Source organism: Saprospiraceae bacterium (assembly GCA_016713025.1).
Taxonomy (GTDB): Bacteria; Bacteroidota; Bacteroidia; order Chitinophagales; family Saprospiraceae; genus OLB9.
Window position 1 is genome coordinate 2,710,557 of sequence record JADJPZ010000004.1, and the last position, 115,343, is coordinate 2,825,899.

104 protein-coding genes and 5 pseudogenes are annotated in these 115,343 nt (G+C 35.0%); 35 read left to right on the top strand and 74 right to left on the bottom strand.

The features are described from left to right. Positions 1 to 264 precede the first annotated feature (264 nt). From IPK35_17770 to IPK35_17785, 4 genes are all read left to right on the top strand, one after another. On the top strand, positions 265 to 1,155 hold the full coding sequence (locus IPK35_17770) for a hypothetical protein (GenBank protein MBK8055063.1): 891 nt from the start codon (positions 265 to 267) through the stop codon (positions 1,153 to 1,155). Positions 1,156 to 1,267: 112 nt separating this feature from the next. After that, on the top strand, positions 1,268 to 2,350 hold the full coding sequence (trpS, locus tag IPK35_17775) for a tryptophan--tRNA ligase (GenBank protein MBK8055064.1): 1,083 nt from the start codon (positions 1,268 to 1,270) through the stop codon (positions 2,348 to 2,350). 175 nt (positions 2,351 to 2,525) lie between these two features. Continuing rightward, positions 2,526 to 3,083 carry an RNA polymerase sigma factor gene (locus IPK35_17780; protein MBK8055065.1) on the top strand — a complete coding sequence of 186 codons (558 nt, stop codon included), beginning with the start codon at positions 2,526 to 2,528 and terminating at the stop codon, positions 3,081 to 3,083. Beyond that, positions 3,083 to 4,642 carry a hypothetical protein gene (locus IPK35_17785; protein ID MBK8055066.1) on the top strand — a complete coding sequence of 520 codons (1,560 nt, stop codon included), beginning with the start codon at positions 3,083 to 3,085 and terminating at the stop codon, positions 4,640 to 4,642. Before IPK35_17780 ends, IPK35_17785 begins: the two co-directional genes overlap by 1 nt. Positions 4,643 to 4,884: 242 nt before the next feature. On the opposite strand, the gene rnpA is transcribed toward IPK35_17785, so the two are convergent. The 3 genes from rnpA to rho form a co-directional block, all read right to left on the bottom strand. Continuing rightward, positions 4,885 to 5,256 (bottom strand): ribonuclease P protein component, encoded by a 372-nt coding sequence (rnpA, locus tag IPK35_17790; GenBank protein MBK8055067.1) that lies wholly within the window; start codon positions 5,254 to 5,256, stop codon positions 4,885 to 4,887. A 191-nt stretch (positions 5,257 to 5,447) separates the two neighbouring features. Next, positions 5,448 to 5,603, bottom strand: coding sequence for a 50S ribosomal protein L34 (rpmH, locus tag IPK35_17795; protein ID MBK8055068.1), 156 nt, complete (start codon positions 5,601 to 5,603; stop codon positions 5,448 to 5,450). Between the two features lie 169 nt (positions 5,604 to 5,772). Then, positions 5,773 to 7,614 (bottom strand): transcription termination factor Rho, encoded by a 1,842-nt coding sequence (rho, locus tag IPK35_17800; protein ID MBK8055069.1) that lies wholly within the window; start codon positions 7,612 to 7,614, stop codon positions 5,773 to 5,775. Between the two features lie 600 nt (positions 7,615 to 8,214). Here rho and serS point away from each other — a divergent pair. The 5 genes from serS to IPK35_17825 all read left to right on the top strand — a co-directional run bounded on the left by serS (position 8,215) and on the right by IPK35_17825 (position 13,105). Then, positions 8,215 to 9,495, top strand: coding sequence for a serine--tRNA ligase (gene serS / locus IPK35_17805; GenBank protein MBK8055070.1), 1,281 nt, complete (start codon positions 8,215 to 8,217; stop codon positions 9,493 to 9,495). 155 nt (positions 9,496 to 9,650) lie between these two features. Then, a complete protein-coding gene (locus tag IPK35_17810; protein MBK8055071.1) occupies positions 9,651 to 10,340 on the top strand; it encodes a zinc metallopeptidase in 690 nt (229 codons plus the stop codon). Positions 10,341 to 10,389: 49 nt separating this feature from the next. Beyond that, entirely contained in the window at positions 10,390 to 10,953 is a 564-nt protein-coding gene (gene frr / locus IPK35_17815; GenBank protein ID MBK8055072.1) for a ribosome recycling factor, read from the top strand. 622 nt (positions 10,954 to 11,575) lie between these two features. Continuing rightward, positions 11,576 to 11,719: a hypothetical protein gene (locus tag IPK35_17820; GenBank protein MBK8055073.1), complete on the top strand. Its 144-nt coding sequence runs from the start codon at positions 11,576 to 11,578 to the stop codon at positions 11,717 to 11,719. Between the two features lie 240 nt (positions 11,720 to 11,959). Beyond that, entirely contained in the window at positions 11,960 to 13,105 is a 1,146-nt protein-coding gene (locus tag IPK35_17825; GenBank protein ID MBK8055074.1) for a DUF4407 domain-containing protein, read from the top strand. Between the two features lie 172 nt (positions 13,106 to 13,277). Here IPK35_17825 and IPK35_17830 read toward each other — a convergent pair whose 3' ends face one another. The 5 genes from IPK35_17830 to IPK35_17850 form a co-directional block, all read right to left on the bottom strand. Next, on the bottom strand, positions 13,278 to 13,883 hold the full coding sequence (locus tag IPK35_17830) for a MarC family protein (GenBank protein MBK8055075.1): 606 nt from the start codon (positions 13,881 to 13,883) through the stop codon (positions 13,278 to 13,280). Positions 13,884 to 14,082: 199 nt separating this feature from the next. Then, the gene (locus IPK35_17835) at positions 14,083 to 14,637 is read right to left on the bottom strand and encodes a DUF4199 domain-containing protein (protein MBK8055076.1); all 555 of its coding nucleotides are present in this window, start codon (positions 14,635 to 14,637) and stop codon (positions 14,083 to 14,085) included. A gap of 13 nt (positions 14,638 to 14,650) precedes the next feature. Beyond that, on the bottom strand, positions 14,651 to 16,195 hold the full coding sequence (locus IPK35_17840) for a hypothetical protein (GenBank protein ID MBK8055077.1): 1,545 nt from the start codon (positions 16,193 to 16,195) through the stop codon (positions 14,651 to 14,653). A gap of 12 nt (positions 16,196 to 16,207) precedes the next feature. Then, entirely contained in the window at positions 16,208 to 17,752 is a 1,545-nt protein-coding gene (gene nadB, locus IPK35_17845; protein ID MBK8055078.1) for an L-aspartate oxidase, read from the bottom strand. A 168-nt stretch (positions 17,753 to 17,920) separates the two neighbouring features. Further along, complete coding sequence (locus tag IPK35_17850) at positions 17,921 to 21,049, bottom strand: tetratricopeptide repeat protein (protein ID MBK8055079.1); 3,129 nt, start codon at positions 21,047 to 21,049, stop codon at positions 17,921 to 17,923. A gap of 317 nt (positions 21,050 to 21,366) precedes the next feature. Here IPK35_17850 and IPK35_17855 point away from each other — a divergent pair, with 317 nt between their 5' ends. The 6 genes from IPK35_17855 (at position 21,367) to IPK35_17880 (ending at position 30,403) form a co-directional block, all read left to right on the top strand. Then, entirely contained in the window at positions 21,367 to 22,191 is an 825-nt protein-coding gene (locus IPK35_17855; protein ID MBK8055080.1) for a peptidoglycan DD-metalloendopeptidase family protein, read from the top strand. Positions 22,192 to 22,217: 26 nt separating this feature from the next. Further along, positions 22,218 to 22,640, top strand: a complete 423-nt coding sequence (locus IPK35_17860) for a phosphoheptose isomerase (protein MBK8055081.1) — start codon at positions 22,218 to 22,220, stop codon at positions 22,638 to 22,640. A gap of 208 nt (positions 22,641 to 22,848) precedes the next feature. Continuing rightward, positions 22,849 to 23,886 (top strand): NAD-dependent epimerase/dehydratase family protein, encoded by a 1,038-nt coding sequence (locus IPK35_17865; GenBank protein ID MBK8055082.1) that lies wholly within the window; start codon positions 22,849 to 22,851, stop codon positions 23,884 to 23,886. A gap of 123 nt (positions 23,887 to 24,009) precedes the next feature. Beyond that, a complete protein-coding gene (locus tag IPK35_17870; GenBank protein MBK8055083.1) occupies positions 24,010 to 27,330 on the top strand; it encodes a hypothetical protein in 3,321 nt (1,106 codons plus the stop codon). A gap of 554 nt (positions 27,331 to 27,884) precedes the next feature. After that, the gene (locus IPK35_17875) at positions 27,885 to 28,988 is read left to right on the top strand and encodes a T9SS type A sorting domain-containing protein (protein MBK8055084.1); all 1,104 of its coding nucleotides are present in this window, start codon (positions 27,885 to 27,887) and stop codon (positions 28,986 to 28,988) included. Positions 28,989 to 29,830: 842 nt separating this feature from the next. Continuing rightward, complete coding sequence (locus tag IPK35_17880) at positions 29,831 to 30,403, top strand: transposase (protein MBK8055085.1); 573 nt, start codon at positions 29,831 to 29,833, stop codon at positions 30,401 to 30,403. Between the two features lie 39 nt (positions 30,404 to 30,442). Here the strand turns inward: IPK35_17880 and IPK35_17885 are convergent, their stop codons facing one another. Together IPK35_17885 and IPK35_17890 are read right to left on the bottom strand one after the other, a co-directional pair. Then, entirely contained in the window at positions 30,443 to 30,775 is a 333-nt protein-coding gene (locus IPK35_17885; GenBank protein MBK8055086.1) for a hypothetical protein, read from the bottom strand. Next, positions 30,762 to 31,013: a hypothetical protein gene (locus IPK35_17890; GenBank protein MBK8055087.1), complete on the bottom strand. Its 252-nt coding sequence runs from the start codon at positions 31,011 to 31,013 to the stop codon at positions 30,762 to 30,764. The genes IPK35_17885 and IPK35_17890 overlap by 14 nt, the downstream gene beginning before the upstream one ends. Positions 31,014 to 31,057: 44 nt before the next feature. On the opposite strand from IPK35_17890, the gene IPK35_17895 reads away from it, so the two are divergent. Together IPK35_17895 and IPK35_17900 are read left to right on the top strand one after the other, a co-directional pair. Beyond that, positions 31,058 to 31,915: an ABC transporter permease gene (locus tag IPK35_17895; protein ID MBK8055088.1), complete on the top strand. Its 858-nt coding sequence runs from the start codon at positions 31,058 to 31,060 to the stop codon at positions 31,913 to 31,915. Between the two features lie 227 nt (positions 31,916 to 32,142). Further along, entirely contained in the window at positions 32,143 to 33,282 is a 1,140-nt protein-coding gene (locus IPK35_17900; protein MBK8055089.1) for an ABC transporter ATP-binding protein, read from the top strand. Here the strand turns inward: IPK35_17900 and IPK35_17905 are convergent. Beyond that, a complete protein-coding gene (locus IPK35_17905) occupies positions 33,255 to 34,403 on the bottom strand; it encodes a polysaccharide pyruvyl transferase family protein (GenBank protein ID MBK8055090.1) in 1,149 nt (382 codons plus the stop codon). The two genes, IPK35_17900 and IPK35_17905, sit on opposite strands and share 28 nt — an antisense overlap. 180 nt (positions 34,404 to 34,583) lie before the next feature. On the opposite strand from IPK35_17905, the gene IPK35_17910 reads away from it, so the two are divergent. After that, positions 34,584 to 35,387: a glycosyltransferase family 2 protein gene (locus IPK35_17910; protein ID MBK8055091.1), complete on the top strand. Its 804-nt coding sequence runs from the start codon at positions 34,584 to 34,586 to the stop codon at positions 35,385 to 35,387. A 9-nt stretch (positions 35,388 to 35,396) separates the two neighbouring features. Further along, positions 35,397 to 36,314 carry a glycosyltransferase family 2 protein gene (locus IPK35_17915; GenBank protein ID MBK8055092.1) on the top strand — a complete coding sequence of 306 codons (918 nt, stop codon included), beginning with the start codon at positions 35,397 to 35,399 and terminating at the stop codon, positions 36,312 to 36,314. Here IPK35_17915 and IPK35_17920 read toward each other — a convergent pair. Genes IPK35_17920 through IPK35_17945 form a run of 6 tightly spaced genes read right to left on the bottom strand, consistent with a single transcriptional unit; the run spans position 36,265 to position 39,667 of the window. Further along, a complete protein-coding gene (locus IPK35_17920; GenBank protein ID MBK8055093.1) occupies positions 36,265 to 37,161 on the bottom strand; it encodes a glycosyltransferase family 2 protein in 897 nt (298 codons plus the stop codon). The genes IPK35_17915 and IPK35_17920 overlap by 50 nt on opposite strands. 5 nt (positions 37,162 to 37,166) lie before the next feature. Further along, the gene (locus tag IPK35_17925) at positions 37,167 to 37,838 is read right to left on the bottom strand and encodes an ATP-binding protein (protein ID MBK8055094.1); all 672 of its coding nucleotides are present in this window, start codon (positions 37,836 to 37,838) and stop codon (positions 37,167 to 37,169) included. 39 nt (positions 37,839 to 37,877) lie between these two features. Further along, positions 37,878 to 38,360, bottom strand: coding sequence for an AAA family ATPase (locus IPK35_17930; GenBank protein ID MBK8055095.1), 483 nt, complete (start codon positions 38,358 to 38,360; stop codon positions 37,878 to 37,880). Between the two features lie 24 nt (positions 38,361 to 38,384). Further along, on the bottom strand, positions 38,385 to 38,600 hold the full coding sequence (locus tag IPK35_17935; GenBank protein ID MBK8055096.1) for a hypothetical protein: 216 nt from the start codon (positions 38,598 to 38,600) through the stop codon (positions 38,385 to 38,387). 1 nt (position 38,601) lies between these two features. Continuing rightward, positions 38,602 to 39,096, bottom strand: a complete 495-nt coding sequence (locus IPK35_17940) for a glycosyltransferase family 4 protein (GenBank protein MBK8055097.1) — start codon at positions 39,094 to 39,096, stop codon at positions 38,602 to 38,604. Further along, the gene (locus IPK35_17945) at positions 39,077 to 39,667 is read right to left on the bottom strand and encodes a hypothetical protein (protein MBK8055098.1); all 591 of its coding nucleotides are present in this window, start codon (positions 39,665 to 39,667) and stop codon (positions 39,077 to 39,079) included. The genes IPK35_17940 and IPK35_17945 overlap by 20 nt, the downstream gene beginning before the upstream one ends. A gap of 82 nt (positions 39,668 to 39,749) precedes the next feature. Between IPK35_17945 and IPK35_17950 the strand changes: the two genes are divergently transcribed. Together IPK35_17950 and IPK35_17955 are read left to right on the top strand one after the other, a co-directional pair. Then, on the top strand, positions 39,750 to 40,706 hold the full coding sequence (locus IPK35_17950; GenBank protein ID MBK8055099.1) for a hypothetical protein: 957 nt from the start codon (positions 39,750 to 39,752) through the stop codon (positions 40,704 to 40,706). Continuing rightward, on the top strand, positions 40,687 to 42,042 hold the full coding sequence (locus IPK35_17955) for a hypothetical protein (protein ID MBK8055100.1): 1,356 nt from the start codon (positions 40,687 to 40,689) through the stop codon (positions 42,040 to 42,042). Before IPK35_17950 ends, IPK35_17955 begins: the two co-directional genes overlap by 20 nt. Here IPK35_17955 and IPK35_17960 read toward each other — a convergent pair. Further along, positions 42,003 to 43,277 (bottom strand): hypothetical protein, encoded by a 1,275-nt coding sequence (locus IPK35_17960; GenBank protein ID MBK8055101.1) that lies wholly within the window; start codon positions 43,275 to 43,277, stop codon positions 42,003 to 42,005. The genes IPK35_17955 and IPK35_17960 overlap by 40 nt on opposite strands. 552 nt (positions 43,278 to 43,829) lie before the next feature. After that, a complete protein-coding gene (locus IPK35_17965; GenBank protein ID MBK8055102.1) occupies positions 43,830 to 44,408 on the bottom strand; it encodes a transposase in 579 nt (192 codons plus the stop codon). A 14-nt stretch (positions 44,409 to 44,422) separates the two neighbouring features. Here IPK35_17965 and IPK35_17970 point away from each other — a divergent pair, with 14 nt between their 5' ends. From IPK35_17970 to IPK35_17985, 4 genes are all read left to right on the top strand, one after another. Next, positions 44,423 to 44,632 carry a hypothetical protein gene (locus tag IPK35_17970; GenBank protein MBK8055103.1) on the top strand — a complete coding sequence of 70 codons (210 nt, stop codon included), beginning with the start codon at positions 44,423 to 44,425 and terminating at the stop codon, positions 44,630 to 44,632. A gap of 252 nt (positions 44,633 to 44,884) precedes the next feature. Then, the gene (locus tag IPK35_17975; protein MBK8055104.1) at positions 44,885 to 45,148 is read left to right on the top strand and encodes a helix-turn-helix domain-containing protein; all 264 of its coding nucleotides are present in this window, start codon (positions 44,885 to 44,887) and stop codon (positions 45,146 to 45,148) included. After that, on the top strand, positions 45,120 to 45,812 hold the full coding sequence (locus IPK35_17980) for a DDE-type integrase/transposase/recombinase (GenBank protein MBK8055105.1): 693 nt from the start codon (positions 45,120 to 45,122) through the stop codon (positions 45,810 to 45,812). Before IPK35_17975 ends, IPK35_17980 begins: the two co-directional genes overlap by 29 nt. Further along, a complete protein-coding gene (locus IPK35_17985) occupies positions 45,805 to 46,068 on the top strand; it encodes a transposase (protein ID MBK8055106.1) in 264 nt (87 codons plus the stop codon). The genes IPK35_17980 and IPK35_17985 overlap by 8 nt, the downstream gene beginning before the upstream one ends. Positions 46,069 to 46,211: 143 nt before the next feature. Here the strand turns inward: IPK35_17985 and IPK35_17990 are convergent, their stop codons facing one another. The 9 genes from IPK35_17990 to IPK35_18030 all read right to left on the bottom strand — a co-directional run bounded on the left by IPK35_17990 (position 46,212) and on the right by IPK35_18030 (position 61,087). Beyond that, positions 46,212 to 47,543, bottom strand: coding sequence for a hypothetical protein (locus IPK35_17990; GenBank protein ID MBK8055107.1), 1,332 nt, complete (start codon positions 47,541 to 47,543; stop codon positions 46,212 to 46,214). A 43-nt stretch (positions 47,544 to 47,586) separates the two neighbouring features. Beyond that, positions 47,587 to 48,282, bottom strand: coding sequence for a glycosyltransferase family 2 protein (locus tag IPK35_17995; protein MBK8055108.1), 696 nt, complete (start codon positions 48,280 to 48,282; stop codon positions 47,587 to 47,589). A gap of 406 nt (positions 48,283 to 48,688) precedes the next feature. Beyond that, positions 48,689 to 49,822, bottom strand: coding sequence for a glycosyltransferase family 4 protein (locus IPK35_18000; GenBank protein ID MBK8055109.1), 1,134 nt, complete (start codon positions 49,820 to 49,822; stop codon positions 48,689 to 48,691). Positions 49,823 to 49,833: 11 nt separating this feature from the next. Further along, positions 49,834 to 51,006, bottom strand: coding sequence for an ATP-binding protein (locus tag IPK35_18005; GenBank protein MBK8055110.1), 1,173 nt, complete (start codon positions 51,004 to 51,006; stop codon positions 49,834 to 49,836). Between the two features lie 1,162 nt (positions 51,007 to 52,168). Continuing rightward, positions 52,169 to 54,976 (bottom strand): DEAD/DEAH box helicase family protein, encoded by a 2,808-nt coding sequence (locus tag IPK35_18010; protein ID MBK8055111.1) that lies wholly within the window; start codon positions 54,974 to 54,976, stop codon positions 52,169 to 52,171. Then, the gene (locus IPK35_18015; protein ID MBK8055112.1) at positions 54,903 to 56,174 is read right to left on the bottom strand and encodes a hypothetical protein; all 1,272 of its coding nucleotides are present in this window, start codon (positions 56,172 to 56,174) and stop codon (positions 54,903 to 54,905) included. Before IPK35_18015 ends, IPK35_18010 begins: the two co-directional genes overlap by 74 nt. Before the next feature lie 56 nt (positions 56,175 to 56,230). Beyond that, positions 56,231 to 57,280, bottom strand: coding sequence for a mannose-1-phosphate guanylyltransferase (locus tag IPK35_18020; protein ID MBK8055113.1), 1,050 nt, complete (start codon positions 57,278 to 57,280; stop codon positions 56,231 to 56,233). Between the two features lie 86 nt (positions 57,281 to 57,366). Beyond that, positions 57,367 to 57,852: a phosphoheptose isomerase gene (locus IPK35_18025; protein MBK8055114.1), complete on the bottom strand. Its 486-nt coding sequence runs from the start codon at positions 57,850 to 57,852 to the stop codon at positions 57,367 to 57,369. Positions 57,853 to 57,898: 46 nt separating this feature from the next. Further along, positions 57,899 to 61,087, bottom strand: coding sequence for a glycosyl hydrolase (locus IPK35_18030; GenBank protein MBK8055115.1), 3,189 nt, complete (start codon positions 61,085 to 61,087; stop codon positions 57,899 to 57,901). A gap of 794 nt (positions 61,088 to 61,881) precedes the next feature. Between IPK35_18030 and IPK35_18035 the strand changes: the two genes are divergently transcribed. The 4 genes from IPK35_18035 (at position 61,882) to IPK35_18050 (ending at position 63,264) form a co-directional block, all read left to right on the top strand. Beyond that, entirely contained in the window at positions 61,882 to 62,220 is a 339-nt protein-coding gene (locus tag IPK35_18035; GenBank protein MBK8055116.1) for a hypothetical protein, read from the top strand. A 317-nt stretch (positions 62,221 to 62,537) separates the two neighbouring features. Further along, on the top strand, positions 62,538 to 62,888 hold the full coding sequence (locus IPK35_18040) for an IS110 family transposase (protein ID MBK8055117.1): 351 nt from the start codon (positions 62,538 to 62,540) through the stop codon (positions 62,886 to 62,888). Positions 62,889 to 62,902: 14 nt separating this feature from the next. After that, complete coding sequence (locus IPK35_18045; GenBank protein MBK8055118.1) at positions 62,903 to 63,076, top strand: hypothetical protein; 174 nt, start codon at positions 62,903 to 62,905, stop codon at positions 63,074 to 63,076. A gap of 23 nt (positions 63,077 to 63,099) precedes the next feature. Continuing rightward, the gene (locus IPK35_18050; GenBank protein ID MBK8055119.1) at positions 63,100 to 63,264 is read left to right on the top strand and encodes a hypothetical protein; all 165 of its coding nucleotides are present in this window, start codon (positions 63,100 to 63,102) and stop codon (positions 63,262 to 63,264) included. Between the two features lie 342 nt (positions 63,265 to 63,606). On the opposite strand, the pseudogene IPK35_18055 reads toward IPK35_18050, so the two are convergent. The 12 genes and pseudogenes from IPK35_18055 to IPK35_18110 all read right to left on the bottom strand — a co-directional run bounded on the left by IPK35_18055 (position 63,607) and on the right by IPK35_18110 (position 74,327). Beyond that, positions 63,607 to 64,021, bottom strand: a pseudogene (locus IPK35_18055) (putative toxin-antitoxin system toxin component, PIN family). 4 nt (positions 64,022 to 64,025) lie between these two features. Continuing rightward, positions 64,026 to 64,244 carry a hypothetical protein gene (locus tag IPK35_18060; protein MBK8055120.1) on the bottom strand — a complete coding sequence of 73 codons (219 nt, stop codon included), beginning with the start codon at positions 64,242 to 64,244 and terminating at the stop codon, positions 64,026 to 64,028. Positions 64,245 to 64,775: 531 nt separating this feature from the next. Beyond that, positions 64,776 to 65,141, bottom strand: a complete 366-nt coding sequence (locus tag IPK35_18065; protein MBK8055121.1) for a DUF5615 family PIN-like protein — start codon at positions 65,139 to 65,141, stop codon at positions 64,776 to 64,778. Positions 65,142 to 65,148: 7 nt separating this feature from the next. Then, on the bottom strand, positions 65,149 to 65,388 hold the full coding sequence (locus IPK35_18070; GenBank protein ID MBK8055122.1) for a DUF433 domain-containing protein: 240 nt from the start codon (positions 65,386 to 65,388) through the stop codon (positions 65,149 to 65,151). A 256-nt stretch (positions 65,389 to 65,644) separates the two neighbouring features. Then, positions 65,645 to 65,950, bottom strand: a complete 306-nt coding sequence (locus tag IPK35_18075) for a PIN domain-containing protein (protein ID MBK8055123.1) — start codon at positions 65,948 to 65,950, stop codon at positions 65,645 to 65,647. 157 nt (positions 65,951 to 66,107) lie between these two features. Beyond that, positions 66,108 to 66,329, bottom strand: coding sequence for a hypothetical protein (locus tag IPK35_18080; GenBank protein ID MBK8055124.1), 222 nt, complete (start codon positions 66,327 to 66,329; stop codon positions 66,108 to 66,110). A 361-nt stretch (positions 66,330 to 66,690) separates the two neighbouring features. Beyond that, a complete protein-coding gene (gene ltrA / locus IPK35_18085; protein ID MBK8055125.1) occupies positions 66,691 to 67,926 on the bottom strand; it encodes a group II intron reverse transcriptase/maturase in 1,236 nt (411 codons plus the stop codon). A gap of 949 nt (positions 67,927 to 68,875) precedes the next feature. Further along, positions 68,876 to 69,103: a hypothetical protein gene (locus IPK35_18090; GenBank protein MBK8055126.1), complete on the bottom strand. Its 228-nt coding sequence runs from the start codon at positions 69,101 to 69,103 to the stop codon at positions 68,876 to 68,878. A 1,705-nt stretch (positions 69,104 to 70,808) separates the two neighbouring features. After that, on the bottom strand, positions 70,809 to 71,456 hold the full coding sequence (locus IPK35_18095; GenBank protein MBK8055127.1) for a Uma2 family endonuclease: 648 nt from the start codon (positions 71,454 to 71,456) through the stop codon (positions 70,809 to 70,811). A gap of 963 nt (positions 71,457 to 72,419) precedes the next feature. After that, positions 72,420 to 73,070, bottom strand: coding sequence for a nucleotidyl transferase AbiEii/AbiGii toxin family protein (locus tag IPK35_18100; protein MBK8055128.1), 651 nt, complete (start codon positions 73,068 to 73,070; stop codon positions 72,420 to 72,422). A gap of 674 nt (positions 73,071 to 73,744) precedes the next feature. After that, positions 73,745 to 74,115 (bottom strand): annotated as a pseudogene (locus tag IPK35_18105) (PIN domain-containing protein). Beyond that, on the bottom strand, positions 74,106 to 74,327 hold the full coding sequence (locus IPK35_18110) for a hypothetical protein (GenBank protein MBK8055129.1): 222 nt from the start codon (positions 74,325 to 74,327) through the stop codon (positions 74,106 to 74,108). Before IPK35_18110 ends, IPK35_18105 begins: the two are co-directional and overlap by 10 nt. Positions 74,328 to 74,712: 385 nt before the next feature. On the opposite strand from IPK35_18110, the gene IPK35_18115 reads away from it, so the two are divergent. Next, positions 74,713 to 74,859, top strand: coding sequence for a hypothetical protein (locus IPK35_18115; GenBank protein ID MBK8055130.1), 147 nt, complete (start codon positions 74,713 to 74,715; stop codon positions 74,857 to 74,859). A 99-nt stretch (positions 74,860 to 74,958) separates the two neighbouring features. Here the strand turns inward: IPK35_18115 and IPK35_18120 are convergent, their stop codons facing one another. Together IPK35_18120 and ltrA (IPK35_18125) are read right to left on the bottom strand one after the other, a co-directional pair. Continuing rightward, the gene (locus IPK35_18120) at positions 74,959 to 76,164 is read right to left on the bottom strand and encodes an ATP-binding protein (GenBank protein ID MBK8055131.1); all 1,206 of its coding nucleotides are present in this window, start codon (positions 76,162 to 76,164) and stop codon (positions 74,959 to 74,961) included. 704 nt (positions 76,165 to 76,868) lie between these two features. Beyond that, positions 76,869 to 78,103, bottom strand: a pseudogene (gene ltrA / locus IPK35_18125) (group II intron reverse transcriptase/maturase). Between the two features lie 1,872 nt (positions 78,104 to 79,975). Between ltrA (IPK35_18125) and IPK35_18130 the strand changes: the two are divergent. The 5 genes from IPK35_18130 to IPK35_18150 all read left to right on the top strand — a co-directional run bounded on the left by IPK35_18130 (position 79,976) and on the right by IPK35_18150 (position 83,037). Continuing rightward, complete coding sequence (locus tag IPK35_18130) at positions 79,976 to 80,314, top strand: hypothetical protein (GenBank protein MBK8055132.1); 339 nt, start codon at positions 79,976 to 79,978, stop codon at positions 80,312 to 80,314. Further along, positions 80,272 to 80,634 carry a hypothetical protein gene (locus IPK35_18135; GenBank protein ID MBK8055133.1) on the top strand — a complete coding sequence of 121 codons (363 nt, stop codon included), beginning with the start codon at positions 80,272 to 80,274 and terminating at the stop codon, positions 80,632 to 80,634. The genes IPK35_18130 and IPK35_18135 overlap by 43 nt, the downstream gene beginning before the upstream one ends. Further along, positions 80,631 to 80,981 carry an IS110 family transposase gene (locus IPK35_18140; GenBank protein MBK8055134.1) on the top strand — a complete coding sequence of 117 codons (351 nt, stop codon included), beginning with the start codon at positions 80,631 to 80,633 and terminating at the stop codon, positions 80,979 to 80,981. Before IPK35_18135 ends, IPK35_18140 begins: the two co-directional genes overlap by 4 nt. Before the next feature lie 120 nt (positions 80,982 to 81,101). Continuing rightward, positions 81,102 to 81,356 carry a hypothetical protein gene (locus IPK35_18145; protein ID MBK8055135.1) on the top strand — a complete coding sequence of 85 codons (255 nt, stop codon included), beginning with the start codon at positions 81,102 to 81,104 and terminating at the stop codon, positions 81,354 to 81,356. A gap of 424 nt (positions 81,357 to 81,780) precedes the next feature. Continuing rightward, positions 81,781 to 83,037: an IS110 family transposase gene (locus IPK35_18150; GenBank protein MBK8055136.1), complete on the top strand. Its 1,257-nt coding sequence runs from the start codon at positions 81,781 to 81,783 to the stop codon at positions 83,035 to 83,037. Between the two features lie 268 nt (positions 83,038 to 83,305). Here IPK35_18150 and IPK35_18155 read toward each other — a convergent pair whose 3' ends face one another. The 32 genes and pseudogenes from IPK35_18155 to IPK35_18310 all read right to left on the bottom strand — a co-directional run bounded on the left by IPK35_18155 (position 83,306) and on the right by IPK35_18310 (position 114,872). Beyond that, on the bottom strand, positions 83,306 to 83,977 hold the full coding sequence (locus tag IPK35_18155; protein ID MBK8055137.1) for a sugar transferase: 672 nt from the start codon (positions 83,975 to 83,977) through the stop codon (positions 83,306 to 83,308). Between the two features lie 170 nt (positions 83,978 to 84,147). Next, a complete protein-coding gene (locus IPK35_18160) occupies positions 84,148 to 84,510 on the bottom strand; it encodes a four helix bundle protein (GenBank protein ID MBK8055138.1) in 363 nt (120 codons plus the stop codon). 172 nt (positions 84,511 to 84,682) lie between these two features. Then, positions 84,683 to 85,888 (bottom strand): polysaccharide biosynthesis protein, encoded by a 1,206-nt coding sequence (locus IPK35_18165; GenBank protein MBK8055139.1) that lies wholly within the window; start codon positions 85,886 to 85,888, stop codon positions 84,683 to 84,685. Positions 85,889 to 86,099: 211 nt separating this feature from the next. After that, positions 86,100 to 86,786 carry a hypothetical protein gene (locus IPK35_18170; GenBank protein ID MBK8055140.1) on the bottom strand — a complete coding sequence of 229 codons (687 nt, stop codon included), beginning with the start codon at positions 86,784 to 86,786 and terminating at the stop codon, positions 86,100 to 86,102. A gap of 231 nt (positions 86,787 to 87,017) precedes the next feature. After that, complete coding sequence (locus IPK35_18175) at positions 87,018 to 88,142, bottom strand: LegC family aminotransferase (protein ID MBK8055141.1); 1,125 nt, start codon at positions 88,140 to 88,142, stop codon at positions 87,018 to 87,020. A gap of 195 nt (positions 88,143 to 88,337) precedes the next feature. Further along, positions 88,338 to 88,676, bottom strand: a complete 339-nt coding sequence (locus IPK35_18180; protein MBK8055142.1) for a PIN domain-containing protein — start codon at positions 88,674 to 88,676, stop codon at positions 88,338 to 88,340. 1,470 nt (positions 88,677 to 90,146) lie between these two features. Beyond that, positions 90,147 to 90,818, bottom strand: coding sequence for a sugar transferase (locus tag IPK35_18185; GenBank protein MBK8055143.1), 672 nt, complete (start codon positions 90,816 to 90,818; stop codon positions 90,147 to 90,149). Positions 90,819 to 90,892: 74 nt separating this feature from the next. Continuing rightward, positions 90,893 to 92,098, bottom strand: a complete 1,206-nt coding sequence (locus tag IPK35_18190) for a polysaccharide biosynthesis protein (protein ID MBK8055144.1) — start codon at positions 92,096 to 92,098, stop codon at positions 90,893 to 90,895. Positions 92,099 to 92,262: 164 nt separating this feature from the next. Further along, complete coding sequence (locus tag IPK35_18195) at positions 92,263 to 92,922, bottom strand: hypothetical protein (GenBank protein MBK8055145.1); 660 nt, start codon at positions 92,920 to 92,922, stop codon at positions 92,263 to 92,265. 280 nt (positions 92,923 to 93,202) lie between these two features. Continuing rightward, complete coding sequence (locus tag IPK35_18200; protein ID MBK8055146.1) at positions 93,203 to 94,327, bottom strand: LegC family aminotransferase; 1,125 nt, start codon at positions 94,325 to 94,327, stop codon at positions 93,203 to 93,205. A gap of 309 nt (positions 94,328 to 94,636) precedes the next feature. Next, entirely contained in the window at positions 94,637 to 95,236 is a 600-nt protein-coding gene (locus IPK35_18205; GenBank protein ID MBK8055147.1) for a hypothetical protein, read from the bottom strand. A gap of 33 nt (positions 95,237 to 95,269) precedes the next feature. Beyond that, positions 95,270 to 95,878: an acetyltransferase gene (locus IPK35_18210; protein ID MBK8055148.1), complete on the bottom strand. Its 609-nt coding sequence runs from the start codon at positions 95,876 to 95,878 to the stop codon at positions 95,270 to 95,272. A gap of 224 nt (positions 95,879 to 96,102) precedes the next feature. After that, positions 96,103 to 97,335, bottom strand: a complete 1,233-nt coding sequence (locus IPK35_18215; protein ID MBK8055149.1) for a glycosyltransferase family 4 protein — start codon at positions 97,333 to 97,335, stop codon at positions 96,103 to 96,105. 2 nt (positions 97,336 to 97,337) lie between these two features. After that, the gene (gene lpxD / locus IPK35_18220) at positions 97,338 to 98,258 is read right to left on the bottom strand and encodes a UDP-3-O-(3-hydroxymyristoyl)glucosamine N-acyltransferase (GenBank protein ID MBK8055150.1); all 921 of its coding nucleotides are present in this window, start codon (positions 98,256 to 98,258) and stop codon (positions 97,338 to 97,340) included. Between the two features lie 217 nt (positions 98,259 to 98,475). Next, positions 98,476 to 100,431, bottom strand: a complete 1,956-nt coding sequence (locus IPK35_18225; GenBank protein MBK8055151.1) for a hypothetical protein — start codon at positions 100,429 to 100,431, stop codon at positions 98,476 to 98,478. Between the two features lie 324 nt (positions 100,432 to 100,755). Then, positions 100,756 to 101,397 carry a PIG-L family deacetylase gene (locus IPK35_18230; protein ID MBK8055152.1) on the bottom strand — a complete coding sequence of 214 codons (642 nt, stop codon included), beginning with the start codon at positions 101,395 to 101,397 and terminating at the stop codon, positions 100,756 to 100,758. Between the two features lie 4 nt (positions 101,398 to 101,401). After that, the gene (locus IPK35_18235; GenBank protein ID MBK8055153.1) at positions 101,402 to 102,574 is read right to left on the bottom strand and encodes a glycosyltransferase; all 1,173 of its coding nucleotides are present in this window, start codon (positions 102,572 to 102,574) and stop codon (positions 101,402 to 101,404) included. After that, on the bottom strand, positions 102,571 to 103,704 hold the full coding sequence (locus tag IPK35_18240; GenBank protein ID MBK8055154.1) for a right-handed parallel beta-helix repeat-containing protein: 1,134 nt from the start codon (positions 103,702 to 103,704) through the stop codon (positions 102,571 to 102,573). Before IPK35_18240 ends, IPK35_18235 begins: the two co-directional genes overlap by 4 nt. Next, positions 103,692 to 104,924 carry a hypothetical protein gene (locus IPK35_18245; protein ID MBK8055155.1) on the bottom strand — a complete coding sequence of 411 codons (1,233 nt, stop codon included), beginning with the start codon at positions 104,922 to 104,924 and terminating at the stop codon, positions 103,692 to 103,694. Before IPK35_18245 ends, IPK35_18240 begins: the two co-directional genes overlap by 13 nt. A gap of 8 nt (positions 104,925 to 104,932) precedes the next feature. After that, complete coding sequence (gene asnB, locus IPK35_18250; protein ID MBK8055156.1) at positions 104,933 to 106,732, bottom strand: asparagine synthase (glutamine-hydrolyzing); 1,800 nt, start codon at positions 106,730 to 106,732, stop codon at positions 104,933 to 104,935. A 411-nt stretch (positions 106,733 to 107,143) separates the two neighbouring features. Beyond that, a pseudogene (locus IPK35_18255) lies at positions 107,144 to 108,250 on the bottom strand (N-acetyl sugar amidotransferase). Positions 108,251 to 108,261: 11 nt separating this feature from the next. After that, positions 108,262 to 109,035, bottom strand: coding sequence for an imidazole glycerol phosphate synthase subunit HisF (hisF, locus tag IPK35_18260; protein MBK8055157.1), 774 nt, complete (start codon positions 109,033 to 109,035; stop codon positions 108,262 to 108,264). Then, positions 109,032 to 109,652 (bottom strand): imidazole glycerol phosphate synthase subunit HisH, encoded by a 621-nt coding sequence (gene hisH / locus IPK35_18265; protein MBK8055158.1) that lies wholly within the window; start codon positions 109,650 to 109,652, stop codon positions 109,032 to 109,034. The genes hisF and hisH overlap by 4 nt, the downstream gene beginning before the upstream one ends. 7 nt (positions 109,653 to 109,659) lie before the next feature. Next, positions 109,660 to 110,937: an oligosaccharide flippase family protein gene (locus tag IPK35_18270; GenBank protein MBK8055159.1), complete on the bottom strand. Its 1,278-nt coding sequence runs from the start codon at positions 110,935 to 110,937 to the stop codon at positions 109,660 to 109,662. 55 nt (positions 110,938 to 110,992) lie between these two features. Beyond that, a complete protein-coding gene (locus IPK35_18275) occupies positions 110,993 to 111,961 on the bottom strand; it encodes a Gfo/Idh/MocA family oxidoreductase (protein ID MBK8055160.1) in 969 nt (322 codons plus the stop codon). Between the two features lie 118 nt (positions 111,962 to 112,079). After that, positions 112,080 to 112,445 (bottom strand): annotated as a pseudogene (locus IPK35_18280) (nucleotide sugar dehydrogenase). 44 nt (positions 112,446 to 112,489) lie between these two features. Continuing rightward, positions 112,490 to 112,876 (bottom strand): PIN domain-containing protein, encoded by a 387-nt coding sequence (locus IPK35_18285; GenBank protein ID MBK8055161.1) that lies wholly within the window; start codon positions 112,874 to 112,876, stop codon positions 112,490 to 112,492. Then, the gene (locus IPK35_18290) at positions 112,860 to 113,066 is read right to left on the bottom strand and encodes a type II toxin-antitoxin system VapB family antitoxin (protein ID MBK8055162.1); all 207 of its coding nucleotides are present in this window, start codon (positions 113,064 to 113,066) and stop codon (positions 112,860 to 112,862) included. Before IPK35_18290 ends, IPK35_18285 begins: the two co-directional genes overlap by 17 nt. Positions 113,067 to 113,464: 398 nt before the next feature. Then, entirely contained in the window at positions 113,465 to 113,773 is a 309-nt protein-coding gene (locus IPK35_18295) for a hypothetical protein (GenBank protein MBK8055163.1), read from the bottom strand. A 40-nt stretch (positions 113,774 to 113,813) separates the two neighbouring features. Next, positions 113,814 to 114,167, bottom strand: a complete 354-nt coding sequence (locus IPK35_18300; protein ID MBK8055164.1) for a DUF5615 family PIN-like protein — start codon at positions 114,165 to 114,167, stop codon at positions 113,814 to 113,816. Beyond that, positions 114,167 to 114,400 carry a DUF433 domain-containing protein gene (locus tag IPK35_18305; GenBank protein MBK8055165.1) on the bottom strand — a complete coding sequence of 78 codons (234 nt, stop codon included), beginning with the start codon at positions 114,398 to 114,400 and terminating at the stop codon, positions 114,167 to 114,169. The genes IPK35_18300 and IPK35_18305 overlap by 1 nt, the downstream gene beginning before the upstream one ends. A gap of 172 nt (positions 114,401 to 114,572) precedes the next feature. Then, entirely contained in the window at positions 114,573 to 114,872 is a 300-nt protein-coding gene (locus IPK35_18310) for a HipA N-terminal domain-containing protein (GenBank protein ID MBK8055166.1), read from the bottom strand. Positions 114,873 to 115,343 lie beyond the last annotated feature (471 nt).

The following is a 115,343-nucleotide window of genomic DNA, read 5'->3' on the forward strand; positions in this document are numbered from 1 at the left end:
TTAGCAATAAAATGTTTTATTTTGGCTGCAAATTCGTTAAATTTTTCGTCGAATTGCCCACATTCGACTGCAAAATTTGCCTCTTTTCGCTCAAAATAACTCCATTTTATTATCCAAAAACAAAATTTAAACATACTCTTAAAGTCGCTGAAATAAAGTTCTAAAATAAATCCGCATCTACGAGTACAAAAATGTAAATAAACCTTTATTAATTTGTATTGTCAAATCAGAACTTTTATTTAACCTTTAAAAATCAAAATCATCATGAAAAATTATTTTCTGCTTCTAATTGCCTTTATTTTAAATTTTAATATCATTGCACAAAGTGAAGAAAGTGAAACAGGATTACCAGGTGACAATTTCAGTCTGGAAGGCGCTCTTGAGCTTTTCAAAAATGCTTCTTCACCTGAAGACTTTGAAAAACAACTGAATTCTGAAAAGAATCACGTCAATAACCTTGACCTCAATGGAGATGGCGACATTGATTATATCAGAGTCATCTCCAAGGTGGACAAAGAGGCGCATCTTCTCATTTTACAAGTTCCAGTCTCCGAAACTGAAAATCAGGATATTGCAGTAATAGAAATAGAAAAAACTTCCAAAGATGAAGCTATCCTTCAGATCATAGGTGATGAAGATATATTCGGTGAAGAAATCATAGTCGAACCATCCGATGGTACAGACATCGACGAAGATGATGGCGGCAAAGGACCTATGTATGAAAATGAAGATGCCTATGTAGTTGTCAATGTGTGGGGCTGGTCTACGGTAAGATATATTTATGCTCCTGCATACAGGCCTTGGATCTCACCTTGGAGATGGAGATCATATCCGACTTGGTGGAGTCCTTGGAGGCCATTCTCATGGTCAGTTTGGCACCCTTTCAGAGTTCGTCATTACAGACCTACTGTTAGGATAGTCAGTACCCACAGAGTGGTCAGAGCTCATAATGTGTACAGACCTGCAAGGGTGACATCTACTACAGTGCGGACAAGGCATGCAGGTGCCCATGCTAATTATAAAGTCAACAGAACTAAAACCAAAGTAACCGGACCCAGAGGTAATTCTGTAACAAAAAAGACCACCACCGTCAGAGGGCAAAAGGGCCAGGTCAAAGCCCAAAGAACGACTGTAAAAAAAGGTAGAAAGGGTTGATTTTACTACTCCTTACGGTCTTAATTTCTAGAAATTAAGATTACGTTAAAGTTTATAGGACTGTTTTCACTACTTTTGCACTCTTTTTAAAAAGTAACACAATCTTGTAGTAATGAAAACAGTCCTATCTGCCATACAACCAACCGGAGATATGCACCTCGGCAACTATTTTGGTGCAGTCAAAAACTGGGTAGACCTTCAGGAAAAATATAAGTGCTTTTACGGTGTTGTGGATTATCACGCCATGACGATGCCATATCAGGTCTCCAAACTTAGGACCAATACCTGGGATCTGATCACAAACCTGGTAGCAGTAGGAGTCAAACCCGAAAATCTTTTTATTCAGTCTCTTGTCCCTGAACATACAGAATTAGGTTGGATATTCAATTGTTTTTGCTCTTATGGGCAACTGACCAGAATGACACAGTTTAAGGATAAAAGTGTTCAGGTCAATGAAACCACAAAAGAAAGTTTTATCTCTGTAGGATTACTCGACTATCCTGTGCTGCAAACAGCTGACATTCTTATATATAAAGCTGACTATGTACCTGTCGGCAAAGATCAGGAACAGCACCTCGAATTGGCAAGAGACATCGCTCAGAGATTTAACACTCAGGTGGGGAAAGAATATTTTGTGCTACCGGAACCACTCTATACAGAAACCCCCAAAATAAGATCTACTGCTGATCCAACCAAAAAAATGAGTAAGTCAGCAGGAGAAAAACACTATATCAATGTATTTGCTGATGAAGCCACTATAAGAAGACAAATCAAATCGGCAGTTACAGATACAATTATTACTTTAAATCCATGGAATAACCCCAATGCAGAATTAATGAGATCAAATATTGAGAGAGAAGAACAAGAAAAAAACCGAACAAACCTTGAAGAAAATAATATGTCATTGGGTGTTCAAAATTTGTTCGAACTTATAAAAGCAAGTGGATGGAGCTCTGAGCATGATCAACTTATGAATGAATACAACTCCGGCACTTTAAAATATGTAGACCTTAAACAAACAACTGCTGATGCTTTAGTACATTTATTAATACCGTTTACTGAAAAGAAGAAAGAATTGAACGCAGATAAAAAACACCTCAAAGATCAGATCAAACAGTCATCATCTGAAGTCAGAAAAGTGGCACAGCAGACTATGAAAGAAGTTAAAGAATTAGTAGGTCTCCTCAATGTGTAATCTTCGCTCATTGCCCGAAATATAATTTTAACTATATTACTTTTAGTATCAAAAGGTAAGGGGTTTATCCTCCTTTCCCTAAATTTGTGTTAAAAATCCTAGGGAATCAGATATTTTTGAAATTTTTAACACTTTTTATTTTTGTGTATAGGGGAGTTAATCTTACCTTTATCACATGGATATAATCATTCATCTCAATCAGGACGAATCAGACCTTATAAGAGCTTGTATCAACAATGAGAGGTGGGCTCAAAAAAGGTTGTATGAAGACCATTATTCGCTGATGATGGCTCTTGCTATGAGATATGCCGGAAATAATGAAGATGCATTAGACATCCTTCACGAGGCCTTCCTGAAAGTTTTCAAAAACCTGTATAAGTATCAGGAAGGAACATCGCTCATTTCGTGGATGAGAAAGATTACTATCAATACTGCCATAGATTTTTATCGAAAAGACATAAAACACCGTTCTGATGAACTTGATGCTGCAAAACAAGTCAGCACAAATATACCTGATGCTATTTCAGCATTGAGCAGCGAAGAAATTTTAAGTGCCTTGCAGCGATTACCTTATTCTTATCGTTCTGTATTTAATATGTTTGTGATCGAAGGGTATTCTCACAAGGAGATATCAAGCCTTCTTGGTATAAATGAGAGTACTTGCAGGTCTAATCTTGTAAAAGCAAGAACAAAACTTAAAGAAATATTATTGGATTCCAATTTCCGGTTTTAATGAACGATAAAAAATTTGACAATATTGTAAAGGGGAAACTCGATCATCTTAGTCCGTCAGATGGGCAGGATATCTGGTCTTCACTTGAGTCAAAACTTGATATCGTCCAGCCAGTACAAACTGATGACACATTTGATGACACTGTAAAAAGTCACTTACAATCGCACAAGCCACATTACAAATCTGAACACTGGCGCATGCTGAAAACAGAGCTCATCACGATAGAGACAAGGAAAAATACAGTCTTTATCTCAAAGATCCTGGAACTGGCGGCAATTTTCCTCATAGTTTTTACTATAACACAACTTCCTTCATACATTGACAGAGATCAGGCCAACAAAAAAACAGAGCTTTTTGCAAATATTAAGCCGCCAGCAAAAAAAGCGATGCCAGCTTCTGAAAGTTTAGATCAACCTGTTGTAACTCAACAGTCAAAAAAACCAATACAACAACAAAGTCAAATAAATGTCATCAGCTCTATTGATGCAGAAAAAACGCCTTTGACACTGAACTTAGATGAGTCGGCCAGTTCAGGGCTACATTCTAACCTTGTTACAGATTTAAATGACCAGTCTTTGGCAGGAACATTCCAAGTTGCAAATGTTGCAGTCTCTGAAGATGATTCACCATCATCAGAAATAGTGACGAAGAATAATGCCGCAGATATTGGCATGGGCATGTCGTCAGAAATTCGCTCAGATATCGCGAGTTCAAATGTATCTGATGCCGATCATTCAAAGTTAGCTTTTGAAGACCAAATGCAGAATGAAATAACTCAGGACAGAAATCATCAATATTTAGAAAACATAGCGGCGAGAGACTTTTCTGTTCCTGAAACTGAACTAGCATTAATCATACCCATAAAACCAGCTTTACCAGCTATAAAATCCAGAATAGGAGTATCATTATGGGCTGCTAAAGATGTCAACCTTATCAATACTCCGTTTGACAAACTATATTCAATAGCATCATACAAAAAAGAGGCATTGAGCAATGCATACGGAGTAAACATTTCAAAGCAATCTTCCAATATCGAAATTCAGACTGGGTTAGGATATATGTTTAAGGAATATCAACCTAAACTCATTATTGATGAATTTGGTGAATTTGGAGATAACTATTTTGAAAAGAGCCTTAATAAAATATCTTATGATCTGGCTTCCATTCCACTCAACTTAAAATATCATGGCATAAGCGGTGCTGGATGGAGTGCATATTTGATGTTAGGTGCAACTTTAAACGTTGTTGTCAATGCAGAGTATGACATTGCAGAAAGATTGGTCAGAGGTAAACCCAAAGGTGCAAGATATGAAGAGCCAAGATTAGACCAAAAACCATTCATAAAAGGAATATTTCAAGGTGACAATTTGAAAGACAACTTCTATGTAACTCTCGGATTTGGTTTTGGTATAGAAAAGAGCATTTTTAAGAACTCATCCATTTTTGTTCAACCGTCCTATTTCAGACATGTCCTTAGTAACGACATAGGCATCGGGCCAAATAAAGACAAAATCCACACTTCATCCTTACAGGTCGGTATCAAAACTTTTATCAATTAAGGGTATGTTTATACTTTAAGCTTTTCTAATAATTATACTCTGAAAACGAAAATCAAACTGCCGTTTCACCACCCGTGATGTACCTTAATCCAATTTTGTCAAATCATACTGATTTTTCGATTCATTGGAAACTGTTTGCTCAACTCAACAGTTTTGACCCAAATTTACCCATACATTTATATATAACTATGAAAAAATATCAGATTTCAGGTCGATTACATTTTGATGAAAGTGAAATTGATTTAGAATTTTGAAGCTGACAAAGTAGAATTAATTTTCTTCAGATTCCTTTTTACAGATTGATATATCACATCATAAGAGATGATTTCTTTGCCTACATAGACTAGCATCATATAAATGATCTTGCGCTCCGATAATACTCCCGCATCATTAATCTGGATTCTCAAGGCTTCTCTCATCCTTCTTTTTATCAGGTTGCGATCTACAGCTCTTTTCAGATTTCTTTTACTGACAGACACCCCGCAGTGATAGGCACTATCAGCCCCGTCAACTTCTTCTACAAAGTATATCATTTTTACAGGATATACAAAAAATGATTTACCCTCAGTAAAGATTCTGTCTATGAGAATTTTTCCTTTTAGTCTATGGTCCAAAACTGATCATTATATTTTTGTACTTTAGAGTATGTTTAATACATTCACTTTCGCTCAAACATAAAAATTTAAATATACTCTTAAAGAAATTGTAATACCAGAGTACTGTGTGGTAAAAATAAAAAATTCTGATTACAACCAATAAGTGTAATCAGAATTTTTGAAATAATAATTTTTATATTATATATAACTTACTTTGCGCCTTTCTCGTCAGAAACAGTAAGCTTTTGTCTGCCTCTGGCCCGTCTCTTTGCTAATACACGTCTACCGTTTTTAGTAGCCATTCTGGACCTAAAACCGTGCTTATTGACTCTTTTTCTTTTGGATGGTTGATATGTACGTTTCATTTTACTTATCTGAAGATTAACTATTTGAAATAATATTACTCCTTATAAAAAACAAAGAAATTTATCCCTGTTTTTTTAAAAGAAGCGCAAAGGTAAGGATTATTTTTTAATTGAATGCAAATTGAAGTAATTTTATTTTTTTATAACTGTCTCTTATCGACTAAATGAATTAGCCATTCATAGAAACTAAAAACTCATTATTGCTTACAGTGCCATTCATATGCTTCTTGATAAATTCCATTGCTTCATCAGGCTTCATGTCAGCCAGATGATTACGCAATATAAATAATTTTGGCAATACACTTTCAGGTAGTAACAGTTCTTCCCTTCTGGTACTTGACTTCGTGATGTCAATGGCAGGATACATACGTTTGTTGGCCAGAGTTCTGTCCAATTGCAACTCCATATTACCTGTACCTTTAAATTCTTCAAAGATCACTTCATCCATTTTAGAGCCAGTATCGGTAAGTGCAGTTGCCAAAATAGTCAGCGAACCACCATCTTCGATATTTCTGGCCGCACCAAAAAATTTCTTAGGCTTGTGCAGCGCATTGGCTTCCACACCACCCGAAAGCACTCTACCGCTTGTAGGAGCCACTGTATTGTAGGCCCTTGCAAGTCTGGTGATAGAATCAAGTAATACCACGACATCATGGCCACTTTCGACAAGTCTTTTGGCTTTTTCCAAGACGATTCCGGCTACCCTTACATGATTATCTGCTGGCTCATCAAATGTACTTGCGATTACTTCAGCGTGCACACTCCTTTTCATATCAGTGACTTCTTCAGGTCTTTCGTCGATCAGCAAAACTATCAAATAGCACTCAGGATGATTGTCAGCGATAGCATTTGCAATGTCTTTCAGAAGGAAAGTCTTACCTGTTTTAGGTTGGGCGACAATAAGTCCCCTCTGCCCTTTTCCGATCGGAGTAAACAGATCAATCATTCTGTTTCCATAATCTTTGCCTGAAGGATGCGACGCGAGTTTAAACTTTTCGGTCGGAAACAATGGGGTCAGGTAATCAAATGGTACCCTCTCCTTCAATTTAAGCGGATCCAGACCATTGATACTGGAGACTTTTAGAAGTGCAAAATACTTTTCTCCTTCTTTTGGGGGTCTGATTGATCCCAATACGGTATCTCCAGTCTTGAGGCCAAATAACTTGATCTGAGAAGGCGAAACATAAATATCATCCGGTGACGAAAGATAATTGTAATCTGAAGATCTCAAAAAGCCGTAACCATCCACCATGAGTTCAAGGATGCCTTCACTTTCTATCACTCCATCCAGATCTGCTGTAAACTTAGGTTCCTCAGGCTTTGATTCGACTACATGCACTGGTCTTGGTGTGTCAGACTGGTGATTTGTATGAGATGCAGGTTTCGGTGAGTCTGATGGTTGATTTGATTGATGTACAGGTTTATCTGTTAACGGCTGTGGTCTTGAATAATTTCCCTGTCCTGAAGAATGAAATCTTTGATTACGTTGATTCTGATCAAACCGGGGATTTCTTTCTGAAGGGTGGTTAACTTTTTTCACATCGGGTTCTGCTTCCACATCATTCGGAATAGGCTCAGATGTAGGTTTTGCCGGAACTGTGGGACGAAATTCTACTTTTTCAGGTGCTTTTAAAATTTTCACCCGCTCTCTTTTTGATTTTGGTTTTTCACTTTTGTCAGAAATTTCTTCTTCTATTGATGTGATCTCATTTTTAGAAATATTTTCTTCGCTTGATGTGATCTCCTTTTCAGAAATATTTTCTGCAATTACTAGCTGTTCAGTTTCGGTTTCCGTTTTCTTGATAGCTGGCTTCCTGCCTTTTCTTTTATTTTGCTCAGAATGTTCATCATCTTCAGCTACCTTTGACTTACTCAGTATAGCTTGCTGATCCAGAATTTTATAAATTAATTCCTGCTTACTTAGCTTCTTGACATTGTTCAGAGAAAGTTTGTCTGCAAGTGTCTTCAATTCCTGAACAAGCATGTCATTTAATTGCAAAATGTCGTACATAAAATGTATTTAGTGGATATAAATTTAATTAAAATAGTTTTACAGTCTATAAAATGTTAAAAAATTGCATGTTTGTCTACAATTAGAAAATTGATTGTCAAAAGAAATTAGTATGCAAAATATACCAAACAGAAAATTGATTGCGAAAATTTACAATCATAATTATTTAATTTACAATACATTATGATTTAAATTTTCGCAGAATATTTTATGTTCACTATAATTAGGTTTAATAAATTTGAAAATTAGAGTTTTAAAAGTTAAAACGTTGCCAAACCTTTTTTTTCATGTATAATCATACTTCTTGTTGCCTTTTGCCTATTGTACTCTGATCTATGAAATCTAAAATTTTAAATAGTGATTCAAAAATAACCATGCCTTTGATCAATGAAATAACATCAACTTGAGTAGTGTAAAATATCCTGAATTTTACTCTGATGAAAATTATGAAATTAATTTGAAAAGCTTTTTGCTATCGGACGATAGATTTCTTATGAAATTTATGAAAGCACAAAATTAGCTATATATTTTGATATTGTAATTACTATCTTTGCGAAAAATTATTTTTTTTATCAAAATTATTATAAAAAACATATAAATATGCTGGAAATAGGCAATATAAGAGAGAACAAAGAGAGAATTCTGGCCGGACTCCGTAAAAAAAATGCTTCTTCTGAACAAATAGATCTTGTAGATAAAATAATTTCAGAAGATGATAAAAGAAAAAGTATTCAAACGCAACTGGACAATATGTTGTCCAAGACAAATAAGCTTTCTGATGAAATAGGAACATTGTTTAAGAGTGGTAAAGCCGCAGAAGCCAATGCTTTAAAATCTGAAGTAGCAATGCTCAAGGAAGATTCAAAATCACTGGATATACAACTCAAAGTTATCAAAGAAGGTTTGGAAGAGATGATCATCCAACTTCCCAATACGCCTCATGAATCGGTACCAATAGGTCTTAAACCGGAAGACAATGAGGTTTTCCAGGCTTGGGACAAACCGCTTCCGGAGTTAGGAGCCGATGCATTACCCCACTGGGAACTTGCTGAAAAGTACAATCTGATAAGCTTCAAAGATGGGGTCACTCTTACAGGATCAGGTTTTCCGGTTTATAAAGGTCAAGGTGCCAGACTTCAAAGGGCTTTGATCAATTTCTTTCTGGATGAAGCTGTAGTGGCAGGGTATCAAGAAATTCAACCTCCGTTATTGGTAAATAAAGACACAGCCAAAGCCACAGGCCAGCTGCCGGACAAGGAAGGGCAAATGTACTACTGCGAAAAAGATGATTTTTATCTCATTCCGACGGCAGAAGTTCCTCTGACCAATCTTTACAGAGATACGATCCTCTCAAAAAATGATTTCCCAATAAAACTCACAGGGTATACGCCATGTTTTAGAAGAGAAGCAGGTTCTTATGGTTCTGATGTAAAAGGACTTAACAGGTTGCACCAGTTTGATAAGATAGAGATCGTCAGATTGGAACATCCTGATCAATCATACGAGGTGCTCATGGAAATGGTAGAGCATGTGAAAGGACTATTGGCTAAACTGGAACTCCCGTACCGGATATTGAGACTTTGCGGAGGAGATATGAGTTTCAATTCAGCCTTGACATTTGACTTCGAAACCTGGTCGGCTGCGCAAGGAAGATGGCTGGAAGTAAGTTCTGTATCCAATTTTGAGACATTTCAGTCCAATAGGATGAAGCTGAGATTCAGGGACGATGATGGAAAAACAAAATTGGCTCATACCCTCAACGGAAGTGCATTGGCACTAGCTCGTATTGTGGCTACGTTATTGGAAAATCACCAGGTTAAAGACGGTATATATATTCCTAAAGCATTACAGCCTTATACAGGATTTGAGAAGATTGGTTAAAAACATAAATGAATGAGTTGTCTTATTGTACATAGTTATTTGCAGTAAAAATTTACAAAAATTGCCATGTGACTTGAAACTTTTGTTTATGTCTAATGGTTAATAGAAGAAATTATTAAATTTTAAAAATAAACACAGAAATTTTTATGGTAGGAATAGGTTATTGGATTACAATGGGAGTCTTCACTGTCATTGGTATGGTAGTAGGAAACAGATTAAAATCTAAATTTACACATTATAGCAGAATAGGTACCAGAAATGGTAAAAGTGGAAAAGAGGTCGCAGAAGATATGCTTAGACATTATGGTATCCACGATGTTCAAGTAGTCATGGGACAGGGATTTCTTTCTGATCATTACAATCCGGCAAACAAAACAGTGGCTCTTTCTCCTGAAGTTTATAATGGAAGGTCGATAGCGTCGGCGGCTGTTTCAGCTCACGAATGTGGTCATGCAGTCCAGCACAATCAGGCATATAGTATGCTACAGATGAGGTCAAAACTTGTGCCTGTAGTGCAGTTTAGTTCAAGTATACAGCAATTTTTGTTCATGGGAGTGGTATTTGGAATGGGTGCTGGTATAGGAGGTACAACTATGCTTATGATATTAGTAGCTACCTTTGGAGTTACTGCATTATTTAGTCTTATCACTTTACCAGTGGAGTTTGATGCTTCCAATAGAGCATTAGCATGGTTGGATGATTCAGGTTATATGAGAGGAGAAGAGCATGATGGCGCAAAAGATGCTTTGTGGTGGGCTGCAATGACATATGTTTCTGCGGCATTGGGAGCTTTGGTGATGTTTTTGTACTTTCTCTTATCATTCCTTGGAGCAAACAGAGATTAATTTTTTAAAAGAGCTTAACTTTGCACTGCTTAAACAATTAAAATAAGTTATGATTGAAGAAATAGAACTAAGTATTGCAAATACTATAGAGCACTTTGACAAAGCCATAGAACACCTTGCTTTCGAGCTCAATAAAATCAGAGCCGGAAAGGCTTCTCCTGCGATGCTGGATGGTCTTATGGTGGACTATTATGGCTCTCCTACCCCATTGAATCAGGTGGCCAATATCACTACTCCTGATGCCCGGACAATCAGTATTCAGCCGTGGGAAAAGAAATCACTTGCACCAATAGAGAGAGCGATTTTTGAAGCCAACCTAGGTATTACTCCTATGAATGATGGAGAAGTAGTGAGATTGATGATTCCACCGATGAGTGAAGAAAGAAGGTTGAACATGGTCAAACAAGCCAAACATGCTGCAGAAGAGTCACGTATCGGCATCAGGGCGCATAGGCACAAAATCATGGAATACATTAAGAAAAAAGTAAAAGATGGTTTTCCTGAAGATCTGGGAAAGAGGAAAGAAGATGAAGTTCAGAAAACGATTGAATCTTACATGGTCAAGATCGAAAAAATGATTGAAGTCAAAGAAAAAGACATCATGACTGTATAATTTTTATTAGGGTATCATTGAATGATAAAGTGATACAGTAAACCTGAAAATTACAAAGAGCAGATGATAAAATGTATCTGCTCTTTTTTTTCAAACCCAGGCTTCAAAAAAGGATCTGCTACGACCTTAGTGTTAAATCTTAATTGATAGGCCAGGATTTTACTTCTCGCGTCTTGGGTGTATTTCATTTTTTCGCCTCACATTAAAAATCATCAATTTGTTTTAAGATTCAGGCAAGATGCCTTAATATATTGCATCGAAGTTAGAAGCTACGACGAACAAACGATGCTTTAGATACATGATCCTGCAGATCAATTACTCCCGCCTATCGGGGCAGGAGCGTAGCTCTTCTTTGTAGAACACATTAGCACCTGAAACATAAAGGGCGTAGCCCTGACATCTTATATTTACCACATCTTTTAAGATCACAGGGCAACGCCCCGACGTGGTGGTGTATGGACATTTTTGCTACAAAGATCACAGGACTACGTCCATATATTAATTTCGGACATAAAGATTAGAGATAATAGAAAGGTGTATTTCAGGTCTGATGTATTGATTATAAATATTTACAGACCGTAATCAACCCTATAAATGAAAAGCTATTACCTAAATATCTAAAATGAGATTCGTAGTGAGAGCTTCAAATACAATAAAATCAGCATTTTTAGCGACAAATCATAGTCACCATTATGGTGCGAAGCTAAAAGTGAGCAACGCGACTGATTTTGAAGTATTTGGAGGTCGTAATAGATTATCATTTTAGATTTTTAGGTATTATATAATACACTACCATAATGAGCCAACGTTCATTTCTATCGAAATCAGAACCAAACCAAAAAAATAAAATCGAAAATAATTACAGCATTTTATATATTATAAAAAATAATAATATATCTTTGTCCTTCTTTTAAGTATGTTGGTCTATTTTTTTTGATGACGACATACTTACAGGAATATATTTGAGTTATCATTTTAGAACTTAATACAACAAATATTTAAAAATATGAATCAGAGATTGTCATCGTTTTTTATATTTTGCTCAGGAGCAGTTGATTCCATTCTCAAAAGATGCCCAAGTGACTACAATAAGTACCACGGCATAGGGGCAACCATATTTTTTACTGGGGTGTTCTCAGCGATTTCAGCCGGATATGCTTTATATACTGTGTTTCAATCTTATGTATCTGCGACTATATTTGCGATATTGTGGGGTATGATGATATTCAACCTGGACAGATACATTGTCTCAGGAATGAGAAAAAAGAACAATATTCTCAAAGAAATAGGTATGGCGTTGCCCAGGGTCGTACTGGCAGTATTTATTGGCATCGTCATAGCTACGCCTCTGGAGCTGAAGTTGTTTGAATCTGAAATCAACGCTGAAATAGGTATGATGCAGCAGGAGACATACAAAATGCAGGATGACTTGCTCAATAAAAGATATGAAGCTGATGTTAAAACTGTCAATGATGAAATAAAATTATTGCGTGATAAACTCAATAATGCTGATCAGGAAAGGATCACCAGAACCAAAGAAGCACTGGCAGAAGCTGACGGAACAGGCGGAAGTAAGATCAGAGCCATGGGCAATATTTACAAAGCTAAGTCACTGGCAGCCGAAAAATCCGAACAGGACTATCAAATGGTATATGCAGAAATCAAACCTATGCTGGATGTCCAGCTCACAAAACTGGACGAAATCGATCAAAAAAAGAAAGATGAAACTGCTACTCTCAGCAGGGCATCACTCACAGGCTTTGCCTCAAGACTGAAAGCATTGCACAGACTGTCAGACAGAGAAGAGGCCATAAGAATAGCCGGTCTCTTTATTACTATACTATTTCTGATCATAGAGTGTTCTCCTATCTTAGTCAAACTCATCAGTGAAAAATCCCCTTATGATCAGCGAGTAGATACTCTCGAAACTGAATATCATCTGGCCAATCTGAAAGCCACTACCCTGTCAAAACTGGCTACTGATTCGCAACTTACTTTTGAAAACAAAACAGCAGGGTTCAGAATAACAGAGATGGTCAATGCTGAAAATGAAGTCTTTGCTCATGCCTTAAGGCGAGAGAAAGAACAGATTATGGAAAAACAGGAAGGATGGTTTGCATTGTTACGTAAGAGAAGGATCTTTGATTTCTGAGAATGATACTTCATATTTGATGTTAAGTCCTTCCTAATTAAGCCTGCCTGATTTGTAAGGCTGTGAATAACTGAATGATTGCAAAGTCAAAAAGGAAAATACATAGTTGTCTTAATCTTTGGTCGCTGAACAAAATTCAAGGTAGAATCAACCAGGTGTGATCACTGATAATCTAAACTCCTTTCAGAAATCCCAGCTTTCTATCAGGAGTGATGACTAAGTGAAAGTTTTCTTTGAATAACTTAATAGCAATAGCCAAAAGGATGATTCCAAATACCTTACGCAATACTGCAGCTCCGGCATCTCCGAGTTTGTCTTTGATCCAATCCGAAAAATGAAGTACACCAAAGACAACGATGATATTCAGAAAAATAGCTGCCAATATATCCATGTTGGGATATTTTGATTTTAACGAAATAATAGTGGTCATGGTGCCGGCTCCTGCAATCAGCGGAAATGCTATAGGGACGATAGACCCAGTCTCAAGGCCTTGATTCTCCCTGAAAAACTTGACACCCAGAATCATCTCCAACCCAATGAAAAAGATAATAATCGCCCCAGCGACAGCAAACGACTGAACGTCCACTCCAAATATCTTAAGGATACCTTCTCCCGCATAAAGAAAACCTACCATCAATGCCAGCGAAGCCAGGGCTGCTTTCATAGAATCCACTTCTATCCCTTTCTTCTTTAAGTCAATCACCACAGGTATATTGCCCAAAATGTCAATAACAGAAAACAGGATCAATCCTATAGATAAAATATTTTGAATACTCATAAAAAATATAATTTTGTATATAGTCACATTAATGACGTGTAAAACAATAAAATGTTGCAAAATATCATTCTGCAACATTTTATTTTACAATTCTTTAACAAACATTAACCAATTGATATTCGCCAATGCTGGCGAAACAACCTTATCAATCTAAAGATTAAATTCTGGTGTGACTATGCCCAAAAAGCCCTTTAAGGTGTCAAACTTCACCTATATCCTGGACACTGACGTGATTTGGGTCTTCATTCTTTTTTACAAAAATAGACACGATGGCTGCAAAAATCAAAACAAATATTGATCCATATACTATTTGCAAAAGCATTTTGCCAGGAGTAAAGGCATTGGCAGCCTCTTCTTCAGCTTTTTCTAAAGCCGCAGCCATCTGGTCTTCTGGCATTCCAAATTTTTCCATCATAGAACGTGCTGTTTCTACGCTAATCTCGGCCAACTTTTCCACAAGACTCGGGTCAATAAGTTGTATCAGAATAATTGAAAACAAAGTACTGATTACAGTTCCAGTAAGACCAGTGAGAAAAGTAGTCTTTAAAGCCTGCCCATAAGACAACACGCCTCCATTTGCTTCTCTTTCAGCCTTGCCGGCTAGATAAAATAATACTATCATGATTACAAAACCTAAGAGCATTTGCATCCAAACATTGATAGGTGTCACATAGTAGGATACCAATTGTACAAGTATGGTGATAATCCCGAGATACATCCCATATTTCACCCAATTAGATTGTAAAAAGTCCATTTCTATTTTGATTTTAGTGTTTAATAATGGGTAAAATTATTGAATCATTTTGGATTTTATCATTATTTCTAACAATAATTTTTTTGATGATCTTTAAATCGTGCATTCCCCTTGATATCGAATCAGTTTCAAAAAAGCATTTTAACCCTGGTTCATTATAATTTGGATGTGCATAAAAATAACAATGCCGTAGGTCCACCTTCATGGTGTCCACATATAACTCTATCTGATTTACAAATGCAGCAATGATTTTATGCACTTTTGTACTCTCGGTTCCCTGTATCTTGTTGTTCCAGTATTGTTGTTGCTCATTTATGATAACATCCATAGAGTCCAAATCAGATTTTTGGTTTGAATATTTTGATTTGCTTTTTATTTCTCTTTTTTTATCGTATAAGGACTTTATAGCTTTTTCTTTAATATTCTTTGTAGCATCAAGAAATTTGTCATCCACCATATTGTTGTTAAACCATCTGAAACTAAAACCACTCTTTTTATAAGGTACAAGCGAAGTATCAGCAGATGCAATTTTGACCATGTCAGTATTGATCCTGATGAACAAAGATGAAACGGACTCTGTGACATTAAAATTTGCCAGAGATATCCACCTTAATTGTTTTTTGTTTACCTTCCTTTCTTCATTGGGATACTCAGAAAGTCTGATATTTCTGAGATCATCATAATAAGTGTCATCCAATAAAGTGCCGCTATATAACTTCTGAAGTCTGTCCGGCTCATAAGGGTTTGAGACATTTTCAAACATAGTATATCCACCTATTACAATAAAAATATAAGGTATAGATATATAAAATAGTTTTCTGGTATAATCATTGTCGATAAAGTTGTACAACAAAGGCCGGTACAAAAAAGACAAAGTGGTAGCACTGAAATACCTGTAAAGGAAAAAATAAATACGGGATATTGACTTTTCTTTAATCTTTTTAAATCCTCCTAAAGTAATCAGGTCAATAAAAACCAGAGCACCCAAAATGAGATATAAAAGAGCAAAATAGGTTACAAATGCTACACCTGAATAATTATCTTTAAAAATTATATTGCCCACCTCCATGATCAGAACTATCTGAATAAAAAACAGCATAAGTGAAAGGAACAACATGAACAACAAAAAAGTAAATGCAAAGAGGACACTACATATTTTCTCAAGTCTTTCGATGAAGTCATCATAACTTCCTACTTTCTTCTTAAGATATTCGGTCATCCTTGGAGAATATCTCAATGCATCATAATTAATATCCTGCGACACATAACGTAATCCTATAGCTCCTATCCAAAGGCCACGCAGTATAACATGGACGATCAGGTTTATAAAAAAAATAAGCCATCCTGTCTTCAATATAAAATGAAACAGTATAGCAAGGAAACGAAAATCACCATCAAAATCACTTTGAATCATAAACTCAATATCGGTAATGACAGTGCGGGCCGCATATATCCCAAATATTGCAAATCCTGAAATCAACAGCTCAAGTTGCCAGGACTCTTGCTGTAATTTTTCCAGCCACTCCTTAAAAATTGATTTATTATTGTCTTCCTGCATGATTCAGTATTATTACATAAATGTAGTCTCTTTGTAATCAAATTGATGTGGATGATCGGTATTATAATGCAATCCTCGACTCTCTTTTCGCATTTGTGCAGCTTTAGTAATCAGGTAAGCTATCGTGATGAGGTTGCGCAGTTCGCACAACTGTGGTGATATGATAGTATTATGATACAATAATTCAGTCTCGGTATATAGTAAGTGAAGTCTGTCCAACGCTCTTTTGAGACGAACATCAGTTCTGACTATGCCGACGTAACTGCTCATGATTTCCTTGAGTTCTTTTGAGCTTTGTGTCAATAAAACCATCTCCTTGGGTTCGGTAGTACCTTCAGCATCCCATTCAGGTATAGTATTTTCGATATGCCACCCGTCGATTTTATTTTCGATGTCCTGGTGTATCCGGTCTGCAAAAACCAGGCCTTCAAGCAATGAATTCGATGCCAAACGATTGGCACCATGTAATCCCGAGCAGGTACATTCGCCTGCAGCATAGAGGCGCATGATACTGGTTTGCCCCATTTCATCTGTAAAAATACCTCCACAAGTATAATGACAGGCAGGCACTACAGGTATAAAGTCTCTTGCGGGATCAATACCAAGACTTTTGCACTTATCTGTGATATTGGGGAAATGATTGTAAAATGCTTCCTGATCAAGATGGGTACAATCAAGATATTCGTAATCATCTCCTCGCAATTTCATTTCATTGTCAATTGCTCGAGCCACTATGTCTCGTGGAGCAAGCGATAATCTTTCGTCATACTTATGCATGAATTCCTTCCCATCAGTGGTCTTCAATACTCCTCCAAATCCTCTCACGGCTTCTGATACTAAAAACGCAGGGTTTTCGCCAGCAGGGTTATAAAGGGAAGTAGGATGAAACTGCATAAATTCCATATTGGCCACCCGACCTTTGGCCCTGTACACCATGGCTATACCATCACCTGTGGCAATAGTAGGGTTAGTAGTGCTCTTATACACTTGCCCTGCCCCACCGGTAGCCAATACCGTAACTCTTGATAAAAAGGTTTCAATCTCTTTACTATTTTTGTTGAAAACATAGGCACCGTAACACTCAATATCCGGCGTGAGCCTGGTCACATTGCGCCCCAGATGATGCTGGGTGATGATATCAATAGCAAAATAATGTTCATGAAATTCAATATTGGGATATTGTTTGGCTTTTTCAATGAGTGTTCGCTGAATTTCCCAGCCAGTGATATCTTTGTAATGAAGGATACGGTTTTCTGAATGACCTCCTTCTCTGCCAAGGTCATAGTCACCTTTTTTATTTTTATCAAATCTGGCCCCCCACTCTATGATCTCACGCACTCTTTCGGGACCTTCCTTTACGACGATTTCCACGATTTTTTCATCACATATACCATCGCCTGCATCCAGGGTATCTTCAATATGTTTTCTGAAATTGTCGATATTATTGTCCCATACTGCAGCCACTCCTCCTTGAGCATAACTTGTGTTGGATTCTTTTTCGTGTGTCTTTGTAAGGACCGTTATCTTTAAGTCGGGTCTCTTTTCTGCCATACGGATGGCAAATGAAAATCCAGCAACTCCCGCCCCGACAACAAGTACATCTGTGTATCACTCTTGATATTTTATAATTGCAACAAAAGTATAAAACTTAAGCGTACAACCAAAATTTAGGGGTTTGGTTTTAGGGGTTTGGTGTCAGTTATAATGGTGGTTAGGTTGCTATGATTATTTATTTCCTGATAAAGTCAGGATAACATTTTCATAAAAAGTTCGATATCCAACGGATGATCTGTCGCTAAGCATTTTTCGATAATTTGCCTGTGAGATTGGCAGCACATCAAAAGTATATTCGGCATTATTTGAAAATTCACTTTTATCTTTTATGGCCTTATTTGCATACTCAATCGCTTTTTCTTCATTTTCAAACTTTCTCACCAGAATTATTTGGGTGTTTTCTTCGATATTAAGTGTGGCATCTCCTTGCTGTAAACGCTCAGTTTTAAAATGTTTTTTATTATACTCTGATACTGCTACCTTAAGATTGGTGTATTTTGTTTCATCAATGTTGTATGTGATCACAATGGAATAGTGAGTGACATTCGTTTCTCTTTCGTATTTATTGTCCACATCCTTTACAGTTGTAAAAGCGGATTGGTCTCCTCCGAGTAATCGCATTATTTCCCTTGCTTTCAGGTGTTCAGGTGTGTTGGGATAGTTGCTTATCACCTCATTCAAGCCTCTGATATATGCGTCCTTTCCGCCTTGTCCCCCCATACACATAGCTTTGAGTAACATAATTTTGGCGTGATAATTATGATTTTCACCTGCAACTTCAGGAGTTTTATCCAGCAGTGCTACAGCTTCTGCATATTTTCCGGATTCAAAAAGTGTATATGCTGATTTGTAATGCTGATCTGTTTTGTCTGTAACACCTCCTGATTTATTAATATCATTAGCATTGTCCAATATAGCATTATAGTTAGATTGAGGGTGTTTGGATGATAGTCTATTTTTATATTCCTCAGCTTTTGATTTATTGCCCAAATCCATGTAGTCAAGGTACAAATAGAAAAACGACTCAGCTTCATTTGTTGTAGTACCAAATCTTGAATTCATATTTTCAAGGGTCGATGCAGATTTACTGTAATTTTCGATCTTATCTCTGAACAACTTTCCAAGAGTGAACATGCTATTCATAAGACGGTCATTTGTCTCTTGTTTCTTAATGGGATTTGTGGGTAATTCACGAAGAAATCTTTCATACTCTTCCACATTGGCGATATCAGGTGGAGTGCCGCTTGATTCAGCTATTTTATTAGTATTATTATCTTCTCCTGAAGATATACTTCTTGCACTCCTTCTCCAGTCATCATTCAGCGCTCTTTTACCCCATATTTTTTCAAAACTCTCTTTGCCCTGTGTCTTTGTATTTTTGTTGTAAGCAAAAAATGAACTCTGTCCGAAATCTATATTGCCGAAATTATCAAATAGATTTTTTGTCACAATATTCCCACTACCTGACAATGTTTGTTTTTTCTGATTTCTGGCTAAATATGGTGGGATGGCCTTTTTTCTTTCATCTGCTGACAAGGATACAAAATACAACAAAGTATCCTGATAATTTATATTTTCGATATTAGTAGCTATATCCTTTAGATTATTAGCCAGTTTTTGCACCTGAATGTATCTGGAATCAGCGACTGGCAGATTAGCCAGGGTCGAATCGTAGTAAGCTGATGCTTCAAGGTATCTCTCATTTTGGTATTGTAATTGAGCGATATGATAGTATGATTCTGTTTTTAATTTTTGATCGCTAACGTTATTAGAAATCGAATTTTTGAAATTTTCAATAGCCAGCACAAAATTATTCTGTGACAATTCAATTTCTGCAATAGTAAAGTAAATCTGGTCCTTCACATCACTGTTTTTGGTATCTTTAAGCATAGCTTGCAAGTCAGAAATAGCATCAGATTTTGACTTGCTGCCGCTTTGGATACTTGTTTTTGCAGTAGCCAGTTCAGCCATAAATGCAAGTTTCGGAGTTCTGGCATACTTTTTTGAAATAGTAAAATATTCCAGTGCTTTGGTGTGATTTTTTTGATTTTGATATAATTGAGCAAGAATGTAGGCATATCGGGCTTTCAGTTGTTTATCTCCTTCTTCATCAATTGCCTGTATTAATTTTGGTGCGGCTTCATCATATTTTTTTTGCTTTATGTAAAGATTGGCATATGTAGCCGGGAGCTCACTTTTGATTTCATCACTTATCGCACTTTTCTCCAGTTTTTGAAGCAACATTTCTGCAGAAAACCAGTTTTCACGCTTGATATAAGTTTTTGCCAACCATAGCAACCCTTCGCTATAAGCAGTTTTGTCAACCTCCGGTTTTTTACTTTTCTCTATTTTTTCAGATGCAATTTCATCCTCTTTTTCTTCTTTTTCCTTGACTGTCTTAGTTGATTTTGAGACTTCCTTTTTTCTTGGTTCAGTTACTTTGTTTTCAGTTTTCTGAATATCGTCAGATTTTTGTTGCTCCGTTACCTTAAGTGGCTGTTTTTCAGCCGGCTTATGAGGTTGTTTTATTTCAGGCTTTATCTCTTCCTGTTTCTCTACTTCTGGTTGTTTTACTTCCTGAGTTTTGGGGGTTGATACCGGTTTTTTAGTTTTAATGCCCTTCTTTCTGTTTTTTGCATCTTCTTTCCTTTGCTTTTCTTTTTCTTTTTTTAACCTTTCACGTTCTTTTGCGGTCTCTTTTTTCTTCTGCTCTTTAGACTTTGCTTCAACTTTTCGCGCAGCTTCTTTACTTTCTTTCTCCTCTTCTTTTAGCTTAGTTTCAGCTTTTCTTTCCTCTTCTTTATTTTTTCTTTCTTCTTCTTTAAGTTTTGCTGTAGCTTTTTTTTCTGCTTCCCTTTCTTCTGCAATCAATTTTTTTTCTGCTTCCCTTTCTTCAGCCAACTGTTTTTTTTCTTCTTCTTTTTTTTCTTTTTCTGCCTCTTTCAACTTTGCCTTTTCTTTAGTTTCAGCCTCTTTAACTTTTTTTGCAGCCTTACCTGTCAATTTTTTACTTTTATAATTCCTTCCATAAGGGTTGGATGGATTAAAATCTTCCTGAAAGTATTCCAATGTTTCTTCAGTAGTTTCGAACTCCTGCTTTAGATATTGGGCCTTAGCCATCATCACATAACAATCATCGACCCAATCAGAAGGCTCATGAAGTTGTGCCACAGTAGTCACTTTTTCGATGATTTTGTCCATATCACCTTTTACCATTTTAGGGTTGTCTATGGATATATAGTCTTCTACTTCTAGTATTTTGTTATAATCATCCACATTTGCGGCTCTGAGGGTGCGCATGCTTTCCTTTAGGATTTCGTTGGCATTCCACTATCCGTTATAATAGGCCGTGGTATTATGGTAAAATTTACCCACTGCTCCTGTTTCGTTCCTTTTCTTTTTAGTAACACAGGAATCAAGGATGATCGGCAAAATTAAAATGGCTAATAAAGTTAAGAATCTATGTTTCAAAATATATTATAATTAAAAGTAATGTTTACAATTTCCGACAAAGATAATTCCAGTTTTTGTTAATAATTCTATAATTATCATACTGTAAGGATTAATATAACTAATTTTGCAGAAAATTATTTTATTTTTTGGTATAAAAATCGTTTGTGGACAAAGGATTTCATCTGAAAAGAAAATGGTGGGACAGAATCAGAGATACCTACAGGATCTCTATTCTTGATGATGAAAACCTCGAGGAGGTCGGGTCATACAATTTATCCTTGCTTAGTTTTTATACTCTGATCAGTGTGATTGCTTTTGTGTTAGCGGGTTTGGTGATTTCTTTTATAGTTTTTACGCCAGTCAAAAGACTGATACCGGGTTATGGTGATATCAATGATAATAAGAAATTTATCGAACTATCCAAAAAAGTAGACGAGCTTGAAAAGGAAGTTTCCGCTTACGATACTTATACCACAGGGCTTAAAAATATGCTGACAGGAGGTATTCACAATAGTAGTGTTGAAAAGATAGACTCCCTGGAAGCTTTGAAGAGTGTAAGGCCGGAACTAATCAATCAGGATGACCTTGCAGAGACCAACAGAGCAAAAGAGTTAGACTTTTTAAAATTTGCTACCCCGGTTTCAGGTAAGATTTCAGCGGGATTCAACCCATCAACGCGACACTTTGGAGTAGATATAGTCTCGGCAAAAGATACACCAATAAAATCGATTCTGGATGGAGTTGTCATCAGTGCTGAACAATCGGTGAGTACAGGAAACTCAGTATACATACAACATCAGAAGAATGTCGTCTCAGTATATAAGCACAATTCTGTACTTTTGGTAAAGACAGGCGATGTGGTAAAAACAGGTCAGGCCGTCGCAATCATAGGCAATTCAGGAGAAATGACCACAGGTCCACACCTTCATTTTGAGATGTGGTATGATGGCAAATATGTCAATCCTGAAAAATATATAGGTTTTCAATAATGTGTAAAATATTTATTTAGTTTATAATGGATCAAAATCTTAAAAATGTAAAAAATGACAAAGGTGAAAACCTGAGTCCGGTATTACCCGATGATATCAAAAATTATCTTATTGATATAGATGGAACGATTTGTGATGATGTACCCAATGAAGAACCGGAAAGAATGGGTACTTGCGATGTATATCCTGATGCTTTGGAAATATGCAATAAGTGGTATGAAGAAGGCCATATTATTACTTTTTTTACTTCCAGAACGGAAGAACATCGTGAAATCACCGAATATTGGTTGAAAAAACATGGCTTCAAATACCATGGTTTATTGGTAGGAAAACCGCGCGGAGGCAATTATCATTGGATAGACAATCATCTTGTAAAAGCAACAAGATTCAAAGGCAAATTTACTGACTTAGTCAGAGTAAATGCCACCATAGAAGTATTTGAACCCTGATATAACCTGTAGGGTATGTTTGGAAGATTTTAAGACAATGTCGTTTAGATAAGGAATTTTTCTTTGTTTTTACCCTATCTAAATCTTTCCCTTACAAGGGAAAGACTTCATAAAGATGTCTTAACTAAACGACATTAGATTTTAATATATTTTAATATATAAAATCTTTCAAACTCACCTTACAAATCTTACATAAAGATGCCCCGTTATGCTGAAGCCCATGTTTCCAACTTCAAGTAAAATACTTATCACTGGTGCCACGGGATTTTTGGGTAGTTATATACTGCGAAAATTATCATCAGAAGGCTACAATAATATTGTTTGTATAAAAAGACCTGATTCATCTATGGAAATGACGTCAGGTATAGCTGATGTCGATTGGGTCACAGGCGATATTATGGATATCTGCTTCCTTGATGAAATCATAAATGGTGTAGACATCATCATTCATGCTGCAGCCATAGTCACATTTGATCCCGGGAACTTCAAAAAAATGATCACCACTGCCATGGATGGTACTTCAAATCTGGTTAATGCGGCATTAGACAATCAGGTTTCAAAATTTATTCACATTAGTTCTGTGGCTGCTTTGGGTAGAAGAAGAAAAGAAGAGACCATAACAGAAAATAATATTTTTTCCAAAAGTCAATACGATACTACGTATGGTCTAAGCAAATTCCTTGCTGAACAGGAGGTATGGAGAGGACATGCTGAAGGCCTTAATACCACCATTCTGAATCCATCCATGGTACTGGGTGCCGGAAAATGGCATGATTCAAGTGCACAAATATATAATAGAGTATATGATGGACTAAAATACTACCCCACAGGGTCAACAGGCTGGGTAGATGTGAGAGATGTAGCTACTGCTGTATTCCAATGCTTGACATCGCAATATAATGGCGAACGATATATCATCAGTTCTGAAAATCACACTTATCAGTCTATATTTGAAAAAATCGCAAATCGTCTCCATGTCTATGCGCCAAAACAAGCCTTAAGATCCCGTATGGGAAATCTTTTATGGCGACTTGAATCTATAAGGTCGTGGTTGCTGCACCAAAAACCGGTGATCACACGCGAAACCGTGGTTTCAATGTCAGCGGAGTCATATTATGTCAATGAGAAGTCTGTCCAGGAATTGAATCTGCAATACACTACTATCGAAAAGACCATCGAAGATAGTTGCAAAGTTTTCTTGACTTCCTATCCAAATGGTAAAAAATCAGGTATTCTGGATATTTAAACCAACCTGAAAGTAAAATCTTTTACATTTTAAGTGACATTTTCAATTATTCATATACAATTTCACTTAATTTTGCGTTATATAGTCATCTATATAGAATAACATATTGATCAATAACGTAATATGATGTTAAATTTTAAAAATTACCTTGCACTCATTGTACTGCTTTCAATAGGGTCTGCCCTAAGTGGTCAAAATAAATTCGCCAATGAATGGATCAATCCATCCAAAAAATACTACAAAATAAAAGTTGCTGAAAACGGCATTTATAAAGTGACCTATGAAGAACTCGTCGCAGCGGGACTACCGCAAGGAACAATTGATGGTAGTGCTTTGAAGTTATATAATCTGGGAAAAGAGCAGGCTATCCATGTGAGTAACAATAATTTTGGATCAGGTGCCTGGTTTGAATTTTATGGCGTAAAAAATACCATAGGTGTTGATTCTCTTTTGTTTAGAGATTGGAAAAAGGACTTGCTCAATCCTGATTATTCTTTTATCACCGATACGAATACCTACTTTCTGACTCTCTCTCCGGAAACAGTCAACCTGAGATATAATCAGATCAATCCTGATTTTACCAACAATACACTTACGCCACTGCCCTATTACATCCATGAAGAAAAAGTGGTATATACACACACTTATTTTAAAAATGTAGATTTTGATGTCAGGTATTCTCAGTTTGAGCCAAGTGAAGGTTTCGCTTCCGGCACATTACAAAAATCTGATACAAAACTCAACATCTCCGGGTACGTCAATACAGGGCCAGATCCGATCCTGGAATTCAGGACAGGACAAAACAACAGAGCATCAGTGCTGGAAATCCGATGGAATGGTGTACTCAAGGATAAAAAGTCTACAAATCCAAAACTAACTACACAACATCGTTTTGTACTCAATAAAAATGAACTATTGACTTCCAATACATTAAATCTGAATAATGTCAATACCTCAGACGACAGGCACATCATAGCCAATGCGCTGGTGAAATTTCCCAGAATATTTGATTTTGGAAACAAGTCTACTTATGAATTTAAACTTGCAGCTTCTTTAGGCAGACGTATGCTCGATATTGCATCCTTTCAGACAGAAAATAAAAATGTCATCCTGTATGATGTAGCCAACCATTTCAGATACAATACCAGAACTGAAGCAGGTAAAATACAAGCCATCCTCAATGGTACGATCAATGAATCGCATCTCGTCCTGGTTAATACAGGCTCAGGGACAAAAAACGTAGCATCCATTTCTGTATTTACTCCAAAGACATTTGAAAATAAAGGGCAGCAATATGTCATCATAACCACCAAATCCCTTCAACCATCCGGTCAAAATGCTGTCAAAGAGTATGCAGACTACAGGTCCAGCAATGTAGGTGGCGGATATAAGACCGATGTGCTGGATATGCAGGATATTTATGATCATTTTGCTTATGGTATAGACAGACATTTTATAGGCATAAAACATCTGTCGGCATTTATGAAGGTCACCTGGCCGGATGTCAAATTTGTCATGCTACTGGGAAAAGGAGTGGAATACCCTTATATGCGTTCAGAAAATGATGTCATCAACAATACTGACCGCATTTTTTATGTCCCCACCTATGGCTATATCGGATCTGATAATATGCTGTTTTCAGAAGGAAATTTTCCGGATCCGTATTTTGCTGTAGGTAGAATAGCTGCGCGAACACCAGATGATATCCGCAACTATCTGGATAAGGTCAGAGAATATGAGCAGGCACCATTTAAACCCCAGACGATAGAAGACAAGTACTGGATGAAAAGGGTGATGAACCTGGGTGGTGGTAAAAACGATGGAGAACAAAATGCTATCAGAAGCGGACTGGAAGGTATGGCATCCTATCTTAAAGATACGATCTATGGTGCGGATGTACGGGCGTATTACAAACGCAGTTCGGATGCTGTTACTTTTGTGGTAAATGAAGAAATAAATGAACTTTTTGAAAACGGAGTGAGTTTGATCAACTTTTTTGGACACTCAGCGACTAATTCCTGGGATTTTTCTATAGAAAATCCACGTAACTATGATAATTTTGGTAAGTATCCTTTTATCAATTCATTCGGATGTTACTCAGGCAACCTTCATGGTACATCAAGAGGCATCAGTGAATTGTTTGTGCTTGAAAAAAATCGTGGCTCTATCGGTTTTCTGGCATCTACAGGGTCAGCATTTATTCCCGCATTATCCACCTATGGTGCCCGTTTCTATCAGCTGCTCTTGAAAGACAGAAAATATCCTACTTTCGGTGAAGTGATCAGGTACATTGCAGAACAAAACAGAACATCGCAGTTTTCTGATCTGGCATTGTTTTCTCAACTAACCCTGCATGGAGATCCGGCACTGAAACCCTATATCTTTGGTGGACCTGATTATATTTTTGACGGCACGACTGCCCGGACTAATCCACAGGATGTACAAGCTGCACTAAAGGACTATAAACTCGAGATCAATGTAGCCAATATAGGCGCTGCCAAAAATGACTCTGTAGATCTGACCTTCTTTCATGAGTTGCCTAATGGTCGGATAGCTGACACCATAAGGTTAACAAAATACAAAATTGAAAATACAGAAAAAGTAGTTGTGTCGCTCAAAAATCATGGTCAGGCATCTGTTGGTAAAAACAAAATATATGCCAGTATCGACCCGCTCAATAAAGTATCAGAACTACCCAATCCGGAAGCCGAAGGAAACAATGAGCTATATGTCAATAACCTGAAGGGATTCGAGTTTTTTGTGTCTGACAATTTTGCTACTACAGTCTATCCGCCTGATTTTGCCATGATCAATACCAAAGATCATTTTATTCTTAAAGCATCTACAAGTAGTGTCCCCGTTGCCAAAGGAAGTTTTGTATTTCAGATCGACACCACAGCCTATTTCACCAGTTCCATCAAAGAAACCGCCAAAGTGGAATCTGAAGGCGGGCTGATACAATATGTGCCAAAGATGCTTTTAGTGCCGGATAGAGTGTATTACTGGCGGGTAAGTCCGGATAGCATCCCAGGTCAGGGATATAAATGGTCACAGGCATCCTTTGCCTTCCTGCCCAATGAAGAGGAAGGCTGGAATCAGAGTCACTTCTTTCAGTTCACCCAAAATGATTTTACCGACTTTGAAATCAGTGAGGAGTCGGGAAGGAGATTTGAGTTTGGGAAGCAATATTTTAATATTAAAATAAGAAATAAGCTTTGGAGTGAAGATGATAAACCTGGTTATATTGTTCAAAATGTAAATTACGCTTCTTCTTGGGGATGGCGTTATCTGGATGCTGGAATTGGAATTATAGTGAATAACGAAAAAACTTTATTTAATTTATTTAATCCACCAGGAGGAAATTTCGGAAGTATCAATCCAACCTCTGAAAATGTTCACCTCTTTGCATTTAAAACTGATTCTCCTGAAAATAGAAAAAAGTAATTGATTTTATTGAAACTCAAATTAAAAGTGGATATACAATAAACTTCTACACTATTCAAAATAATATTAATTCTGATTATAAACCAAATGAATGGAGCGGGGATTCTATAATTTATGGTAAAAGTATTTTCTCAGTATTAGAAAAGTTAGGAGCAAAAAAAATTAGAGAATTAACATTTAAAGGTTCTGTTCCTTATGCTGTTCAAATTTTTAACGGTAAAATTGGTCTTCTTGATGAAAAAATCGCTAATAATATAAATGATATCATTGAAACTTCATCTTATATTTATAGATTCAAAACAAAAGGATTAACAAATTCAACAAAAACTGAAAAATTTTTAAAAACTGGCTATATAAAATTCAATACTTATAATAAAAATACATTAGAAGATATTGATACCGTTAATGTTTTAACCACAACTTTAAATCAATCTAAAAACATATTTATATCAAATATTAAAAACGGACAAGAAATTAATCCCAATAATATTGAATTATTAAATCTTAACTTACAATATATAGTTACAGATTTAAATGATAGGTCACCTATTCAATTGAACTATTGGCGGTTTTCATATTGGCCGCTTCCTGACGCTGCCATTTCCTTCATAAAAACCGAACCCAATCTGGCATCCAATGACATCAAACAGGGCGAAAAAATAAAAATATTCTACGATGTCACCAATGTGAATTATGTGGCCATGGACAGCATCCTGGTAAAATACTCCTACATCACGGGAGAAAATCAATCGGTCACTGCCTTCAAAAAAATTGGCAAACTGGGTATAGGACAGAAAATCAGCGACTTCATAGAGTTTACCATCGGAGCCGGTAACCTCACGGATGTACGCATGATCATTGAAATCAATCCTGACAATCAGCAGCCCGAATTACATCAATTTAATAATACGCTCACCAAACAGTTTGGCGTCCAGCGGGACAATACCAATCCACTCCTGGATATCTACTTTGACGGGGTCAGAATCATGGATGGAGACATTGTCTCTCCCAAACCTGAAATCCTGGTCACCCTGGAAGATGACAATACCTTCCTGCCGGTCACCGATCCCAACCTCTTCGAAATCAAATTAGACACCGGCAGAAATCAGGTACTGACCATACCTGTCAGCAGCCCTCAGATCAAGTTTACTCCTGCAGGAGGAAGTAACAAAACAGCTAAAATTCAATATTATCCCACACTAAAAGAAGGAGAATACAAGCTCATCATACAAGCCAAAGATGCATCAGGTAACAAATCAGGTGTCAACCCCAGAAGTGTCAATTTCAGGGTCATAGAAAAACAGAGCGTCAGCAACGTACTCAACTACCCTAATCCGTTTTCCACTTCTACTCAGTTTGTATTCACACTTACGGGGGCAGAAGTGCCTGATATCATGTCTATCTCCATCATGACACTCTCCGGCAAGGTAGTGCGGGAAATCACAAAAGAAGAACTCGGCCCACTTCGAATAGGTCTCAACCGCACAGAATATCGATGGGATGGCACCGATGAATATGGCAGCAAACTAGGTAATGGCGTCTATCTATATAAAATCAACACCCGTAAAAAGGATAAATCTGTTTACGAACAATTCGGACAGAACGAAACCGATAAGTACTTTAAGGAAGGATTCGGGAAGATGGTGATCTTGAGATGACAATTTCTTGTTGTCCAAAGTCTCTGACTTTTGGACCATTATCGGCCGGTCTCATGACCGGAGAATTAGTTTTACAATCGGTCAGAGACCGTAAGATAGATTCCGTCAAAGTCAGGTAAGACTTTGACAAACGAAGATAATGTTGCGTTGTCCAAAGTCTCCGACTTTAGGACCATTATCTGCCGGTCTCATGACCGGAGAGTTTGTTTTACAACCGGTCCGAGACCGTAAGATAGATTCCATCAAAGTCAAATAAGACTTTGACAAACGAAGATAATGTTACGTTGTCCAAAGTCTCCGACTTTTGGTCCATTATCTGCCGGTCTCATGACCGGAGAATTAGTTTTACAATCGGTCAGAGACCGTAAGATAGGTTCCGTCAAAGTCAAGTAAGACTTTGACAAACGAAGTTAATGTTACGTTGTCCAAAGTCTCCGACTTTTGGACCTTTATCTGCCGGTCTCATGACCGGAGAATTAGTTTTACAACCGGTCAGAGACCGTAAGATAGATTCTGTCAAAGTCAGGTAAGACTTTGACAAACAAAGAAAAAGTCACGTTGTCCAAAGTCTCTGACTTTTGGACCATTATCTGCCGGCCTCATGACCGGAGAATTAGTTTTACAACCGGTCAAAGACCGTATGATAGATTCCGTCAAAGTCAGATAAGACTTTGACAAACAAAGAAAAAGTCACGTTGTCCAAAGTCTCTGACTTTTGGACCATTATCTGCCGGCCTCATGACCGGAGAATTAGTTTTACAACCGGTCAGAGACCGTATGATAGATTCCGTCAAAGTCAGATAAGACTTTGACAAACGATGTTAAAAATTCTAAATTTTATTATGGGATACAAAATCGAAAATCAAACTGAAATCCACTTTCTGACAATGACAATAGTAGGTTGGGCTGATATTTTTTCTCGTCAATCATATAGGGATGTTTTAATTGAAAGCATGAAATACTGTACAGCTAACAAAGGACTGATTGTTTACGCATATGTTATCATGACTAATCATTTTCATTGTATATGGCAATCAAAGGATGGAAATCTTTCCGATTTGATAAGAGATTTTAAAAAGTTCACCTCTGCAGAAATAATTAAAAAAATGAAAGGACATGAAGAAAGCAGAAGTGAATGGCTCAAGATAATATTTGAATATCATGCAAAATTGAACAATAATAACAGTTTTCATCAAGTTTGGCAAAATGGAAACCATCCAATTGAGTTACAATCTCCAAAATTTATAAGGCAAAAGTTAGATTACATACATCTTAACCCTGTTAGAGCTGGTTGGGTAAATGAACCAGAAGAATATAGATACAGCAGTGCTTCAAATTATAAAAACGATTCAGGAGTCATGGCAGTAACTTTATTGGATATATCACATTCAGATATTGGATACATTGGATCATAATGCATTTTTATATTATCCAAGGCTTTTACTTTAAGATACCTAAAATAGATGTCGCCCAATGTCTCCGACTGTTGGGCATCTAGCTAGTGGGCTAATGACAGGAGAGTTAGTTTTACAACCGGTCAGAGACCGTAAGATAGCTTCCGTCAAAGTCAGATAAGACTTTGACAAACGACTATGATTTAGATGTTGTCCAAAGTCTCCGACTTTTGGTCCATTATCTGTCGGTCTCATGACCGGAGAATTAGTTTTACAATCGGTCAGAGACCGTAAGATAGATTCCGTCAAAGTCAGATAAGACTTTGACAAACGACTATGATGTAGATGTTGTCCAAAGTCTCCGACTTTTGGTCCATTATCAGCCGGTCTCATGACCGAAGAGCTTGTCTTTCAACCGGTCAGAGACCGTAAGATAGCTTCCGTCAAAGTTAGATAAGACTTTGACAAACGAGAAGTTAATGTTGCCGTTGTCCAAAGTCTCCGATTTAGGACCAATATCTGCCGGTCTCATGACCGGAGAATTAGTTTTACAACCGGTCAGAGACCGTAAGATAGGTTCCGTCAAAGTCAGATAAGACTTTGACAAACGGTATGTCTTTGAATGTGACATAAATAACTACCTTTGTGCACACAACCTTAATAAAACTTTGTCTGATGTCTGCTACAGAAATGCCATTCGAAATTATCATAAAACCCAAATCCGTATTTACATTAGGATGGAAGGAGCTATGGCAATATCGCGAATTGCTGTACTTCTTTACGTGGAAGGAGATCAAGGTGAGATACAAACAGGCGGCACTTGGTATCTTATGGACCGTACTCCAACCACTGGCTATGATGACCATTTTTGTATTGCTGCTGGCACAGGGCTTGGGTATAAAAACGGGTAATATGCCTGCTCCGATTTATTATCTGAGTGGTTTGCTGATCTGGAATCTTTTTAATCATGCGGTCACGCATGCGTCACAATCGATGGTGAGCAATGCCAATATCATCAAAAAAATATACTTTCCACGTTTGGTGATACCCATATCGGCAGTACTCACTTCTTCCTTTGATTTTTTGATCAGTTTGGTGCTGTTTTATGGGCTACTGATGTACTTTTCCATGTCCAATGTAATCGACATTGCCTGGCTACATCTCGGTATCAGCGTGCTGATGGCATATGGTATTGCGGTGTTTGCGGCATTTAGTCTCGGTACTTTTTTATCAGCCATCAATGTCAAATACCGGGATGTGCGGTATGTGCTTCCGTTTTTGATACAAACCCTGTTTTTTATCACCCCTGTGATGTATGATACCAGCATCATCAGGCAGAATTGGATCAGGAAGATATTAGAACTCAATCCTTTGAACTATGCGATAGAATTGGTCAGAAACAATATCACCTATCATGACTCGATCATCTGGCCGGAGATTTCGTGGTGGGTGCCGGCAGTGATGATCATGCTATATATTATTTCGATTTACACTTTCAGGAAAACAGAAGCCTATTTTGCAGATATTGTTTGACATTGGTCATTATAGGGTATTGGTCTATATTTGTTTTAAAACAAACTTTACTATTTACTATTTACAACTTTTATTTTGTTATACACGCCGGTAAGCTGCACTTTGACAAATGTTTAAAATTTCATAACTTTGCCACTTTAAAACAAGCTCAAATCACACATTTCAATAAATCTAAAGCAGACAAAACGCCCACTCTTAATTCGTAATTCCTCATTAGTAATTAAAAAATGAAGCCCATCATCGAAGTCAATCACGTCTGGAAAGAATACCAAAAAGGTATCGACCGGAAGTACAAAAGTCTTCGGGATACCATCGCAGGTATGCCGGGAAGGTGGTTGGGTGAAGATAAGGAAAAATTCTGGGCACTGGAAGAGATTGATTTTAAAGTGGAGGCGGGAGAGTCGGTGGGCATCATAGGGAGAAATGGAGCGGGAAAGTCCACCTTGCTGAAGATACTGAGCAGGATTACACCACCGACCAAAGGGGAGATCATATTGCGGGGAAGAGTGGCCAGTCTGCTGGAAGTGGGTACAGGCTTCCATCCGGAGCTGACCGGAAGGGAAAACGTTTTTTTTAACGGCTCGATTCTGGGGATGAAACATGCAGAAATCAAACGCAAGTTTGATGAAATCGTTGATTTTTCTGGTGTGGAAAGTTTTATAGACACTCCGCTCAAACACTACAGCAGTGGCATGCAGATGCGCCTGGCATTTTCTGTTGCTGCACACCTCGATGCAGAAATCCTGCTAATAGATGAGGTGCTGGCAGTAGGTGATGCCGAGTTTCAGAAAAAATGTATCGGTAAGATGGATGATGTGAGTAAGGGAGAAGGGAAGACTATTTTGTTTGTTAGCCATGAGCTAAAAAAATTGGTACAAATTTGTAAAATTGGGATTTATGTTGACAATGGAATGATAAAAATGAATGATAATCTTAATAAAAGTATTCAACTTTACATTGGAGATTATCAAAAAAATAGAAGTAAAGACAAAAAAACTATAAATTTAAATGAAAGTAAATATTTAAAAAGTTTTTCAACAAATCAAAACCAATTTATTATATATTTTAAACAGCCACCTTCAGAAAAAATTTCTATTTTGATAGGTGTCAACGATATTTATGGAAATAGAATTTTCAATATTTTTAAGCATCTTTACGAAAATATAATTGAAAAAAATTGCGAAGTCACATTTAATTTAAACGGAAACACATTTATTAAACCTGACCAATATATCCTAAAAATAGTAATTTTTGACACTTTAGAAAACGTTTTAGATGAAAATTCTTTCAGTTTTTTTATCGATTGTACCAACAAAAATCAATATTTGCCTAAAAATTATTACGGTAATTTATTTATATTTGAATAAATATAATGTTTTAATTCATCAAATTTTTCTTTAAAGTCAATCTTGTACTCCTCAACTTCATTACTTAAATAAAATTCAATAAAATCAATAATCTCATCAGCAAAAATATCTATATTTAAGAATTTTATGAAAGGAGCTTTTTTAATCCAATTGTAACTTCCTTGAACTTTTTTATATTTATCGTTAATTACTATACATGGAGTCTGTGTGATATAACAAAATATCATACCATGGAGTCTATCTGTTATAACAATTCGACTACTGGCAATCTTTATTAATAATTGTTTGAGCTCGTATTGCTGAATTTCCATTATTGATGTATTAGTTACTTCAATAATATTAGAGATTTCTTCAATATTTCTTTCAAATATTTCAAATAATCGAGATTCTGCTAAACTTTTTCTTTCATCATTGTCAATTTCTTTGTCCTTTCTTAATGAGACTTTAATCCCAATTCTTCTATATTTACTACTTATATTTTTGTAAAAAACTAAATCGGGTATTAGCATTGTTTCGACTTTGGGGAAGTTACTTTTAATAAAATTAAATGAATTAATATCTCTAACTGTAATCAATAATCGATTATGTTTACAATAAATTCTTTTCGATTTATTTAATATTTTTTGACCAGAGCGGGTTGTTGAAAAATTTACAGTTTGAGGAAATGATACAATAAAACTATTTTCAAATTTTCTAACAATCATTTGACGATATAATTCTACCTCTACATTCAAATCACCAAAACATCCACCCCCCAATAAAGTAACCAAATCATTTTCAAACATCTTATTTCTAAAAAAAAATACTCCTTCAATTGTTTTTTTTAATGGAATTTCTACAATTTCATGCCAAGGTAAAGTATCTTTAAAAAATTTTATTTGAGAGTCATAAATTGCCAGATCGCCAAGATTACCATAATCAGGAGTAAAAAACACAAGTATTTTATTTTCTAGATGATATTTATTCTTAAAATAAAAATCTTCTGATGAATTTTTTTTAACAAAATATAAGAGTTTTATTATTATTCGAGTTGGCAAAATTCTTTTTAAGAAAACTTTAGTTATTTTTATTAAATAGAATTCACTTAAAGTTAAATAAAAATCTCCTATTAATGCCCTCATATTAAATTGGTTTAAAGTGCGTTTAATTAATATTTTCCTAATTTTGTATCTAATTATTTAATGACAAATGAATACAAAAATACTGAATTATAAATTTTAAAATATGCTTCTTTCAATAGTCATTTGTACATTTAATCGCTCAAGACTTTTAAAAAATGCCTTGACTCTTTAATACCTCAATTGAATGATGATATTGAAATCATTGTTATTGACAATAATTCAAATGATAACACGTCTCAGATTGTCTGTCAATATACAATAAAATATGAAAACTTACGATATGTCATTGAACCCCAATTAGGACTAAGCTATGCCAGAAATCGAGGCATTAAAGAGGCAAAGACAGATTGGATTTTATACCTGGACGATGATGCCATTGCATTTCCAGATTTGTTGAAGAGGGCTTTTTATCTCGTTAATAGAGGAGATTTTGATTGTGTGGGAGGGATGTATTATGGTTACTTTGAAGGTGAGAGACCTAAATGGATACCGGCTGATTTTGGAACAAAACTAAAATATTCAAATGATTTACAAATTTGTCCTTTTAATATACCACATGGAGGAATTGTATTATATAATAAGTTAATTTTAACTAAAGTGGGAGGTTTTGATGCGCATCTGGGAATGATCGGAAAAAAAATTAGATATGGTGAAGAAGTAATCTTGCAAAAAAAAATTTATGAAATTAAAGGAAAAATTGCCTTCGATCCTGATTTAAAAATTTATCATCTAGTGAATAAGGATAACAGGCTAATTCTAAAAAATATGCTCTTATATAAGTACGAACTTGGAAGAAGCCATAAATTAGAAGAAAATCCTTCTTTAACTGAAAGATTATACAGGTTTGGCAGGTCCACCTTAGGTATTCCGAAACGTTTGTTACTTAATTTAGTAAAATTACTTATTTCCAGAGATTATTTCTGGCAAAACTTATTATTTGATTCATTTAGCCCTTTCATTTATTATCTTGGTAAATTAAGGTAAATTTTAAAAATGCAAGTCTCCGTCATCATACCAGTTTACAACGCAGCTCCATTTTTGGATAAATGTTTACAATCTGCGTTTGATCAGCCACAGACAGGGGAAGTGATTTTAATCGACGACAGATCCACTGATGGAAGTTGGGAAAAGTGTGAAGCTTGGGTTAAGAAAGATAAAAGAGTGAGACTATTCAGGAATGAAGGCATCAAAGGTGCAGGAGCTGCCAGGAATGTAGGTTTGAGAAATGCCACATGTGAATATATCGCTTTTTTGGATGCGGATGATTATTATTTGGATGGGAGGTTTGATGAGGATGATAAAATATTTCGAAGCTACATTCATATTGACGCTATAGCAAGTACAACTATTATAAGTAATAATAAAGGCAAAAATCCAGTTAATTACAATTTATTTAATAAGTCATTAATTGGTCCCAAAAAAAAATTTGATAAAATATCCATATTAACATTTAATACTATTCAAAACTTCCATTTTATAGCCTTAACTGTAAAAAAAAATGCTTTAAAAATTAATTTTGAGTTTGACGAAAGTTTAAAACAAGGTGAAGATCTCGACTTTATTTATCGACTATTACATTATACTAATACCGTTTCTTCAAATAATTTGGATCCAAAAGTTGTTTATAGAATACATGATAAAAATACTACTTTGCAAAAAACTGAGACTATATTTTATCGAAGACAACTTTACTTAAAACTATTTAAATTTACAATTCAACATAAAATTAATCTTGCTGTTATTTGGCATAACTTTAAAACATATATTGAGTACGACTTTCTATGGTTTACTGGAGGTAAAATAAAACCTAAAAAACTTTTTAAAATCCTGCTATTACCAGTATTTGTTTATAGATTGATGTTCAAAACCGATATTTCGTACGATAAAGACCGGACCATTCACCTATCTTGACATAAAGCATTCTTAATACCACTTTCAAGTATACTAAAGGAAATCGAAATAATATTTTAATATTATCAACAATAGATTTTGGAAATTTAATTTTATTATATTTTAGATGACCAAACATCATAAATATTTCTGCCGTACAGATAGTCCATTTCACATAATGTTTTACTGATCCTGTACTAAAATTCAGCATATCGTTCAAACATGCTTTTCTATTCATTAGGTTTTTTACGTAATTTATTCCTACACCTCCACTATTAAAATGATTTGAATGATAGATGTATGACCAGTCATCAATTTGTTTAATCTCATATTTTTTGCTAAGCCTCAGTAAAAAGTGCATGTCCTCCAAAATAAAAAACCGCTCATCAAACATTACATCATTAAAGATTTTAGAATGAAAAGAAAAATAAGGAACATGCTCGAAAGGATAGTGATCTAAGAAACCACCAGGGCTATTTAAAGTTTTTTTAATACAATTGCCATCTTTAAAGTAAAATAGGCCAGTTCTAAATGCTTTGATAGTTGGATTTTCTATTATACAATTGTAATGAGTTTCCAAATGGTGGTTCATATACTCATCATCACTGTCAAGAAAACAAATCCACTCTCCTTTTGCCAATCTTATGCCATGATTTCGAGCGGCGCTTCTTTCTTGATTTTCTTGCCAGACATAACTAATTCTTACATCATGATATGAATCAACAACAGATTGGGTATCGTCTGTGCTGCCATCATCTACAATGATCAACTCCCAATCTGTAAAAGTCTGAGCCAATATACTATCTAGCGGCCTTCGGATAGTATGGGCACGATTGTAAGTGGGGATGATGATGGAGAAGAAGGGCATAATGATCAATATAGAAATCCAAATAACCAAATGGGAATTTTATTTTTTACACCTGTGATTATTTCATCACTTACTACATAGCTATCAGGTAGATCCGCTATCTGTTTATAGGTCTTGCCTTTGCCACCTATCTCAAATATATATTTTTCATTCACTAAAAAATTTCCTTTGTCAGCATAATTGATTTGATAAACATTCCTCATCTGATTTACAAAAAATGTCTCTCTGACGGTCCCAACATTTGGGCTTTGGTTACTAAATACATAAATCAAATTAGGATTATGCATATAGATTTTTTCGGGTTTGCTGATATGACTATAAAATTTACCATTATCCAGCAGTACTGTCAATAAACAAGCCTCATCCAATTGATACAAGTATTTGTTAAGTGAGTTTCTGGACAATTCAAAACTTCCTGCCAATTTACTTATATTGGGTTGAAAAGGGATGGAGTTTGCCAATGAGTGGAGTAATTTTTTGAGTTTGTAGATATTTTCTACATTACTTTCTATGCTGTAGGCTAGATCCACATCGAGTATCGTATTTATGGTTTGTTCTAGTCTTAGACCATAAGAACTTTTACCTTCGAGATAAAATGGGTAGTACCCCATCTCTAAATACTCCCCAAATGTTTTTAAAATCTTGACTTGAGACTTTATAGTTTGTGCAATTTCCAAATGATTAGTTAATATCTCCTCCAGAGAATAGGTAGGCAACTACAAGCCTAATTCTATATTTATAAATTCTCTCAACGATAATCCATGCAAATCATAAATGACAGCTCTTCGGCTTAGATCTGCTTGAGATTTGTGTATTGCCATCATAGAAGAACCTGTAAATACTACATGTAAGTCAGGCAATAAGTCATAAATATTTTTTAGCGAAAAAGACCAATCTACGTATTTATGCACTTCGTCCACAAAAAGATGGGTTCCGCCAGATTGATAATGTTGCTGTGCGATTTCGAATAATGACATTCCTTTCATCGCCAAATTATCCATACTGACGTACAATGCGGATTGATCATTTCTAAAAGATTCAGCAATGTGCTGTGCCAGAAGGGTTGTTTTGCCCACTCCTCTTGCTCCTTTTATACCAATCATTCTATTGGTCCAATTGATTTTAGATATAAGATCCCTTCTAAAGCTAGCTTTTGTAGCATTTAAAAACATCTGATGATACCTATAAAGAACATCCATTACATTTTTTTGGTACAAAGACAGTTATTTTGCATCTTCAAAAAGCATTTTTATCCTAATATCGCTTCTTAAAAAAGCATATTTATTGATTTTTTGCTTTTTCCAAGAGCATATTGCCCACCTGATCAACTCCCAATCTGTAAAAGTCTGAGCTATGATACTATCAATGGGTCTCCGTATAGTATGAGCAAGATTGCAAGTTGCGATGATGATGGAGAAAAAAGGACTAGAACTTTTCATTTTAAGGCATTATATGTTGAATTAGTTTTTCCTTTCTGAGTTCATAAGGAAAGAGAGCAATAATTCTTTGTCTTGCTTTCAAACCCGCGTCATCATTAAAATTTAATGCTTCTCTAATAAATAATTCCAATTGAAAAACATCCCTTTTATTTATAATAAATCCAGTATCTCCAATAGCTTTAGGAATACCATTTACATTTGAACCTACTGGGATACATTCACACAACATAGCTTCACAAAGAGTATTAGGTAATCCCTCTGCCATAGACAATTGTAAAAAAACTTTATACCTGGAAAACATATCTACAATTTCTGAATGTGCGATGAAATCAATAATCTCTAAGTTGTCCAGTTTAATGTTTAAATCTGATTTAAGTTTCTCAGTAATTCCTACAATAGAAAACTTTATATCGGGCATTAGTTTTGCTGCCTCCAATATTAAGTCGTAACCCTTTCGCTTGAAATCTTCATAATTGTCAATAGAAGCTAATGCCAAAACTTTTTTCTCTCATAATTGCCATATTCCTAAAATACTTATTTGGATCATACCCTGTTGGCAATTCAAATACATCTGCTCTTATCCCCCTTACGTGATTTTTAAAACCTGTTACGTAACCAATTCCAAGTGGATCTGCATAGTAATTTATAGATGAAGCAAGGCTTGAATCAACAGGTAAAATTACATCCGCCAATCTGTAAATGATTTTTGAAATAAATGGTAACAGTCCTTTTTGGTAAAATATACCATATTTTATAGAAGGTATTGACATCGCATCAAAACCGCCAATAGTTAAGACTATCCTTTTTCCTAACATTCTACCGATTAATACTGGAAAAAAACAATGATATGCCACAAAAAAGGAATAAACTACATCGCATTTTGGTACAAAATAAATAGCTTTTAGAAATGACTCCAACACTGATAGAACTTTTCCAAGAAAGCTCACTTTTGTTTTGTATTGAAACTTATAAACATCAAACTCAGTTTCTAATATTTTAAAATCATTTGTGTTAAACTCTTTTTGTCCAAAATAACAATAAAACACTCTTTTTCTTTGTTTGTCCACTCCTTTATTTTTAAAACAACCTTTTAATCCGATTTAAAACTATAAAAATTTTTCTAATTTTGAGTTCGAATAATTCATCGCAATGAATAACACATCAATACAAAAATATAAAGATTTTTGTCACATTAATGAAGATCAAATTCCAATTTTTTTTCAACCATATTGGTTGGACATCCTGTGTCATCGGGGTCAATGGAATGTAATATTGAATTTTAGCACTAAAGACACTATCAATGGAATTTTGGTTTATTATACTACAAAAAAATATGGTCAAAGTATTATTACAAACCCACCTTTAACCCCACATACCGGTATAATTCTTTTGGAGAATAATGAGTTGCAGGATTCTACCAAAATTATCGAAAATTTAATTTCAAAACTGCCTAAAATTACTTACTTTACTCAAAGTTGTTTACCGGACTATAATCAGTGGCTTCCTATTTTTTGGCAAGGTTTTAATCAAACTTCAAGAATTACTTACACAATTGAGAATATCAAACAATGGCACCAGAATATGTGTTCATCACAAACACAAAGGAAATTGAATAAAGGAAAAACTTTATTCATATTTAAAGAATCAGAAAATATCAAAGATATTTATCATTTTTCAGAAAAATTGTGGTTATCAAAAAACATTGACCCACCGATTGAAGAAAAACAATTTATACAGCTTGATAAACAGTTAGCATTGAAAAACAAAAGAAAATTATTAGTCGCACTGGATTATAATAATGTAGTCCAATCCGCAGTGTATTTAGTTTTTGACCAAAATATAGCTTATTCTTTGTTAATTGGATCAGACCCATTCAATAGAAATAATTACGGCGCTGTTCACTATTTACTTGCTCAAGCCATAAAATTTTCAAGTCAGTATGTAGATAATTTTGATTTTGAAGGTAGTATGATAAAAGGTTTAGCCCATCTTTACAGCAGCTTTGGAGCAAGACCAAAACATTACCACCGCATATACAAAGCCAAAAACATATTTTGGGATATTGCTTACCGTATCAAAAGCTATTATGATAAAAGTAACCGTTGATACTGATGGATTGATTGAGAAAGCCTTTGTTTGCAGATTAAGATACGTATTGGATTTTTTACAGAACCATCCATGCGCACCTGATCATTTACACTTTTCAATCAACGATTTTGACAGGGCTGATATTACCTTCCATTACTCATCCAAAGGTGGTTCACATCATATCATCCCTCAAAAAGTCTATTTTGAACCATTTGTCAACTCAAATCTTAAAGTTGTTGAATACGAATTTACATATCAAGAGCATTTGTTAAAAGGATTTGCTCATCGTGGCGGATCAGACTTCATGCCCTTCGATATTTTTGAAACTATATTTTTCCATATCAGCAGGTATGAAGAATGGTATGCAAGCACTGATCAAATGGATGAGCATGGTACCATGGCTTCAAAAGAACAATACCTGGTCAAAAACAATTTACATTCTATTCCAGTCGTTGATTTACTGGTGCTCTATTTCTATGAAAAAGTGGGATTAATTCCTAAAAAACTTGAGACAACATTTACCATCACTCATGATGTGGATGTTTTAAAAAAATATCCTTCATTTTATAAGTTTTTAAGAGGATTTGGCAATATTATGCTATATCAGGTCAATAAGTTCAGTAAACTATTTCGTCATTTAAAATACTATATCAGATATTTATCAGGTATAAATCATGATCCTTATGATAGCTTTGATTGGTTACTAATCAATGACCATCCAAAAATCACCCAAAAAATCCTGTTTTGGCTCGTAGGTGGCCAAACACAATATGAAGGTTTTTTTGACATCCATGCTCCGGATGCTAAGAACATCATGTCACAATCCAAAAAATTGGGTTATACAATTGGTTTACATCCGAGTTATAATACCATTGATGACCTGGGTATGATGAAAAAAGAATGGCACCATTTAAATCAGGCTTCTGAAGAGGTCATCAATGACAGCAGGCAACATTTTTTAAGATTTGATATTAAAAGAACAAGCAAAATTGTAGATGAGCTAGGGCTAATGACTGATTCCAGTATTGGATACAGGGATACCATTGGGTTCAGATGCGGAACAGGTTTTCCTTATCATTTATATCATTTTGATACAGAAAGTTCATTTGATTTTTTGGAAATTCCTCTCATTGTGATGGATATTTCAGCATTAAGAGATGTCAACAGGGTGAATGAAAACTGGGGGCCACACATATCGGATTTTATAGAAAAAAATAAAAATTATACCCACATCACCTTCAATTTTCATAATAGTTTTTTTGATCCTGTATTGGTAGATGCTGCATTATTAAAAAAGTGGTATTTGGATACTTTTCAAGGATGTAGTACAAATTCAGCCAATCTTTCAACCTGATGTTCCCAGCTGTATTCCTTAAGATTTGGGTAATAGGAAGGAAATGATTTTCCATTTTCCCAATCCTGATATAATTGCTTTATGAAAGTTTTAATATGATCATCGGCACCTAAATCATCTGATGATACCACTTTTCCACAACCAATTTCATCAAACAGTGAAGTAATTTCTTGATCATTTGTACCATTGATTATGGCTAGTACAGGATTTCCACATCCTAAATATTCGAATAATTTTCCTGTAAGGATGCCTTTTTGTTCATGGGTGGCCCAGGTTAATAATACATTTAAGTGGGCTGACTCCTGCAAAGCTAAAGCTTCGTGTGTTGGAAGATCATTTAATACAAGGCTGACTTCATTCAAACTAAAGGATGAAATCATCTTATTCCAGATAGTATTGTCTTTCCCTGCATAAATTAATTCAACCTTATTTTTATCTACCATTTTATTTTGTACCATTTCGGAAAAAGACCTGAACAAAAGAGTGGGATCTCTAAATCCCAGATAAATGGAGCCAGTGTAAACAATCCTGAATTTCTTTGAATTTTGGTTGACCGACTTCCTTGGTATGATTCCATTCATGATGGTGATAACATTGGGATTCATAGCTTGTATGAGATGGGTAATCCCGTTTGAAACTGTAAAAGCCTTGTTGCATTTACTGAGAAACTTTTTCCAAACCCAGAATTGAAGTTTTTTTAAAATTACATTTTTTCTTAAATTTTCTATTGGAAAATCATGAAAACTAACAACCCAATCTGCCTTAGGATATCTTATTTTTAGCAAGTAGCCGATACATACATTTGAAAAAGGTCTGAAAGATGTTATAATAATTTTTTTATCCTTCTTTTTTAGTATCCTGATTCCTTCGATTAAACCATGAAGGATATAAATAATACCTCCTTCTCCAATCAATAAATTAAAAGGAAAAGATTCATTTAACCTGATAAATAATTGAACAATCCATCCTGATTTTTTCTCTTCAGAAAAATGGGTACTTTTCTTTCTTCTGAATTTAGCCAGTATGGTCCGATAATCAAAAGTAGCTAAGTACTTTACAGATAACCCATCCAAAGGCATTGCTTCCTGATCCAATGATTTGTAATTGGAAGTTGTCAATACCTGCACATCTCCAAAATAATTCCTTAAACCTTTGGCTAAAAAATAATTACGCTTTACCGCAATAGATTTGATCGGCGGAAAGTAATAAGAAATGTATAATAATGACGGTTTCAAATCTGACTAATTATCAGGAAGTTATGGTATTAAGTGGTAATTTTTGTAGTTATCTCCCAGGCTGAAAGCCTTGGAATATGGTATCCTTGCGGGACGCTACGACAAGCAAACTGTTGACGTTCGTCGTAGCTTCCAAGCTACGATGCAGTATCTTCAGGCATCCTTGTCGGAGAGTGCACAAAATAGAATGCTCATTTACATTGCAGGCTGGAAGCCTTGATATATGGTATCGTAGCGGGACGCTACGACAAACACACATTTTTGTTCGCTCACGTTCGTCGTAGCTTCCAAGCTACGATGCACTATGCTCAGGCATCTTGCCTGAGCATGTAAAAAAAAAGTTTTACATTGCAGGGTGGAAGCCTTGGAATATGGTATCGTAGCAGGACGCTACAACAAACAAACTGTTCACGTTCGTCATAGCTTCCAAGCTACGATGCAGTATCTTCAGGCATCTTGTCTGAAAATATACACCAATGATTAAAAATCAAGCTGGAAGCCTTACGATATAGTATTGTAGCGGGACGCTACTACAAACACAAGGCATGTTGCCTAAGTATGGATATACCCAATTTCAGGCCCAATATCTAAAAGCTCTATGGAGACCAATTCATCCATTCCTGCATAACTTTTAGCTGAACTGTATATGTATTCTTCTGGAAGCAACGTAATCCCTGCACGAACAGGATTGTTGTGAATATATTGAAGTCTTTGTGATATCCACAAAGGGGATTCTAATTCTACAGGATGATTGTCTTGTTGCCAGACTTGAAATTCTTCATTTCTTTTATTGTTTGCTGCATGGTATTTCATAACCACCTCCAGCCAGTCCTTCCTGCTTTCAGTATTTTTCTGAACTTCCAGTAATATCTTCTTTGCAGTATAACTCTTAAAGTCACGAATAAGGTTTGATAGCAAATATGGCTCCTCCGCTCTACAGATTAAATGTACATGATTACTCATAATAACCCACGCATGAACAACTAATCCTTTATTGGCAATACAGAAATTTAGACTATCGACAATTATTTCCCTGTACCTTTTGTAGGCAAAAATATCAATCCAACCAACAGTTGTTATAGTCAGAAAATGCAATGCGTTTTGATTTTTTATTTGGTAACCGTGTGCCATAATTAGCTTATTAGATGTTATGCAGGCTGGAAGCCTTGGAATATGGTATCGTAGCGGAACGCTACGACAAACACAACATTTTTGTTCGTCGTAGCTTCCAAGCTACGATGCAGTATCTTCAGGCATCTTGCCTGAGAGTGCATAAAAAAATAAACGTTTTACATTCCAGGCTGGAAGCCTTGATAAATGGTATCGTAGCGGAACGCTACGACAAACAAAGGTAAATACTTGAAAACATCGAAAGTTTGACTTAATATTGGAAATTGGAATATTTTACTGCCTTAATACCGGGATTAAAATAATATCCAATGTATGGGTCTCCTGAATTTGTATTTCGTCTATCTGCCAAATAAAAATATAAAAATTTTGGAGTCCGCTCAGGTTTATTAACATAGCAAGTATCAGAGTTGTCTTGCCCTCAATTAAATGCGAACACAAAAAAAGTTTAAATTTTTTTAAATCACTAATTTTGTGTTATGGAAAACAAGAAAAAAGAAAGAATGAGTACCAATAAAAAGACTGAATTGGTACTGCAATTATTGCGAGGTGAGTCACTGGATGAACTTTGTAGAATCCATCATGTATCTGCCAGTCAATTGAGTGAGTGGCGTGATATCTTTGTCAGCAAAGGTAAAGAAGGTTTCCGTAAGAGCTCGGACGATCATCGTCTGCGTGAAGCCCAAGCGATCATTGGTCGCCAAGCCATAGAGCTTGACCTGTATAAAAAAAGATGGTATTGATTCGTCAGATAAAAGAAAAATAGTTTCCATGCTAATCAATACAGAACCAAAACCAAATATTAGATTGGCTCTTAAGGTCAGTGACCTAAGCGTAGGAGCTTGGTATGACAGGCGGTCATTGAAGACAGATAAATGTAAGCCAGGGCCAAAATCTGTGTACTCAGACGTTGAAGTGCTTCAAGCCTTAAGGAAGTATATAGCCGAGCCTATTTTTTATTTAGAAGGCTATAAGAAACTCAAGGTTAGGCTCAAAGAAGAATATGGCATCGATGTGGGTAAGGAAAGGCTAAGAAGGATCATGACAGAAAATGAGCTTCTGTGTCATCAAAAAAACAGATCACACCCACTCAGGTATCATCACGACGGTAAGATCATCACGGATTGTCCCAATCAAATCTGGGGCATGGACATCAAAGAATTTCATACTTGTATAGGAAAAATTTACTTATTTGATATCTCGGATCATTTCAATAGCGAAATTAAAGGATGGTACGTAAACACAACATCCAATGCAAATGATGCGATGCAAGCTCTCAGAAACGCTGTAAGAGCCGAGTTTGGCAATGTGGCCAAAGATGTGTGTAAAGGTACAAATCTAAAGCTCAGAGTGGATCATGGCACTCAATTTGATTCCAAAGCTTTTGAAGATGAATTGAATTTTTAAGCATTTTAAAAGTTCTGCCTTTGTAAGAAGCCCACAAAGCAACGGGGTTATTGAAAGATTCCACAGAACGCTCAAAGAACAATTAACCTTAATCAATACATTTAAAAATATAGACGAAATACATCAAAATATTCATACATTTGTTGCCAAATATAACCAGAAGTGGCTATTGCATAGATTGAAACTTCAATCTCCACTGAAATATAAAGAGGGGAATCCATCGGGTAATACTGAACCAGAGGGAGTCCGTCATTGAGTCGCAGACTCAAAAAAAGATAGTCAGGCCTGAGCTATCTACCTTCGGTACAAAACGTCACCGTCGGTCGTCCGTCATCACAAAGGTATGTAGTCTTTTTTGAATTACAAAACCTTGTTCTGTTAGTAGGCCTTAATGAGTGTTCAGTTAATTAGGGGCAAAACAGAGTTGCATTTTTCCAATTTTTGATATTGTCTTTTCATTGAACGGTCATATTCAAAAGCAGATCCATTTAAAATCGTTAGCCAAGCTTCGCCTATATTTGATTGAACTTCAATTAATGAAAAAAAATTTGCAAATGACTTGTTTTCCCTATTTATTGAGAGACCTGAGACAAACAATACTAAAATAAAATAAACACTAAACCCAATTTTTAAACCATTAGTGATTTGAATATTTTTAAAATCAAGCTTTCTAAAAATTGAGAAATCACTAAATACCAATAATCCATAAAACCAAAGAAAGAGAAAATGTAAATATATAAAATCTACCACTCTTTCAGCAATACTTAAACCATTAGTTCCATAAATGATTAGAAAATGTCCACAAAAAACCGAGAACATTACAATAAAAACAAAATATGGAAATGCTATTCGCTTAATCTTTGAAGTATCGATATTATTAGTTAAATATATAAATAAAAGTGAACTCAAAATCAACTGTCCATTTACTATCCATGTAATAATATTAAAAACTGACGTTGAAAAGGATAAAAATATTAATTTATAAAAGGAATATTCAGAAGCATATTGAGATTTTCTTATCAGATTTGCGGGTGTTGCTATAGAAATAAATGCAAATATTAAAGATATAACAAAAAAAGCTATTAAGTAATTTCGAAATTGTTTAGAATTAAAATTAAACACTAATAATAACCCAATTGTCATTACTGAATAAATCAATGAAATTTCATTTGTACCAATTGTAAAAGTTATGATTAAAATTAATACTAATTGCCAAAATAAACTTATAAAATTTGAAGAATTAAAACATTTGCGCCATAAATAAAATATTAAAACCAAACCATAAAAACCTAATAAATAAGTATGAACAGATGTGAGCATGTACAAAGTATCATAAATTCCTGATACTCCACTAATCCAGGACAACCAAAGAATGGAAGTAGTAGACATAACTAGATTAATATTATGAAAACCAAATACTGCCTTTACGGCTATGCCAATAAATGCTACGATCAAAAGGATATTAACTACAAAAAATACTTTAAATCTGAATAAAGTGTAGAAATTGTCGCTTAGAGAAGAAATCCATGTACTTGAATATCTTCCCATAACATTATTGTAATAAAACTTTTGTTCCTCCCAAAATGTCATTTTTGTAGTCAAGCCTTTTAAATTAGTAACCCAATCCCACTCATGCATACCTAACGGATGATTACAAGTTGCAATTATTAAAAATGGTAAAACAGCTAAAATTAATAATACAAGGAGCATTACATGAATTTTTTTATTCATATTAAATATGTTTTTAATGTGATTAAAAAATAATATTCTGTTTTTAATCTCCAAATTTATAAGATTTTAATGTTCGGCAAATTTCAAAAAATACTGAAATGGCCTTGTACAAAGGTTGCCCTTTGGATAAAGAATATTGAGTATATTTTACATTTATACCAAATTCACTGAATTTCAATTTGTTCCACGCAACTAACCAAATAATTTCTGATGCATGTGCCATTTTTGCAGATCTCAATTTCAAAATTTCCATAGTCTTTCTATTCATCAACCTAAACCCATTATTTGAATCTGTTAGCATCAAACCACAAATTAGATAATTTATTATAACTCCAATCTTTAGGACGATTTTTCTAATAATAGTCATTGAGCTTTTTTCAACATTTGGTAAAAACCTTGATCCTAAAACAATATCTGCATTTTCCGACTTAATAGTATTATACATTTTTAAAATATCTGATGTATCATGCTGTCCATCCGAATCAAAATGAACACAAAACATAAACCCATCTTCGAGAGCCTTTTTCATGCCTGTAACCAATGCGGTCCCTTGCCCGAAGTTTTTAGAATGTTTAATGAGTGATGCTCCATTTATACCTTCATAATTGTAAGAGTCTGAAGACCCATCATCTACTAATATCACTGGCAGATTAAGATCCAGAATTGACCTAACTAATTGTGAAACAATGCTATATGATTCATTATATATTGGAATAATAACTACTAGTTCTCGATCCATATTTAAAATAATTCATAAAACCACCAAATCATTTGTCCAATTAGTTTTTTGACTTTATTGTTTGAGAAGCAGTATCGATTACGGAAATAATACACGTTTCATATTGGCTGAATCTGAGTCTCTTGACTAAATTCCGATGCATTTTTCGTCGACACAGTTTACCCATAATATTTCGGTCTTTTCAATATACTTTACCAGTGACATGACATATTTCGGTTCACAAAGAAACCCCGTTCGTCGTAGCTTCCAAGATTCGATGCAAAATAAGCAGACATCTTTGCCAAAAGTGTACAAATAAAAATGATCATTTACATTGCAGGCTGGAAGCCTTAGTATATGGTATCGTAGCGGGACGCTACGACAAACAATAGGGTATCTTAGCGGGACGCTCCGAAAAACAAAGATACTACAGCTGACCATCAACAAGATTAAAAATTTCTATTGCTATCTTCTTATCATCAAATTCATTTATCGCTTTGTCTCTACCTGCCATGCCCATAGCTGATCTTTGTTGGTAACTTAAGTGCATAAAATGAATAAATGCTTCTTTCAATGCTTCAACATTTCTGATTTCCACTAAAAAGCCATTTAAACCTACGTCTACGGTTTCGGAACATCCTGCCGATAATGTGGTAATTACAGGTTTTGACATAGACATTCCTTCTAATATTATCCTTGGTAAGCCTTCTCTATACGACGGCAAGACGATACAATCAGACTCAGCAATAATAGGCCTTACATCCTTCACAAATCCGTGATAGTAAATGATATCTTCTTCCACCCACTTTATGAGGTCATCCTTATCTATGGTGGCGGGGTTTTCGGCATCCAACTCGCCTACTACCCAAAATGCTACATCTTGTAGGTTCGCTTTGATTTGTCTCGCCGCTTCTACAAATTCTCTGATTCCTTTGTCATAAAGCAGTCTTCCTATAAAAGTAAAAATAGTTTTATCTTTCACTTGTCCATTGGGATACGGATGGTACCAGGTAGTGTCGACACCACAGCCTTTGACAGAAACTGCTCTGTCTCCCGACACAATACCCAACTCTGCAAATAACTCTCTGTCTTCAATATTTTCAAAAATAAACTTCTGATGGAATCCGCCCGAAATTCTGTAAAGCCATGTCATCATTGCCCTTACCAGCCCTTTATTGATAAATGCATAACCCAATCCTGTGACGACAGCTATTGATTTTATCCCCACAATTTTTGCCGCAATGCCACCATAGATATTGGGTTTATTAGTAAAATGCAGGATAATATCAGGCTTAATTTTTTTATACTTTCGTACTAATTCCAACAATAAAAAGATATCTTTGATGGGATTGGTACTATCTCTATCCATCATGCGCAACCCATAGTGTCTCACGGTAGGATATTGCTCCTTGTATGTCAGATACTCATCTACCGGTGCTATTACCACTACGTCCATACCTTCGGCCAAGAACTTATCTATCAGGTTAAGTCTGAAGTTGTAAATATTCCATGTGGAATTCGCTACCAGCGCTATAGTCTGCTTTTTATTTTGTTCCCTCAACAGTTTTAATATTATTCGTAATCGTGTATATTTCTCCAGTTCATCAAAGTATAATCTTCAAATCGGATTGTGTCAGCTCCATTGAAAATGACATTTATATTGGCATGAGGGTCTTTTGATTTAAGCTTTTTCATTGGTGTTAAAAACTCGGATTTAAAAGTCATGCCGGATTTTATCTCGTACATAATAGATTTGTTAAACTCCTTTACCTCTATTAAATCTACTTCCAATCCATTACTATCGCGGAAAAAGAATAAATCAGACTCAAGATGACGATGTGCATTGTACTTCACCTTCTCAGCGATGACCATATTTTCAAAAATAAAACCAAGCTTGTCCGACCTGGACAACTTTTCCTCCTCACTCAGACCTAACAAGTGACACAGCAGCCCGGTATCATAAAAATATAACTTTGGAGATTTTATGAGGCGCTTACCAAAGTTTTTGTGGTACGGTGGTAATAGGAAAATGATATAACCGGATTCCAATATGGTAACCCATGACTTTAAAGTATTTACTGATATATTGAGGTCATTGCTCAGATCATTGTATTTTATCTGAGACCCACACCGATGTGCTATCAATTTAAGAAATGCCCTGAACGTCGTAAGATTACCTACATTTACCAGATCAGATACATCCCGTTCCAGATAAGTACGTATATAATTATTGTAGAACATTTTCGTAGGTATGTCTAAAGCCCATCTGCCTGGATAAAAACCTTTGATCATCATGTCGTAAACATTATTTGACCAATTGGAAATTTGCGCCATCTCCTCAAAGTCCAAAGGATATAAAGTTGATAAATCAACACGACCAGCTAATGACTGTGTAATATTCCGATGTAGTAAATAGTTTTGCGAGCCGGACAATACATATCTACCTGGCACCCTATCAGCATCTACTACGTCCTGTAAATATGAAAATATCTCAGGCATCTTTTGCGCCTCATCTATAATGACTCCATTACTATATCTTTCAAAAAAAACTCTTGGATCTGTCTGTGCCAACAAGGCAGTATCAGGATTCTCCATACTTACATACTCATACTCAGGAAATGCCAGTTTTAATAACGTAGATTTTCCCGCCTGTCTGGGTCCTGCCAAACTCACTATAGGGTAATACTTTGCGGCATTCTGCAAATGCGCTATCATCTTCCTATTCAATGAATCTAAATTATTCATTATCAAATTATTATGCAATTCTTATTTGATCGACAGCACAAATATAGTTAAATATATTAATAAAACCAATATTCTAAACTGACGATTATACATAAACTAAATTGACGGTTTGACATACTTTAAATTGATGATTTTACATAAATTAAACTGACGATTCAACATACTTCAAACTGATGATTTTACATAATTTAAACTGACGGTCTTACATACTTTAAATTGACGATTTTGCATAATCTAAACTGATGATTCTACATAAGTCAAACTGATGATTTTACATAATCTAAACTGACGGTCTTACATACTTTAAATTGACGATTTTGCATAATCTAAACTGATGATTTGACATAAAATAAACTGACGGTTATGCATACTTTAAACTGACAGTTTTACATAAACTAAATAGAGCAAAAAATTATCGTATAAGGAAAAGTAGAGTCAATATGACGTACAATTTGCAGTTTAGGTTCTATATTTTGTTCTGATGGTAGATATTTTATTGTTTTTTGTTTTTCGACACAAATTATTAGTACGAAGGGGAAGTTGTTATTTTCAGACACTTTTCGATAATATTTACGAATTTTTGTAATTGTTTAGGTGTCTAATTTTGTAAAAACTCAATATACCATTTATTGAGTACTTACTTACACCTAAACAATTATTCAGCCTAAATTGCAGACTTGCATCCTTTAAACCGATATGCTTCCACATAATAAATTATCTGTGGGTGTATCCCATTTTTGCACTAAAATTGTTTAAACTGCCCGCTACCCTCATACCCAAGCATAGCTTGGCAGGCTCTGAAGAGCCTGTCAAGCTACGCTTGAGACGTCCCACCCTTTAACTCTTAACTACTAGGATAATCCACTAAATTGGAAACTTAAAAATCAATGTCGTTTAGTTAAGGAATTTTTCTTTGTTTTTACCCTATCTAAATCTTTCCCTTACAAGGGAAAGACTTCATAAAGATGACTTAACTAAACGACATTGACATAAAAATTATATAATATAGTGCAATTTTGGGATACACCCATTATCTGTTTATATAGCAGACATCCTATTCTATTTAAACAGTGCTAATATTTCATCTTTACTTAAAGTACTAAAAGCATTTTCTTCTGTGCTAATGATAGAGTCCGAAAGTGATTTTTTATTTGCCTGCAATTCAATTATTTTTTCTTCTATGGTATCTTTGCATACCAATTTGTAAGCAAAAACATTTTTTTGTCTGACCTATACGATGGGTTCTGTCGATGGCTTGGGCTTCAACAGCGGGATTCCACCATGGATCTACGATATAGACATAGTCCGCTTTTGTCAGGTTGAGACCAGTATTTCCTGCTTTAAGGCTGATTAAGAAAAGTTTGATGTCGTCATTGTCTTCATACTCCTTTACAGCGGCTTTTCTGTTTTGGGTGCTGCCATCAAGATATGCGTATTTAATATGCCTCTCATCGAGTTCCCTTCTGATGAGTGAGAGCATACTGGTAAACTGTGAAAAAATGAGTGCATTGTGACCACCCAATTCATTCTCAATAATGTCCAGAAGTGTATCCGTTTTTACCGATATACTTTTATCTTTATTGATGGCCGTATGGATGAGTTCGGGAGAGTTACAAATCTGTCTCAGCCTTAAAAGTCCTTCGATGATTTTGAGTTTTGATTGACCAAAATTCTTTTCAGTGTCAGCTGCAAGCAAATCATTTCTGATTTCATTTTTCATCGCTTCATAGTATGATTTTTGAGTAGGACCCATCTCGCAGTATATAATATTTTCTATACGCTCAGGAAGATCGGTGGCTACTTGTGACTTGGTGCGACGAAGTAGAAAAGGCTTGACCATCTTTTGCAACAATAGTGCGGTCGGTTGATCTTTATTCTTGTCTATGGGCACTGCAAATTCTTCCTTAAAATTGCCTGCAGATCCAAAGATACCCGGATTTATAAAACTAAACTGGGCAAACAGATCGAAAGTGTTGTTTTCGATAGGTGTACCAGTCATGACGAGACGATTATGACCTTGGAGCAACCTCATAGCCTTATATCGCTGAGATAAGGGGTTTTTGATAGCTTGCGATTCATCTAAGATGATATAATGAAACTTTACATCCTTGAGCCATTCTATATCAGATGTGGCTGTGTCGTAGGTAGTGATGATAAGATCATAAGTGGTAAATTCCTGACCACTCTGATATCGCCCTTGACCGTGATGTATATCATGCCTGAGCCCGGGGCAAAACTTCTTGATCTCAGCATCCCAATTAAACAAAAGACTTTTGGGAACGACAACAAGGCTTGTACCTGCTTTCCTTTCTGCCAAATCCGCTAATAATGACAGTACTTGCAGCGTCTTACCCAGACCCATATCGTCAGCCAGGCACCCACCAAAATTAAGTTCTTCAAGTGTCTTTAGCCATTGATATCCTTCCATTTGGTAAGGTCGGAGCTCTGCCTTGACGGATGAAGGTAACTTGTATCTCTTGCTTTGGTCAAAATCCTGCAGATGTTTTATCTTTTTTGTAATTTCTTTCCGAAGTTTGGTATCTATTTCGTCGTCAAACTGACTATCTAAAAGTCCAAAGTTGAATTTACTTACTACAAGATGATCTCCGTCTTTTTTAGATATTTTGGAAAGTATTTTAAGTTTTTCGATCCATTCTTCCGGCAGTAGTCCTAAACTTCCATCTGAGAGTTGAATAAATTTTTGATTATTTTTTACTGCATCTACCCAGGACTTCAGTTGTACTTTATGTTTGCCGTATTTAATATCTACATTGACATCAAACCAGTCTATCCCTGATGAAATGCCTACTTTGATATTGGCCTTATTTTGATTAAATTTGAATTTGGATAAATTTTCCTGGCCAAAAATAGTAATATTGCGCTGTCGGCATTGGTCAAAAAATTCCAAAAACCACATATTTTCCATCAGAGTATTGATATGCAGGAAGTATTGTCCATACTGTCTGTTTGCTGTCCTGAAATCGGAATGGGCATCCTCCAGAAAATCTGTAAAACCTATAGCATCATCCTGTAGAATATCATATCTTTTGAAAGAAGTTTCTTCTGATTGATATATACTATATGTTGTCAATGGTAAGATGAGCTCTACGTTGTCCTGATACTTAATGACAGGTTTGAAAATAATAAAATCCTCACTCTCTGACAGATATAGTTCATATTTGGGCGTATCCAGTTGTACTACCTCAATATGTAGTGAATCAGGCAGCGTGACATCTACTATCCCGTGACACTCCTGAAGTATAGCATCAATATTTTCTATATTTTTGTCAAAAACCCTAAAAGTAGGTAAGTTTTTATGTATGTGTAGAGTAGTAGGATTTTCATAAATATAACCCTGGTTATTAAAAATACAAAAACCCACACGCATTTCAAAGTGTTTTTCATTGATAAAATAAATATCTTTCTGATCCTTAAAAATATCAAAACAGGTATTTAAATATTCATTGATCTTACTATCATATGAGGGACTTTGATTTATTGCTTCGTCATCTTTATTGTAATTTTCTTCGTCATCATCATATTCGTCATCATCATATTCATCATCATCATATTCATCATCATCATATCCGTCATCTTCGTCTTCGTCATAATATGAATTATAACTATAATCATTGGTGTTGATCATATGCTCTGGATGATATGGTAGATCTAATAAGAATTCTTTATATGGGTTACTCTTTCCCATTTTTTTCAACAATTGTTCATGATAGTAGTCAATTTCCGGTTCCTTTCCTGTATAATAAAAGATGTATTTCTGATCTCCAATAGTAAAATATTTAAGCATACCATACTTATCAGCGATATCTACTATCTCAATATGCATCTGTAAATCAACCTCGCTAAAACTGATAGGGAATACATCGTTGATACTGTATTCATCGATTCTTTTGTAACCACCACCTATGTCCAATACATGATAGAGAGTACTTGCGATAGCCTTTTTGGTCATAAAGCAATTTTGCAATTTGAGTTTTTCTGATGGATACATTACTGACTTCTTGCTCTAGCATCTTCAGTGTATTATAAAAATCAAGCTGTGTATCATCCAGATATCTGGGACGCTCTACAAGTTTAAAACTGGAACTAAGTTTATTGAGTGCTTTATTTTGTTTTGCTTGCCCTAAGTAGCTAAAGCGGTTAGTAGTGGCCTTTTCAGAAATCCAAAAAATTACATTGGCCATCAGATAGTCTTTTTTCGATATATCTTTCAATATACCACCTACCAATGGAACTCTATTTTCGGACTTCAATGATGTCAAATTCAACTGGGGCTTGATATCGCTGGATCTGAGGTAGTTGGCCACAGATTTGGTCAATTCAATATCGTATCCCTCACCGACAAACTTCAGCTTAAAAAATAATTTGATATCCGTACTGCTGACCTTTGATTTCTCACTAAAGGTATCAACTAATTCCTGATAACTGTATTTTCCGGTTTTCAACAATATATTGAGCCACGCTTCTTCGTTAAAAATGTGAGCCACTTCGTTCTCAGGAATTACATTTATTTTTGATTGTGGAGAGTATGAAGGTTCAATGATGATATCACTATTCACTCTTTTAAATATAAACTTTACTAAGCTGATATTACCGGAATATGTTTTAGCAGAAATATTGACTTCGAGCCAGTCATTTTCAATCAAAAAAACGGAGTACTCCCTTGGTCCAGGATAACCAAACTTAAATAAAACCTTGATCCGTTGCTGTATCACATCGGTATCGGTAGTAGTAAGCTTTAAGACTGTCTCTTTTGCCCCGGGAATCTTAAAGTCTGATATTAGAGACAGGTTTCTTAACTTTATGGTATTATCAGTATTAGTACTGGTAATACTGACATCTTTAATGTTTGAGGTTAGCTTGCTGTAGGCCTTTTCATCTTCCATTTTGTTTAAATGCAAAAGAAAATGCGCCTTATGCGCGCAATATTTATGGCTACTCCGACAGTTACATGTCATTTTTATGATCTCATTATTACCATCATAATACAAACCTGTATCATAACCTTCAATGGAAGTAAAAATGACTTTCTTGCTCTGATCTAAGGTTACCGTTTGAATAGTCCTCATGATAGCCGGCGTCTTAAACGCCGTAAGCATTATATCTATTTCCTTCTTCAGGAGTTTTGAAATTGCTGGTTTTAGAAACATATATTATGATAAATGACTGTTATATTCAAAAAATTGCGCAAAAACTTTTGGGACATTTAGCTCAAGCGCTTTACCACTTCCTTGATCTCCTGTTCATCAGACTTGGGATAGATCAATAATGCATGGTCTTCATCCACTACGATGTAGTCATGCAGCCCTTTGATGACGATAGTTTTATCATTATTAGATATAACTATCGTGTCTTGGCAATCCATGAGGTGGATATTTTTACCTATGGTTACTGTATCGGTATCTGCAGCAAGGTAGGCGTGTAAACTACTCCAAGTACCCAAATCGCTCCAACCTATATCTGAGGGTACAGTATACACATTATTGGCCCGTTCCAGAATGGCATAATCGATGGATATATTATTGGTTTTGGGATAGACGTCATCAATATAACTTTGTTCGTATTCTGTATTGAAGGCCGACAAATTTTGGGATAGCACCTCAATGATTTCTGGAGCGTTTTGTGCAAATGATGATAAAATGGACCGAATACTCCATACAAACATTCCAGCATTCCAAAGATATTGCCCAGAATCCAAATATTGCTGAGCAGTTTGGGAGTCCGGCTTTTCCTTAAATGCACCTACTTTGTATATCCCTTCCTGCACGGCATCTTTATGATATTTGATATAGCCATAACCCGTGTCTGGCCTCGTGGGAGAGATGCCAAGTGTGACTAATGCATCATGATGCTCTGCAAAAGCAAATGCTTGCTCTAACTTGTGACGGTAGGCATCTTCCTTGAGAATGATGTGATCAGATGGCAGTACTGCAAAACTTGCCTCAGGATCTTTTTGGCTTATCTTCAATGCCATGTAAGCTATGCAAGGAGCCGTATTATTCATACTGGGCTCACACAAGATATTGCTTTCCGGCACTTCGGGTAAGTGCTCCATGACCAAAGCCTTGTACCTCTTATTGGTCAGGATCATAATACGATCAGGCGGACACAAGGGAAGCACCCGCTCAAATGTCATACGTATCAATGATTTCCCTACTCCAAGTATATCCAAAAACTGCTTGGGCCTATCCGTAGTACTTGACGGCCAAAAACGACTTCCGATGCCGCCTGCCATGATGGCTATATATCTGTTCATTTTCTTGTCATTTATAATGATAATCGAAACTTTAATTTTGATATTACATGTAATTCGAAAGTAAATATTTCGATTATCATCATTTTTTATCTCCCGAAATCATCCTGCAACCTCACGATATCATCTTCATCTGAAGGATGCCCGGCATCAGTATGCTTCCATATTTCTGCTATGAATCCCCATTTATCTCTGCCTATCAATCTGTGCCGCTCGCCACAAGCCAAGGTGAGTAATTTTCCTTTGCGCATATGTTGCACGTCACCCTGCATATCAGTATCACTCTTGATATAGCCTGCCTGGCCATCAATCAACTTCCACAATTCTGCTCGTCTGTGATGGTACTGCCAGGAAAGTCTTTTGCCCGGAGCTACACAAAGTATTTTGGGGCTTAAGGGTAGTGATGACGCCATGAGCTCGGTTTTTAATTCGGGGTAAAAAGCATCAATAAAAGCTTCTTTACTTGTGGTGTCAATAACAAAAAAACCTCCCCAAGGTCTGGAAAGGTCTTTTGTTGAATAATTAATATTTTTCAAAAGCAATAGCTGCTCGACTTTTTTATTGATTTTGTCCATACCTAAATGTATATTTTTATAAAAGTTATCAATTTTGTCTACTCTGCTATGGTTTTATCATCTTTTCGTTGAAAAAAAGAGCAGGAACATTACTTTTTTTGTACAACTCATTATAAAGTCCGATTTCTTTACCTATGGTATCCTGCATATAATCCTGATATGATTTCCATTGTTTATTAATATCCATCATTCTGATTTTTGCAGCTTGTGGCACTCTCGGATCATGTTGATCAACAAAACCTTTTAGTTCAAAGTACTGAGCATTCAGCATACTTGGAAAATTGATTACATCCTGAAAATTGTTTTGTTTGGTTTGAACCAATTGTGCTTCCCAGTGATCTATTTTTTCTATCAATGCTTTTCCAGCTTCTGTCAGAGACTTAAAGTCATCTTTACTTTTGTACTGTTCATTGTACTGTTCTATTTGTTTTCTTACCTTTCTGATATCATTGACATGGTTGTGTATCTCTTTGATTTTATTTTCTACATCTCTCATAAAAGATTGCTGATCAGTCCATTGCTCTTTGCTTATATCTTTCAGGTTGGGATCATTGACCACTTCAAAGGTAGTTTGTGATGACATGCCTTTATAGTTAATTTTACCCTTGTATGTACCCGGAGCCAATCTGTATCCTGTATAATCACCATAGACAAAAGCATTTGGTATTTCCGGTAGAGTCTCACTCTTGAAGTCCCAAGCAAATCTGTTGATACCCTTTTCTGCAGTAATCACCGTCGGAGCAGGTGGACCACCGGGAAATGATTTAAAATCCTTGTTCTTGATATTGGTAAAACTACGGATGACGTTGTCATTGTTGTCCAGTATCTGCAAAGTCACAACAGTGGTATCCGCCTTTTCAGGTAAAAAATAATCGAGCAAAACCCCTGCTGTTGGGTTCTGACCTGTACCAGGAGGAGCTACCATCCATGAAGGGGCAAAAGCCTCAAACTTGTAGGTGGATTTTGGGGTATATATCTTCACCTGATCAGGTTTCAATGCTGATTGTTGTATCGCACTCAGGTCGTCCAGGATCCAAAAGGCACGTCCTGCAGTAGAAACCACCAGATCATTATCTGCAAAAGCGATATCTGTCACAGGGACCACCGGAAGATTGAGTTGGAAAAGATGCCATTGGTTACCTCCATCTGATGAAATGTAAAATCCTCTCTCAGCTCCGCCATAAAGCAGATTTTTGACTTTTTTGTCTTCTCTGATGACCCTGATGAAGTCGTCCGGTCTTACACCCTGATTGATTTTTGTCCAGGTTTTACCGTAGTCTGTGGTCTTAAAACACATATTGGCAAAATCATTGAACTTGTACTTAGTTGCAGCTATATATGCTGTACCTTTATCATGGGGAGATACCTCGATACTATTGATGAGGCACTCATCCAGACCCAGAGGTGTGATAGCCGTCCAATTTTGTCCACCATCACGGGTGACATGTACCAATCCGCAATCACTTCCTGAATATAATACCCCTTTTTCAAGTGATGACTCAATCAAATATGAAATCGTATTGTAATTTTCGCCACCTGCACCTTCGTTGGTTATCGGGGCACCTCCCAGGTCTTGCTTTAAAGTATCATTGCGCGTCAGGTCGGGACTCACCACATCCCATGTCAATCCTCCGTCTTGTGTCTTAAACACCATTTGTCCGGCATGATAGATGACTTTAGGGTCGTGAGGAGAAGCGATAATCGGTGCATTCCAGTTGTAACGATATCTCATTTTTTTAGGCTGCAATGCCAGAATATTAGCAGGGTATTGAGTGATCTCTTTAGTATGACCATTTTCAATATTCAAAACACTGATACCACCCTGATAACATCCGCCATATAAAAGTTTCGGATTTTTAGGATCGAAAGCTACGAAAGCACTCTCACATCCCGGGCCGATACTCCAGTCTTTGTCTGTGATGCCGATGCCATTGTTTCTGCTGGAAATGATGACCGATGTGTTGTCTTGCTGTCCGCCATACACCTTGTAAGGAAACTGCTGATCTACATTGACCCTGTAAAACTGAGCTGTGGGTTGATTATTGAGTGATGACCATGTCTTACCACCATTATAGGTGATTTCTCCTCCACCATCGTCGCCCAAAATCATATTCTGATTGTTTTCCGGATGGATCCAAAGATCGTGTGTATCTCCATGTCCTACCCTGATCGGAGCAAAAGTTTTACCACCATCTATAGACTTTGTCATAGGTGCATTGAGCACATATACGACATCTGCCTGCACCGGATCTGCAAATACCTCCATATAATACCAAGATCGAGCGGTGATAAGTTGATTGTTGCTCATCAATTGCCAGCTTTTACCGGCATTGTCAGATCGGTAAAGGCCTGCTACAGATTTTTCTGCTTCTACGATAGCGTACACCCTGTCCGGATTTGCCCTTGAAACGGAGACCCCGATTTTACCCATTTCTTTTGGTAACCCTTCATTGATCTTTTGCCAGGTATCACCACCATCGGCAGATTTCCACATCCCGCAACCTTTGCCACCACTGCGAACCTGCCATGGCAATCGTCGGTGCTCCCAGGTAGCAGCATACAATATCAAAGGATTGTGGTGATCCATACTTAGCGATGACGCCCCGGAATTGGCATCTACAAAAAGGGTTTTCTTCCATGTCTGACCACCATCTATACTTTTGTAAATCCCTCTTTCATCATTGGCACCATGAGCAGCACCCTGAGCAGCTACATAGACAATATCAGGATTGGCAGGATGTATTATGACATCAGAAATGTGTCTTGTCTTTTCCAGGCCAAGATGTTTCCATGTTTTGCCGGCATCGGTTGATTTATACACACCATCACCATAGGTCGTCATCACACCTCTTATGGCGTGCTCACCCATGCCTACATAAATGATATTTGGATTGGACTCGCTGACAGCTATGTCACCTATAGAACTTGTATTAAACTGACCATCAGATGTATTGACCCAAGTGATCCCTGCATCTTCTGTTTTCCATAGGCCTCCGCCTGTATATCCTGTGTAATACAACTTGTCATTTCCTGTGACACCTGATACGGCATTGGACCTTCCTCCACGGAATGGACCAATGTTGCGCCATTTAAGTCCCTTATATAAATTGGCATCAAATGAAGGTGTAGTCACTGCTGAAACAACAGGTGTTTTAGTTTGTTTTTCTTTGTTTTTTTGCCCAAAAGCTACAAAACTGAAGAGCAATAAAAATGAAAATAAAATACTTCTTGTCATGATTAATTGGCTTTATTGATTTGACGGCAAGTTAAAAATAATAATCAAGGGCTTTATAATAATTGTTCAAAAATTGACTTTTATTTTGATAGATTTTTGGCTTTTTCCTGCGCTCATTCATAGTTCGTCGTGCGTAATTCGGCCCTGCTACCCCTGCCTGACGACAGTCGGCAGGCAGGTATGGCCCCTTATAGGGGAATCCTGCACTCATTCGTAGTTCGCTGTTCGCATTTTTGCCCTGCAACCCGTGCCCCTTAAAGGGAAGACCCACGCTTTTCATCGCTCAAATCATTCAGATTGTTCAAATCATTCAAATCACTCGGTCGTTCGGTTGTTCAAATCATCCATCGCTCGGCCACGCTACCCTCTATAACTAAAGGGAAGACCCACGCTATTCATCGCTTAAATCATTCATAGTTCGGACTTGACTGCTGAAATGCAACCTTTCTACTGTAGTGAAATAAAGGTAGATGAAGGTAGTTGTTCAAATCACTCGAATCGTTCAAATCATTCAAATCACTCGGTCGTTCGGTTGTTCAAATCATCCATCGCTCAGCCACGCTACCCTCTATCCCTTATATGTTTGCATTTTAAAAATTAATGGTTTCAAGATAAACAAATAATTTATAACTTGGCGGTTGAAGGGGAACACCCCTTGATACTTAGATATCGTCCTTTAGTGTCCCTTTCGCCAAGCTTAATCATGAGGTATAACTTGATACATTGATATCGTATAACATAAGGGAATGTAAGGCTTGACACTTTTTTTTAACACATTTTAAAGTAATTTATGTATGAAAGTTGGATTTGGAGGACTGGACGCAAGTAAAGGTTATTGTGATTTCAGTTTAATTTCGAAGGGTAATGAATTTACCAATCGCAGGATGAATTTTATTGATAATCAATCCGGTCTTGATGAACTCAAAAAAGTCTTATCACAGGCACTTTTGTCTATTGATAAAATTTATTTGGCTATTGAAAGTACCGGTGGGTATGAAAACAATTGGTATAATCAATTGGTAAGTTTTGATAAGCGAATCATCATGTTCAGGATTAATCCGTTGCGGACACATCATGAGTCAAAAAGAATATGCATCGCAATATTAATGACGCCATCAGTAGTGAAATTATAGCTAGGCATGTATCTGAAAATTATGAGGAACTAGAGAAAGCCAAGCCTAGATCCTTACATTTTTATACTGCGAAACAGATGCACAAAACTATACAAGGATTTATTAAACAAAAGACGAGAAATATCAACCAACTTGAGAAAGTAGTGTATAGTTGTATTCCTGGTCTTTTAACTTTTTAGTAAAAATGGCATGCCAAAATACATGTATAAAGTACTTCAAAAGTATCCATCAAAGGCAAAGATATTAAATGCGAAAACAGCTTCATTGGCTAAAATCAAAGGGTTAACCATGGAGAAGGCTGAGGCCATCCAAAAGCGGTGAAGCTAGATTCAGGGTCGGGTAATACGATACTTACTGAGCTGAATATTAAAACATTGGCCCAAACTATTAACTTATACTCCACCCAGATCAAAGAACTTCAATCAGAACTTGCTAAACACGGAGCCAACGACTTAGCGGATTTATTAGTCACAATTCCTGGTTGCGGCATCGAGTCAGCAGTGTCATTAAGCATAGAAATAGAAGATATAAATCGATTTAACAGTGCCGCATCACTTTGTTGCTATTTTGGAGTACACCCAGAAAACCATACAAGTGGTGATATATCAAAGAAACCTAAAATGAGCAAAAAGGAAGTAGTTCATATAGGGGTACAATATACATGGTAGCTAAAAATGCGATTATGTATGACCCTTATTTTAAAGAGGTATATTCAAATCAAAGAGCGAAAGGTAAGACCTATAACGATGCTTTAGGTGTAATAATGAACAAGTTAACAAGAGTGATCTATGGTATGCTTACAAACAAAGAGGCATACGATTCATCAAAACCTAAAACACAAAAAACAAACCAGTAGACGCAGATCAGCAAATAGAGAAGTTGGAAAAAGAAACCGCAGATTATAAGGCAGAGCTAGAAAAGATGCAAAACGCACCAGTTTCTCGAAGAGCAGAAAATAAAATAAAAAAGGCAATGGAAGAGTCTCAAAACTCAATTGAAGAGTTGCGCACGAGATCAAAACCATTACCAAGTGCAAACATATAAATTTGTTTGAACTTGGTAATAAAAAACACCGCCAAATATTATAAAATCAACGGTATAACTAAAGGGAAGACCCACGCTATTCATCGCTCAAATCATTCATCCTCGCTACGATGCAGTATCCATAGGCATCCTTGCCTTAGACACATGTGGTTTTACTTCGACTATCGCTCAGTACGGCGCGGCTCCTCGATGATGTACTTCGACTGGGCTCAGTATAGCGCGCTCAACCACCAATCTAATACGGCCTTGATTTGCAGAATTGCAAATGATATCGACAACTTTACGACAAACAAAATTACTTTGAAACGAAAATGCCCTATGTGTACCAACTCTCACCACTGCTTAGAAATTTACTTTTACAAAACTTAAGAAGTTATCGATATCCATTGTTCTAACTTTAGGGAAATTAACTTGTTTTAATATGTCAAAGTGTTTATCATTTGCAACTTAAAGATCAGAATTACCTGAAACATAACAATCAACAAACTTATTGTCGTCTTTATCAGAATCAATTAGGTTCCAGATGAACTTTATTTCTACCTTAATGACATTTTCCAAATTCAGTAGAGTTTCCCCAATATTGTGGGCCACTACACCATTCGCTTTTCTTTCAATAATTTCTACGTATTCATTAATCAACTCATAACTTACAACTATTTCAATCTGTCCATTTAGAATTGCTTCAAAAATTGGTCTATATTTGGATTTTCCGGGAAATGGAAACCAATATAACATTGGTATCCAATACCACCCTAATTTTGTTATTGTTCAATTCTGAGATGTTCACCTGTCAACTGTGTCATGGTCTCATCTGACCAATCGTTTTCTTCCCATAATCTATCCATTTCATCTGTCGCTTTGGATGCAAAATAATTTCCTAAAAGCACTTTTATTTCATCAAGTTGAGATTCAGGAATTTCAAAATTAAATGATTTTAACAATTGCATTTGTAAGTTGGTCAATGGTTTTGCAGCGCTCATAATGAAAATTTATATTTTAAATATTAAACACACTAATAAACATTTAAGTTCCCTCTAATGGCATTGCATTATTTAAATGCAATATGACTATATCTTGCAATCAGAAATTTCAAGGCCATTACAAAACCCGTTCGTCGTAGCGTCCTCGCTACGATGCTGTATCCATAGGCATCCTTGCCTGAAGCCCCACGTTGTCCGAAGTCTTGGAATCGTGGACTATTATCAAACGGTCTATGACCGACGTGTTTTTACCCATCCCAACTAATTGCATCCACAAGCCGTTGTTTGTGGTTCCTTCATTATTGAGTGAAATCGTTCACTCAATTTGCTTTGCAACCATTCAGTCATCCTTAAAAGGGAAGGACTTCATCCACGGTGGTTGAATGGATCATGCTTTATTCAGGCTGCAACGATAGGAATAACCCCCCGTTCGTCGTAGCGTCCTCGCTACGATGCAGTTTCCAACAGGCATCTTGTATAAAAAACAGTCCAAAAAAACAATATGCTTTGAGCAAGTCATATTAATTTTGATTAAAACACATATAAATTTGAACCTTCTATCATAATGAGTCTTGCTTCTTGGTCAAATGCTAAAACTATAGTAGACAAATTATTTTTAATTAAAGATATTAAGTCTTTATTTGAAATATTACCGATTTTTAAATACAAAACAGAAGGCATCTTCGCGTCTTTAAAATGACTATTGTAAAAATCATTATCTTTAGTGACTATTATTCTGTTTTCTAACAGTGCTAATTTCCGAATTTCTGTGTCTGACATGAATATTCCATCGGAATATGAGCTTGTGTGAACTGCATCATGACCTAAATCAATAAAAATATTGATTAGCTTAGGTGGTAATTGAGTATCAATAATCCATTTGTACTTTCCGATCATGCTTTATTCAGGCTGCAACGATAGGAATAACAGATTGAGGATTACTTAGTAGAGCAGCATAAATTAAGGTAGCTCGAATATCTTCTTCTTCTAAATAATCGTAATCTTCCAAAATTTCATTTGTTTTCATTCCGGCTGCGAGCAATTCAAGTAATTGGCTTACGGTAAATCGCATATTCCTGATAGTAGGTTTACCATTACAAACTCCTTTATTGATCGTTATTCTTTCTAACAGCTGAGCATCCATGATTAAAAGATTTACCTGATTCAAACAATTTTTTACAAAAAAAAGTTTTTTTCATCACCCGTTCGTCTTATTTTCCTTACTACGATGCAATATCAACAGGCATCTTGCCTGGGACACTAACAAAAACACCTTTCTTTAAGCAGGCTGGAAGCATTGTGATATGGTATCGTAGCGGGACACAGATACCAAAGTAACATAAATTGATTCTGTAAAGTGGCTCCAATTCATTATTGGAAAAGAATCTACTAATATTCAATTACAAATGAACCTTAAGTTCTACTATATTGGAGAAATCTTTATCCTTAGTAATCAAAACAGCATCCTTTATAATTGCTGTTGCTGCTATAATGGCACCAGGTAATTTTAATTTATATCTTTTCTTGATCACAATTATTAGCTCCATTAATTCGTGATCATTTGCATTTAATTTATGAATATGGATCCTTTCACAAAATTTCAAAAAAACCGCTTTATCTTTTTGTGACAACCCTTCAAAAGCTAAAAATTCAAGCCTGGAAATTACAGATATACATACATGGTCAGCCTTATTTATAGTGAACAGAAAATATTCTTCGAAAAATTTAAATCATAATGTATTGTAAATTAAACAATTATGATTATAAATTTTTGCAATCAATTATCTGTTTAGTATACTAACTCAATTATACTGTACTCCCCTCGCAATAATGCAATGATCGCATTCGTATCAAGCACAACTTTTAATCCCATTCATCCCTAATTTCTTTTTGAGACGAAAGTGCATCTTTTGACCATTCCAATTGACCGATCAAATCACTAAAATCAGGCTTTATAGATGTATCAACTTCTTTAATTTTCAAAACAACCTCTATGTCCTTGTCCAAAAAAGAAGTTTGGTATTCAATCAACAACTTACCATTAGGCGCTGTTCGTTTGTTTAATTTTATGGTATCCATCATCATCTAAACAATTTTGTATAATTCATTAAACATAATGGGTTTATGATTAGTTTCAAGTAATAGGATTAGTTAGTTAGTGTTTGCTGAATATATTATATGTTGCTGAATTTCAAAATTTTATTCAATTATATTTTTATACAAGTGCAAGGTTTTTTGATGTGTAATGAGTAAAACCTTTGCACTTTGATTTAACATTGTCCTATGCGGACGGCAGTCACTTTTTTGCATCTTTTGCTCTCACATATTCCTTTGGAATGCTTGCCCAGAAGTCGAGTAGGCAAGCGGGAGTTTCACCCGCAAGCCTCTCACGGAACCGTGCTTGAAGATCTCCCTTCACACGGCTCTTGATGCGGTTAAAACCTTTTCAACAATACCCTTTTGACCAATGATAGAAAAGCTCTGGCTTTTCTTTTCTTATCATTTCATACATGTTCAACGCTTCTTTTGACCCTGTTTTATACTTCTTTCTAATCCACTTCAATATCCGTTTATTAAAATTATAAAAGCAGGTGTTTAGTCCACGTTTTGTGAAGAGACCATAATAATTTGTCCATCCAATCAATTTGCTATTTATTCTTGCTGCAATGTCCTGTATTTCTAAATCAGTATGTTTCATCGCTTTATTAATTCGAAACTCTTCCATTATCTTTTTCTTACTGCTTTTGCTGATGTCTCCTAAGAATCCTAACAAGATTTGTTTGTCTTTCATTATCATCTTGGAAGGTTTAAAGCTAAAGCCCAGAAAATCAAATGTTACATGTTCATGGTTTGCTTTCCGTCGATAATCTTTGCAATAGGCTATCTTTGTTTTGCTTTCTTTGATGCTTAGTTTCACTTCTCCGAGACGTTGCTTGATTTGTGTAAGTATATGTTGTGCTTGTCGTTCACTTTTACAGTGGACTACTACATCATCCGCATATCTTACAAATCTTACATCAGGATGGTTTTTGTCAAACCATTTATCTAATGTAAAGTGCAGATATAAGTTTGCTAATAAAGGGCTTATAACTCCGCCTTGTGGAGTGCCTTTGCCTTCCTTATTCCTTATACTTCCATCTTTGTCTTGGATTGGCATTTCTAACCATCTTTTAACATACATCAATACCCATTTCTCAGGCATAACATGTGCTACTGCCTTTAGCATGATTTCATGGTCTATCTCATCGAAGAATTTACTGATATCCATGTCTATCACCCAATCATATTGATAGCAATTCTTAATTACTGTTTGTAATGCTTGATGTGCGCTCTTTAATGGGCGATAACCATAACTATCTTGGTGAAAAATTCCATCTATGCGACTTTCCATATATTCCTTCACTACTTGTTGACTGATTCTGTCTCGTATTGTAGGAATACCCAACTTGCGCTTCGTTCCGTCTTTCTTTGGGATTTCTACTTCTCTAACTGCACTTGGATGGTAGCTTCCTGAAGCCAGTCGGCTCCATATACTATGGAGATTACTACTTAACTTCTTTTCGAATGCCTTCCAAGTTTCTTCATCTACTCCAACGGCTTTCCCGCCCTTACGCAGCTTTAAATATGCCTGCGTAACCCACTGACGTTCGATTGGTATGCTTTGGTTTACTCTTACTTCCATTTCAATCTTCCTCCTCTACGGAGTTGTTTAATGTTAAATAATATCCACATCCTAAGCCCTTCGCTATTACCAACTTTCATTGGCCTTTAAAGCACTACTATGACTTAGTCCGACTACCATATAACGCATCTTCCGCGCTGCCAAATGTGGTTCTCCCAAGTTTTATATTGAAGCCCAATATACATTCATGTCGTCTTTACACCGATGGATACATTGCCAGTAATTAGGCGTCCGCAATGCTTATCTCTGAGTCCTTTTTACAACCCGATTTTATCCATATCTCTGTTTTTTCGATGTTTCATCAACGATTCATTCGCATTCATCTCTATATATCATACCTGACGTTTTAATACGCCTTTTCTCTTAACGCTTACTACATTTCAATCACTCGATTTGCAGAAAAGAGCGGTTTGACAAGTTACCCTAAAATCCCTTGCCGATACTTCGCAACATGGTCACTCATGTTGTTGTATCATCTTCAATTTAACATGGTAGGCTTTCACCAACCTACCCTCATGGCACACAAAAAGTAACCAAAAAACGCTAGTTCAAAAAAAGGCGATTGCGAAGCAACGTTCTCTCTCATGTCAAAATGCTTTTTCTATTGCCTTGATTATCTGTCCTTTACATCAAATATTTATCATTGGCAATAGACGCACTTTTTCTGCCCATCCGCTAGCGGTTCACTTCGTCAAAGGCTTACCCGCCTTTGGTGCTTTGCACTACACTACGTTCATGTTCACTATCGCTTGTTTTTTGAACAATTAACCACACCAATAGCTTTATAAAAATTGAGTGATGCTACTTTTTCAGCAGACCCTAGTTAGATACCACATTGTCCAAAGTCTTGGAATGGTGGACTATTATCAAATGGTCTATGTAGGAATCTTGCTGAAGTATGTGAGGTTTCAGTTTCACTATAATTTGCTTACCTTAAAATTAAAACAGATTATTGATTGGTATCATTTAGAATGCTTTCTATAGTGGCCTCTGACCACTCATGTTCTTTTGCATTTTCATCTGCCAGAGTACTTAGCTTTTTTGAGTAATATTGCTCAATTAATCTTTTAATGTCCATCAATTCTTCTTCAGGTGGATTATTTGCATATAACTTCAACAATTCCAACTGTAATGGAGTAAAATTTTTGGACTTTTCCGGAATTTGCAATGTATCCATTACTAAATAATTTTTAAGTGAAATAAGATATATATAATAAAGTAATTTTCATTCTTTATAGTTCCCTTTGGGATACTAAAATCCTAAAACCGTTGTTCATCCTACCCTTTTGGTTACTATGCAGTATCCAACAGGCACCTTACCTGAGTCATTAACAAGAATATCCTTCTTTATCAGGCTTGAAACCTTGTGATATGGTATCGTAGCGGGAAGGTATGACAAACTTGCAGTCTTGATTCATGAAACAAAACTTCAAAAACAATCTTCCTTAAGCGGTTTCACTTCGGCTCCATTATATTGCGCTCAGTACAGCGCGGCTCCTCCGCTGCGGCGGATGCGCTCAACCACAAAGATAATATTCTTTCGGCGTTCGGCCACGCTACCCTCTATCCTAAAGGGAAGACCCACGCTATTCATCGTTCAAATCATTCGTCGTTCATGTGGTTTTACTTCGGCTCCATTTTCTTGCGCTCAGTACAGCGCGACTCTTCAGCCGCGGCGGATGCGCTCAACCACCAAGATAATGTTCATTCGTCGCTCTGCCACGCTACCCTCTATCCCTAAAGGGAAGACCCACGCTATTCATCGCTCAAATCATTCATCCTCGCTTCGATGCAATATCCACAGGCATCCTTGCCTGAGACATCGCTGAAATCATTCGAACCGTTCAAATCATTCAAATTACTCGATGAGTTCGGTTGTTCAAATCATTCATCGCTCGGCCACGCTACCCTCTATCCCTAAAGGGACGACCCACGCTATTCATCGTTCGAATCATTCAGATTGTTCAAATCATTCAAATCACTCGAATCGTTCAAATCATTCAAATTACTCGATGAGTTCGGTTGTTCAAATCATTCATCGCTCGGCCACGCTACCCTCTAACTAAAGGGACGACCCACGCTATTCATCGTTCGAATCATTCAGATTGTTCAAATCATTCAAATCACTCGAATCGTTCAAATCATTCAAATTACTCGATAAGTTCGGTTGTTCAAATCATTCATCGTTCGGCCACGCTACCCTCTATCCCTAAAGGGACGACCCTCGCTATTCATCGTTCGAATCATTCAGATTGTTCAAATCACTCGAATCGTTCGGTTGTTCAAATCATTCATCGCTCTGCCACGCTACCCTCTGTCCCTAAAGGGAAGACCCACGCTTTTCTTCGCTCAAATCATTCAAATCACTCGAATCGTTCGGTTGTTCAAATCATTCGTCGTTCGGCCACGCTACCCCTCTATCCCTAAAGGGAAGACCCACGCTCTTCATCGCTCAAATCATTCGTCGTTCGGACTTGACTGCTGAAATGCAACCTGTCTACTATAGTGAAATAAAGGTAGATGAAGGCAGTTTTTCGTCGCTCAAATAATTCATCGCTCGGCCACGCTACCCTCTGTCCCTAAAAGGAAGACCCACGCTTTTCTTCGCTCAAATCATTCGTCGTTCGGACTTGACTTCTGAAATGCAACCTGTCTACTGTAGTGAAATAAAGGTAGATGAAGGCAGTTTTTCGTCGCTCAAATAATTCATCGCTCGGCCACGCTACCCTCTGTCCCTAAAGGGAAGACCCACGCTTTTCTTCGCTCAAATCATTCGTCGTTCGGACTTGACTTCTGAAATGCAACCTGTCTACTGTAGTGAAATAAAGGTAGATGAAGGCAGTTTTTCGTCGCTCAAATAATTTTGCTTACAAAAATATTCGTCATTTCAAGGAATTAATAAAATCAAATACTTTCTTATTATTAAAAACTACCTTTGTGGGTATGGAAAAATCTTTGAAAACAAAACAGTCAATGTTACCGTCTGCATTTTTTGTTGTTAATTGAAAATGGTCTCCTTGATTGATATATTGTTCTATTGTTTCGGCATCTGGGTCTATGATCCAATATTCTTTCACTCCATGCATCTGATAATCTTGAAACTTGACACCACGATCACGATCTTCAGTACTTTTGGAAAGAATCTCGATGATGAAGTCAGGTACGGGAAATATAGTTTGGTCACTCCTAAAACTGGGATGATTTTCATGTAGGAAAAAACACAAATCCGGTTCATAATCATTTCGCGTAAAACGACACATTATTTTTTCTACTCCTAGAAAACCTAACTCATTGATGATGTTAAAGTGCTCGAGAATGATAAGCAGATTTTTTGTGATATCATTATGCATTTTGATCACGGGAGAATGCACGATGATCTCACCATCTATAAATTCTGCCTTCATACTTGGATCCACCCAATTGTAAAAATCAAGCCTTCTGTTTTGTTCTTCTACCCAATAAGATTCTAACTCATCAATAAGATGACGAAGATTGGGTTGTTTTTTGAGCGGTGCTAAAAGTGCCTTCACGACTTACAATTTAGTATTTAAATGCAAATTTCTACAAAAAAGTTCACTTTAGAATGTTAAAATAAGTATCCGGAAATATTATACCAAATAGAAAATTCATTGTAAAAATTCAAAATCATAATTATTTAATTTATATCAAATTATGGTTAAAATTTTTCGCAGAATATTTTCTGTTCACTATAAAACAAGTCTTTAGTAGAATTATTGCAAATTGTCAAATGTAATATACGGTCATATGTCTGAAAATTCGTCATTCAAAATTGCCCCACAGGCCCCCAACCCCTAAGGGGAGTTCCCGCGCTTTTTAATTCGTCGTTCAAATCATTCAGATTGTTCAAATCATTCGTTGCTCGGCCGTGCTACCCTCTATCCCTAAAGGGAAGACCCACGCTATTTGTCGCTCAAATCATTCAGATTGTTCAAATTATTCGAACCGTTCAAATCATTCAAATTAATTGATAAGTTCGGTTATTCAAATCATTCGTTGCTCGGCCGCGCTACCCTCTATCCCTAAAGGGAAGACCCACGCTATTCATCGCTCAAATCATTCAGATTGTTCAAATTATTCGAACCGTTCAGATTGGTCGTCGTTCAAAACGGCCTCTTCGGCAAGGTCTTAAACACCTTATATATCAACTCTGACTTTGGAAAGATGATCACCCATGCCGTCAAAAAGATACACATAAAATCGGTATATAAACTTTGATGCTCTTGGTACCAATGTTCTACTTCACCTTTGAGATGGTAGATTTTAAGGGTGTAGAAATCCCAGATGTCGCCGCCTTGGTCCCTTATTTGGGTGATGACCGTTTCTTCATCGCTGAATATGATAAACCCAATTCCTGTAAGGCCGGGTTATACATTATAAATGACTTTTTGCACATCGATAGGATAAGCGGCAAAGCTTTTTTGCATCACGTGCAGTTGACGAATCAAAACTGCATTTCATTTAAGATTTCGGTGCTATTTTTCTAACCAATTACGGATTAATTTCTGAAAATACAAGCCTATTTTTAATTTATTAATTTTATAAGACGGCTTCAAATGAGCAACAGAATCATCCAGAATATCATCAGTATATATTAATGCCATTTGAAATAATTTTGGAGATAGCGTCGGCAAATATCCGTGCGCTATGGTATAAATTTGGTCTATTGGGTATCCACTTTTCGAAATGCAATAAATGTCATAATAATCTCTATATTTGGCCCTTAAAAATAAGGTATTTACTTTTAAACCCATCATAAGGTTCAATGTGGCAATGTATATGGAATTTTTAAATTGTTTTCTTTCCATCAAAGCATCCCAATTATTTGCAAAAAAAGTAACTTTCACTCCCTCAATTATTAAATCCATTTGACTATTACTTTCATTAATGATTTTGGCATTCTTAAAATTACGCAATGCATTAAAAATATCTTTTTTAGGAAGACTATCTTTCGGACTAAAGAAATCTAAATCTTCACTCAGTCTATGATTGAGGTATAAAGTCAAACAAGAGCCGCCTACTAAGGTAAACTCTGAAATGAATTCAAAATCTGAAAGTCTTAATAATACATCACTTGTACTAGGCAGTAGGTAGGCTAAACTTGCGAGGGTGGGTTCTTTCACCATATTGAGCTTGTAGCCAACTTTTTGTGTTGGGTATTTTGAAATAAAACAATGCCAAGTAGTAGTTTAGTTTATCATATCTTCTATCTTGCAGAAGCGTGTTTTTCCAGACATCAATAATCTGTGATGAGGAATAGCAGACAAATAATAATTTTAACTCCGACACTCCTCCATATTGCAAAGTATGTTCAATAATTATATCGTCACTCAGTTTTTTCAACTGGCTTGGATCATAACTCCACAATAAATTATTATCGCAGAGCGCTTGGATGAGGATACTTTTAGTCGGTATCAAAGTGAATTAAATTACATTTAAAAGAATAAAATTAACATACAAATTAACATTCCTTTAAAGTAAATTGTTCAGATACAAGTATGGTATAGAACAAATTTTCTAATTAACTAACAGCTGAGTATCCATGATTAAAAGATTTACCTGATTCAAACAATTTTTTACAAAAAAAAGTTTTTTTCACCACCAGTTCGTCATATTTTATTTATAACGATGCAATATCAACAGGCATCTTGCCTGGGACACTAACAAAAACACCTTTCTTTAAGCTGACTGGAAGGCTTGCGATATGGTATCGTAGCGAAACACAGATACCAAAGTAACATAAATTGATTCTGAAAAGTGGCTCCAATTCATTATTGGAAAAGAATCTACTAATATTCAATTACAAATGAACCTTAAGTTCTACTATATTGGAGAAATCTTTATCCTTAGTAATCAAAACAGCATCCTTTATAATTGCTGTTGCTGCTATAATGGCATCAGGTAATTTTAATTTATATCTTTTCTTGATCACAATTATTAGCTCCATTAATTCGTGATCATTTGCATTTAATTCATGAATATGGATCCTTTCACAAAATTTCAAAAAAACCGCTTTATCTTTTTGTGACAACCCCTCAAAAGCTAAAAATTCAAGCCTGGAAATTACAGATATACATACATGGTCAGCCTTACCTACTAACTCAGTTATACCGTACTCCCTCGCAATAATGCAATGATCGCATTCGTATCAAGCACAACTTTTAATCCCATTCAGCCCTAATTTCTTTTTGAGACGAAAGTGCATCTTTTGACCATTCCAATTGACCAATTAAATCACTGAAATCAGGCTTAATCGATTTTTGTATTTCATTGATTTTCAGAATAACTTCAATGTCCTTATCCATAAAAGGCGTTTGAAATTCTATAGATAACTTACCATCAAGTCTTGTACGTTTATTTAATTTTATGGTATCCATCATCATCAAAATAAATTATAATATTAATCAATAAACATATTGTATGTCAGATTAGTTTCAAAAAAAGACCAACCCTAGACCTTAGTAATAATAGGAAAAGTAGCCCTGAATCACTTTAGAGCTATCCAGTCAAAAAAGGTAACTATTTAGGTATGATCAATTTCAATCAAAAAATGCTAATTTTCCGTGATATTTCAGCTCTTTTTTCGTCAATAGCGCTGCTATTTTATGTTGATGCCGAAATCCAGTTGGTTTCGGTAATTTTCTACATTGACCTTTCGTAGGTCAATTTTTTACGAAAATCACTTCATCTTACGAAAAATTATCTGATTTTTGTGATTTGAAAGCATATACCTAAATAGTTACCAAAAAAGTTAAAATAAAAGCCACTATGCAGTATCAACAGGCATCTTGCCTGAGATATTGTCAAGAATATACTTCTTTAAGCAGGCTGGAAGCCTTGGGATATGGTATCGTAGCGGGACGCTACGACAAACTTTTCCGCAAGTGCTTAGAAATTTACTTTTACAAAACTTAAGAAGTTATCGATATCCATTGTTTCAGAAATCTCGAAAAGAAGTTCTACCATCTGATGCAATTTAAAAATAACTACTTGAGTTTTGACATTAAGGTTGGCTTATTTCAAAAATCCAAATAGCCAAAGAGGAATTTTATTTCCAACACTATAGTTAATATCGTCTGAAACTATAAAACTACCTGGAATTGATGATATTTGCTTATATCCTTTAGATTTTCCTCCTATTTCGAAGGTATATTTTTCATCAACAAAAAAATCGCCTTTATTAGGAATGGAAACATTGTGTTCGTGCGAAATACAATGGACAAAAAAACACTCTCGTATGGTGCCAATATCCGGTTTTGAAGCTGATAGAAAAAATAGATTTGCATTCTGAAGATAGATCTTATCAGGTTTGGATAAATGGCCCACTGTCCTTGTTGCTGACCATACTGACTTTGTCAACTCTGCCTTGTCCAAATATGATAAGTAATGAATGACGGTATTTCTGTCTAGTTCTAGTGCTGAGCTTAGTTTACTTATATTGGGCTCATATGGTGAGGTAGATGCCAGCCAGTAGAGAAGCTTTTTTATCTTGGGCAATTTTGATACATCCATTTTAGTAATTTGTACTAAATCAACCTCAATCATATGGTTGATGGCGCTATTTAATTTTCTAAAATAGGACCTCTTCCCTTCTAAGTAAAATGGATAGTATCCGTATTGATTATATTCGTTAAAAAAAGGTAACGGATTGATAAGTTTATTGATTTGCCTGCAAATTTGCTCATGATTCTCAATAATTTCAGACAAACTGTAGGGCTGAAAATTTTGCTTTGACTCAATATTAATAAACTCTCTCAATGAAAACCCAGAAATAGAATACTTCACTGCTCTACGACTTAAATCAGCTTGCCCTTCATTTATTTCTAAAATAGATGAACCCGTAACTACCACGAACAAGCTTTTGTATCTATCATAGATATTCTTCAGCTCTTGACTCCAATTGTTATATTTATGTATTTCATCAATCAAAATATGTGACCCTCCATTATCCAAATGGTATTTGGCTATTTCTATCAATGTTAAATTTGAAACGGTGATGTCGTCCATAGATATATACAATACCTTTATGCCACCATCCATAATTTCATTTAATCGCTGTAGCATTATAGTTGTTTTACCAACACCTCTTGCACCAGCTAAAATTATTAACTTATCTTGCCATTCGATGTGGTCAAGTACAGTTCTTCGTAACTTATCAGACACTTGATTTAAAATTTCAAGTTGATTTGATAATAACTTTTCGTAAATCTCTTGATTCAAATTTATAAATTTATCACAAAGAACTATAAATTGCTGTACATATTCAACATTACATACAATATTTTATTGAATTAATTCAGCATTATATATCAATACGGCGTTTTACAAAGTATTATGCTTATTATATTCACTAATTATCATAAAATATTGCAGTATGTATTCAGCAATTTAATTATTATTTAACACCTGCTGATTATATAAATAGTTGCTAAATATAATTGGTCAGAGTGCCTTTAGGGGAGAAGTCATATGTTTATCGTAACTATTTAGGTATGATCAATTTCAGTCAAAAAATGTTCATTTTCCGTGATATTTCAGCTCTTTTTTCGTCAATAGCGCTGCTATTAACTCAAAAAGTAGATTCATCTGACGAAAAATTAACTGATTTTTGTGATTTGAAAGCATATACCTAAATAGTGTTTGCTGAATATATTATATGTTGCTGAATTTCAATATTTTATTCAATTATATTTTTATACAAGTGCAAGGTTTTTTGATGTATAATGAGTAAAACCTTTGCACTTTGATTTAACATTGTCCTATGCGGACGGTAGTCACTTTTTTGCATCTTTTGCTCTCACATATTCCTTTGGAATGCTTACCCAGAAGTCGAGTAGGCAAGCGGGAGTTTCACCCACAAGCCTCTCACGGAACCGTGCTTGAAGATCTCCCTTCACACGGCTCTTGATGCGGTTAAAACCTTTTCAACAATACCCTTTTGACCAATGATAGAAAAGCTCTGGCTTTTCTTTTCTTATCATTTCATACATGTTCAACGCTTCTTTTGACCCTGTTTTATACTTCTTTCTAATCCACTTCAATATCCGTTTATTAAAATTATAAAAGCAGGTGTTTAGTCCACGTTTTGTGAAGAGACCATAATAATTTGTCCATCCAATCAATTTGCTATTTATTCTTGCTGCAATGTCCTGTATTTCTAAATCAGTATGTTTCATCGCTTTATTAATTCGAAACTCTTCCATTATCTTTTCTTACTGCTTTTGCTGATGTCTCCTAAGAATCCTAACAAGATTTGTTTGTCTTTCATTATCATCTTGGAAGGTTTAAAGCTAAAGCCCAGAAAATCAAATGTTACATGTTCATGGTTTGCTTTCCGTCGATAATCTTTGCAATAGGCTATCTTTGTTTTGCTTTCTTTGATGCTTAGTTTCACTTCTCCGAGACGTTGCTTGATTTGTGTAAGTATATGTTGTGCTTGTCGTTCACTTTTACAGTGGACTACTACATCATCCGCATATCTTACAAATCTTACATCAGGATGGTTTTTGTCAAACCATTTATCTAATGTAAAGTGCAGATATAAGTTTGCTAATAAAGGGCTTATAACTCCGCCTTGTGGAGTGCCTTTGCCTTCCTTATTCCTTATACTTCCATCTTTGTCTTGGATTGGCATTTCTAACCATCTTTTAACATACATCAATACCCATTTCTCAGGCATAACATGTGCTACTGCCTTTAGCATGATTTCATGGTCTATCTCATCGAAGAATTTACTGATATCCATGTCTATCACCCAATCATATTGATAGCAATTCTTAATTACTGTTTGTAATGCTTGATGTGCGCTCTTTAATGGGCGATAACCATAACTATCTTGGTGAAAAATTCCATCTATGCGACTTTCCATATATTCCTTCACTACTTGTTGACTGATTCTGTCTCGTATTGTAGGAATACCCAACTTGCGCTTCGTTCCGTCTTTCTTTGGGATTTCTACTTCTCTAACTGCACTTGGATGGTAGCTTCCTGAAGCCAGTCGGCTCCATATACTATGGAGATTACTACTTAACTTCTTTTCGAATGCCTTCCAAGTTTCTTCATCTACTCCAACGGCTTTCCCGCCCTTACGCAGCTTTAAATATGCCTGCGTAACCCACTGACGTTCGATTGGTATGCTTTGGTTTACTCTTACTTCCATTTCAATCTTCCTCCTCTACGGAGTTGTTTAATGTTAAATAATATCCACATCCTAAGCCCCTTCGCTATTACCAACTTTCATTGGCCTTTAAAGCACTACTATGGCTTAGTCCGACTACCACATAACGCATCTTCTGCGCTGCCATATGTGGTTCTCCCAAGTTTTATATTGAAGCCCAATATACAGTCATGTCGTCTTTACACCGATGGATACATTGCCAGTAATTAGGCGTCCGCAATGCTTATCTCTGAGTCCTTTTTACAACCCGATTTTATCCATATCTCTGTTTTTTCGATGTTTCATCAACGATTCATTCGCATTCATCTCTATATATCATACCTGACGTTTTAATACGCCTTTTCTCTTTACGCTTACTACATTTCAATTACTCGATTTGCAGAAAAGAGCGGTTTGACAAGTTACCCTAAAATCCCTTGCCGATACTTCGCAACATGGTCACTCATGTTGTTGTATCATCTTCAATATAACATGGTAGGCTTTCACCAACCTACCTTCGTGGCACACAAAAAGTAACCAAAAAACGCTAGTTCAAAAAAAGGCGATTGCGAAGCAACGTTCTCTCTCATGTCAAAATGCTTTTTCTATTGCCTTGATTATCAGTCCTTTACATCAAATATTTATCATTGGCAATAGACGCACTTTTTCTGCCCATCCGCTAGCGGTTCACTTCGTCAAAGGCTTACCCGCCTTTGGTGCTTTGCACTACACTACGTTCATGTTCACTATCGCTTGTTTTTTGAACAATTAACCACACCAATAGCTTTATAAAAATTGAGTGATGCTACTTTTTCAGCAGACCCTAAATAGTTACCAAAAAAGTTAAAATAGAAGCCACTATGCAGTATCAACAGGCATCTTGCCTGGGACACTATCAAAAACACCCTTCTTTAAGCAGGCTGGAAGCCTTGGGATATGGTTTCGTAGCGGGACGCTACGACAAACAAGGTGTATCCTGGTGACTTTGTGCCAAGATGGCAAAGATTTTATTATTGTGTGGCAATGTCGTTTTTATTAAGTGATTTCGGCTCCTCCGCTGCGGCGGATGCGCTCAACCACCAAGATAATATTCTTTCGGCGTTCGGCCACGCTACCCTCTATCCCTTAAGGGACGACCCTCGCTATTCATCGCTCAAATCATTCAGATTGTTCAAATCATTCGGTTGTTCAAATCACTCTAACTTGCCCCACAAGCCCCCAACCCCTAAGGGGAGTTTCCGCGCTTTTTAATTCGTCGTTCAAATCATTCGGTTGTTCAAATCATTCGTTTGCTCGAATCATTCGTAGTTCATATTTGGTTTCGGCTCCTCCGCTGCGGCGGATGCGCTCAAACCACCAAGATAATGTTCATTCGTCGCTCTGCCACGCTACCCTCTATCCTAAAGGGAAGACCCACGCTATTCATCGCTCAAATCATTCAGATTGTTCAAATCACTCGAATCGTTCAAATCATTCGGTTGTTCGGTTGTTCAAATCATTTATCGCTCGGCCACGCTACCCTCTATCCCTAAAGGGAAGACCCACGCTATTCATCGCTCAAATCATTCAGATTGTTCAAATCATTCGAACCGTTTAAATCATTCGGTTGTTCGGTTGTTCAAATCATTTATCGCTCGGCCACGCTACCCTCTATCCCTTATATGTTTGCATTTTAAAAATTAATGGTTTCAAGATAAACAAATAATTTATAACTTGGCGGTTGAAGGGGAACACCCCTTGATACTTAGATATCGTCCTTTAGTGTCCCTTTCGCCAAGCTTAATCATGAGGTATAACTTGATACATTGATATCGTATAACATAAGGGAATGTAAGGCTTGACACTTTTTTTAACACATTTTAAAGTAATTTATGTATGAAAGTTGGATTTGGAGGACTGGACGCAAGTAAAGGTTATTGTGATTTCAGTTTAATTTCGAAGGGTAATGAATTTACCAATCGCAGGATGAATTTTATTGATAATCAATCCGGTCTTGATGAACTCAAAAAAGTCTTATCACAGGCACTTTTGTCTATTGATAAAATTTATTTGGCTATTGAAAGTACCGGTGGGTATGAAAACAATTGGTATAATCAATTGGTAAGTTTTGATAAGCGAATCATCATGTTCAGGATTAATCCGTTGCGGACACATCATGAGTCAAAAAGAATATGCATCGCAATATTAATGACGCCATCAGTAGTGAAATTATAGCTAGGCATGTATCTGAAAATTATGAGGAACTAGAGAAAGCCAAGCCTAGATCCTTACATTTTTATACTGCGAAACAGATGCACAAAACTATACAAGGATTTATTAAACAAAAGACGAGAAATATCAACCAACTTGAGAAAGTAGTGTATAGTTGTATTCCTGGTCTTTTAACTTTTAGTAAAAATGGCATGCCAAAATACATGTATAAATTACTTCAAAAGTATCCATCAAAGGCAAAGATATTAAATGCGAAAACAGCTTCTTTGGCTAAAATCAAAGGGTTAACCATGGAGAAGGCTGAGGCCATCCAAAAGCGGTGAAGCTAGATTCAGGGTCGGGTAATACGATACTTACTGAGCTAAATATTAAAACATTGGCCCAAACTATTAACTTATTCTCCACCCAGATCAAAGAACTTCAATCAGAGCTTGCTAAACACGGAGCCAACGACTTAGCGGATTTCTTAGTCACAATTCCTGGTTGCGGCATCGAGTCAGCAGTGTCATTAAGCATAGAAATAGAAGATATAAATCGATTTAACAGTGCCGCATCACTTTGTTGCTATTTTGGAGTACACCCAGAAAACCATACAAGTGGTGATATATCAAAGAAACCTAAAATGAGCAAAAAGGAAGTAGTTCATATAGGGGTACAATATACATGGTAGCTAAAAATGCGATTATGTATGACCCTTATTTTAAAGAGGTATATTCAAATCAAAGAGCGAAAGGTAAGACCTATAACGATGCTTTAGGTGTAATAATGAACAAGTTAACAAGAGTGATCTATGGTATGCTTACAAACAAAGAGGCATACGATTCATCAAAACCTAAAACAAAAAAACAAACCAGTAGACGCAGATCAGCAAATAGAGAAGTTGGAAAAAGAAACCGCAGATTATAAGGCAGAGCTAGAAAAGATGCAAAACGCACCAGTTTCTCGAAGAGCAGAAAATAAAATAAAAAAGGCAATGGAAGAGTCTCAAAACTCAATTGAAGAGTTGCGCACGAGATCAAAACCATTACCAAGTGCAAACATATAAATTTGTTTGCACTTAGTAATAAAAAACACCGCCAAATATTATAAAATCAACGGTATAACTAAAGGGAAGACCCACGCTATTCATCGCTCAAATCATTCGGATTGTTCAAATCATTCAAATCACTCGAATCGTTCAAATCATTCAAATTACTCGATAAGTTCGGTTGTTCAAATCATTTATCGCTCGGCCACGCTACCCTCTATCCCTTATATGTTTGCATTTTAAAAATTAATGGTTTCAAGATAAACAAATAATTTATAACTTGGCGGTTGAAGGGGAACACCCCTTGATACTTAGATATCGTCCTTTAGTGTCCCTTTCGCCAAGCTTAATCATGAGGTATAACTTGATACATTGATATCGTATAACATAAGGGAATGTAAGGCTTGACACTTTTTTTAACACATTTTAAAGTAATTTATGTATGAAAGTTGGATTTGGAGGACTGGACGCAAGTAAAGGTTATTGTGATTTCAGTTTAATTTCGAAGGGTAATGAATTTACCAATCGCAGGATGAATTTTATTGATAATCAATCCGGTCTTGATGAACTCAAAAAAGTCTTATCACAGGCACTTTTGTCTATTGATAAAATTTATTTGGCTATTGAAAGTACCGGTGGGTATGAAAACAATTGGTATAATCAATTGGTAAGTTTTGATAAGCGAATCATCATGTTCAGGATTAATCCGTTGCGGACACATCATGAGTCAAAAAAGAATATGCATCGCAATATTAATGACGCCATCAGTAGTGAAATTATAGCTAGGCATGTATCTGAAAATTATGAGGAACTAGAGAAAGCCAAGCCTAGATCCTTACATTTTTATACTGCGAAACAGATGCACAAAACTATACAAGGATTTATTAAACAAAAGACGAGAAATATCAACCAACTTGAGAAAGTAGTGTATAGTTGTATTCCTGGTCTTTTAACTTTTAGTAAAAATGGCATGCCAAAATACATGTATAAATTACTTCAAAAGTATCCATCAAAGGCAAAGATATTAAATGCGAAAACAGCTTCTTTGGCTAAAATCAAAGGGTTAACCATGGAGAAGGCTGAGGCCATCCAAAAAGCGGTGAAGCTAGATTCAGGGTCGGGTAATACGATACTTACTGAGCTAAATATTAAAACATTGGCCCAAACTATTAACTTATTCTCCACCCAGATCAAAGAACTTCAATCAGAGCTTGCTAAACACGGAGCCAACGACTTAGCGGATTTCTTAGTCACAATTCCTGGTTGCGGCATCGAGTCAGCAGTGTCATTAAGCATAGAAATAGAAGATATAAATCGATTTAACAGTGCCGCATCACTTTGTTGCTATTTTGGAGTACACCCAGAAAACCATACAAGTGGTGATATATCAAAGAAACCTAAAATGAGCAAAAAAGGAAGTAGTTCATATAGGGGTACAATATACATGGTAGCTAAAAATGCGATTATGTATGACCCTTATTTTAAAGAGGTATATTCAAATCAAAGAGCGAAAGGTAAGACCTATAACGATGCTTTAGGTGTAATAATGAACAAGTTAACAAGAGTGATCTATGGTATGCTTACAAACAAAGAGGCATACGATTCATCAAAACCTAAAACACAAAAAAACAAACCAGTAGACGCAGATCAGCAAATAGAGAAGTTGGAAAAGAAACCGCAGATTATAAGGCAGAGCTAGAAAAGATGCAAAACGCACCAGTTTCTCGAAGAGCAGAAAATAAAATAAAAAAGGCAATGGAAGAGTCTCAAAACTCAATTGAAGAGTTGCGCACGAGATCAAAACCATTACCAAGAGCAAACATATAAATTTGTTTGCACTTAGTAATAAAAAAACACCGCCAAATATTATAAAATCAACGGTATAACTAAAGGGAAGACCCACGCTATTCATCGCTCAAATCATTCAGATTGTTCAAATCATTCGAACCGTTCAGATTGTTCGTCGTTCAAAACGGCCTCTTCGGCAAGGTCTTAAACACTTTATAAATCAACTCCGATTTTGGAAAAATAATGTTCCAAGCGGTGAGGAATATACAAATTAGGTCAGTATAAAAACTTTGATGCTCTTGGTACCATTGCTCTACTTCACCTTTGAAAGGATAAATTTTATTCTGGTAAAAGTCCCATGTATCGCCACCATTATCTCTTACTTCGGTAATCAATGTCTCTTCATCCCGGAATATAATTGACCCGATACCCGTTAGTCCAGGTTTTACATTATATATGACTTTTTGTACTTCTATAGGATAGGCGTCAAAACTTTTTTGCATGACTGGTCTTGGTCCAACTACACTCATATCACCATTCAAGATGTTGAGCAGTTGCGGCAATTCATTTATTTTTGTGCTCCTTAAAAAACCACCCAGCGGTGTCAACCTAGGATCTCTTTTTGTTGTGATCAATCCACCGGCCATATTGGGACTATCTTTTAGCATAGTGGCAAACTTATAAATACTAAAGAGCTTATTTTTAAAGCCTACCCGCTCCTGAAAATACCAAATATATCCTTCTCCTGTCAATTTCAACCCAATAGCTATCGGAATCAATAATGGTGATAATACAATTAAAGCTAGTAATGATGCAAGGATGTCAAAAAAACGTTTTATAAATAGGTACATGTGATTTAAGGTTTTAAGCTCGTAGGGGTTAGATCGTAGGTTTTAGATCGTAGTTCGTAGGGGTTAGATCGTCGATAGGTTTAACTCGTAGGGGTTTGATCGTAGTTCGTAGGGATTAGCTCATAGCCCGTTGGGGAACTACCTACTAAGTGCTACCAGCTACTAACTATCTACTTCAATGAATTTATCAACCCGTTTAATATTTTAGACAATTCCATTGCTTTTTGTTTTAATAATATATAATCAGCCATACTCAACCATGTTCTTTTCTGCAAGAGAAGCAAGACTGTAACAGTTTCATTTATTGAGCCCCTGGAGTAATATAAAAACTGTTTAAATTCCTTTTTCGAAAATCTTCCTTTACCTTCAGCAATATTCATTGGAATTGAAGATGAACACGCATCCAATTGTTCTCTTAGCCTAAAGTTACCTTTGCTGTTATAAAATTTATCTGTTTTCTCTAGGATCAAGTCAACAAATTCTATGGCTTTCTGCCACGCAATCAGATTTTCAAAATCAAATTTTTCTTCCATTTTTTTGTTTTTATTCTTTGTTTTAGTTTGTTCTTAGTGATTAAGTTCGTAGGGGTTAGATCGTTGGGGCTACCTACTACTAACTACCAGCTACTAACTCTTCACAACTTGCTACCAACTCATTGCTACCAGCTATCAGCTCATTGCTACCAGCTCAGCTACTATCTCAACCCTACATCTTTTGATCTAAACTCTTTCCCGTTTCTATATGCTCAAAATCAGGCAAATGCTTTTTCATTAATGATACGATAGCTGATTTGTCATAAGCGTCTGATTGCATCAACATTTGTAACTCTTTGATGCAGTTTTCTATTTGTGTCTTACTAGGTTTCACTGCATTTTTGATCACACCCATTCCTTCATATTTGATCATATCCACTTCATCAGTATCAGTGTAAAACTCCTCATAAAGCTTCTCACCCGAAGTGTCGGACGTAAAAAAATAAACGGGATGTGGATCTTCTATAGACATACTCGTTGCTTTATTTCTTGCATCATCATCACTTATACATTCCACTACAGGTATGGCCATTTCTTTAAAAAAGTCTAATGTGATATCCTTGAAATTGACCATTTGGTCTTCTTCTAATTTTGGAAAATAAATCTCTCCACTTGCACCCAAAATACAAGCCAACATACATATCTGTCCACTTTCTTCTGGCGAAACAAAAAATCTTTTCACATCTGAAGGACATGAAATAGGTTGCTTTTTGAATAATCGCTGTATGTATCCATCCAAAAGACTGCCATTACTAAAAGCAACATTGGCAAATCTTGCTGTGGTGATTTTGATATCACTGCTATAAGCCATGATGACTTCTTCCATGAGTTTTTTGCTCGCTCCCATGACATTCACAGGATTAGCTGCTTTGTCGGTAGAGACACAAAAGAAATGCTCAGGCTTATATGTCACAAGTAAATCCAAAAACTCCTTGGCTTTAAAGACATTATTGTCTATCATCGCTTCGATGGAGTAATGATCTTTCTCACTTCTGACGTGTTTGTGCGCTGCAAAATTAGCTACTATATGGAAAGGTCCTTCATTGACAAACATCTTACGGAATACTTCATCCCCAAAATTCATCGGATAAGTTTTGTAATCTTCAGGAATGTATTGTCCATGTTTTGATCTTAGATCACGAGTGAGTTCCGTCAATCCATTTTCATTGGTATCCACCACATAAAGTCTTGCTGGCTCAAAGTTTAAGATCGCTTTGATATAGGAAGAGCCTATCGTACCTGCACCACCAATGACAAGAACTGACTTACCCTTTATATTGGCTGTTAATTGGTCTTGATATTGATTTATATCGTTTTCAAAAAGGCTTTTATCCCTTTTAGTGATGTGAGTTTTTATGAATTGTGGTATGTCAATGATGTGCATGTGTGTAAGTGTTTTAATGGGCAGCCAAATTTATTTGGCTGATTAATAGATAGCTAAATTTATTTGGCTAGTTTGCTGGTAATGAAAAAGCCTATTCTAAACTTCTCCAAATGATTTTAGAGACCAAGTAGAAAAAGCCAATTAAAGAATGTATTCTTGTATATGGGTAACCAAATTTTTATTTGGCTAATTTGAACAAGTTTATTTAAACCTCTCCAAATGAATTTGGAGACCCATTAGAAGTTTCTACAAAATAATTTCCTCGAAAATCTTCCCAATTCTCAACTATCCCTGCTTTCATTGGATTATTTAAAGTATAGGATATTACGTTATTAAACATCTTTTCATTTCTGATGTAAATGTCAAAACTTTCTCTTTCCCAAAACTGGCCAGACCTATGGAGAAATAAATTAATATATCTTGATGTCGATCCTTTAATTTGTTTTAATATCTTATCTAATGGTTGATAACTTTGCATCAATTCTGTATCTTCTTTTAAATTTTCAAGTTGAACAGCTGTATCAATCACTAGATGCACATGATTTGACATTATACAATATGCGATTAGATTGTACAAAGTGCCATCATATCTTTTGATTTCTTTATCAATTATTTGAATGATACTCAAATCTTTTAAATAGTGTGGCCCTGTCTCAATTTTATCAAGAATTCCATCCAACTCAATTAAATACTTTTTGCGTAAATTAAAAATTTCTAAATTTCTTTTGTGCGCTTCTTCTATAAAAAACGCTTGGGTCACTCTTTGTGTATATTTTTCACTTAAAGCATCTATAGCGATTTTTGGCACACTATTATATAACCTAAAAGTTACAAAAAAGCAGGCTCCAACTGGTTGGATATGTGGAAGATTTCTTCTATAAAAAGTTTTCATATTTTAATGGGTAGCCAAATTTATTTGGCAGTTAATGGGCAGCTAAATTTATTTGGCTGATAATAGGTAGCTAAATTTATTTAGCTAATAATGAAAAGAATTAAAAACACCTCTCCAAATAAATTTGGAGCCACACTAAAGCTGTAATGGGTAGCCAAATTTATTTGGCTAATATCCAAAAAGATTTAAAAATCTCTCCAAATGAATTTGGAGACCCATTAGAAAAACCCATTAAAAAGAACGGATCACCCTTACTACTTCCTCTATTTGCGCATCTGTAAGGTTGGTAGAAGATGGGATAGAGATACATGAATTATAAATCGTATCAGAAATGTTTTCATTCGTGATGAATGGCAAATGTTTGAACATACGCAACTGATGCATCGGCACCCAAAATGGTCTGCATTGTACACCATTATCCAACAAGTGCTTTATCATCGGTCTTTGATTTTTGACCTTCATGGTGTGAAGCCAATTATTAGGACAGACATGGTCGCCTACTTTTTGGAACTGTAAATTTTCATTTTCCAGATGATCCCGATAATACTTATCAATCGCCTTTTTGCGCTCAAGGAAAGATGGCAATTGCTCCATTTGCGCTACACCTACGGCTGCGAGTATGTTTACAAGTCTATAGTTGTAACCTATCTCATCGTGGTCGTATTCGAATGGGTCTGTTTTGGCTTGGGTGGTGATATGTTTGGCTTTTTTTGCTAGGTTCTCATCATCTGTGACGATAACGCCACCACCACCTGTGCTGATGATTTTATTGCCATTAAAACTAAAAGTTCCGAATGTACCAAATGTACCAGCACCTTTATTTTTGAAGGACGAACCCAATGCTTCAGTAGAGTCTTCGATCACTACGAGACAATATTTTTTTGCTATGGTCATCAGTCTATCCATATCGCACATATTGCCCAATACATGTACAGGCATAATAGCCGAAATACATCTTTTGTCGCTCTTTAGGTAGGTATGATCTTTGTAATAAAAGGTATCATTTTCCAAAAAAGCCTCCAAAATATCTAAATCCATCTGCCAAGTATCCTTATCCACATCTATGAAGATCGGATCTGCACCCGTGTATTTGATGGCATTGGCCGTAGCGATGAAGGTAATATCGGGCGTGATGACATAGTCTCGTTGACGTACACCAGCCAATTCTTGGGCGATGTGGAGAGCTGCAGTGCCATTCATGGCTGCGATACCATATTTTGCCCCAGCAAATTCGGCTACCATGTTCTCAAACTGAGTGACATAACTACCTACGGAAGATATCCATCCAGTGTCGAGACAGTCCTTTACATAAGTCCATTCGTTTCCTGATATATTGGGTAAGGAGAGAGGTATCATTTGATTAATATTGATTTGCTGATTTGTTGATTTGCTGATTTGATTGCAACTAGTTAACTTGGATTGTTTGTTATATTTGTCATTTGACAATCTGAGTTCATTCGAATTCAAAAGTGAATCATAGGTTGCAGAGATTAACTCAATGTCCGTAAAAGTTCAGTTGTAGTGGAGTTAACCCTTTACTCTTAAGTGCATTTATTTGTTTACAATTTTTATTAATGCTATAAACTCTCCTGCTTTAAGAACAGTAACTTTTGGAAAAGGTATTTCTTTAAGTATATCAAAATGTCTATCATTGGAAATAATATAATCCACAGATGACGCAACGGCACAATCCACAAATTTATTATCATCAGGATCGAGTTCTATTAATTGCCAATGAAACTTCGGGTCTATAAAAAATACATTAGGTAAATTGAACAATGTATTTAATAATATCTCTGTAATCTGTGGTGTATAGCGTCTTGAAAAGACTTCTGTATATTCACTTACAATGTCATTACTTACATAAACATTAACTTTTCCTGATTGTATTGCCTCAAAATTTTATAATAACTGAATCTAGGTAGTGCCTGCTGAAAAAGTCAGTATCATTCAATTTAAAGGCTGCTATTGGTCTGGGATATCGTTCAAAAAACAAGCGATAGTAAATGAAGAGTCAAAAGTGCGTCTATCGCCTTTGCAGAATATTTAAAAATAAACTAAAGATGATCAAGGCGATAGAAAAATGCATGACTGAGTGATCCTGAAAGGTCGAACATGACAATGTGAGAAACGAAGGAACCCGCAAGGGATGGGCAGGTCGGGAATGCACTATAGCAATACCACTAGCTGATCTAAGTTTAGATCAGTGCCTTCATTTTTGAGTGATTTCGTATCACTCAAATACAGCAAAGCTGTACCATTCAGTTACCTTTTTTTGAACTGGTCTTTTTTGTTTACTTTTTTTGACAGGAAAAAAAGTAAAAGCCTTGCCGGCTCGAGGCAAATGTTAAAATGAAGTGCAAATGATTCAGGAGTTTTGCAGAAATTCCCGTGCATCGAAATCAATAAATTTAAACATACATAATTGATAATCAATAATATATCTTACTCCAAGCAAGCCCTAGGTAATATACTTACCAAAAAGACATTTGTATCAACAACTACCTTTATGGGATTATTAATTGACATGATTTAGTATGCTTTCTATAGTTTCATCTGACCACTCATTTTCTAATGCATATTCTTCCGCTGCTTTAATTAGCTTCTTTGAATAATATTGACCTATTAATGTTTTTATGTCAATAAGTTCCTCCTCTGTAGGGTTATGTGACTACAACTTCAACAATTCTAACTGCAAAGTGGTAAAATTTTTGGATTTTTCAGGAATTTGGGTTATATCCATCTTTTACATGATTTTAAAAGGTACTTTAATATTTATTCTTTCAAGCAAATTCTAATCTGTACAAAACAACGATACTTGTTAGCTTACTCAAATCACAAATATCATTTATCTAACATCAATCGTCTACTATTAAATCCAAATTACAATATCAAATTTTAATTTTCTTTTTAAAAACAAATGCATTCCGTTTTTAGTTCCTCACAAGTCCATTCGTTTCCTGATATGTGATTCTTTAATGGCATGGCATTCTCTGAATGCAACATAGTCGTTACAAAAATGCAATATTAGGGCTTCTTAAACTCATTAAGTTTTCAAAAATGTGAAGCAAGTAGATAGATATAGTTAATATGTGGCTTCACTTCGACAAGCTCAGTAACCGCGACTCCATATTATTGCGCTCAGCCACCACATCCGATGTATTCAATTCATTCAGTCCTGACTACCGTAATGAAACTTGTCTGCTGTAATGTAAAAAAGGCAGATGAAAGTAGTTGCTCGATTCATTCAGTCCTTCAAAATTGCCCCGCTGGTCCCCAACCCCTAAGGGGAGTGCCGGACCTCAGCAATGCGTCTTTCTGACTAGATGTTGTCTCTATGGCTTTGAAAGAAAATTTGATCTAAAAAGGTCTTTTTGGAAGTGATTTAAATACTTTATAAATCAACTCTGACTTAGGAAAAAGAATCACCCATGCCGTCAAAAAGATACACATAAAATCAGTATAAAAACTTTGATGCTCTTGGTACCATTTTTCTACTTCACCTTTGAAAGGATAGATTTTATTTTGGTAAAAGTCCCAAGTATCGCCACCATTATCTCTTACCTCAGTGATTAAAGTCTCTTCATCTCTAAATATTATTGACCCAATACCCGTTAGTCCAGGGTTTACATTATAAATAACCTTTTGTACTTCTACCGGATAGGCATCAAAACTTTTTTGCATGACTGGTCTTGGACCAACTACACTCATATCACCATTCAATATATTGAGGAGTTGTGGCAATTCATTAATTTTTGTGCTCCTCAAAAAACCTCCCAAAGGTGTCAATCTAGGATCTCTTTTTGTGGTGATAAGTCCACCAGCCATATTGGGACTATCCTTGAGCATCGTGGCAAACTTATATATACTAAAGACCTTATTTTTAAAGCCTACTCTTTCTTGGAAGTACCAAATATATCCTTCACCTGTTAATTTTAACCCTATCGTTATAGGTATCAATAAAGGTGATAGTATTACTAAAGCAAATAAGGAAGCGAGGATATCAAAAAATCTTTTTATTAAACGGTACATGTTTCTTTTATTGGTGTTTTAAATTCATTTAAAACCGTAATCATTATTGCAAAGAAATTTGCAATGCCATTATACTACATCTTCTGATCTAAACTCTTTCCCGTTTCTATATGCTCAAAATCAGGCAAATGTTTTTTCATTAATGATACGATAGCAGATTTGTCATAAGCGTCTGATTGCATCAACATTTGTAACTCACCAATACAGTTTTCTATTTGAGTTTGGGATGGTTTTACAGCGTTTTTGATGACACCCATTCCAACGTACTTATCCAAATCCACTTCATCTATTTCTGTATAAAACTCTTCATAAAGTTTCTCGCCAGAAGTGTCTGATGTGAAAAAATAAATAGGATGCGGATCTTCAATAGACATACTTGCAGCTCTATTTTTTGCATCATCATCACTTAGACATTCTATCACAGGTATAGCCATTTCTTTAAAAAAGTCCAATGTGATCTCTTTGAAATTTACCATTTCATCCTCTTCTAACTTGGGAAAATAAATCTCTCCACTTTTACCTAATATACAAGCCAACATGCATATTTGGCCACTTTCTTCTGGCGAAACAAAAAATCTTTTTACATCTGATGGACACGAAATAGGCTGTTTTTTAAATAACCGCTGTATGTATCCATCCAAAAGGCTGCCATTACTGAATGCAACATTGGCAAATCTTGCTGTAGTGATCTTGATGTCACTGCTATATGCCATGATAACCTCTTCCATAAGTTTTTTACTCGCTCCCATAACATTGACAGGATTAGCAGCTTTGTCAGTAGATACACAGAAGAAATGTTCAGGTTTGTGAGACACCAATAAATCCAAAAAATCCTTAGCTTTAAAAACATTATTGTCTATCATCGCTTCGATGGAATAATGGTCTTTTTCACTTCTCACATGCTTGTGCGCTGCAAAATTGGCCACAATGTGGAAAGGCCCTTCATTTACAAACATCTTTCTGAATACTTCATCGCCAAAATTCATGGGATAAGTCTTATAATCTTTAGGAATGAATTGTCCATGTTTAGATCTCAAATCACGGGTAAGTTCCGTCAATCCATTCTCATTGGTATCTACTACATATAGCCTGGAAGGCTCAAAGTTTAAGACCGCTTTGATATAAGATGATCCTATCGTGCCTGCACCACCAATGACTAATACGGATTTGCCTTTGATATTGGCCGATAGTTGATCTTTGTATTTAGCAATATCTGTTTCAAAAAGGCTCCTTTGTCTTTTGGTGATGTGAGTTTTTATAAATTGTGGTATGTCTATGATGTGCATGCTGTTTGTGCTTTATTTTTATTGGCTTTGCATTCTTCGAATGCAACAGGTAAGTATCTTACAATCGGAGATTCTTCTAATGGCTTTGCATTCTTCGAATGCAACATGTAGTATCTTGCAATCGGAGATTGGAAGGCCGTTACAAGATTGCAAGACCATTACAATGATTCTATTCTCAAATAATTACCGGGAAAGTCATCCCATTTCTCTACAATCTTGGCTTTTACTGGATTTTCTAAAATATATGTAATGACATTATTAAACATCTTCTCATTCCTGATGTAAATGTCAAAACTTTCTCTTTCCCAAAACTGACCATGCCTATTCAAATATTTATTAGAATACCATGCAGAAGGTCCTTTAATTTTTTTCATGATTATATCCAAAGGCTGATACCTCATTTCTATTTGATTGTCATCAATAAGTTCTGACAATTGGATATTAGTATCAATTAAAATATGCACATGATTTGACATTATACTATAACAAATCAAAGTGTATAATTCATTGTCATAGCGATGTAATTGTTCCTTTAATATTTCTCTTATTGATAGATCAGCCAAATACAATGGACCATCAATAATTTTATCTAAAACTTGATCATATTCCACCAAATATTGCTTTCTTAAGGTGAATATTTCAAAATTTCTTTGATGTAGATCCTTTATAGATTTTGCAACATTAATTTTAATATCATATTTCTCTTTAAGCTCTGATATTTTACTTTTTGGAACACTACCATACAATCTGAAAGTCACAAAAAAAGCCGCACCTTCAGGTTGGATATGCGGTAACCTTTGTTTGTATTCTGTTTTCATGATTTACTTTAATGGCTTTGCATTCTTCGAATGCAACAGGTAAGTATCTTAAAATCAAAATTAGCTATTTACATCAATTAAATCTCTGATCAACAGCTCTTTATTGGCTTTGTATTCTCTGAATGCAACAGATAAATATCTTGCAATCAGAGATTCTCATAATGGCATTGCATCTTTGAATGCAACAGGTAAGTATCTTACAATCGGAGATTCTTCTAATGGCTTTGCATTCTTCGAATGCAACATATTTAGTATCTTGCAATCGAAGATTGCAAGGCCATTAAAAAGAACGAATGACCCTCACCACCTCCTCCACCTGAGCATCCGTCAGATTGGTAGATGATGGTATAGAAATACATGAATTGTAGATCGTATCAGATACATTTTCTTGAGTGATAAACGGAAGATGCTTAAACATTCGCAACTGATGCATAGGTACCCAAAAAGGCCTACATTGTACACCATTATCTAACAAGTGTTTGATCATAGGTCTTTGCTTTTTGACTTTCATAGTGTGCAACCAATTATTGGGAGCGACGTGGTCGCCTACTTTTTGGAACTGCAAAATTTCATTTTCCAGATGATCGCGATAATATTTATCTATGGCTTTTTTACGCTCTAGAAAAGATGGCAACTGCTCCATTTGTGCCACACCTACAGCCGCTAGTATATTTACGAGTCTATAATTATACCCTATCTCATCATGGTCATATTCAAAAGGATCAGTCTTTGCTTGGGTGGTGATATGTTTGGCTTTTTTCGCCAGATTTTCATCATCTGTGACGATAACACCGCCTCCACCTGTACTGATGATTTTATTGCCATTAAAACTAAAAGTACCAAAAGTACCAAAGGTACCTGCACCCTTATTTTTATAGGTTGATCCTAAAGCCTCTGTAGAGTCTTCGATCACTACCAAGCAATATTTTTTTGCTATAGACATCAGTCTTTCCATATCGCACATATTACCTAATACATGTACAGGCATGATAGCAGATATACATCTCTTGTCGCTCTTTAGGTAGGTATGATCTTTGTAATAGTAGGTCTCCTTTTCCAAAAAAGCCTCCAAAATATCCAAATCCATTTGCCAGGTATCTTTATCTACATCTATAAAGATCGGATCTGCTCCTGTGTATTTGATGGCATTGGCAGTAGCGATGAAAGTGATATCAGGAGTGATGACATAGTCACGTTGACGAACACCTGCCAATTCTTGGGCGATATGCAGTGCTGCCGTGCCATTCATAGCAGCGACACCATATTTTGCTCCCGCAAATTCAGCAACCATATTTTCAAACTGGGTGACATAACTACCTACAGAAGATATCCATCCTGTATCAAGACAATCCTTTACATAGGTCCATTCATTTCCTGAGATATTGGGTATGGAGAGTGGTATCATTGGTTTAATGTTGATTTATAATTCCTTAATGGCGTTGCATTCTTTAAATGCATAGTTTATTGGCATTGCATTCTTTGAATGAAACATACACAACATCTTCAAATCGGAGATTGCAAGACCATTAGCAAAAATATCCCTTGAAGACATTGTTTATTGGCGTTGCATTCTTTGAATGCAACATGAAAAGCATCTTGAAATAGGTGACTTCAAGGCAATTTGCTCATATATTCTTTAATTATACAGATTATTGGCATTGCATTCTTTGAATGCAACATACACAACATCTTCAAATCGGAGATTGCAAGACCATTAGCAAAAATATTCCTTGAAGACATTGTAAAAATTTATCTTCTCTAATTCTTGCGATATAATTTGATCTGGAACATTAATCGTGGGATAGTTGGACAATATATCCAAAAATTTGGCATCATAGTGCTTTTTCGTATCATTTAGGTAATCAAAAAAATGAAAATCAAAGTTAAAATTAGGATGATTTTTTACCATCAAATCTATCATTGCTTGATTAAATTTCATCGCTTTTATTTCTTCAAATTCTAAAACCCTAATAATTTCTCTAATACTTTTGCACCTGAGATAAGCTTCATCATAAGGCAATTTGTATGCATACGTCCATTTAACGCCAAGATTCGCAGATACGTAACCCTGAATAAAACCTTTTCCTACAATTTGATTATACGTAGAGATTGAGTCTACATGATTACCATCAAATAGTTTAACAAATGCTTTTTCGAGCGAATCGTCAAAGTCTTTCAAAATCACTTCTTCATTATGAATGACAAAATTTTCTGGTAAATTTGAATGTTTGATCCAAGCTCTAAATATTTCAAAAACTTGAATCTCTACTTTATCTTGCTTTAAGTATTGCTGTATTATGGGTAAATATCTCAATTTTAAAACGGATTGTTGATTGAAATAAAAACATTATAAGAGCTTTCGCGCTGGAATTCCTATATAAGTTCCTGGCACTTCTATATCTTTTACCACCACTGATCCGGCACCAATTACTACATCTTTACAAATTTTAACTCCTTGTTTCACCACAGCTCCGGCACCTATAAAGGTTTGATCTCCAACAGTAACATTTCCAGCAAGTACTGCTCCCGGTGCAACATGCACAAAATCTCCAATAGTACATTCATGTTCCACTATGGCACCGGTATTGATGATTACTCCATTTCCTAAAATTGCTAATGGATTAACAATGGAGTGTCCACCAAGCATTATCATCGATCCTAACTGAACACCATAACCAATTTCGGCAGTAGGATGATAAGCGTCACCAAAGGAAGCTTTTCCAGCTAAACTATCAAAAACATTTTTCCTTATTTTATTGTCACCTATGGCAATAAAAACATCTTCATCATCAAATGAATATTCCATTTCTAGCCCCAAATAATCTAAAAGGTAAGGATTATTCTCTTTTTTTGTCCTTTCACAATACCCTTTGATATTTACTTTATTTTTCAATAATATATCACAAACGACATAAGCGTGGCCAGAATAGCCAATGATGGCAATAAAATTATTCACATTAAAATAAGTTTAAAATTTGGCTAATACTTATTTAAAACAAAATTTAAATTCTACCTAAATACATAATATAGAATAATTATACATAATAAAATTAATACAATGTTTCTTTCAGTTAATGAATTTAATTGTCTGTTTTTAATATTTGACATCTTTCAGGAAATTGTAATAGAGATTTTTATAAGTATTAAAAAGAAAAATGGATTAATCAATAATTAGTGAATTTACGAACTAGGAAATATAATTTTTAAATATTTTTCTGATAATATGCTGTAATCTAAATTTTTTAATGCGTATTCTCTGCCGTTTTTACCTTTTTGTTTTAAAGTTGCTACGTTCATATTACTAATATTTAAAATAGAAGTAACAATATTTTCAAAATTTAAAGATGATATTACAAATCCTCCGTCTGATTCTTCAATAGTTGACTTATATCCATCATAAATTAAAATTGTTGGGTTGCTACTCAATAAGTATTCATTTAATTTATTTGGAGAAATACCATACCTATAAATATTATGAGGAGAAACATGTATAATATTGGCTTCAAAATGAGACAACAAAAAAGGAACGTCTGATTTCGGAATAGCGTTGTGAAATATAATATTTTTATTATTTTTATACTTCTCCATTAGGTTCTTCTTTTGGGTTCCATCGCCTACTATATGAAAGAGTATCCTTTGGTTTATTTTATAGCATTCAATTAAAATCTCAATCATTTTCTCAACATCATTTACTTGACCAATGCTGCCTGTGTAAATGATATTGAAATTGGATTGGTTTATCTTTCCAATTATGCCCAGGGTTGTGTCCGAAAAATCACTTTTTCTATAAGGATTCAACTCAATGCCTTGTGGTATATGGTGAACTTTATTTTTATATTTTTGTGGAATATGTAGTATTAAATTGGGCATTAATCCAATTATATTATCCGCATATTTATAACCCAATTGCTCTATGAATCCCAGAAATAAAATAATAGGATTATATCTTGAGTAGCTTCCTATTTCGATTAGAGTTAAAGGCCATATATCTCTAATTTCTAATATAAATTTACATCCAAATTTCCATTTGAAATAAATACCATTTATGATTGTGAGTAAAGAAAGAGAAGATACAATAATGGCATCTGGCTTTTGTTTCTTTACAATATCATTTCCAAGCTTAAAAACATACCATTCATACTTCACCCAAGATAAGATTCTCTTAAAAGAAAAACCTAAGGATATCAATGGTCCTCTTAATAAATAATGGTGGACACCATCAATTACGTCATATTTAAAATATTGATCGAATATATTTGGTTCAATATTTTTTATCCCCGATGAATATGATGTCATCAGAATAGTATTATAACCTTTTATGGCGAAATATTTTGAAAAATAAAATTGTCTTGTTGCATTTCCATAAGGAGGAGCTATAGCATATTTAGAAATGTACCAAATCGTTTTTGCCAAAATTATAAATTTTTTATCTTCTTTTGAATCTCTAAAAACTCTTTCAAAGGTCTTGCCGGGGAGCCTGTATATGTTTCCCCATCAGGCACCGATTTTGTCACTAATGCAGCCATTCCAATTGTTGTATTTTTACCAATAGAAATACCATTCATTAAGGAAACACTTGGCGCTACCCATGAATTATCTCCTATTTTAGTACTGCCACCGACCATAGTATTGGCAATCACAAAAGTATTTTCACCAATTTCGACATTATGAGCGATATGAACCAAATTATCAATTTTAGCTCCCCTCTTTATTATAGTATTACCAAGCGAACCTTTGTCAATACAAGTATTCGCTCCAATTTCAACGTCATTTTCAATTATAACTCCTCCTATATGTGGAAACTTAAATACTTCTCCATTTTCATCTTTTTCATATCCAAATCCATCCGCACCCACAACAGTTCCACTGTTTATTATGACATTACTGCCTATACTTACCTGATCGTATATAAATATATTTCCATAAATGACAGTATTTGGACCAATGCTAGATTTACCAACATATGTAAATGGTCCTATAAATACAGAATTATCAATAATTGCTTCAGGATGCACAACTGCTGAAGGATGAATTCCTGGTTTTACTTTTTCAGTAAAAAACTCTTGAATCACCTTTATAAATGTTAGTCTTGGATTTTTAACAACAAACAGTACTTTTCCTTCAACTGCACTGAGCTCATTGTCATCAGGGACAATTATAGCTCGGGCTTTGGTATTGTTGACTACAGTTTGCTTGTCAGGCAAAGAGCTTTTAATCCAAATAATACTACTTTCATCAGCATCTTGAAGTGTTGATGCCTTTCTAATTATAATATCTTCGTCAAAACCAACTTGGTCTATATTCAAAAAGTTTCTTAATTGTTTAATTGAGATCATTCTATGTTCTTTATAATTTTATAAAAATCCAAACATCCTAAATTATGTCCACTAAATCATAACTAGTCTACTAACATTTTGCGATTGTGCAAGCTTTTTGAAATTATCAAAAAAATAATATTTATTAAAATTAAAAATTAATAACGGACTAAAATTATTTTTGAAGCATCTAGATATAAACAACTCTAATTTGTTAGTATAGGGTAAAATTTATAAGTTATTTTCTAAACATAAGGTGAATAGCATTACCATCATCCCATTTATAAGGATGACCAACAGAAATATTTGCATTTGCTGCAGCCGTATTTGCATCAAGTGAAGTAGCCCCTGTTAATGTAACAAGTCCAGAAAAAAAACTTTGATCAGCTCCTATAGACATAGTTCCTATTTTACCAGTTGAGTCAACGACTAAACTAGCAACAGCATTGACTGGCACTGAATTAGCTGATGAATAACCTGGAATTGTAACAGTCTTATCACTACCTTTGAATTCTATAACATTATTTAGATTTCCGGTATTATTTGCTAATTGAATTTGTAATTCACCATGTGCAGTATCTATGTATCTATTTAAAACTTGAATTCTTGAAAGTTCATTTGTTCCATTATTACTAAACATTTTTATTCCATAAGTGGTTGGGGTTATTATTGTCCCATTTAATCCTTCCTGATCAATTCTAATAAAATCTCCTTTGAGATGTAATTTTTCTAAAGGAGATGAATTTATACTTAGATCAATTCCTAATGCTCCATACAATTGACTCTCCTGAGTCAAATCGGCATAACCAATTTTAGTTTGAAATGATTTATCAATACTTTGATTATGACCAATTATTATTGAATTTTGCATAGTTGTAGTAGTGCTTTTCAGAGTATTATCGCCAATATATATCATATCATTGTCTGCAACATTGGATAAAGAAAAATTAGACACCTCTCTTCCACCTGCTCCAACGCCAATTCCTATCATAGTTCCTGTAGTATTATGAAACCCTACCTCAACTCCGACCCCTGTAATTCTGCCTGTAGTAGTATTTCTTCCAATTTGGTTCCCAACCCCCGTATTTTCCCCTGTTGTTGCAAGTCTAAAGGCTTCGTAACCTACTCCCGTCATTCCTGAATCATTTGCCGCATTTAAAGCATAATAACCAAAGCCCGTTTGAATATTGGATGTGGTACTAGCACATGCTTCATCTCCAAAACATGAAGAGTTTGATGTTGTGCTATTCTGTAAACTGCCAGTTCCGAAGGCAGTAGCGTGCCCTGAAATATTTTTTTTTAAGGCATTAATGCCCACTGCTGTGATATAGCCATTGGTAGAATTATCTTTTCCTGCATTTGGCCCTATGGCAACTCCGATACCGTTAGACATACTGTTGTAACCTATTGCAACACTTGGTTGCTGATCTTCTGTTGGATGCCAAAAATCATTATTAAATTTAATTCCTGTATCCCAATTTCCGATCAAAACTTTTTTATTACTTCCTGTATTTATAATACCATGAGTAACTATATCTCCATTTGCTATTAAATCACCTTCTACTGATATATTACTTTTGGTTACTTTTTGAAGTTTAATATTCCCTACGGTTAGATTCATTGGATAGACGGCTTGTATTATTACGGTATTTTCATCTCCAACTTTTATATAATCAAAACTTGTACCATTAGATTTTGCTGTAAAAGAAGGCATTCCTCCGACAAAGAAAGTTACACCTCCACTGATATAGTTACTTATGGTCCATTCTATTCTATACAATTCTCCGTTATCTAAATTAATATTTTGTCCAATTCGGTTCAATTGTCCCAAATGAGGTTGATTGTGATTTATTCCACCAGGTACCAATTGCCAATTCACTGGACTTGTCTGCCCATTATAATGGGATTCATTTACATCCCAACTACTAAGGTCACTAAAGCTGCCATTTACAAGTAAATTTCCACCTAGTGATCCTATAGAATAAGTATTACCTTCTTTAATTTTTAATGCAGTGCATTCAAAAACTACTATAGAGTCAATTGTTACCTTCGCAGTATCATAAGATAAAGAAATTATTAAATCATTTATATCATTACCCTTTGGAAAGGGCATCTTATATTTAATTGAATCGGAGGCAAACGTAAACTCTATTAAAAGTAGGTTAGAAAATAATATTAAAAAAAATAATTTCATTGTAAATATAGGTTAAACAAAAAATCAATAACACAGAGTTTAGGCGTATTGTTATTAACGTCTTTTATTTCTTATATACATTTAGGCCTTTACAGAAATACGATGTAAGCTAAATAAATCCTTTTACATGATTGTTTTCTATTGATTTTATATTATATTTATATTCAAGCATTTTGAATATAATTCATTTTCAAAGATGATTGATATTTCTTTTTTTAAAGCAGAAAATCCGAATCAATAATTTTATAAATCAACCAAGTGAATTTGCACACTATTAAACATAAATGTTTTATAATCAATTAATTGCAATCATTAAATAAAAAATTATAATTTTGAAAAAATACGAACTACTTCAAACACTTCAGCGTATTCCATCCCTGCTTGAACACCTCTGACTTTTACTTGGGCTTTTATAAAATCCGGATCAGAATAGCCTCTAAATGTTTGGGACTTATACTCTTGAATTGCTTTAATTTTTTTTTCAACATGATCTGTTGTTAATTCAAAAAAACAAGTATTGCGGAATGATATGATATTCCACAATAGTTCATATGATAAAACTGTACTGTTTTTAAATGCTCTAACCCCTTCCTCTGCAATTACTTTATGATCTTGGTGTAAATCATTAAGTGACGGGATAAATACGATGTCGGGTTTTATAGAGTTTCTAAGTTTGATTATGTCTTCTAGTATTTCTTGCCTATGATAATTAAATTTTCTAACCGGGTACCGTAAGCTATGAACATTTTTATTTTTAAAACCCAGAATATTTGTTGCTGCAATCAGTTCGGTCTCCAGAATATCCTTTGGATAACCATCAGGTACAGATTCTTCACATATAGAAAAAGAAACATAATGACCTTCGGCACCATTTTCTAACATCCTGGCAATGGTACCTCCACATCCAAATTCACCATCATCTGTGTGAGGTGCAAGAACTAAGATTTTTTTGAAATGAAATGACATAAAATTATTTATAAGCATTAATAAATTCCTTTTCTTCTAAATTCCAAGAGAGCGACTTTGCATACCTCTGAACATTTAATTTTTTTTTCAGAATATCCTCAACCTGTAAATTCGTCAAATAGTTTTTAAATGAATCAGGATCCGTTTCGCTAATTACCCAACCTAAATTATTGTCTTTAATCAGTGAAGCCATGTATGTTAAATTAGAACTGACCACTACTGGAAGACCAGCCAGCAGGTACTCACTAAATTTATTTGGAAGGGAATATTGATAACTTAAACCAACCTTCTGATTTATAAAAAATATTCCAATATCAGCAGAAGATGTGTAGGCAACTATTTCATTCATAGGAACACTGCTTTGGTAATGAATATTAGAATACATCTCCGAATTTAATAAGATTTCATTTTCTAGAATCCCAAAACCCATAAAAACAATATGAATATTATTACTATTGATAGTTGAAAAAGATTCCAACAATGTAGGTATACCTCTTGCTGGAGCTAAAATACCTTGGTATATAAACAACAAATCAGAATCTTTCAAATTAAATTTCGCTTTTAAAACATTGGTCTTTGGCAGATTTTCCTCTGCCATATAAGGAAGATTTCTTATCACATAAATAGATTTACACTGATAGTTTTCAATATACCAATTCTTTATAGGCTCACAAACAACGATTACACTATCCGAGAATCTTATAAAAATACGTTCTATTGTTTTAAAAATAAATTTTACTTTATTTGATAAACCCTCTTTTTCGGATTCAAGTTCATGAGGAGAATATATCAATTTGGTATTTTTCCCTAGTATTAGCTTTGCAAGTACGCAAAAAGGCAATAAATCTACTCGCCGGCATGTAATAAAGTTAGGCTTTAGTTTTAAAGACAAAGAAATAACACCCAAATAATAGCTGGCTAAAAAATAAAGCATTTTAACCAATGAAAAAATTTCTTTTCTCATTCTTTTTCGATAATCATGAGGTAATTTGGACATTACCAATATCTGGTTTGGTCCAAAGTTTATTGTTTTTATCCCATCTCCTTCACCTGTTGCCCAAACATAATCTTTACCTACAAGTCCTAAATCGACAAGGCTTTTACTTGTTTTCAAAATTCTACTCGCATTTTTAAGAGAACAAGGATAGACCTGTATATTAATTTTTTGTGAATTCACTCAATTGAAAATTTTGGCTTTAGTATTTTAATATTTCTCAAAATATTCTGACCTGTTTGACTTTTTAATAATGCGGTACCAAACTTCATCTCACCTATATCTGATTTAAACATATTTTTGTAAGATTTCACCTTTCCGTTTCGAAAATAAATGCCTTTAGTAAAAACTTTGTCCCAAGAAATATGTCCAAGGAATATATTATGATGGATTTTTACTGTATTTATTGGATCACCATGAATGACAATAGGTCCATCTTCTGTTGTATAAAATGTATTATGATGAATATGTAGATCTGTTCCCCCTATAGTATCTTTTACTCTTTCATCATAAATACCATGCATATCTACAACATAGTTCAAACTCCTCTTACCGAAAATATTATTACGTATTTCATACCCTGAATTCAACCTACCACTCCCTGCAACACTATGCCTATTCCAATTAAAAAAATTTTCTTCAATGATTGCATAAGCGTCATGCAATGCTACACCATATCCAAGACCCAATCTTTGATTATGATGTATGTAATTATTGCGAATAATATTTCCACTTCCACTTTCCATATCAATTGCTGCATAAGACCAACCAAGTAATTCGCAATTTTGAACAAAAAGTTTACCATATCCAATACATCGAATACCGTGTGAATAAGGCAAAGAATAATATTGATTCTTTGCTATCAATTCATACATTTGTTGAATTCTACGAGATGTATCAGGACCCATTAACCTTATCCCAACAATTTTTATATCATCCCCTTTGCATTGAATAGCGGGGGAGTGACCTAAATCTTTTGTAAACAATAGAGCTCCTCTATTTTTACAGGAATTCCCACTAACCAAACGAACTCCTCTTTTTAATTGAATAGGAGGCTTTCCAGTTAAATCGATAATGGAAGTATCTTTTATATAAATAGTTTGATATGGTAGTGAATTATTTATTGCCAAAATTAATTCTTCGTAATTCCTAACAACAAAATCTGGAGTACTCTTTTGTAAAATTGTGAGTGATGTACAACCAATTTTTTTATAAATTTTTCTCGATTCCGCCCCATAATAATTAAGTTTACAACTAGTAAAAAACAATAAATAAATGGATACGAAGAATATTTTCGTCTTTAAATTTTGCATTGTTGATTCTTTTTTGAATAATACAGTACTAATACTCTAGAAATTAAGAACCAAATAAAAGGATTATGAAAACTTCTTGAGAAGGAAATAGCGATGAGCGTAAAAATTGTCAGAGAAACAGTTGATAAAAAAATTCCATCTTGTGTTATAAAATAAAGTTTATAAAGATAATACATTAAAATTATAACAGACATTAAAAAAAGAAAAAATGGTAGTATGCCAAATTGCTCCCAAATCGAAAAATAGGTATGTGTATAGTTTCCATCGGCACCGTTAAATAGTCTTACATCTCCCATAAAATCACCAAGTACCCAACTTTCTTTAAAATTATCATAGTTGATCTCAGACTGCAATCTTCTTTCTGCCAACGATGCATCTTTTTTTAAGTCAGTTTTTAGAATTCGACTAGATGTAAATAAAGTATTGTTCATTTGGTTGCTATTCCTTAATATCAAAATAGAAACTAAAGAAAAAAAACTTAAAAAGATGAGTAATCTAACATTTTTTAGAAAAATAAAAATAGTACATACAATAAAGCAAACGAAGGTTGTGCGAGAAGGAGTTATAAATAAAACAGAAAATGTAGTAACCCATACAAAAAATTTTGTCCATAATGACTTAGACTCAAAAATTACAAATATGGCTAAAAAAGCCAAAGAGTCTGCTAGTAAAATATAATTTACTGCTTTTGTAACTTTATAGGTGAAATAACTCGCAAACAAATAATCAAAATTCCACAACAAAAAAGCTACATATATTATCCAAGAAACTAAAAATACTGAATAAGTTCGCCACTTGTCAACATAAAGTCCTGAAATAAACATCATAGTATACCCAGAAATTACTGCATCAACTCTTAATAAAAACTGGTCTGTTGCGTTATATGAATAGGAAGTAATAAATGGGTACGATACTATAATCATAACTGATATAGAGAATATACATAAAATAGGGAATCCGAGAAGCTTTAAAATCGGTTTAAAAAAAGTCAATTTATAGTCATGTGAGATCACAAGAAACATTGAAACAAAAATAGTAGTTAAAAGAATAAGCAATCTTACTGCAGAAAAGTTAATTTTGGGATATAATAAATAAACTTCTCCAAACTTATATAAAGGAGTTAAAAGAAATGCCACCAAAATGTAAAGAATACATAATAAATATAAGGCTTTATCCAAATAGTTTTCCTTAATAATTGAAAAGTTATGGCCTATATTCATAGTTTAGATCAAAAATTCACTTTCAACAATCTTGACCAAATGGCTAGACTATATATTCTCCAAAAAGTTCGGTTATCAATACTTTTATTGATTTTTTCAACATCAATTAAATTTTTTATAAACTTTGACTCTTTTATTTCTTTTTCAAAAAAGTCTTTGTCTTTTAACCATGTACTTTCTGGCGCTTCAAAACCTCTTTTATTTTTTCTCCATATAATAGAGTCTGGAAGAAGACCATCAAAGCATTTTCTTAATAAATATTTAGACCATCCATCTTTTATCATCAAATTTGGATCACTATCCAAAACACCTTTTACTAAATCAAAATCTAAAAAAGGTAATCTCGATTCAATACTGCAGCTCATGGAATTTTTATCTTCATATTTTAAGAGGTGAGGGAGCTGATAGGCATATAACTCACTTAATTGAAGTTCTTTAATGCCATCAGAAAATAATAATTTCTTCATGGATTTAGAAAAATCATACTTTTCTAAATGTTCCTTCTTTACAAAAGATAATCTTCTAAATATAAAAGTTTTTCTAAGACTTAAGAAATTAAAATATAAATAGTACAATACATTTTTCAAAAATCCGTGGCGGGATTTTTTAGAAATTTCTCTCAAAAAAGATACTTTTTCCAGAAAACCCATATTATTCATTATTGCAAAATAATAACGTTCATATCCTAAAAAAAGCTCATCGCCACCTTGACCATCTAAGATAACAGGGCAATTATCACTCTGGGCTTGCTTAAAAACGAAATATTGGAACAATACGGATGGTCCGCCAAAAGGTTCTTCTTGAATCTTTACTACCTTTTCAATTGCATTAAAAAAATCTTCAACCTTAGGTTCAATAATTGTTAGGTCAATATTAGTTTCTTCAGAAACCAATTTTGCATAAGAACTTTCATCACTATCTGATTCAGATGATTTAGCGTGAATAGCATAAAATGAAATGGCCGAATTTCTAGAATTTATTTGTGAAGAAAGAGCAGCAACGATAGAACTATCTAAACCACCACTTAGACATGTCCCAACTTTTACATCTGAACGCATTCGAATTCGAACTGATGTCTCAAACAAATCTTTTACTAAACTAGTTGCTTGAACTTCATTCAAATCATTTGATATAGGGATATATGTATGATATAAATAGCTATTTACTGCATTTGACTTTAGATTATAAATTAAATTGGTAGATGGGGGCAACTTTTCAATTCCTTGAAAAAAAGTAGCAGAGGTATGCTCTTCTAAACCTAATATGAGAAAATCCAATACCAAATCAATATTAGCCTTTCTTTCTACCAAATACGGTAGAAGTTGCTTTATTTCAGATCCAATTATAAATCTCTCATTCGTGCTTAAAAGGTAAAAAGGCTTAATTCCAAATCTGTCCCTGCTACAAAAAAGGATTTCCTTTTTTTCATCATAAAGAACAAACGCCCACATTCCATTGAACCTTACAACACATTCTTCACCCCATTCCTCATATGCCTTTAATATCACCTCAGTATCTGAACAAGTTGTAAAATTATATCCCAAAGCGAGCAATTCACATCTTATTTCAATATAATTATAAATTTCACCATTAAAAATCAATTGATTGCTACCTGAAGACATTGGCTGATTGGCTTCCGCTGATAAGTCAATAATCGACAATCTTCTATGCCCCAATGCAAAATTGCCTCCCAAATAATACCCTTCACCATCTGGACCCCTATGAGTAACCAATCTATTTATCTCTTCTATTTCTTCTTGTCCTATAGGGCCTTTAGAAACATTAATTATTGCCGTGATTCCACACATATACTTCTAGTTTAAACAACAAATAACCGAAAGATATAAAAAGTTTCTACTCAAAAAAAGCATTAATTTAGTATAACACATAATGAAAAATATTAATCTTATAAAATTTAAAATCGTCTTAATTTATAAAATGCCGCAATCCAAATTTTTTTTTGCTAAATAAAATATTTATGAACTATCGTCACCTCAAATCAATCCTACTATACAATCATATTCATTCACTATAAAATCTGATTTTATCTTTTTTTGAGTCTTTTTTAGTAAATAGTTCCTTTCTTCACCGAGCTTTCATAACTGAGCATTGCTCTGTCGTATTCATTACAAAAGTTACAAATCCACATTTTATCAAATGCGATTTCAGAAGTACTTACAACTAACACAAATCGCAAGTAAATTTAGCATATAATTTTATTAGCTTATTTTTTCTCTTAATTTTTTAATTAGGTTAAACAAAAAAGAATTATTTTGGAAATCCTTTTCTGTAGTTGGAGGAATATTCATATAATGATCAAACTCTTCCATTGTAATCCCAAGCTTTTTTGCAACATAAACAGAGTCTTCAAGAAGATCCTGTTTAGAATATGGGTTCTTTGACAATTCATGAAGTGCCTCTTCTCTTTGCATTTGGCCTGTTACAACCAAACTAGCTAAATGAGCCCTTCTCTTTTCAAAAACCAAATCGTTTTGGTTGATAATAAGTCTGAAAAAATTTCGTGAAGACTGATTCATGATGTTTACCACCATAATATTTCCAATCAAGCTCATCCTGTAATACTTTCATTGCCTCTTCCTTATTGTAGTCCATCATATTCAACACATCAACTCGTATTATCTTATGAAAAAAGGATAGACAAAATAATACTTGAATAAATTAACAAATGGATAAGTTTTTAATTTGTTCGTACCAAATTTTTTATGAATTGATTTAATCAATTTAGAATCTAAGTTGTTATAGTCCCATGACTTTGGAAGAATACATTCTGTAGAAGCGTTTGCACCTGTTATAAAATAGGTAATTTTCTTTTCTTGAGCAATCCTTCTTAGCACAGAATGAAAAACATGGTCTTGAGGATTATCTTGACAAACAATTCCCGATTTAAAAAATGCCAGCTGTAAATCCTGCATTTCTTCCCAATCTATCACATGTGTGTACAAGTCAATATCTAATTTCTTGACAATGTTCTCAATGTTTTTCACAGCAAGTTCTGAATTCCATCCTGTATCTACGTGAACTACAAGAGGCCGCAATCCAAAAACTTTTTTTGCTAAATAAGCTACATATGAACTGTCGACCCCTCCACTCAATCCTACGATACAATCATATTCATTCCCTACAGAATCTGATTTTATCTTTTCTAGAGTCTTGTTTAGTAAATCTTTTCCTTCTTCGCCACGCTTCCATAACTGAGCATTTGTTCTATCGTATTCATTACAAAAGTTGCAAATACCCATTTCGTCAAATGTGATTTCTGAAGCACTGGTGTCCATCACACATCGTTTGCAAATTTGATATTTCATTCCAGTAAATTTTAATTTTTAATATTTGCCATTAATTCATCTATTTCAGATTCATTAGGGTAGGAAATTAAAACAGCACGGTGTTTACCATGAAACACAAAGAATGCACCAGCTGCAACAGCTGCAACATTTGCTTCTTTGAGTGCCATAGAAAAGTCATCCATTGAGCCAGCACCCCCTGCCGCCACTACAGGTATATTTACTTTGCTTGTAATTGAATGAAGTAAAGGTATATCATATCCTTGCATGGTACCATCTCTATCGATAGAGTTAAGAATAATTTCACCCGCACCCATTTCTTCTATCTTTGTAGCCCAATCTACTGGATTCAGGTTAGTCTTTTCTTCACCACAATTTATGTAAACATTATATTTTCCAAATATATTTTTCTTTACATCCATAGATACTACAATGGTTGAACTACCAAAAAATTTCGCAGCATCGTTAATAAGCTTTGGATTTTGAACAGCATTAGTATTTAAGCATACCTTTTCTACTCCTACATTTAATATCTCCCTTATCATTTCTACGCTATTTATCCCACCTCCATAACATAATGGCATAAAGCATTCACTTGCAATATCCCTGATAACCGCCATATTGGGAGATCTTTTTTCTTTAGAAGCTGTAATATCCAAAAAAACCAATTCATCTACCATTTTATCGTTAAAAATTTTGATAGCATTAACTGGGTCGCCTACATACTTAGGATCTTTAAATTTGAATGTTTTATAAAGTCCTTTGTTTTTTAAAAGAAGAATTGGTATAACTCTATTTCTAATCATACTGGAATATTTATAAAATTTTTATATAACATCATTCCGAATTTATGCGACTTTTCAGGGTGAAATTGAACGCCCATTATGTTACCACTTTCAAGTCCTACCGGATATTTGTATCCATAATTAGATGTCAATGAGATTATTTCGTTGTTAGAAGTAGCCAAATGATAAGTATGAACAAAATAAAATCTAGGGTTAGAATACATTCCTTCAAATAAAATAGTGGGCTTTTCTTCAAACACAATTTGCCAGCCCATATTCGGAAGTCTATAATTTCCTTCTATTCCTGTCAAATCGAATTTAACAGTTTCTGCATCTAACCAACCTAAACCTAACAATGACCCTTCCTCACTAGATTTGGTCATTAATTGAACTCCCAAACATACACCAAGTATAGGAATCTTATCGACCAAAACTTTTCTGTTTAAAACATCAATTAAACCCAAGTTAGATAAATTTCTCATTCCTGAATCAAAGGATCCTACTCCAGGCAAAATAAGCTTACTGGCATATTCAATTTCTTTTACATCAGAAGTGATGATGGAATCTTCACCTAGTTTTCGAAGCATGTTTTGGATGGAACCCAAATTTCCCATTCCATAATTTACAATTGTAATCATATGAGATTTAAATCTGTGATATTATTTTATGAGAAAAAAAATATTCTAATGATATTCTAATGATAGTGTTTGTCACTAAGGTAATTATTAGTGCTGTATCGGTGGTGAAAAATCTACTGTAAATAAAAATACTTGTTCCCAATAACAAAAATGAAAAAATTTGAATACCAAACTCCAACTTTTGCTTTTCAAAATAAAATAATATAAAAGTCAAAGGGGTAAATATAAATTGCAGTAGTAGTGGAAATATTAAATATTTGGAATATACCACTGCTAGCTCCCAATTTGGTCCGAACATTTTTTCAATAATTATACCGCCGAATAAATAGAGAAATATAAATATTGGAACACTCAATGCAGTCAACCTTTTTAATACCTTAAAAAAAACTTCTTTTTTATGTTCAGCGCTTGCTGACGAACTTAATTCACCTCTGAACACATTTGAACTAGCCTCTGAAATTAATGATGTTGGCGTACTTAATAATCTTTCACACATTCCATAATTTCCAACATGAGTAGTTGTAAAAAAATGATTTAGCAAAAAAATAGGGCTTTGTACAATTAACTTGTTTACAAAGGAAGATGGCAAAGAAAACATAGGAAATTGTTTAAATCTTATTGCTATTGTTTTTAATTCTTCATAACTTCCTTTCCATGAAAATTCATTTGGTTTAAAACACTTGTTATAAAAATAAATAGAAGAAATCAACAAGCCTATTATATCACCAATCAATAAACAAACAAATGACTTATAAATAAAACCTAACCCGATTGATATACTTAATGACAGAAAAAACCGAATAAATCTGCCTAATGATAAGCCCTTAAAATCTTTCTTACGACTTATCCAGTTTAGTAACAAAGTGTTTAAAGTTATTAAAGAAATATAAATAGCAATTAAGAATGCGGTATAGAAATCAAAAAGATAATTAAATTTATAAAGGAAATTGAAATTTATATAATTTAAGAATGTTAAAATTATTAAAACCACCGATGAAAATATAATTGAGATTAGCATTCCCAATTGTGTTATAACTATTGCATCTTCAAATTTTTCAGGAATCAAAAGAGCAATATCATACTTTGCTGAAGCAAGTATTGAACTTATCATCACGAAAGCAAAGGTTAAAGTATATTTGCCATATTCATCTGGACCATATAATTTTGAGAGTATAGGTATCCCTAGATACATTATCCCATAAATGAAAAATGTACTTGAAGCAATAATCATTACATTTTTAGTAAAATCATCTAGAGATAAACTTGCAATTTTGAAGTAATTCATTAAAAGGCTATTTCATTTATCCATAAAAGACTTAAAGTAATTGATTATTTATCCATTAAATAATAAACGGATGCTTTACAAGCGGCAACTTTGCAAAAGGATGATAATCCCCTTTAAGCCCTACCACTTCCTTAGTTCGAATATCATTAACAATCTCAATGGCTTGCTTGGAAGCATCAATTCTAAATCCTCCCCCATTCAAAATATCTTGATAACTAGTGGTATGCAACTCTGTAAAGCCGTCACTGAATTCTATCTGCTCCCCATCCACCTCCATAGAACGAAAAGTTCTCTTACCCGTTGCCTTCACATCATCAGGTATAGTATCATAATTGATACTCAAAAACCATCTTACACGGGCTCTATCAAACTCTAAATATCCTGCCGCCCTGTCATGTGTATGGATATGAATGGTATTTTCTTTGACCTGTCCAAAAACCCAAGATAACATATCAAAAAAATGGACTCCAATATTCGTGGCGATACCTCCAGACTTATCTTCATTTCCCTTCCAGGATGTATAATACCAGTTGCCTCGAGACGTTTGGTAGGTAAGGTCGAAGTCATATACCTTATCTTTTGGAGAAGCTTCGACTTTCTTTTTTAAAGCTATTATGCTATCATGCAATCTTAATTGCAAAATAGTATAAATATTATGGCCAGTTTCTCTTTCGATTTCTTGAAGTGCATCAATGTTCCAAGGGTTAAGTACTATGGGTTTTTCACAAATTACATCTGCGCCACTTCTTAGACCAAATCGCATGTGCGCATCGTGTAGATAATTAGGACTACAAATACTTACATAATCTAGTTTATCCCCTGTCCTACGCAATTTTTCGACGTGCCTGTCAAAACGTTCAAATTCAGTAAAAAATGCAGCATTAGGAAAATAACTATCCATGATACCAACTGAATCATTGGGATCAAATGCAGCAACAAGATCATTTTCTGTATCTTTGATTGCTTTCATATGCCTAGGTGCTATATATCCAGCAGCACCTATTAAAGCAAATTTTTTACTCATTAAATATGTTATTATTATTTAAAACTGTTAATGCGATAGAACTAACCATATCAATATCTATCAAGTGGTTGCAATCATAGATTGCAAGGCCAATAAATAATTTTGGGTAGCATTTTTTTTACAGATTGATAAATTCTGAATATGCTATTCCTGCTTGCTTGCTTTTAGACTTTAAAGAAGGTATTCCATATTCGTGCATGACTTCATCAGGACTTGCCCACGGATCATAAACATCCACACTTAAGTCGTAAGTTTTAAGTTCATGGTAGATGTCTATGGCTTTAGTATTCCGTATATCGGGACAATTTTCTTTGAAAGTAATGCCCAGCATCAGGATATTACTGCCTTTGACGGGCACATCTTTTTTGACCATGAGCTTGATGACTTCTGTAGCTACATGCTGTCCCATGCTGTCATTGAGTCTGCGTCCTGCGAGTATAATCTCCGGATGACAACCTACTTCCTGTGCTTTCTGAGCCAAGTAATTTTGCTTTTGCGGTAAGGTGACTGATGAAAACTTTCACCACTTTATAAATTCTGATCAAATAATTTTAAGTCTGTGAATTCTTGCATTAAGTAAAAATGCTTATCATTTGTCCAAAGAGTTTGATGGTTTTGGACAACATTTTGAAGAATTATTAAGTCGGGAATACCCACTTTATTTATACCATTTGCAAGATTTATCTTTTGTGTATCTATTAGTCTATCCCATTGAATATCTAATTTGTTTTTAGGGAGAGACAATATTGCGTCTTTTAATTCATGTGCTTTTGCATTATGGAGAAACGGAACAAGTTCGGCAATTATGATGTCATTGACGACTACCAAATCATTTTTGATGAGCAAATCCAATTGTTCATAATATCCTTTGCTAAAATATCCTATCCAGATAGATGTGTCAATGAAAACCATCATTTCTTGACCTTAAATTGTCTATATCTAAATCTACATTTATTTTGCCTTTATACTTAAGAATTTTTTGTCTTTCATTTAAATTTTTAATATTAGTAAGAGCCTTTATTATGGTTTCCTTTTTGGACTCACTTCTTAATATTTTCATTACTTCCATCAACAAATCTTCTGGTAAATCAACCGTTGTTCTCATACATTTTATATTATATACACACAATCATTTTAAAATTCCTGTTTGCTCCTAATGATCATAAATCAAACAAGACATGTCAGAAAGAACTTGTTGGGTATAAGCTATTTCCACAAATCTTCAGTTTTAATAAACTGAATCTTGCCTTCTTGTCCTTCCCGAATACTTTTGTCCAATTTATCAGCGAATTCTTTATTATAAGAATCTATTTCTTCCGATTCTATAGTATATGTTATTTTCATCTTCTTTAAGAGTTCTTTTAACAGATGTATGTCCTTAGAATTAGATTTTACAATTAAAGTTTCCAAATCGTTATTTTTATTTTGAATAAAATTATGAATTTTAAAATTTTGTTTTTAAAATGCTAAAGTTGGTTTCTAGTGCTTACTGCTAGGGTACATTTAAAGCCTCCCATCCACCATCTCCTTTGGCAATACAGCTTTCACATCATATATCACAGACCTATTGTTTTTAATGCTCTCTAAAGGCAGCGATTCAAAAGTCTTGTGTGCTACTACCAATATTACAGCATCATATGTTGTATCAGGTAGTTTATTGTACGATGAGATACTATATTCATGTCTGACTTCTTCGGGATTGGCCCATGGATCGTAGATATCCACGTACAGGTTATAGGTCTTGAGTTCGTGATAGATATCAATGGCTTTGGTATTGCGGATATCGGGATACTTCTTTAATGAGATATTCATTTTTTATCTCCTATGTTACTAAGCCAAAAGACGATAAAATTTATTCATGGAAAACAATTAATTCTGAATTTAATTCGATAAATGAATAGGTATTGAAATGATTCAGGATATTGACTAAGTTATCATTCAATAGAGTTAAAAGTTGATTATTGTCTAAATTACCTGTTGATATGTAAAGTAATTTTTTTGGCTTGCCAGATACTATGTAGGAATTAATAAAATCTTTATCTTTAGTTACTACAATCCGATTTTGATTTTCTGCAAATCTTATAATCTCATGATCAGGTGTTCTATCTCTCTGAGGTAGTTGATTAACATGCATAACATCAAATCCCTTTTGCGAAAAATATTTAGATACTTTGTAGGAAATTTGGGCGTCAATCAAAAATTTCATTAGACCGCGTACTGAAAAGTTTTATATCTTACTATGTTATTAGCAAACATGATGCAGGCTAAAATATCTTCTTTTTCTAAAGACGGATAGTCATCAAGAATTTCTTGATAAGTCATCCCGCTTGATAACAATTCGAGAATTAACTCCACTGAATACCTCATGCCTCTGATAGTTGGTTTACCAAAACATATATTTGGATCAATGGTGATTCGATTTTTTATATCTAAGGCCATATTTGCTGGACTTTACATGAATTAATAAACTCAATAACAATGATCTACAACGGTTTGTTTTTCAATCCGATTCGTAATGCGTTTGCTTTACCACTTATCAGTGCAATAATTTTTTTTATTCATTGGAATTCTCTTAAATCCGTCGTAACTTCCAAGCTCAGATGCAGTATCTTTAGGCTTCTTGCTTAAATTGTATGAGGGGCTCATTTTTATTATCCAGGATAGTGCTAAAAGCAGATCGCTTATCCAAAATTTGTTGTGCTAATGCCACTAATTCTTGAATATCTATATCCGAAGATTCATTCAATAGCACATCATCATTAGCAGGCTCGAATTCCAAAGCGCCCATACCTCGCTTTCCAATATAACAAAGTCTATCTATTGGGGTAATTTCTACGGTTTTACCTCTTATGGAAAACCACTCATCTATGACACTATTGCCATAATCATCTGGCAGAGCGTCTGCAATCAATCCCGGAAGTCCTTTAAATGTTTTTGATTTAAGATTTGAAAAAGAAAAAACAGGGCTGCAACTAAATTGGATCCTATAAATCCTGCACCACCAGTGACTAAAATGTTTTGCATTTAATTTTTTATTATGGATTTAGGCAATTTGCCAAACGGCTGATTTATTGATTTGGTGAACTGTACAATTGGTACATTTTCTTTTTTACAACATTCATCTCAGCAGTTCCGCAGTTCTTTTAATGATCTGATTATCTGCTATTTTGAACATTTCAGCATCAGATCATTTGTAAAGCTTCGCCGCTGATAAGTCGCAAGTACTTGATCTGAGGGCCATTCCATGTATGGTTTCCTTTGGATGTATATTGAGTAGCAAAGTTACTCATTTTTGGGTGATGGTGTTTTTTTTTGGACGCTAATTAACGCTAATTTCGCTAATTATGGATTTTTAAATTTGTGTAATTCGTGAAAATTCGCG

Excerpts from the sequence above, each read along its gene's own strand:
- IPK35_17770 (MBK8055063.1), top strand. The coding sequence starts at position 265 with ATGAAAAATTATTTTCTGCTTCTAATTGCCTTTATTTTAAATTTTAAT.
- trpS (MBK8055064.1), top strand. The coding sequence starts at position 1,268 with ATGAAAACAGTCCTATCTGCCATACAACCAACCGGAGATATGCACCTC.
- IPK35_17780 (MBK8055065.1), top strand. The coding sequence starts at position 2,526 with ATGGATATAATCATTCATCTCAATCAGGACGAATCAGACCTTATAAGA.
- IPK35_17785 (MBK8055066.1), top strand. The coding sequence starts at position 3,083 with ATGAACGATAAAAAATTTGACAATATTGTAAAGGGGAAACTCGATCAT.
- rpmH (MBK8055068.1), bottom strand. The coding sequence starts at position 5,603 with ATGAAACGTACATATCAACCATCCAAAAGAAAAAGAGTCAATAAGCAC.
- rho (MBK8055069.1), bottom strand. The coding sequence starts at position 7,614 with ATGTACGACATTTTGCAATTAAATGACATGCTTGTTCAGGAATTGAAG.
- serS (MBK8055070.1), top strand. The coding sequence starts at position 8,215 with ATGCTGGAAATAGGCAATATAAGAGAGAACAAAGAGAGAATTCTGGCC.
- frr (MBK8055072.1), top strand. The coding sequence starts at position 10,390 with ATGATTGAAGAAATAGAACTAAGTATTGCAAATACTATAGAGCACTTT.
- IPK35_17820 (MBK8055073.1), top strand. The coding sequence starts at position 11,576 with ATGAGATTCGTAGTGAGAGCTTCAAATACAATAAAATCAGCATTTTTA.
- IPK35_17825 (MBK8055074.1), top strand. The coding sequence starts at position 11,960 with ATGAATCAGAGATTGTCATCGTTTTTTATATTTTGCTCAGGAGCAGTT.
- IPK35_17830 (MBK8055075.1), bottom strand. The coding sequence starts at position 13,883 with ATGAGTATTCAAAATATTTTATCTATAGGATTGATCCTGTTTTCTGTT.
- IPK35_17835 (MBK8055076.1), bottom strand. The coding sequence starts at position 14,637 with ATGGACTTTTTACAATCTAATTGGGTGAAATATGGGATGTATCTCGGG.
- IPK35_17840 (MBK8055077.1), bottom strand. The coding sequence starts at position 16,195 with ATGCAGGAAGACAATAATAAATCAATTTTTAAGGAGTGGCTGGAAAAA.
- IPK35_17850 (MBK8055079.1), bottom strand. The coding sequence starts at position 21,049 with ATGCGCACCCTCAGAGCCGCAAATGTGGATGATTATAACAAAATACTA.
- IPK35_17860 (MBK8055081.1), top strand. The coding sequence starts at position 22,218 with ATGGATCAAAATCTTAAAAATGTAAAAAATGACAAAGGTGAAAACCTG.
- IPK35_17865 (MBK8055082.1), top strand. The coding sequence starts at position 22,849 with ATGCTGAAGCCCATGTTTCCAACTTCAAGTAAAATACTTATCACTGGT.
- IPK35_17870 (MBK8055083.1), top strand. The coding sequence starts at position 24,010 with ATGATGTTAAATTTTAAAAATTACCTTGCACTCATTGTACTGCTTTCA.
- IPK35_17880 (MBK8055085.1), top strand. The coding sequence starts at position 29,831 with ATGGGATACAAAATCGAAAATCAAACTGAAATCCACTTTCTGACAATG.
- IPK35_17885 (MBK8055086.1), bottom strand. The coding sequence starts at position 30,775 with ATGAGACCGGCTGATAATGGACCAAAAGTCGGAGACTTTGGACAACAT.
- IPK35_17890 (MBK8055087.1), bottom strand. The coding sequence starts at position 31,013 with ATGTCACATTCAAAGACATACCGTTTGTCAAAGTCTTATCTGACTTTG.
- IPK35_17895 (MBK8055088.1), top strand. The coding sequence starts at position 31,058 with ATGTCTGCTACAGAAATGCCATTCGAAATTATCATAAAACCCAAATCC.
- IPK35_17900 (MBK8055089.1), top strand. The coding sequence starts at position 32,143 with ATGAAGCCCATCATCGAAGTCAATCACGTCTGGAAAGAATACCAAAAA.
- IPK35_17905 (MBK8055090.1), bottom strand. The coding sequence starts at position 34,403 with ATGAGGGCATTAATAGGAGATTTTTATTTAACTTTAAGTGAATTCTAT.
- IPK35_17915 (MBK8055092.1), top strand. The coding sequence starts at position 35,397 with ATGCAAGTCTCCGTCATCATACCAGTTTACAACGCAGCTCCATTTTTG.
- IPK35_17920 (MBK8055093.1), bottom strand. The coding sequence starts at position 37,161 with ATGCCCTTCTTCTCCATCATCATCCCCACTTACAATCGTGCCCATACT.
- IPK35_17930 (MBK8055095.1), bottom strand. The coding sequence starts at position 38,360 with ATGGATGTTCTTTATAGGTATCATCAGATGTTTTTAAATGCTACAAAA.
- IPK35_17935 (MBK8055096.1), bottom strand. The coding sequence starts at position 38,600 with ATGAAAAGTTCTAGTCCTTTTTTCTCCATCATCATCGCAACTTGCAAT.
- IPK35_17950 (MBK8055099.1), top strand. The coding sequence starts at position 39,750 with ATGAATAACACATCAATACAAAAATATAAAGATTTTTGTCACATTAAT.
- IPK35_17955 (MBK8055100.1), top strand. The coding sequence starts at position 40,687 with ATGATAAAAGTAACCGTTGATACTGATGGATTGATTGAGAAAGCCTTT.
- IPK35_17965 (MBK8055102.1), bottom strand. The coding sequence starts at position 44,408 with ATGGCACACGGTTACCAAATAAAAAATCAAAACGCATTGCATTTTCTG.
- IPK35_17970 (MBK8055103.1), top strand. The coding sequence starts at position 44,423 with ATGTTATGCAGGCTGGAAGCCTTGGAATATGGTATCGTAGCGGAACGC.
- IPK35_17975 (MBK8055104.1), top strand. The coding sequence starts at position 44,885 with ATGGAAAACAAGAAAAAAGAAAGAATGAGTACCAATAAAAAGACTGAA.
- IPK35_17990 (MBK8055107.1), bottom strand. The coding sequence starts at position 47,543 with ATGAATAAAAAAATTCATGTAATGCTCCTTGTATTATTAATTTTAGCT.
- IPK35_17995 (MBK8055108.1), bottom strand. The coding sequence starts at position 48,282 with ATGGATCGAGAACTAGTAGTTATTATTCCAATATATAATGAATCATAT.
- IPK35_18005 (MBK8055110.1), bottom strand. The coding sequence starts at position 51,006 with ATGAATAATTTAGATTCATTGAATAGGAAGATGATAGCGCATTTGCAG.
- IPK35_18010 (MBK8055111.1), bottom strand. The coding sequence starts at position 54,976 with ATGACCAAAAAGGCTATCGCAAGTACTCTCTATCATGTATTGGACATA.
- IPK35_18015 (MBK8055112.1), bottom strand. The coding sequence starts at position 56,174 with ATGTTTCTAAAACCAGCAATTTCAAAACTCCTGAAGAAGGAAATAGAT.
- IPK35_18020 (MBK8055113.1), bottom strand. The coding sequence starts at position 57,280 with ATGAACAGATATATAGCCATCATGGCAGGCGGCATCGGAAGTCGTTTT.
- IPK35_18025 (MBK8055114.1), bottom strand. The coding sequence starts at position 57,852 with ATGGACAAAATCAATAAAAAAGTCGAGCAGCTATTGCTTTTGAAAAAT.
- IPK35_18030 (MBK8055115.1), bottom strand. The coding sequence starts at position 61,087 with ATGACAAGAAGTATTTTATTTTCATTTTTATTGCTCTTCAGTTTTGTA.
- IPK35_18035 (MBK8055116.1), top strand. The coding sequence starts at position 61,882 with ATGAAAGTTGGATTTGGAGGACTGGACGCAAGTAAAGGTTATTGTGAT.
- IPK35_18045 (MBK8055118.1), top strand. The coding sequence starts at position 62,903 with ATGTATGACCCTTATTTTAAAGAGGTATATTCAAATCAAAGAGCGAAA.
- IPK35_18060 (MBK8055120.1), bottom strand. The coding sequence starts at position 64,244 with ATGAGCGCTGCAAAACCATTGACCAACTTACAAATGCAATTGTTAAAA.
- IPK35_18065 (MBK8055121.1), bottom strand. The coding sequence starts at position 65,141 with ATGATCGGAAAGTACAAATGGATTATTGATACTCAATTACCACCTAAG.
- IPK35_18070 (MBK8055122.1), bottom strand. The coding sequence starts at position 65,388 with ATGGATGCTCAGCTGTTAGAAAGAATAACGATCAATAAAGGAGTTTGT.
- IPK35_18080 (MBK8055124.1), bottom strand. The coding sequence starts at position 66,329 with ATGATGATGGATACCATAAAATTAAACAAACGAACAGCGCCTAATGGT.
- ltrA (MBK8055125.1), bottom strand. The coding sequence starts at position 67,926 with ATGGAAGTAAGAGTAAACCAAAGCATACCAATCGAACGTCAGTGGGTT.
- IPK35_18090 (MBK8055126.1), bottom strand. The coding sequence starts at position 69,103 with ATGGATACATTGCAAATTCCGGAAAAGTCCAAAAATTTTACTCCATTA.
- IPK35_18100 (MBK8055128.1), bottom strand. The coding sequence starts at position 73,070 with ATGGTGAAAGAACCCACCCTCGCAAGTTTAGCCTACCTACTGCCTAGT.
- IPK35_18110 (MBK8055129.1), bottom strand. The coding sequence starts at position 74,327 with ATGATGATGGATACCATAAAATTAAATAAACGTACAAGACTTGATGGT.
- IPK35_18115 (MBK8055130.1), top strand. The coding sequence starts at position 74,713 with ATGCAGTATCAACAGGCATCTTGCCTGAGATATTGTCAAGAATATACT.
- IPK35_18130 (MBK8055132.1), top strand. The coding sequence starts at position 79,976 with ATGAAAGTTGGATTTGGAGGACTGGACGCAAGTAAAGGTTATTGTGAT.
- IPK35_18135 (MBK8055133.1), top strand. The coding sequence starts at position 80,272 with ATGCATCGCAATATTAATGACGCCATCAGTAGTGAAATTATAGCTAGG.
- IPK35_18145 (MBK8055135.1), top strand. The coding sequence starts at position 81,102 with ATGGTATGCTTACAAACAAAGAGGCATACGATTCATCAAAACCTAAAA.
- IPK35_18150 (MBK8055136.1), top strand. The coding sequence starts at position 81,781 with ATGAAAGTTGGATTTGGAGGACTGGACGCAAGTAAAGGTTATTGTGAT.
- IPK35_18155 (MBK8055137.1), bottom strand. The coding sequence starts at position 83,977 with ATGTACCTATTTATAAAACGTTTTTTTGACATCCTTGCATCATTACTA.
- IPK35_18160 (MBK8055138.1), bottom strand. The coding sequence starts at position 84,510 with ATGGAAGAAAAATTTGATTTTGAAAATCTGATTGCGTGGCAGAAAGCC.
- IPK35_18170 (MBK8055140.1), bottom strand. The coding sequence starts at position 86,786 with ATGAAAACTTTTTATAGAAGAAATCTTCCACATATCCAACCAGTTGGA.
- IPK35_18175 (MBK8055141.1), bottom strand. The coding sequence starts at position 88,142 with ATGATACCTCTCTCCTTACCCAATATATCAGGAAACGAATGGACTTAT.
- IPK35_18185 (MBK8055143.1), bottom strand. The coding sequence starts at position 90,818 with ATGTACCGTTTAATAAAAAGATTTTTTGATATCCTCGCTTCCTTATTT.
- IPK35_18195 (MBK8055145.1), bottom strand. The coding sequence starts at position 92,922 with ATGAAAACAGAATACAAACAAAGGTTACCGCATATCCAACCTGAAGGT.
- IPK35_18200 (MBK8055146.1), bottom strand. The coding sequence starts at position 94,327 with ATGATACCACTCTCCATACCCAATATCTCAGGAAATGAATGGACCTAT.
- lpxD (MBK8055150.1), bottom strand. The coding sequence starts at position 98,258 with ATGATCTCAATTAAACAATTAAGAAACTTTTTGAATATAGACCAAGTT.
- IPK35_18225 (MBK8055151.1), bottom strand. The coding sequence starts at position 100,431 with ATGAAATTATTTTTTTTAATATTATTTTCTAACCTACTTTTAATAGAG.
- IPK35_18230 (MBK8055152.1), bottom strand. The coding sequence starts at position 101,397 with ATGTCATTTCATTTCAAAAAAATCTTAGTTCTTGCACCTCACACAGAT.
- IPK35_18240 (MBK8055154.1), bottom strand. The coding sequence starts at position 103,704 with ATGCAAAATTTAAAGACGAAAATATTCTTCGTATCCATTTATTTATTG.
- IPK35_18245 (MBK8055155.1), bottom strand. The coding sequence starts at position 104,924 with ATGAATATAGGCCATAACTTTTCAATTATTAAGGAAAACTATTTGGAT.
- asnB (MBK8055156.1), bottom strand. The coding sequence starts at position 106,732 with ATGTGTGGAATCACGGCAATAATTAATGTTTCTAAAGGCCCTATAGGA.
- hisF (MBK8055157.1), bottom strand. The coding sequence starts at position 109,035 with ATGATTAGAAATAGAGTTATACCAATTCTTCTTTTAAAAAACAAAGGA.
- hisH (MBK8055158.1), bottom strand. The coding sequence starts at position 109,652 with ATGATTACAATTGTAAATTATGGAATGGGAAATTTGGGTTCCATCCAA.
- IPK35_18270 (MBK8055159.1), bottom strand. The coding sequence starts at position 110,937 with ATGAATTACTTCAAAATTGCAAGTTTATCTCTAGATGATTTTACTAAA.
- IPK35_18275 (MBK8055160.1), bottom strand. The coding sequence starts at position 111,961 with ATGAGTAAAAAATTTGCTTTAATAGGTGCTGCTGGATATATAGCACCT.
- IPK35_18285 (MBK8055161.1), bottom strand. The coding sequence starts at position 112,876 with ATGATGGTTTTCATTGACACATCTATCTGGATAGGATATTTTAGCAAA.
- IPK35_18290 (MBK8055162.1), bottom strand. The coding sequence starts at position 113,066 with ATGAGAACAACGGTTGATTTACCAGAAGATTTGTTGATGGAAGTAATG.
- IPK35_18295 (MBK8055163.1), bottom strand. The coding sequence starts at position 113,773 with ATGAATATCTCATTAAAGAAGTATCCCGATATCCGCAATACCAAAGCC.
- IPK35_18300 (MBK8055164.1), bottom strand. The coding sequence starts at position 114,167 with ATGAAATTTTTGATTGACGCCCAAATTTCCTACAAAGTATCTAAATAT.
- IPK35_18305 (MBK8055165.1), bottom strand. The coding sequence starts at position 114,400 with ATGGCCTTAGATATAAAAAATCGAATCACCATTGATCCAAATATATGT.